Origin of the sequence: Pseudonocardia parietis (genome assembly GCF_017876315.1) — a bacterium.
GTDB lineage: Bacteria > Actinomycetota > Actinomycetes > Mycobacteriales > Pseudonocardiaceae > Pseudonocardia > Pseudonocardia parietis.
Window position 1 is genome coordinate 2,444,957 of sequence record NZ_JAGINU010000001.1, and the last position, 113,075, is coordinate 2,558,031.

Here is a 113,075-nt window from a genome sequence, read left to right on the forward strand (position 1 = left end):
GACGAGGCCTGGGACGGGGTCCGCGCCGAGCGCTTCACCCCGCCGGCCCGAGCCGCCGAGGGCACCGGCGGCACCGTCGACCTGGGTGGGTCCCCGGTCGAGGTCGACCCCGGTCAGAGCCTGCTCGAGGCCGGTGAGGCCGCGGGGAAGGTCCTGCCCAGCGGGTGCCGGATGGGCATCTGCTTCGGCTGCGTGCTGCCGCTGCGCGAGGGCCGGGTCCGCGACCTGCGCACAGGTGAGGCGCACGGCGAGCCCGGCGACCTCGTGCAGACCTGCATCAACTCCGCCTGCGGACCGGCCCGCATCGACGTGGCCTGATCCCGCGCGGACCGGCCCGCATCGATCCGCCTGATCCCGCGGGGCCGCCCGGTCCGGCCGCGGCCCCGTCCGACCCGACCGTCATCGTCCCGGGACCGGTCCAGCCGGCCCCCCGCGAACCGAGGAGGTCCGCCATGACCGCCACACTCGACACCCCCGCCACCGGCACCCACGAGCCCGGCACCGCCACCCAGGAGCCCGGCCCGGAGGAGACCAACCAGGTGCAGCAGCCGCAGCGCCCGGCGCTGGAGCTCGTCCCCTCCACCCGCCGCGAGGACGTGGTGGCCACGACGAACCTCACGGCCGAGCAGATCGAGGAGCTCGGCCGCCGGCTCGACGGGATCCGGGACCGGATCCTCTCCGAGCGGGGTGCGTCCGACGCCGCCTACATCCGCGACGTCATCCGCAAGCAGCGGGCGTTGGAGATCGGCGGCCGCGCGCTGCTGTTCGCCGGCGTCCTGCCCCCGGCCTGGATCGCAGGCACCGCCATGCTCTCGATCGCCAAGATCCTGGAGAACATGGAGATCGGGCACAACGTGATGCACGGCCAGTGGGACTGGATGCGTGACCCGAAGATCCACTCGTCGGCCTGGGAGTGGGACAACGTCTCCTCGTCGGCCGAGTGGAAGCACTCGCACAACTACCTGCACCACACCTACACCAACGTCGTCGGCAAGGACCGCGACGTCGGCTACGGGATCCTGCGGCTGTCCGAGGAGCAGCGCTGGAACCCGTACTACCTGGGTAACCCGCTCTACAACTTCCTGCTGTCGCTCTTCTTCGAGTACGGCGTCGCGCTGCACGACCTCGAGGTCGAGAAGGTCGTCGCGGGGGAGAAGCCGCTGTCGCGGGTGTGGCAGCAGGTCAAGTCGATCGGCCGCAAGACCGGCCGGCAGGTGTTCAAGGACTACCTGGCGTTCCCGGCGCTGGCCGGGCCGTTCTGGGCGCCGGTGCTGGCCGGCAACGTCACCGCGAACCTGGTGCGCAACGTCTGGTCGCACGCGGTGATCTTCTGCGGGCACTTCCCCACCGGGGCGGTGCAGTTCGAGGAGGAGCAGCTCGACGACGAGAGCCGCGGCGAGTGGTACGTGCGCCAGCTCCTCGGCTCGGCGAACCTCGACGGCAGCCGGTTCTTCCACCTGATGACCGGCCAGCTCAGCTTCCAGATCGAGCACCACCTGTTCCCGGACCTGCCCAGCAACCGCTACGCCGAGATCGCCCCCGAGGTGCGGGAGCTGTGCGAGGAGTACGGCCTGGAGTACACGACCGGCCCGTTGTGGAAGCAGTACCTGCAGGTCCTGGGCACGATCAACCGGCTGGCGCTGCCGAACGGGAAGCGCTGACCGTCGAGCGGTCCCGAGCGCCTCGGGTGATCGTCGGACGAGTGCCGATCGGTGCCAACCCTGGCACCGATCGGCACCGAAAAGATGATCACGTCCTCGCGCTCAGCCCGGGAAGACGTCCAGGAAGCCGTGCACCTGGTCGATCCGGCCGTCGGCGTCGACCACGACCACGTCGAACCCGATGACCGGCGGCTCACCGCCGGCCGCCCAGAGCTCCGCGGGTGCGGCGGCCCAGCGGAAGCGGGCGCGGTCGTGGTGGGCGTCGACGTCGCCGAGCAACCGGAACTCACACCCCGCCAGCTGCTCCTGGGCGGCACCCAGGAAGCCGTCGACACCGTCGTGGCCGGTGACGTCGGCGAGCGGGTCGACGTAGCGACAGCCGGGCGTGAACAGGTCGGAGACCAGCCGCTTGCGGGCGATCGCATCGGTCTCGTTGAACGCGGCCACGTAGCGCTCGGCGAGGGCGGCGAAGTCGGTCATCGGTGAACCTCCTGGTCGGGATTGCGGTAGGACGTCACCGAGACTGGTGCGGCCGGAGCTCCGGCGCGATGACCCGTGAGGTAATGGGTAGCCGTTACCTGCGAGGTAGTCGTCGTGCCGTCGCCGCCCGGCTAGCGTGACCGGGGTGACCAGCGCGAACGTCCGGCCGTCCCGCAACGCCGGGCCGGGGGAGATGCTCCGGTTCTGGCGGGCCCGGCGGCGCCGCAGCCAGCTGGACCTGGCGCTCGCCGCCGGCGTCTCCACCCGGCACCTGAGCTTCGTCGAGACCGGGCGCTCCGGCGCCAGCCGCGAGCTGCTCGGGGCGCTGGCCGAGGAGCTGGAGATCCCGCTGCGCGAGCGCAACGCCCTGCTGCTCGCCGCGGGGTACGCCCCCGCCTACGCCGAGCGCCCGCTCGACGACCCGGATCTCGCCCCGGTCCGCGGGGCGTTGGAGCAGCTGGTCGCCGCGCACGATCCGTACCCGGCCCTGGTCGTCGATCGCTGGGGCGACGTGCAGCTGGCCGGAGCGGCCGTCGGGCCGTTGCTCGACGGATTGGCCCCGGAGGCGCTCGGCCCACCGGTGAACGTCTACCGGGTCTGCCTGCACCCCGGCGGCCTCGCGCCGCGGATCCGCAACCTCGCACAGTGGCGCGAGCACCTGCTGCACCGCCTGGAACGGCAGGTCAGGGTGACGGCGGACCGCCGGCTCACCGCGCTGCTCGCCGAGTGCCGGGCCTACCCGGCGCCGGAGGAGACCGCGCTACCGCTGCCCGGCGGGGACGTGTTGCTCCCGCTCCTGCTCGACACCCCGGCCGGACCGCTGGCGCTGCACTCGACGATGACGACCTTCGGCGCCCCGCACGACGTCACCCTCGCCGAGCTGGCCCTGGAGACGTTCCTGCCCGCCGACGACGCCACCCGCGCCGCGCTGCGGGCGATCGCCGTCGCTCAGAACCAGGAGTCTCAGGACCAGGAGTCTCAGGACCAGGAGCCTCAGGATCAGGGGCCTCAGGACGAGGCGGGTGCGACCCCGGGGGACAGCGACAGCACCGGCGTGACCCCGTTCAGCACGTAGTTCCCGATCACCTGCTGCTTGTAGATGATCGGGTTGTGCACCGAGAGCGTGCGGGCGTTGCGCCAGTGCCGGTCCAGCGCCCGGCCGGTCTCGACGGTGGACGCGCCCCCGACCTCGAAGAGCTCCGAGGTCGCGTCGAGCACCAGCTGGGGGATGGTCGACTGGACCCGGTACACGTCGAGCTCGGCGGTCGGTGCGTGCTCCGGGTCGGTGACCGCCCGGTCCAGCGACGCGGCCGCCGCGTCCACGGCGGCGCCGACGGTGAAGGCGGCCGCGTCGACCTTCCCGACGACCTGCTGCACCAGCGGGTCGTCCTTGGGCAGGTCGGCGTTGCCGTAGGGCCAGTTCCGCTTCCGGTCACGGACGTACGCGGCGGCGTCGTCGGCGGCGCGGCGCGCGATCCCGGCCAGCGCGGCGAGCTGGACGAGCTGCAGGAACGCCTGGCGGACCGGCACGTGCACGTCGACCGGCGCCGGGCGCACCTGGTCCGGGTCGATCTCGACGCCGGTGAACCGGGTGGTGCCGCTGGCGGTGAGCTTCTGCCCGAAACCACGCCAGTCGTCGATCCGCTCGACGCCCGGAGAGTCCGCGTCGACCAGCACCGTCACCCGGTTGCCGTCCGGGTCGAGGGCCACGACGTCGATCAGGTCCGCGTACAGCGTGCCGGTGCAGTAGAACTTCTCGCCCTCGAGCAGCAGCCGGTCGCCGTCGCGGCGCAGCACGGTGGTCGAGGAGTTGCGGGCCACCCCGCCGCGCTCGGTGATCGCGTTGCCGATGATCTTGCCGCCGGCGATCTCGGCGAGCCGGGCCCGGGCGACCGTGTCGCCGGGGTCGGCGGCGAGCCACAGCTCGGTGAAGGCGAAGTGCGTGCGCAGTGCCTGGGGGATGTTCGAGTCGGCCGCGCCCAGCTCCACCAGCAGCGAGAACAGCTGCCGGACCGAGGCGCCGGAGCCGCCGTCGGCGACCGGGATGCGCAGCGCGCCGAACCCGGCGTCGCGCAGGGCGGCGATCTCCTTCTCCGGGAGTCGGCGGTCCAGCTCGCGCTCCACCGCGCCGGTGGCGATCTCGTCGAACAGCGGGCGGAACCGGGCGTGCAGTTCGGCGTCGGTCACGGTGCTCACAGTGAGCAGGGTAGGTGAGACGGCCGCCGGCACACCGTGAGTCGTACCTCAACGGCACACCACCCGCCGGGTCGGTCCCGTCGGACGGGGCTACCCTGGTTCAGCGTGGCACCCACCTCCGTATTCCCTGTCCTGGAGTCGATCCTGCCCCGCGTCTCCAAGCCGGTGCAGTACGTCGGCGGTGAAGGGAACTCGCAGGTCAAACCGTGGGAGTCCGCGGCCGTCCGGTGGGCCCTGCTCTACCCGGACGCCTACGAGGTCGGACTGCCGAACCAGGGCGTCCAGATCCTCTACGAGGTCCTCAACGAGCGGGAGGACGCGCTCGCCGAGCGCTGCTACTCGGTCTGGCCCGATCTCGAGCAGCTGATGCGCGAGGCCGGTGTGCCGGCGTTCACCGTCGACGCGCACCGCCCGATCGGCGCGTTCGACGTGCTCGGCGTGTCCATCTCCACCGAGCTCGGCTACACGAACATGCTCACCACGCTCGACCTGGCGGGGACACCGCTGCACGCGCGCGACCGCGACGAGAGCCACCCGGTCGTCGTCGCGGGCGGGCACGCCGCGTTCAACCCGGAGCCGATCGCCGACTTCGTCGACGTCGCCGCGCTCGGGGACGGCGAGGAGGTCGTCGGTGACATCACCGACGTGATCCGGGACTGGAAGGCCCAGGGCCGCCCCGGCGGCCGGCACGAGCTGCTGGTGCGGCTCGCCGGCACCCCCGGCTGCTACGTGCCCGGGCTCTACGACGTGAGCTACGGCGACGACGGCGCCATCGCGGCCGTCACCCCGCTCGATCCGCGCGTCCCCCCGACCGTGCAGAAACGCACCACCGTCGAGCTCGACGACTGGCCGTACCCGAAGAAGCCGCTCGTGCCGCTGGCCGAGACGGTGCACGAGCGGGCGTCGGTGGAGATCTTCCGCGGCTGCACCCGCGGGTGCCGGTTCTGCCAGGCCGGGATGATCACCCGCCCGGTGCGGGAGCGGTCGCTGCAGGGCGTCGGCGAGATGGTGGACGCGGCCGTGCGCGCCTCCGGGTTCGACGAGGTCGGTCTGCTGTCGCTGTCGTCGGCCGACCACTCCGAGATCGCCGACATCACCAAGGGCCTGGCCGACCGCTACGAGGGCACCAACACCTCGCTGTCGCTGCCCTCGACCCGGGTGGACGCGTTCAACATCGACCTGGCCAACGAGATCTCCCGCAACGGGCGCCGCTCCGGGCTGACCTTCGCCCCCGAGGGCGGCTCCGAGCGGATCCGCCGCGTGATCAACAAGATGGTCTCCGAGGACGACCTCATCCGGACCTGCGCCGAGGCGTTCTCGCAGGGCTGGCGGCAGGTGAAGCTCTACTTCATGTGCGGGCTCCCGACCGAGACCGACGAGGACGTGCTGGAGATCGCCGGAATGGCCTACCGGGTGATCGAGGCGGGGCGCAAGGCGTCCGGGCGCAACGACATCCGCTGCACCATCTCGATCGGCGGGTTCGTGCCGAAGCCGCACACCCCGTTCCAGTGGGCGGCGCAGTGCCACCCCGAGGTCGTCGACTCGCGGCTGCGCAAGCTGCGCGAGGCCGTCAACTCGAACCGGAAGATCGGCCGCAACATCGGCATGCGCTACCACGACGGCGAGCCCTCGCTGATCGAGGGACTGCTCGCCCGCGGCGACCGCCGGGTCGGCGCCGTGATCGAGCAGGTCTGGCGCGACGGCGGCCGGTTCGACGGCTGGTCCGAGCACTTCTCCTACCAGCGGTGGGTCGACCGGGCAGCCGAGGCGCTGGAGCCCACGGGCGTCGACCTCGCCTGGTTCACCACCCGCGAGCGCTACGCCGAGGAGATCCTGCCCTGGGACCACCTCGACTCCGGCCTGGAGCGGGACTGGCTGTGGGAGGACTGGCAGGAGGCCCTCGAGGGCCGCGAGCAGGACGACTGCCGCTGGACGCCCTGCTTCGACTGCGGGGTGTGCCCGTCCACCGGCACCGACATCGAGGTCGGTCCCAGCGGCAGCACGCTGCTGCCGCTGACGGTGGTCAACCCGACGGCGTCCGCCACCGGGTCGCTGCAGGGACCGGGCGCGGGTGACTGAGAACGGGCTGTCCTCGATCCCCGACATCGCCGACGGCAGTGACGGCGGGTCGTCCTGGGAGCACGGCGGCCGCCGGTTGCGTGTGCGGGTCGCCGACGAACGCGACGTCGCCGCACTGGCCCGGCTGCGCCGCCAGTGGCTCGAGGAGCGCACCGGGCACCCGGTCCCCGATCCCGCGTTCGAGGAGTCGTTCGCGGCGTGGTGGCGGGTCGAGCAGCCGCGCCGGGCGTTCTGGCTCGCCGAGGCGGGCAGCGACCGGGCCGGCTGGACCCCGGTGGGGTCGATCAACGTCCTGGAGACCGTGCAGATGCCCCGCCCCGGAGGGCGCGGTGCGCGCACCGGGCAGGTCGGGAACGCGTTCGTGCTGGCCGCGTTCGGCGAGGTGGGGGTGCCGCGGGCGCTGCTGTCCGCGGTCGTCACGCACGCCCGCGAGCGCGGTCACCGGCGGCTGATGCTGGCGCCGACGGCGGGCAGTGCCGCCTTCTACCGGCGCGCGGGGTTCCACCCGGCCGGGGACACGCTGCTCGTGCTGGGGTAGGCCGCCGTAGCGGGTAGGCGCGCGCAGCGGGTGGGCGCCGGTACGGGTCACGGCCGCAGCAGTGCCGGGTTCGCCAGCCGGGTGGCCCGGTCGCGCTGCTCGCGGGCCGCATCGGCGTCACCGAGACGGGCCCGGTGCCGGGCCGCGCGGACGACGTACTCGTCCAGCCCGGTCCGGGCGGCGCGAGCGGCCAGCACCCGGCTCTCGGCGGCGACCGACGCCGGGTCGCAGGCCGCGCTGACCGCGCACAGGGTGTCGCGCAGGTGCAGCTCGATCCAGCAGCACACGTCGGGGTCGGCGACCAGCGCGGCACACGACGACCGCAGCGCCGTCACGGCGCCTGCCGGGTCCCCGAGCCGGGCCCGCGCCGCGGCCAGGCCACGCGAGGTGAGCGCGATCCAGCAGGCGTCGTCGAGCACCTCGGCGAGGGTGAGCGCGTCGGTGAGCACCCGTTCCGCCTCGGCCGGGCGGCCGGCGCGCAGCAGCAGCTCGCCGTGGAGCTGGTCCACCCAGGGCCGCATCGCGGTCCAGTCGTACTCGGCGACCAGCGCCCGGGCCCGCACGAGATCGGCCTCGGCGGCCTCGTCCTCGTCGCGTTGCAGCCGGGCCCGCGCCCGCATCGCCAGCGCCGCGGCGGCGGCCCGCGGGCGGTCCGCGGTCTCGGCGAGCGCGACAGCCCGGCCCAGCTCGGGCACCGCCGAGGCCGAACCGGGCCCGTCGACGAGGGCGAAACCCCGCACGTAGGCGACGCCGGCCTGCTGCTCGACGTTCCCGGTGGCCGCGGCCTCGGCCCGGTCGAGCTGGGCCATCGCCCCGGCCTGGTCGCCGGTCGCGGTCGCCACGAACCCGAGCTCGCGGCGGGCCAGCGCGGCCACCCCGGCCAGGCCGTCGCGGGTCGCGAGCCGGTCGGCCTCGCGCAGCGCCGCGACCGCGCCTGCGTCGGTGCTCGCCACGGCGTGCACGATGCCCCGCCCGTAGTGGGCCAGCGCCTCGGCGAGCACGCCGTCGTCGCCCAGCGCACGGGCCCGGCGCGCCGCACCCGCCAGCACCGCTGTGCCGTCCCGGGCCGCGCCGGCGTCCAGCACGTGCTCACCGACGCGGACCAGCTCCCGCACGGCGGTCCGCCCGGCCGGGGAGGACGCCACGTTCCGGCGGGACCGCTGCAGCCGCAGACCGGCCCGGGCGAGGTCGAGCCGGCGGCCGTGCAGCCACGCGGTGAACTCCGGCACGTCCGGTTCGCAGCCCTCCAGCAGCGGCAGCGTCGCCTCGGTCACCGGCCAGCGGTCGGGCCGGCGGCCGGCCAGCACGTCGAGCACGTCGACGGTGACGCCGTCGGCGGGCCCGGCCCGCAGCGGGTCACCGGTGATCCGGATCGCGCCGCCGGTGGCCCGCCGGGCCCGGCTCAGCGTCCAGCGCAGGGCGGCTGCCGGGTCGTCGCTGCCGGGGAACAGCAGCTCCACGGCCCGGCAGCGCGGGACCGGCCCGGTCGCACACAGCAGCAGGGCCAGCAGCGCCCACGGCTTGCGGCCCCGGACGGGCGGGACACCGGTCGTCCGGGGCGGGCCGAGCAGCCGGACGACGGTCATCGCCGTGCTCCTGGGGCATGCCGGGAAAGGGGTTCCAGGATGGCACCGCGCCCGGCCGGCCGATGCCCGCCGTTCGGCGCACCCGTCTCAGGTCCGCACGGCCGTGACCAGCAGGTACTCCGCCTCCCAGTGGTCGCCCGTCCGGGTCCGCTCCAGATACTCGGTGAACGCGGCGTCCAGCTCGGCGGTGCGCCCGGGATCGTCGGCGAGCCCGGCGTAGGCGGTGACGATCGGGCCGTAGTTCTGCTTCCACCACTCCCGGAACTCCACGGGGGAGCCCGCGACGGCGAACGTGACCGTCTGCTTCTGCGCCCGCAGGTCACGGACGCCGTCGCCCAGCAGCCCGCGGACGTGGGCTTCGTCGCCCCAGCGGGGTGCCGGTGTCGCGCCCGGCGGCGGGGCCGGCACGAACGGCCGCAGCGTCGCGAACAGCCCGCCGACGAACCCCTCCGGCGTCCAGCTGAGCAGGCCGATCCGGCCGCCGGGCCGGCACACCCGCAGCAGCTCTCCGGCGGCGCGCTCGTGGAACGGGGCGAACATCACCCCGACGCACGAGAGCACGACGTCGAACGACGCGGAGCCGAACGGCAGCGCGTGCGCGTCCGCCTCGACCCATTCCAGGGTGGCGCCGCGGGTACCGGCGATCCGGGCGCCCTCGCTCAGCAGCTCGGGGGTGAGGTCCGAGGCGACGACGTCGGCCCCGGCCAGTGCGGCCGGGATCGCGGCGTTGCCGGTGCCCGCGGCGATGTCGAGCACCCGGTCGCCCGCGCCGGCACCGGTGGCGCCGACCAGGACGGCGCCGAGATCGGGGATGAGGTCGGCGGCGACGGCGGGGTAGTCGCCGCAGGCCCAGACCGCGCGGTGCTTGGCTCCGATGGCGGTCAGGTCGGGGGTGGTGGCGGTCATGGCCGGCTCCTCCTCGGGTTTCCGGTGATGTGCCGCGAGGCTCCTCCCGGGACGTGTGCCGGAGCGTGTGCACCGCCGTCGCGGGGCACTCCTAGACTCGGGCCCATGGCGCGTGTGAAGGCGGGAGCGGCGGCGAACCCGGCACCTCCGACGGTGCAGCGGGTCCGCCTGCGGTTCGCCAAGCGCGGCCGCCTGCGTTTCCTGTCCCACCGCGACGTCGCCCGCAGCTTCGAACGTGCCGTGCGGCGAGCCGGTGTCCCCGTCTCGCACTCGCACGGGTTCAGCCCGCACCCGAGGCTGTCCTGGGTCGGAGCGGCGCCGACCGGCGCGGCGAGCGAGGCCGAGTACGTCGAGATGGGCCTCACCCGCGAGGTCGACCCCGCGCTGCTGTGCGAGGCGATGGACCGGGCGCTGCCCGACGGGCTGGACGTGCTGGAGGCGGTGGTCGCCGCACCGCCGGCACTGGCCGACCGGATCGACGCCGGCCGGTGGCGCCTCGAGGTTCGCGGGCTGCCCCACACGGCCGTCGAGGCGGCCGTCGCCGCGCTGCTGGCGCGGGACTCGGTCGTCGTGACGAGGGTCACCCCGTCGGGGCGCAAGGAGATCGACGTCCGCGCCGCCCTGGTGGGGCTGTCGATCGAGCCCCAGGTGGGTGACGACGCCGAGTCCTCGGCGGCGGGTTCGCCGGAAGCGGCTACCGACTGTGCGATACTGACGGCGGTTGTTCGGCAGACGACACCGACCGTTCGACCCGACGACGTGCTGGGTGCGCTCAGCGTTGTCGCAGACCTGACGCCGCCGGTACCGGTGACGGCCACCCGGTTGGCGCAGGGGCTGCTCGACGACGGGGGCGCTCTGGTGGATCCGCTCGGTGCGGTACCGGTGACCCGGGACCGATCGGCCGGATTCTGACGCGGACGGCGCACATGCCGCCGGAACGCCGTCGAGGCACCATCCCCGGATTCCCGGGGCAGCGACACCAGGTGTGCCGCACCGCGCACCCGCGCGAGCTGCGGAACGATAACGCGCAAGGTCCCTGCGCGGCCGCCTCCCACTGAGGCGCCCGGGGGCGAAGGAGCTGAATGTCCGTGAACGACGCGCCCGCCGGTGACACCGGCGGGCTCTCCGGTGAGCCCGCCCCCCACTCCGACCTCCCGGAGAAGATGCGGGTGCACGCCCTGGCGAAACTGCTCGGCAGGGCCAGCAGGGACGTCCTCGGTGCCCTGGCCACGCTCGGCCAGGACGTCCGCAGCGTCCAGTCCAACATCACCCGTGCGACGGCCGAGCAGGTCGTCGCGGCCCTGGCCCCCGTGACCACCGGGGCGGGTTCGCAGGCGGCCCCGAGCGGAGAGCCCGAGCCGGAGACCCCGGCTCAGGAGCCCCCGGCTCAGGAGTCTCCGGCTCAGGAGCCCCCAGCTCAGGAGTCTCCGGCTCAGGAGCCTCCGGCCCGGGAGACCCGGCGCGGCCGGGGCACCGCGGGGCACGACCCGTTCGCCGGGAACACCACCGCGCCGGCCGCCGCAGGCGCCCCGGCCGAGACGCCGTCGGCCGGGCTCACACCCGTCTTCGCCGTCCCGATGTTCCAGGCCCCGACGACGCCGGCCACCCCGGTCACGCCCGCCGCGCCGGCCACGGGACCCGGTGACAGCGACGGCGACGGCGACGGCGAGGAGACCGCGGAGAGCGGTGGTGGCCGGAGGGGCCGCAAGAGCCGGCGCCGCAAGCCCGCCACCGAGCAGTCGGCCGCTGATCAGGTCACCACCGGGCAGTCCACCACCGGGCAGTCCACCACCGGGCAGTCCGGCACCGGGCAGTCCGGCACCGGGCAGTCCGGCACCGAGCAGTCCGCTGCAGGGCAGTCTGCGGCCGACCGGCCGGCCACCGATCAGCCCGTCACCGGGCAGCGTGCCGCCGAGCAGTCGTCCACGGACCGGTCCTTCACGGACCGGTCGTCCACCGAGCAGTCGTCCACCGAGCAGTCGTCCCCCGACTCGGAGGACGACGCCGACGACGACGAGGGCAACCGCAGGCGGCGCCGCCGGGGCCGTCGCGGTCGCGGCCGGGGCAAAGGCGGCGACGAGCAGGGCGACTCCGACACCGACTCCGACTCCGACAGTGAGTCGGATTCCGACGACGAGGACTCCGACGACCGGTCGGACGGGGACTCCTCGCAGGACGAGGCCGACGGCGACTCCGACGGCGGGGGTGACGAGCAGTCGTCCGGCGGATCCCGCCGGCGCCGTCGTCGCCGTCGTCGCGGGGGCACCGAGGTCGAGGACCGCTCCGAGGACGACCCGCCGAACACCGTCACGAAGGTCCGTGAGGTCCGCGAGGCCCGCACCGAGTCCGCGGGCGACGGCGTTCAGAGCGTCCGCGGGTCCACCCGGCTCGAGGCCAAGCGTCAGCGCCGCCGGGACGGCCGGGACGCCGGTCGCCGGCGTCCGCCGATCCTGTCCGAGTCCGAGTTCCTGGCCCGCCGGGAGTCCGTCGACCGGCAGATGGTGATCCGCCAGCTGGCCGACCGCACCGAGATCGGGGTGCTGGAGGACGACGTCCTCGTCGAGCACTTCATCACCGGCGGCAACTCCGGGTCGTCGATGGTCGGCAACATCTACCTCGGCCGCGTGCAGAACGTGCTGCCCTCGATGGAGGCGGCGTTCGTCGACATCGGCCGCGGCCGCAACGCGGTGCTCTACGCCGGTGAGGTCAACTGGGACGCGGCGGGCCTCAACGGCAAGGCCCGCAAGATCGAGCAGGCGCTGTCGTCCGGCGACCAGGTGCTGGTGCAGGTCACGAAGGACCCGGTCGGGCACAAGGGCGCCCGGCTGACCACGCAGATCTCGCTCGCCGGCCGGTTCCTGGTCTACGTGCCCGCCGGTGGCGCGGCCGGGATCTCCCGCAAGCTGCCCGACACCGAGCGCAAGCGGTTGAAGGAGATGCTGAAGGAGATCGTCCCGTCCGAGGCCGGGGTGATCATCCGGACCGCGTCCGAGGGCGTCTCGCACGAGTCCCTGGAGCGTGACGTCCGCCGGCTGCAGGCGCAGTGGGCGGTGGTCAAGGAGAAGTCCGAGAAGACCGGTCCCGGCGCGCCGAAGGCCCCGACGCTCCTCTACGAGGAGCCGGACATGCTGGTCAAGGTCGTCCGCGACCAGTTCAACGAGGACTTCACGAAGCTGACCGTCTCCGGCGCCGACGCCTGGGACACCGTCTTCGGGTACGTGCAGCACGTCGCGCCCGAGCTGGCCGACCGGATGCACCGGCACACCGGCCCGTCCGACGTGTTCACCGACAACCGGATCGACGAGCAGTTGCTCAAGGCGCTGGACCGGAAGGTGTGGCTGCCGTCGGGCGGCACGCTGGTGATCGACCGGACCGAGGCGATGACCGTCGTCGACGTCAACACCGGCAAGTTCACCGGCTCCGGGGGCAACCTCGAGGAGACCGTCACGCGGAACAACCTGGAGGCGGCGGAGGAGATCGTCCGCCAGCTCCGGCTCCGCGACATCGGCGGGATCATCGTCGTCGACTTCATCGACATGGTCCTGGAGGCCAACCGGGACCTGGTGCTGCGCCGGCTCACCGAGTGCCTGGCCCGCGACCGCACCCGCCACCAGGTGGCCGAGGTGACGTCGCTGGGCCTGGTGCAGATGACCCGGAAGCGGGTCGGCGGCGGGTTGCTGGAGCACTTCTCCACTCCCTGCGAGCACTGCAGGGGCCGCGGGGTGATCGTCTCGACGGAGACGGCCGCGGACCACTCCCACGGTGGTGGCCGGGGGAACGGCGGCGGCAACGCGAACGACAACGGCGCTGGTGACGGCGGTGGACGTCGTCGGCGTCGCCGCGGCGGCGGCGGCAACGGTGACGGCGACACCGGGCCGAACGACGGCCCGGACGCCGGCGGCCCGGAGCACAACGGATCCGAGCGCAACGGCCACGCCGACCGCGCCGTGGACACCTCCTCGGCCGCCGCGGGCGTCGCCGCTGTCGCCGCCGGACGAGCGGTCAAGGGCGACGACGGCGCGGTCGCCGGTAGCGAGGTCCCCGCCACGGGAGGCCCCGCCACGGAGAGCCCGGCATCCGCCGGCACGGAGGACACGCGTCCCGCCGCCACGGAGGGCGCTTCACCCGCCCGCACGGACGAGACGGTGCCCGCGACCGCGGACAGCACGGTCGTCGACGCCGCGCCCGCACCCGAGCCGAGCCGTGACCCCGACGACGGCACGGCCGTCGCCGAGCCGGTCGGCAGGCTGACCGGCACCGCGGCGCCGCACACCGGGCGTGCCCCGGCCGAGCCGACCACGGCCGGCAGCCTCGAGCCCGCCGTGGCCGACACGGCCGGTGCCGCCCCGGTGGCCGGGGACGCCACGGTCGTGGGGTCCACTGCCGTGGACTCGGCCGGGACCGCGCCGGGCACTCCGGCGGACGAGGCCCCGGCGCCGCGCCGGCGCCGGGTCAGCCGGTCGGCCGGTGCACCGCGCACGAGCGCCGAGCCGGTCGTCATCACCACCCCCGCCCAGGGCGAGGACACCCCGGCCCCGGCACCGGAGGGCGCGGACACCCCGGCCGTCCCGGCGCAGCCGGAGCCGGCCGCGGTCGTCTCCCAGCCCCGCCGCCGGCGCCGGTCGGCGTCGCGCCCCGCGGGGCCGCCCCAGGACGGGGGGTGAGTGCGGCCCCGATAGTGGGGTCGCGTACCCTTGACCGACAGAAGCCACGCCTCTGTACTCAGAAATCTGGGGGCGGTGGCGTGCGCGCCGGGTACCGGCGCGAGCTGTGAGAGACCCGTGCGCGCTCTAGCGAGTGCCCCCGATTTCCAGGAGTCGTGCGTCAGCGATGTACGCGATTGTCAAGACCGGCGGCAAGCAGTACAAGGTAGCCGTCGAGGACAAGGTCACCGTCGAGAAGATCGACGGTGAGCCCGGCGCCGAGATCAGTCTGCCTGCGGTGCTGCTCGTCGACGGCGACCAGGTGACCACCGACGTCGCCGGCCTCACCTCCGCGGTGACGGCCACGGTCGTCGAGCACACCAAGGGTCCCAAGATCCGGATCCACAAGTTCAAGAACAAGACCGGGTACCACAAGCGTCAGGGCCACCGCCAGCCGCTGACGACGGTCCAGGTCACCGCGATCGGCAAGTAAGGAGCCGCGTCATGGCACACAAGAAGGGTGCATCCAGCTCCCGCAACGGTCGCGACTCCAACGCCCAGTACCTGGGCGTGAAGCGCTTCGGCGGCCAGACGGTCAAGGCCGGCGAGATCCTCATCCGCCAGCGTGGCACCAGCACCCACCCGGGTGTCAACGTCGGACGGGGCAACGACGACACGTTGTACGCCCTCGCCGCCGGCACCGTGCAGTTCGGTGCCAAGCGCGGTCGCAAGACCGTCAACATCGTGCCGGTCGAGGTCTGAGCGACCCGCCAGCACAGCGACGCCGACGGCGGGTCACCCCGGTAACGGGGGGCCCGCCGTTCGTCGTCTGAAGACTTCCAGCCGAAGGAGCACCGTCATGTCCCGGTTCGTCGACCGCGTCGTGTTGCATGCGACCGCGGGGGCCGGGGGCAACGGCTGCGCCTCGGTGCACCGCGAGAAGTTCAAGCCGCTCGGCGGCCCCGACGGGGGCAACGGCGGCCGGGGCGGCTCGATCGTCCTCGTCGTCGATCCCGGCGTGCACACGCTGCTCGACTACCACCACCGCCCGCACGCCACCGCGAAGAGCGGTACCCAGGGCCAGGGTTCGTTCAAGAACGGGGCGAACGCGCCCGACCTGGAGCTGCGCGTCCCCGACGGCACGGTGGTCCTCGACGCCGACGGCGAGATCGTCGCCGACCTGGTCGGCGCGGGCACCCGGTTCGTCGCCGCCGAGGGTGGCCGGGGCGGGCTCGGCAACGCGGCGCTGGCCTCGGCCGCGCGCAAGGCACCCGGGTTCGCGTTGCTCGGCGAGCCGGGCGACGAGATCAACTACACCCTCGAGCTGCGGTCGCTGGCCGACGTCGGGCTGGTCGGATTCCCGAGCGCCGGCAAGTCCTCGCTGGTCGCGGCGCTCTCCGCGGCCCGGCCGAAGATCGCCGACTACCCGTTCACGACGCTCGTCCCGCAGCTCGGTGTGGTCAGCGCGGGCGATGACACGTTCACCGTGGCCGACGTGCCCGGACTGATCCCCGGAGCGGCCGGCGGGCGCGGGCTCGGCCTGGAGTTCCTCCGGCACGTCGAGCGGTGCTCGGTGCTGGTACACGTCGTCGACTGCGCGACCTTCGAGACCGAGCGCGACCCGGTGTCCGACATCGAGGCGCTGGAGACCGAGCTCGCCCACTACGCCGACATGCTCGGCACCAGCGCGCTGGGGGAGCGGCTCGACCAGCGCCCGCGGCTGATCGCCCTGAACAAGATCGACGTCCCGGACGCCGCCGACCTGGTCGACATGGTCCGCGAGGACCTGACCGAGCGGTTCGGCTGGCCGGTCCTCCCGATCTCCACCGCGTCCCGGTCCGGGCTGCGTGAGCTGACGTTCGCGATGTCCGAGCGGGTCACCGCGGGCCGCGCCACGAACCCCGAGGCGGAGCCGACCCGCGTCGTCATCCGGCCGCGGGCCGTCGACGACTCCGGCTTCACGATCGAGCCCGACACCGAGCTCGACGGGGGGTTCGTCGTGCGCGGCGAGCGGCCCGAGCGCTGGATCCGGCAGACCGACTTCGAGAACGACGAGGCCATCGGCTACCTGGCCGACCGGCTCGCCCGGCTCGGGGTGGAGGAGAAGCTGGCGAAGGCCGGTGCCGTGCCCGGCTGCCCGGTCACGATCGGCGGCGTCACCTTCGACTGGGAGCCGTCCACCCCGGCGGGGATCGCGGCGCTGCTCACCGGCCGGGGGACCGACGTCCGGCTGGAGAAGAGCAACGAGCGGGTCGGTGCGGACGAGCGCAAGCGTGCCCGGGCCGCGCGCCGCGCGCACCTGTCCGACGCCGAGCTCGCGGCCGGCGCGTACTACGCCTCGGACCGCGAGCTCGACGAGTGACCGGGGCATGACCTCCACCAGATCCGCGATCGGTGGCGCCCGGCGGATCGTCGTCAAGGTCGGCTCCTCGTCGCTCACGAGCCTCACCGGTGGGCTGGACCCGGCCCGGCTCGACTCGCTCGTCGACGCCCTGATGGCCCGGCGGGAGGCCGGCAGCCAGGTCGTGCTCGTCTCCTCGGGTGCGATCGCGGCCGGGCTCGCCCCGCTGCAGCTGCGCAAGCGGCCCCGCGACCTCGCCACCCAGCAGGCCGCGGCGTCGGTCGGTCAGCTGCTGCTGGCGCACGCCTACTCGGCGTCGTTCGCCCGGTTCGGCCAGGGCATCGGGCAGGTGCTGCTGACCGCGGACGACATGATCCGCCGGTCCAACTACCGCAACGCCCAGCGCACCCTGGAACGGCTGCTGCAGCTCGGGTCGCTGCCGGTGGTGAACGAGAACGACACCGTCGCCACCGCCGAGATCCGGGTCGGCGACAACGACCGGCTCGCCGCGCTCGTCGCACACATCGTCGGCGCGGACGCCCTGGTGCTCCTCTCCGACGTCGACGGGCTCTACGACGGGGACCCGCTCGACCCCGGATCGTCGCTGATCAGCGAGGTGGACGACCCGTCGGAGCTGGCCGGGGTCAGCGTCACCCGGCCCGGCTCGGGGCTGGGTACCGGCGGGATGGCCACCAAGGTCACCGCCGCGGCGATGGCGTCGGCGGCCGGGATCCCGGTGCTGCTGAGCACCGCGGAGGAGACAGCGGCCGCGGTGGACACCGGGCCGGACGGCCCGAAGGTCGGTACCGCGTTCCGGGCGTCCGGGCGGCGGATGAGCGCCCGCCGGTTCTGGCTGCGGCACGCCGCCGACGTCCGCGGTGCCCTCGACCTCGACGAGGGTGCGGTCGAGGCCGTGCGCACGCGGCGCCGGTCGCTGCTCGCGGCCGGGGTGCACGGGGTCTCCGGGGATTTCGTCGCCGGTGACGTCGTCGAGCTGCTCGCCCCGCACGGCCGGGCGATCGCCCGCGGCGTCGTGTCCTACGACGCGACCGAGCTGCCCTCGATGATCGGCAGGCGGACCCGGGAACTGCCGCCCGAACAGCGCCGCGAGCTCGTGCACGCCGATGACCTGGTCACGATGTGACTCCTGAGTGGTCCTCAGGGTTCGGGCCCTGGTAACCCACTCACGGGCCCGAAGGCCCACAATGGCCGGTATGCCGACGGCCGAGAGCGCCGAGGACGGGGCGACCGCCGAGGCCCGCGCGCAGCTGGTCGCCGACCTGGTGCGGGAGGGGCGGGTGCACAGCCCGCGGATCCGAGCCGCGCTGGAGGCGGTGCCGCGCCACCTGTTCCTGCCCGGCCACGACCCGGCCACCGCCTACGCCGACGAGGCCGTCCCGATCAAGAGCGACGGCGGGGTCACCGTCAGCTCGGTGTCCCAGCCGTCGATGGTGGCGATCATGCTGGAGCAGCTCGACGCCGCCCCGGGGCACCGCGTGCTGGAGATCGGCGCCGGGGCCGGGTGGAACGCGGGACTGCTCGCACACGTCGTCGGGCCGGACGGCGCGGTGACCACCGTGGACATCGACGACGACCTGGTCGCCGGCGCCCGGGCCAACCTGGCCGCGGCCGGGGTGGACGGCGTCGAGACCGTGATCGCGGACGGCGCGGGCGGTCACCCGGGATCGGCGCCCTACGACCGGATCGAGCTGACCGTCGGCTCGACCGGTGTCCGGCCGGAGTGGGTGGCGCAGCTGGTTCCCGGCGGCCGGTTGGTGCTCCCGCTGACCGTGCGCGGCAGCCAGCTGTCGGTGGCGTTCGCGCTCACCGGGCCGGGCCGGCTGAGCTCCACCTCGGTGCGCAGCTGCGCGTTCGTCCGGCTGCGCGGCGCGGGGGCGGATCCCGGTGCGGACGCGGTGCTCCCCGGCTGCGGGTGGACGGTCCAGTCCGCGGGTCCGGGGGCCGGGCCCGCCGGCCTGCGGACACTGGAACGGGCGGTGCGCGAGCCCGGCGAGGATCGGCCGTCCCCGGCACCCGGTTCGGTGTCGGATCTCTGGGACGGGCTCGGGTTGTGGTGCGCGCTGGCCGACCCGGCCGTCGTCCGACTGTTCGGCCCGTCCGGGCCCGGGCTCGCCGCGGCACTGTTCCCGCTGGCCGGGGCGCGGGCCGGGCTCGGTCTCACCGGCCACGACGGGTGCGCGGTGCTGCTCGCCGAGCCCGCGGCCACGATCCGGTCGTTCGGGCCCGGCGCCGGTGCTGCCGCCGACCGGCTCGGCGCGCTGATCGAGGACTGGGTCGCCGCCGGCCGTCCGCACGCCGCTGACCTGCGCATCGACGCCGTCGTCCCCGCGCTCGCCGTCGCGCCCGGACCGGGACCGGACGCCGACCGGGAGATCATCGACAGCGCGGGGACCCGGCTGCGCCTGTCGTGGGACACCGGGCGCGGCTGAGGCTCACACGGGTTCGAGGTGGACCAGCGGGATCTCCCGCTCGGTGCTGCGCTGGTAGCCCGCATAGTTGCGGTACCGGCCGGCGATCTGCGGCCACAGCCGGGCCCGTTCGTCCGGGGACGCGACCCGGGCCCGCATCCGCCGGGGTGCCTCGCCCCGTACCGCCACATCGACCTCCGGGTTCGCCCGCAGGTTGTGGAACCACGCCGGGTGCTTGTCGTCGCCGCCCCGGGACGCGACGACGACGTAGCTGCCCTCGCCGTGCACCGGCGCGGTCAGCAGGACCGTCCGCGGCTCACCGCTGCGGCGGCCCGTGGTGGTCAGCTCGACCACCGGCATCCCCATCGCGGAGTAGCCGACCTTTCCGCCGGAGAGCTTGATCAGCAGCCGGTGGCCGGCGTTCATCGCCTTGAGCGCGAAGTCGGGAGGGTTCACGGCTCGCGATCCTACCGGCCGGTAGCCTCCGGGGCCCGCGCTCAGCTGCCGGCGCCGGCGACCTTCTCCAGCGCCGGCCGCAGCTGGTCGACGAGCCACCCCGTCGCCACGACGTTCGGCGCCTGGAGTGCGACGGCCTGGTCGAGGGTCAGCGGGGTGTAGGTGCCCTGCTGCACCGCCCGCACCCGCCGTACCAGCTCGTTGTTCTCGAAGGCTGCGCGGTCGCCGTCCCCGGCGAAGGTCATCATCAGCAGGTCGGCCTCGGAGAGCCTGCCCACCTCCTCGTAGGAGAGGCCGACGGTGCCCGGGGCCAGGTCGTCCGAGGCCGGCGCGTTCGCGAACGACGCCGGTACGGTCAGGCCAAGCGCGCGCATGAACGCCGTCGACTGGTTCTGCTCACCGACGACCATCGGCAGGATCTCGCCGCGCGCCTGCCCGAACAGGTACGTCTTCCCGGCGAGGCCGGGCAGCTCGTCGCGGATCCCGGCGAGCCGCGCATCCGCCGCCGCGATCAGCTCCTCGACCTTCTCCTCCTCGCCGAGCGCGCGTCCGACCTGGCGCGCGTCGTCCTGCATGGAGGCGCCGTAGAGCGACTCGGCGAACGCCACCGTCGGTGCGATCGTGCTGAGCCGGTCGTAGGTCGCGCGGTCCACCACCTGGTAGGCCGAGACCGCCAGGATGAGATCCGGCTCGAACGCCGCGACCTGTTCCAGCGACAGCGTGGTGTTCGGGTCGAGCGCCAGCACGTCGGCCGGCAGCGGGTCCAGGTAGGGCAGGACCGGGCCGGTGGCGGTCACGTTCTGCATCGCCCCGACGATCGGCGCCCCGACCGCCTGCGCGACCGCGAGGTCGTTGGGCCCCAGCGCGACCACCCGTTGCGGCTTCTCCGGGATCGTCGTCTCCCCGAAGGCGTGCGGGACCGTCACCGGGAACCGGCCGTCACCGTCTGCGCCCGCCGACGCATCCTCCGGGGCGGCCGACGACCCGCACCCGGCGAGCAGCAGCGACGCCGCGAGCACCGTGGCGAGAACCGGGAACCGGAACACCCGAGCGACACCCATGGATCCTCCTCGAACTCAAGGTAGGCAAACCTAATCCATGGATCGGGTGCCGGGATAGATCACCCCGCGAGCGCGAGTGTGAGCGGCATCACCCCCGGCGCCCCGGCGCGCCGCACCGCGCGTGCGGCGACGGTCATCGTCCAGCCCGAGTCGACGACGTCGTCGACGAGCAGGATCGGGCCCTCCACGCCGGACAGGTCGGGGAGCCCGGAGGCGTCCAGGCCCTCCCACACCGCGGCGAGCCGCTGGGCCGAGTTCTCCTTCGCCTCCGGTCGCTCGCCGGCCGGCTCGAGGGTGCCGAGCAGGGGGAGCCGCCCGATCTCGGCGATCCGCCGGGCCAGGTGCTGCAACTGGTGCGGGCGGGTCCGGGAGCCGATCCCGACCACCCCGGCCGGACGCTGCTCCCAGTCCCAGCCGGCCAGTACCCGGACCACCGCGTCGAGGACGTCGGCGGGCACGGGGTCGTCGCCACCGGACAGGAGCTCGCGCAGGCGGGTGCCCCAGCCGATGTCGGACAGCCGCCCGATCGCCCGGCCGGGCGCGGCCTGCTCGCCGGGTGCGATCCGGCCGGATAGCGGGACGCCGATCTCCTTCATCCCCGACGGCCACATCTTCCGCGGCGCGATCTCGATCCCGGGCCGGGCGAGCCGGTCGGTCGCCGCCTGCTCGCCGTCCGCCGGGACGTCATCGGACCAGACGGTGCCGGTGCAGGTGTCGCAGCGCCCGCACGGTGTCGGGTCCGGGTCGTCGAGCTGGCGGCGCAGGAACACCAGCCGGCACTCGGTGGTCGCGAGGTAGTCGAGCATCGCCCGCTGCTCGGCCCGGCGCGCCTCGTTCACGCGGGCGTGCCGCTCGGTGTCGTAGACCCAGTCCTGGCCGGTGGCGACCCAGCCGCCCTTCACCCGTTTCGCCGCGCCGTCGGCGTCGAGCACCTTGAGCAGCATCTCCAGCCTGGTCCGGGACAGGTCCACCCGGGTCTCGATCGACGCCGTCGACTGCGGGTGGTCGGACAGCACGTCGAGGGTCTGGCGGACCAGCGGTTCCGGTGGGAAGGCCAGCGAGGCGAAGTAGGCCCAGATGTCGCGGTCCTCCCGGCCGGGCAGCAGGATCACCTCGGCCCGGTCGAGGGCACGCCCGGCGCGGCCGATCTGCTGGTAGTAGGCCACCGGCGAGGCGGGGGCGCCGAGGTGCACCACGAAGCCCAGGTCGGGCTTGTCGAAGCCCATGCCCAGCGCCGACGTCGCCACCAGGGCCTTCACCCGGTTCTCCAGCAGGTCCGACTCGGCGGCCAGGCGTTGTTCCGGATCGGTCTTGCCGGAGTAGGAGCGCACCGCGAAGCCGCGCTCGCGCAGGAACTCGGCGACCTCGTCGGCGGCCTGCACGGTGAGCGTGTAGACGATCCCGGCGCCGGGCAGCTCGTCGAGCCGCGCCGCGAGCCAGGCCAGCCGCCGGGCCGGGGTGGGCAGCTGGACGACGGCGAGGCGCAGCGACTCGCGGTCGAGCGATCCGCGCAGCACGAGCGTGCCTGCATCGTCATCGTCGCGGCCCATGCCGAGCTGCTCGGAGACGTCGGTGACGACCCGGTCGTTTGCCGTCGCCGTGGTGGCCAGCACCGGGATCCCCGGCGGCAGCTCCGCGATCAGCGTGCGCAACCGCCGGTAGTCCGGCCGGAAGTCGTGCCCCCAGTCGGACACGCAGTGTGCCTCGTCGACCACCAGCATCCCGGCGGTCGCGGCCAGCTTGGGCAGCACCCGGTCCCGGAAGTCGGGGTTGTTGAGCCGCTCGGGGGAGACCAGCAGCACGTCGACGTCGCCGTTCTCGATGTCGGCGTAGACCGCGTCCCACTCGTCGGCGTTCGCCGAGTTCACCGTGACCGCGACGATCCCGGACCGGATCGCCGCGTCGATCTGGTTGCGCATCAGCGCGAGCAGCGGGGACACGATCACTGTCGGACCGGCGCCCTGCTCACGCAGCAGCGCGGTGGCCACGAAGTAGACGGCGGACTTGCCCCAGCCGGTGCGCTGCACGACCAGCGCGCGGCGGTGCTGCGCGACGAGGGCCTCGATCGCCCTCCACTGGTCCTCGCGCAACCGGGCGCCCTCGCCGGCGAGCTGCTCCAGGACGGTCTCGGCGCGCTCGCGCAGGTCTGTCGATGCGGTGGTCACGTCCCCCATGGTGGCGCCGACCCCCGACAGTCTCGCGACCACCCGCTCGGTACCGACGTTCGCTGCCGCAAGCTCCGCTCAGCACCGAGGTTCGCTGCCGCAAGCTCCGCTCAGGCGCTGCGCCGGCGCACGTACGCCTCGACGCCGTCGAGCACGATCCCGAGCCCGAAGTCGATCTCGTCGTCGACGTCGGGGGTGCCGGTGGGGAACGGACCGGCTTCGGCCAGCGCCGCAGCCATCTCCGGGTACTCCCCGGGGCCTGCCAGATGGCGCAGCACCGCCTCGAAGTCGTGCATCGGGTTCGCCGCCGCGAGGTCAGCCGGGTCCAGCTCGGACTCCGAGGTGTCGGCCGGCAGCCCCCGGGTGCGGCGCACGTCGGCGGCCGCCGCCCGCCCGGCCTCGGACTGCACCCGCGCCTCCGCGAGCACGTGCTGGGCGAGCAACCCGATGATCGCCAGCTTCTCCTCGCCGGTCAGGCCGACCCCGCGCAGCATTGCGAAGGCCGCCTCCATCCAGCGCATCCGATGCGGTCCGGGTGGCAGGACCGCCAGCGGGAGGTCCAGGAACCACGGCCGGGCGAGGGCCGCCACGATCTGGACGCGCGTCCACGCCTCCAGCCCGGACCGCCAGTCGTCGGCGTGCTCGGGCATCGCCAGCTCCGCGGCGAGGTGGTCGGCCAGCAGGGCCAGAAGCTCGTCCTTGCTCGCCACGTGCCGGTAGAGCGCCATCGCCGAGAAGCCCAGCGACTCCGCGACCCGGGCCATCGACACCGCGCCCAGGCCCTCGGCGTCGGCGAGCTGCGCGGCCGCCGCCACGATCCGCTGCACGCTCAGGGACGCCTTCGGCCCGCGCCGGGGCCGCTCGGTTCGCCCCCACAGCCGCCGCAGGGTCGACGGGATCTCCTGCTCACCCATGCCGCCCATCCTCCCCCGGCCGGTCCGCCGCACATCCACCGTGTCCACCGTACGCAGTTGATGTTATAAACAGTTTGTATCGTAAGCAGTAAATCCGAGGAGGACCGAGATGGACGAGCCCGTGGTGCGGGTGCGGGACCTGCGCAAGAGCTACGGCGGCGGCACCGTCCGGGTGCTGGACGGCGTCGACCTGTGGCTGGGGCAGGGGGAGGTGCTGGCGCTGCTCGGGCCGAACGGGGCGGGGAAGACCACCACCGTCCGCATCCTCAGCACGCTGACCAGGCCGGACGGCGGCAGCGCCGTCGTCGCCGGCCACGACGTCGTCACCGACGCCCGCCGGGTCCGCGAGGTCATCGGCCTCACCGGGCAGTACGCGGCGGTCGACGAGAAGCTGACCGGCCGGGAGAACCTGACGATGATGGCGCGGCTGGCGCACCTGCCCCGTCGCGCGGTCCGGCCCCGGGTCGACGAACTGCTCGAGGCCTTCGAGCTCACCGGTGCCGCCGGGCGGCAGCTGCGGACCTACTCGGGCGGGATGCGCCGCCGGCTCGACCTCGCCGCCGGGCTGCTCCGGCACCCGCGGGTGCTGTTCCTCGACGAGCCCACCACCGGCCTGGACCCGCGCAGCCGGCACGGCATGTGGGACGTCATCGGCGGCGTCGTCGCCGACGGCACCAGCCTGCTGCTCACCACCCAGTACCTGGAGGAGGCGGACCGGCTCGCCGACCGCGTCGCCATGATCGACGGCGGCCGGGTGGTCGCCGAGGGCACGCCGGCGCAGCTCAAGCGGGAGGTGGGCGACGCGAGCGTCGAGCTGACCTTCGCGGTGGCCGCGGACGCGGCCCGGGTGGCGTCGGCGCTCGGCGTCCCCGCCCCCGTCGCACGGGAGCTGCGGGTGCCCACCGACGGCTCGGTCGGGCACGTACGGCACATCCTCGCCGGCGTCGAGGCGGCCGGTGCCGTCCCCGAGCACTGGCAGCTGCGCGCGCCCACCCTGGACGACGCGTTCCTGGCGCTGACCGGGCACGCCCCCCGGGCGGCGGACGTCCGCGAGCCCGTGGAGGTGGCGGCATGACCACGATGGTGGACGCTTCCGGATCGGCGCCGGCCCGGTGGCTGCGGATCGTGCCGGACACCATGACGATGACCGGCCGGGTGCTGCGGCTCGCCCGCCGCGACCCCGACGAGCTGCTCGTCGGACTCCTGCTGCCGACGATGATGATGCTGCTGTTCGTCTACGTCTTCGGCGGGGCGATCGAGGTCGGCACCGACTACCTGAGCTACGCCACGCCGGGGGTGATCCTGCTGTGCGCCGGGTACGGGGCGGCGAACACGGCCATCGCGCTGGTCCAGGACAGTGCCCTCGGGATCATGGACCGGTTCCGGTCGATGCCGGTCGCGGGCGCGACGGTGCTCGCCGGGCACGTGCTGGCGAGCGTGCTCAAGAACCTGGTGACGACGACGATCGTGCTGGCGGTGGCGGCGTTGATCGGCTTCCGGTCGGACGCGGGTCCGCTCGCCTGGCTCGGGGCGGTCGGTGTCGTCACCGCCTACATCGCAGCCATCACCTGTGTGGCGACCCTCGTCGGAGTCGTGGCCCGCACACCCGCTGCGGCCGGGGGACTGGGCTTCTTCATGCTGTTCCTGCCGTACGTCTCCAGCGCGTTCGTCCCGCCGGAGACGATGCCGGCCTGGCTGCGCGGCGTCGCCGAGAACCAGCCGGTGACACCGGTGATCGAGACGGTCCGGGGCCTGCTGGTCGGTCTCGGGTCGGACGGCGCCCCGGTCGGCGACCTCGGCCCGACGGCCGCGGTCGCGCTCATCTGGTGCGCGAGCCTCGCGGTGGTGTCGCTCGTGGCCGCCGCGTGGGTGTTCGCCCGCCGCGGTCGCTGAGTACCGGCGCCGGGTGATCCGGGTCACCCGGCGTCCGGGGTGGGCGGCGTACCGGGCCGCTCGCAGGGCAGGATGGCCGCCGTGAACACAGTCCACCAGCCTGCGTTCGGCTCCGTCGCCGATGTCACCGAGCGGCTCGGCGCGGCCGGGTACCTGACGTCCACGGCGGTCGCGACCACGGTGTTCCTCGCCGACCGCCTCGGCAAGCCGCTCCTGGTGGAGGGCCCGGCCGGCGTCGGCAAGACCGAGCTGGCGAAGGCGGTCGCGGCGGCCACGGACTCCGAGCTGGTGCGGCTGCAGTGCTACGAGGGCATCGACGAGGCCCGCGCCCTCTACGAGTGGAACCACGCCAAGCAGCTCCTGCGGATCACCGCCGGGCAGGGGCAGGAGGGCTGGGACGCGACCCGTGACGACGTCTTCTCCGAGGAGTTCCTGCTCCCGCGCCCGCTGCTCACCGCGATCCGGCGGACCGACCCGACGGTGCTGCTGATCGACGAGATCGACAAGGCCGACGTCGAGGTGGAGGGACTGCTGCTGGAGGTGCTCTCGGACTTCCAGGTCTCGATCCCCGAGCTCGGCACCGTCGCCGCGGCCCGGCGCCCGTTCGTGCTGCTCACCTCGAACTCCACCCGCGAGCTGTCCGAGGCGCTCAAGCGGCGCTGCCTGTTCCTGCACCTGGACTTCCCGGACGCCGACCTGGAGCGACGCATCGTCCTCACCCGGGTGCCGGAGCTGACCGAGCAGCTCACCGACGCCCTGGTCCGGACGGTCCGGGTGCTGCGCGCGATGGAGCTGCGCAAGGCCCCGAGCGTCGCCGAGACGATCGACTGGGGCCGCACCCTGCTGGCGCTGGGCCTGGACACCCTCGACGACGATGCCGTCCGGTCCACCCTCGGCGTCGTCCTCAAGCACCGCTCGGATGCGGACAAGGCGGCGGCCGAGCTGCGCCTGAACTGAACGGCCGGATACGGGTAGGCCGTTCGTCGCAGGCGCGCTGCTCGATGGAGTGAACGTCGGGATCCGACCGATGCCCGGCGTAACCGTGCGGCGTCCTCGCGAGTTGTGCCGGGTGAACCGCTTCCCCGCGACTCCCGGAGGCCCGACGCCGATGACCGCCGTCCCGGACCACGACCGTCCCGCCCCGACCGTCACGCGGCGCCGTCGCGTCCGTGCCGCCCTCGCCGCGGCCGCCGCGCTGGCCATGACCGTCGCCGCTGCGGGGACCGCGTCCGCCCAGGAGGGCCCGGGCTTCGCGCCCCCGGACGAGGCCACCGTCACCCCGGGTGTCATGACCCGCACCGGCGACGAGGGGGCTCAGTGCACCGCCAACTTCGTGTTCACCGACGGTGCGGACGTGTTCCTCGGTCAGGCCGCGCACTGCGCGGGAACCGGCGGCCCGACCGAGCTGGACGGGTGCGGGGCCGCGTCGTTGCCGCTGGGCACGCCGGTCGAGATCGAGGGCGCGGACCGTCCGGGCACCCTGGCGTACTCGTCCTGGATCGCCATGCAGGAAGGCGGTGAGACCGACCCGAACGCCTGCCGGTACAACGACTTCGCGCTGGTCCGGATCGACCCGGCCGACGTCGCGGCGACGAACCCGACGATGCCGTTCTACGGCGGTCCGACCGCGGTCGACACCGACGGCACCGCTGCCGGCGAGATCGTCTTCGGTTACGGCGACTCGTCACTGCGGCAGGGGATCGGGGCGCTGCGGCCGAAGACCGGCACCTCGGCCGGGACCTCGGGCGCCGGCTGGACCCACACGCTCACGACCGTCCCGCCGGGCGTCCCGGGCGACTCCGGGTCGGGCTACCTGTCCGGCGACGGCTCGGCGCTGGGCGTGCTGTCCACGCTCAACCTGGCCCCGGCGGCCGGCACGAACGGCGTCACCGACCTGCGCTCGGCACTGGACTACGCCAACGGCCCGGGCGGGTTCGACGGCTCGCTGCGGCTGGTGCCCGGCGAGCGGCCGTTCGACCCGAAGGTCGTGCCCGTCGACCCCGCAGGGCTGACGGGGTGAGAATGTCGGACCGGTCACGCATGATGGAGGCGTGAGCGCCCCGTCCGCCGTCCCCGGCAGCACCGCGGCCGAGCACGGCCTGCCCGGCCATCTCGTCGACTTCGTCTCCGCGCTGCGCGACCACCATGTCGCCGTCGGCCCGGGGGAGACGGTGGACGCCGCGCGGGTGCTCGGTGTGCTGGACCTGCTGGAGCGTGAGCAGCTGCGGGAGGGGCTGGCCGCGGCGCTGCTGCGCCGGTCCGGGCAGCGGGACACCTTCGACGCCCTGTTCGACCTGTGGTTCCCGCCCGCGCTGGGGGCCGGGGCCTCCGAGGTCGACGTCCCGCGGACCGACGACGGCGAGGGCGGCGACGGACAGGGCCCGGTCGACGTCGACGCGCTCCGCGAGATCCTCGCCGACCTGCTGCGCGACGGCGACGAGGAGACCCTGCGGGAGCTGGCCCGCGCCGCCGTCGACGCGATCGGCAACTCCGGCGCCGCCGGGCAGGGCGTCCGGGGGCAGACCGCGAAGCCCAACTGGTCCGCCTACCAGGCACTGAACGCCCTCTCGCCGGACACGCTGCTGGCGCAGATCCTCGACGGGCTGCGGCAGGAGGGGGAGACCGACTTCGTCTCCGAGGTCCGCCGCCGGGAGATCCGCGACCGGATCGCCCGGTTCCGGGACATGATCCGGGACGAGGTGCGCCGCCGGACCGCCGAGCAGCGCGGCCGGGAGCAGGTCGCGCGCACGACGACGCCCAAACAGCCGGACCGGGTCGACTTCCTGAGCGCGAACGCCGTCCAGCTCGCCGAGCTGCGCCGCACCGTGCACCCGCTGGCCCGCCGGCTCGCGTCACGGTTGTCGGTGCGCCGCAAACGGGCGAACCGCGGGCAGCTGGACCTGCGGCGGACGCTGCGCCGGTCGATGTCCACCGGCGGGGTGCCGATGGACCCGGCGTACCGCACCCGCAGGCCGGGTCGCCCGGAGCTGGTGGTCCTCTGCGACGTCTCGGGGTCCGTCGCCGGCTTCAGTCATTTCACGTTGCTGCTGGTCCAGGCGCTGCGCGAGCAGTTCTCGAAGGTCCGGGTGTTCGCCTTCGTGGAGCGCGCCGATGAGGTGACGCACCTGTTCGAGCCGGGCGCGGAGCTGTCCGGGGTGATGCAGCGCGTGCTGCGCGAGGCGAGACTGACCGCGTTCGACGGGCACTCCGACTACGGCAGCGCGTTCGGCGACTTCCTCGAGCAGTACGCCGAGGCGCTCACCCCGAAGACGTCACTGCTGATACTCGGCGACGGCCGCACCAACTACCGGGACCCCCACCTGCGGACCCTGCAGATCATGCGCGACCGGGCCCGGCACGCGCACTGGCTGAACCCGGAACCCGAACGGATGTGGGGCAGCGGGGACTCGGCGGCGCGCAGGTACGGCGAGGTGCTGCCGATGCACGAGTGCCGCACGGCGGCGCAGCTCGCCGACGTCGTCGAGGCGTTGCTGCCGGTGTGACCCACTCGGACGGATGAAGCACGGACGCACGGGGTGCACGGGCTCTGCCATACGGGTGAGGGTGTCGGATATGAGGATCCTGCGCGCCCCGCTCGCGGCCGGCCTGCTCGCTGCGGGACTGCTGACGGCCGGCTGCGGTGGCGAGCCGTGGCCCGCCGGTTCCGTGCCGGCCACGCCCACGCCGGCGGCTCCCGCCCCCGCGACGTCGACGGCACCGGCCGAGGGCGCCGGCGGCGAGACCCCGGGCGACTCCACTGCCTCCGCCGAGCCCACCGGAGCCGGCGACGGCTCCGGCCCGGCGGACGGGACCCCGGCAGCACAGCGCTGCACCGACGGCGACCTGAACGCGGCCCTCGGCGGGACGACCGGTGACACCGGGCAGCGGCGCACGACCGTCGTCTGGACCAACACCGCGCCGGCGCCGTGCGCGATGACCGGCTTCGGCGGCGTCGACCTGCGCGGGCCGGACCATCCGACGCACGGCCCGTCGTACTCGCTGCCGCGGTCGGCCGGACCGGCCTCGCCGGTGCGCCTGGAGTCCGGTGGCACCGCGCACTCGGTGATCACCTGGTTGCCCGGTGACGACTGGAAGCCCACCCAGATCGTGATCACCCCGCCGGACGAGACGACGCCGAAGACCCTCGAGTGGCCGGGCGCCGCCGTCCTGCGGCAGGACGGCGCCACCCGCCCCGGCACCTACCTCGGCCCGGTGTCGGCCGGGTCAGGACCAGGGACGCCAGGGTGATCCGGTCTCCTCGAACCGCGGGACGGTGTGCCTGCGGTCCGCGGCGCGGTGCAACGCCCAGGCCGACCAGGTCCGCGACCCCAGCCCGGCGAGCAGGAGCAGGATCAGTCCGGCGGTGACCGGGCCGAACGTGCTGCCGGCGTGCGCGGCGGCGACGACCAGCGGCCCGAGGAGGGCGAACGTGGCCCCGGTGACCAGGGGCAGCTTCGCGTCGGCCAGGACCTCGATCGCGACGAGCCTGCGCTGTTCGGCGTCCGGTGTCCCACCGGAGCGCAGCACCTTCGTGGCGGCGGTCCGGTCGCGTGCCAGACCCATCTCCGGGCCGCGCGACGGCTGGACCGGCGACGGCGTCCGCGACGCCGACAGCCACAGCAGGAGCACGCCGAGCAGGCTCAGGATCCCGCCGACGACGACTCCCGCCAGCAGGTACTCCGCCCGGGACAGGACGTCGGTGGCGACCGAGAAGACCACGCAGTACCAGGCGACACCGACGAGGGCGGCGACCCGGCCGAGGACGACCGCGCGGGTGGACGGCGGCCGGACGGTAGGCCACGGCCCGGCCGGAGTCACGTGGGTGGGTGTCGCCGCCTCGGCGGGCCCGGCCGTGTCCCCGGCGGGCCCGGGAACCGCGGCGCCCGGCAGGGGCGGACCCGCCGGATCGCGTGGGCGGCTCCGGCCTGTGTCGCTCGTCGGGTAGGCCGGGAGGCCCGACGGGTCGGCGGGGGAGCGAGGACCGGTGGAGTCGGGAGCCCGGTCGCCGGTGTCCGGAGCACGCATGCCGGCGAGGTTACCCGCGGGTCACGACGGGACCGGCCACGGAGGGGCAGGCAGTTCTCGTGGTCGAACTTGTGTTCGATTTCGGGTAGGCTCGGGCCGATGGACGCCTGCTGGCAGGGATCGTTGTTCGCGACCGTCGAGGCCGGCGACCGGGGCCTGGTCTCCGCGTTCCGGCACGACCTGGCAGGCGGGGCGTGGGTCGACGTCGTCCCCGGCTGGGTCCAGGACCCGGACGTGCTGTTCGACCGGCTCCGGGCGACGGTCCCGTTCCGCCTGCGTTCCGCAGCTGATGGTGGATCCTGGGACACGTCTGGGCGGTGTGGGCAGGTCAGCGGCCCGCGCCTAGTGTTCGACCGCGTGAACGCCTAGTACACGAATCGTCCCGTGTAGGTTGATTGACGTGGCTGGATGTCGATAGGCTCTGGGACATGTTCTTGCGGGAGGTGAAGCGGCAGAACCGCAACGGGACCCGGGTGTCCTACCTGCAACTGGTCCACAACGACTGGGACCCCGCCGCCCGCGCCGCTCGCACCAAGATCCTCTACAGCTTCGGGCGGACCGATCAGGTCGACACCGCGGCGATCGAGCGGCTGATCGTGTCGCTGTCACGGCTGCTCGACCCGGCAGCGGCGCTCAAGGCCACCGCCGGTTCGGATCTGAGCTTGCTCGGCTCGCGCCCGCTGGGCGGCACGGATGTCCTCGACGGGCTGTGGCGCCGGCTGGGCATCGACACGGTGCTCAACAGGTTGCTGGCCAAGCGGCGGGGCAGCGCGCCGTTCGAGCGGGTGCTGTTCGGGCTGGTCGCCAATCGGGCCCTGGCGCCGTCGTCGAAGCTGGCCGCCGCGGACTGGATCTCGAACGATGTGCACATCGACGGCCTGCCCGAGACCTCCGACGATGTCTGCTACCGGGCGATGGACTGGCTCCACGACGTGCGCGAACACCTGGAGCGCGAGGTGTTTGCCCAGGTCGCGAACCTGCTCAACCTCGAGGTCGACCTGCTGTTCTTCGATACCACCTCCACCTACTTCGAGCTGGAGGATCCCGACACACCGGTGGACCGCGACGAACACGGGCAGGTCGTGGCCGGCCGGGACGGCAAGGACGGTCAGGACGGTCAGGACGGCACCGACGACGAGCAGAGCGCGGCCGGGTTCCGGACTTACGGCAAGTCGAAGGACTCCCGCGACGACCTGCCCCAGATCGTGATCGGGATGGCGGTGACCCGCGAGGGGATCCCGGTGCGGGTGTGGTGCTGGCCGGGCAACACCGCCGACTCGAAACTGATCCGCCAGGTCCGCGACGACATGCGGGACTGGACCCTGTCCAAGATCGTGTGGGTCGCCGACCGCGGCTTCTCCTCACAAGCCAACCGCCGCTACCTACGTCGCGGCGAGCACACCTACATCATCGGCGAGAAGCTCCGCTCGGACAGCCCGGAGATCAAGACCGCCCTGTCGCGGCAGGGCCGCTACACCACCATCGGCGAGAACATGCGGGTCAAGGAGGTGAAGGTCTCCGACACCGAGCGGTTCGTGATCTGCCACAACCCCGAGGCCGCCGAGCGCGACGCCCACATCCGCGATCAGCTCGTCGCCCAACTCGACGAGCTCATCGCCGGATCCGACAAGCTCCCGACGATGAAACGCGGCGAGCTGCGCGGGAAGATCTCGACCAAGCCCGGCCTGAACCGCTACCTGCGCCTCACCCCCGGCGGGCTGCTGCGCATCGACAAGGCGAAGATCAAGACCGAGGCCAACCTGGACGGCAAGTACCTGCTGCGCTGCTCGGACCCACACCTGAGCGCCACCGATATCGCGCTGGGCTACAAGCAACTCCTCGAAGTCGAACGCGGCTGGCGTGACATGAAACAGATCCTCGACCTGCGCCCGGTCTATCACCGCCTCGAAGAACGCATCCGCGCCCACGTCATGCTCTGCTGGCTCGCGCTACTGCTCATCCGCATCGCCGAGACCACCACCGGCCAGACCTGGCACCACATCCGCCGCGACCTCGACCGACTCCACGCCGTCACCTTCACCGGCCCCACCGGGACATTCCGCCAGCGCACCGACCCCACCAAGCCCCAGACCGACCTCTACGCCCGACTCGACCTCTCCCTCCCCAAGAAGATCATCGAGATCACCCCCGCAGGTCGCTGACCAGGCACAACGCCGCCGCCTAGTAACACACGCGCTGCGCGTCCTCGCTCTCATTTCCGCAGGTCAAGACCGCAATCCGCGTACTAGACGCTCACCTCGGCTGCGGAACGCAGGTTCCGCGGGCACCGCAGGCGGATGTACGACCGGATCGTCGACGAGCCGAGGCTGACCCACCGTTGGCTGCTCGCCGAGGGCGAGAGCGCGCCGCGGCGCCTGCGGGAGATGGCGGCCGAGCTGGGGGAGCACTACGGCGTCGGGTTCAGCCAGATCGGCGCGAACCTGTACCGCGACGGTGCCGACGGCGTCGCCTGGCACGGTGACCGGGTCGCGCGGGAGCGCCCCGAGGCCGTCGTCGCGCTGGTCTCGCTGGGGGCGACCCGGCCGCTGCGGCTGCGGCCGACCGGCGGCGGGGCGTCGGTGGCGTTCCCGCTGGCGTCCGGGGCCCTGCTGGTGATGGGCGGGACGTGCCAGCGGACGTGGCAGCACAGCGTCCCGAAGACGGCCGCGTCCGGGCCACGGATCAGCGTGCAGTTCCGGCATCTCTATCCCGGAGCACCGGGGGTGCCGTCGAGCGCATGATCCGCATAGTCTGCGGCGATGCAGCGCAAGATCGGCGTGATGGGCGGGACCTTCGATCCCGTCCACCACGGTCACCTCGTCGCCGCGAGCGAGGTGGCGGACCGCTTCAGCCTCGACGAAGTGATCTTCGTGCCGACCGGGGAGCCGTGGCAGAAGTCGGAACGTGCGGTCTCGCCCGCGGAGGACCGGTACCTCATGACGGTCGTCGCGACGGCGTCGAACCCCCGCTTCTCGGTGAGCCGGGTCGACATCGACCGCGGTGGCCCCACCTACACCGCCGACACCCTCGCCGACCTGCACACCGCGATGCCGGACGCCGAGCTGTTCTTCATCACCGGTGCCGACGCCCTCCAGCAGATCCTGTCCTGGCGCAAGATCGACGAGCTGTTCCGCTACGCCCACTTCGTCGGCGTGACCCGCCCGGGCTACGACCTGGCCGACGGGCACGTGCCCGGGGGTGTCGTCAGCACGGTGGAGGTGCCCGCGATGGCGATCTCGTCGAGCGAGTGCCGCACGCGCGTCGCCGCGGGGCGGCCGGTCTGGTACCTGGTGCCCGACGGGGTGGTGCAGTACATCTCCAAGCGCAGTCTCTACCAAGATCCGGGCCGCTGATCTGCGGGTCCCTGGCGTAGGTACTTGGCCGGTGCAGGATCACTCAGTTGGAGATGTCCTGGGGAGCGCGGTGTAGTCGCGTCCGGCCCGCTGAGGCTGCCTGATGCCAGTGCCCAGATTCAGACGAGAGGCTGAGCGACTGCCCGTGGCGCTGCTTCGGGGAAGAGGTCAATGGCGCGTTCAGCTTCCGTTGACTCGACGCAGGGCGCTTCGGACATCCCGTAGCGCCCCTCGGTCCTGCCGCATGCTCAGCCGGTAGCTGTTCCGTTGCACCGCCCGGTCGCCCACCGCCACTCCCACACCACCGGTGAGCGTGAGGGACCGCCCCGCACGCGGCGGCGCGTAGACCCGTGAGGACTTCACCGCGGTACCGATCTCGCTGTGCAGATCGCGCCCAGCGGTGCGAGTCAACGCGTCACCAAGGCGGCGCTGGGCGGCACGGTTGCGCGGGTCCGCAGCGGCGCGAGTGAGATCGTGGGCGATCCGCGGGTCTCCCTTGATCAGGACAGCAAGCCCGCGTGCGGCGGTGAAGGCCCGCACCATGACGTTCCGCTGTTTGGTGCCGTTCCCGACCTGCACGTTCGTACACCGCTGGAGGGTGACGGCCTTGTTGCTCCCGGAGGCGGCTGCGGCTCCCTCGGTGACCTGTGGGGCGATCTTCAGCCCGTCTGTGGACGGCCCAGGCTCCGGTTCATTGGCCGCAGCGGTCTGCAGGACCTCCGTCACCGCGGCTTGCAGCGCTGAGCTCTCGGGGTCCTGCGCGAGCGCTGGCGGCGCCTCCGAGACGTCCCCGCGCTCCAGGAACGTATCGACGTCACTTGTGCTCATCTCGGCCTCGAAGCGGAATCGGTTGTTCTGCCAGGTGTCGTCGCCGACCTGCCCACCCACTACGTCGACGAGGATGGTCTCGGTGCCGGTCCCACCGGCAAGTGCAGGATCGGCAGGAAAGTCGATCGTGGCGACGCCGGTGCGTGCGTCGGAAGTGATCCCGAGCGGCGTCAGCTCCTGCCGCAGTGCATCCGCCGCCCTTGCCACCTCGACTTCCGAATGGACGGGAGCAGAGGACACCGCTTCGATGCCCGCGTCGCGGGCGGCGTCCGGGCTCTGGAGGAACGCCTTCCATTGACCGGATCCACCCAGGCCGAGCGCTTTGGTCAACCTTGCGGGCGGAACCCCGGCTTTCACGGCATCCCGTGCGGTGTCGACGACCATTGCCGCCGTCTGCCTCGAGACGGATTTCGGCCCGGCAAACTGTTGCATGTCTGTCCTGACCTCACTCGTGCCTGTCGGCCTGGCTACCCGGGTGCTCGCGAGCTCGGTCCGGGAAAGGCTCCCCGTCGCGTGGGAGCTGTGCCTACCCGTCTGCCAGGCCCGAGCGGCCTGGCCTGCAGTCGCCCTGGTGGCTGGCCCGCTCTGCGACGGTGCCGCCACCGGCCGCAACTCTGCAGCCGGCGTCTTCGGCCTGTGCATCGTCATTGCGGTCCCCTCTCAAAGGGCTCCGAAGCTCGGCCCGGCGAGGCCGTGAGGCTCTTCCGGCCCGTGAGGCCACCGCCCCGGCCCGGGCGGAGCCGCCTCTGGCCCCCGAAAAATCCTGTCGTCGACGGCTCGGCCGACGGTCTGCCATGCCGGGACTTCAGTCTCCGCCTCCTCGAAGCTGTCCGTTCTCGACAGCTCAGCGAACTCCGAGACCGCCCTTGCCACCGGATCTGCGGCGGCAATCTCGACCGCCACCGAAGTCCTCTCCTCGTTGTCCCGCCCGACAGACACGCCCCGCTCGCCGACGACCGTCCACGACCCCCACGGGCGCTCCGCACCACGCACCTCCTGCTCGAACTGTCCGGTTGCCTCTCGGGTGACGGCGGCGTCCAGACGGTTCTGCAGCATGTCGGCTGTCTCCTCGCCGCACACGACCTCGACGAACATCTGTGCCAGTCTCGGGTGTTCGCGCAGCAGCTCGGCTGCGTTGACCACTGGCGAGACCGCGTAGGCAAAGGTCGTGTACTGGCGGTTGTTGTTCCCGACCTGTGAGGTTCCCCCGGTTTCGCGGAGTCCGGGTTATCTGTGATCGTCGCGCTGGCCGCGATCGTAGGCGTCCTCGTACTCGTCAGGTGAGAGCCCGCCGAGCCCGGCCTGGATCCGGCGGGGGTTGTACCAGCCGTCTATGTAGCGCAGCAGGGCGTGCTCGGCCTCGGCGCGGGTGGCGAACGTCGTACCCGGCCAGTACACGAGTTCGATCTTGAGCGTGGACCACAGGTTCTCCGCGAGGGCGTTGTCGTAGCTGTCGCCTGTGGACCCGGTCGAGGGTGCGACACCGGAGTCGACCAGGCGCTGGGTGAACCGCAGCGCCGTGTACTGGGCGCCCTTGTCGCTATGGAAGATCAACTCGCCGGAGCGCGCCGATCGGGAGCGCAGCGCATGATCCAGGGCGGTGAGCACCAGCGCGGTGGTCGCCCGCTCACCGGTGGCCCAGCCGACGACCCGGTTGGCGAACGCGTCGCGCACCGAGGCCAGCCACAGCACGCCCTCGCCGGTGACCAGCCGCGTCAGGTCAGCGACCCAGAGCCGGTTCGGCGCGTCGGCCCGGAAGTCGCGCTCGACCCGGTCCGGGGCGGCGGTGTGGTTCGGATCCTGCCGGGTCGAGCCGTGGCGCCAGCCCCGGCGCAGGTGCGCGCCCTGCAACCCGTGCTCACGCATGATCCGCTCGATGCGCTTGCGCCCGACCCGCACGCCCTGGCGACGCAGCTCCAGCCACACCCGCGGCGAGCCGTAGGTGGCGGCGAACTCGCTGACGCTGCGCACCTTGACGATCTGCTCGAGCAGCGCCGCGTCGTCGAGCTCGCGCCGGCTCGGGGCGGCCTGGCGGGCCCGCCAGTCGTAGAAGGTGGACTCCGGGATGCCCAGGACCCGCAGTACGAGACCGGCCGGGAAGCCATGAGTGTCGATGAAGCTCATGACCACCTCCGGGTCGGGCCGATCTCGCTGGCGAAATACGCACTCGCCGCGCGCAGGACCTCGTTGACCCGCCGCAGCTCAGCGTTCTCGGCCGCCAACCTGCGGTTCTCCTCAACCATGTCAGTGCTTGGGCGGTCATGCCGTTCGCCGGCGTCGGCCTCGGCCTGGCGGACCCAGTTCCGCAAGGCCTCGGGGTGCACGTTGAGCTGCTCGGCCAGCCGCTTGAACGACGGCCGCGGCTCGGACTGTCGATACAGCCGAACCGCCCGTTCCCGCAGCTCATCGGGGTACTTCCTCGGTGCTGCCAACAGAGCCTTCCTTCCCAGTCCCTCACGATGGGACCAGTCTTCGAAGACTCCGGCGAAGCGGGGGAAGCTCACTGAATTCCGCGACAGTCCTGGAGCAGCACCAGCCCATACCGGGTTTCGATCTCGCCGTCCGCGATCTCTTCGGCGTCCGTTTGCGGCTCCGGCACGGAGTAGTCCGTTTCGCCGTGGGGACTAGTCATCAGGACCGCAGCTGCGGCCCGTCGCAGGCTCCGATCCCCGGGTTCTGTGGCACAGGCCTCGAGGGCAGCACGAACATTCGGGCGCGCGAGCAACTCCTCCAGGTCGAGACTCGGCTGCAGCCGATATCTGTGGGTCACCACGCGGAGGTTGCCGTTGCCGATCTGACCGGCTTCCACCGCAACGAAGGCGATCACGTACGGTTCGTCGGCCGGACGCTCCGCGATGACCTCCCTGCCGTCCTCCGTTCTCCTTACTCCGAACGACCAGCATGCGCCGAACTCGTCGGCCTTCCCGAACACGAACCGGTCCGCGTCCCGGGCCTGCCACTCGCGCTCTGTCTCGATCCGACCGAGCGCCGCGTCGAGGTCGGAAAGCACCGTGGTCCTGGCCGCCTCTTGTCCGGGTGGGCGACTGGCGGCCGCCTGCGACTCGCCGTCCGTGTCGTCCACAACGCGAAGTTTCAGTGCGTCGAGTTGCTGTAGCAGAGTGCGACGCGCCGCCGCGGCGATCATGTCCCGGGAGGCGACGACGTCCGCGTCGATGACGGTGGCCTCCCCGAAGTAGTCGTCCACAGTGACCCCGGCCGCCAGCACGAAGCTGAGCTGTCCGCCCTGACCGATTAGCCTGCGCATGTCCCGGAGCTCCCCCTCACGGGGCGTTCGCAGGCCGTGCTCCATACACAACGGCCTGCCACGCAACAGCGCGCGCCCGATCTCCGCGAGCCTGCGCTCGGTCGACGCGGTCAGGGCCGGTGTGCCCAGGTTGTCGACGACCGTCCACAGCTCCTCGACCGCCGCTACCTCCGCGGCGGTGTCCACCATCGCGATATTCCTGCGGAGCAGGGTCGCGACGCCGTCGGGGCGCTTCAGTAGATGGATCTCGACCGTGATCTCTGCTGTGGTCATTCCGCGCCCCGATCGACCACGAGCCGGTCGTGCGTCGTGCCCTCACCGAGCAGCTTGTCGAGATGGTCGACGACTCTCGCGAGGTGAGTCTCGAACTCGGTCAGCTGAAACGTGACCGTCCCGTCAGTGGAGATTGCGCGTTTCGCGGATTCTTGGATCTCCTCGAGCGCGCTGTCGAGCGACCGACGGAGAGCGGCCAGCTCCTCGTCCGGAGTGTCCGGCGGGGTTGAGGGAGGACCCCGAGGAACCGGCGCCTTCCTCCGGTTCACCACCAGGAAGCCGGCAACGACCGCGCTCATGACTCCGAGTACTGCCAGTACCGTGATCAGCAGCGCGATGATGAGCCCGGACGCCGGCGCCTCACCGGTCGCCGGCTCGGGGGCCTTGTCAGGGGCTTCCACGGAAAGCACCGGGATCGCGCCGCCCTGGCCTGACCACCGGATGACCGCCGGGTTGTCTTGGTCGAGCTCTTGGGCCGCGCGCATGGCCGCAGCCGCGGCATCACCGTCGCCCTGCGCGCGCGCGGCGTCCGCGTCGACGACGGCCCGCCACGCCCCACTGAAGTGGCTCTCCACCGCCGCGATCCCGCTGTCCGAGCAGTCGCCCTCGCCGTCTCGAGCCGCACGGGCGTACTCAGCTGCCGCTGTGGAGACCTGGCCGGCGTCGAGCGACGCGGCGGCCGCGTCGCACCGCGGGGAGGCCCGCCCGCAGCTAGCCATTGCGAGCCCGGCGATCAGGATCAGCGCAGCGAGAAGCGCGCGTGCGGCCAACTGTCGCAATCCACGACCTCCGAACATCTACCCGCCGGAGACCAGCATGTCGTTACCGAACGTGTTGGTCCAGAGAACGGAAGGCCGAACCTGCTGAGCTCAGAAGGTGTTGTGCTGGGTGTTGCGGTCGCCCACCTGGATGCCCTGGGAGCCGCGGATCCGCACGTCATACTTGCCGACGACCGACTCGCCTTCGGTCAGATCCAGGAGTCGGCGAGCGCTCGCCACCAGCTCCCCGTCCGAGGCCGCTGTGGTGCCGAGCAGGGCGCCCCTCACGATCTCGCCGGCCCGCTCGGGCTCCTTCTCGAGGAGATCGAGCGCCTCCGCAGCCGGAGACGTTGGGGTGAAGTAGGAGCCCACCTTGTTCTTCAGTGCGCCATAAGCGTCCTTGATCGCGGTAGCCACGGTCTCCGTGGACCCGGCCGCGGCGCCTGCGGTCAGTGCCGCCAGGATCAGTTCCACCGATTCCACGCTGCCCCCGGACTCATCGGATCGGATAATCTCCTGCTGAGATCTTCGCGCTGACTGCCCCTCGTGTCCATCAGCCGGAAAGCGCAGTCCCGTACGGGACAATCATGACCATGACCGGGATTTTTCCTTGCTCGAAGACGACACCGTCGACGGCGGCAGTTCCGCATCGTAGGCCGCCGGTGTTCGTCGAGGGCTGCCCACGAACGACCGCACGGTAGGGCTGCACCAGGTCGACGGAATGGGCTCCCAGAAGACCTTGTCGAACCTCTCGGATCTCGCAAATGGTTCGGGTCGGCGTGCCTGCGGCGATGGAATGATCAATAATGTCGCGAGTGACAACGCTCCCAGCCCCGATCACGGCGTCCCTCGCCGATCGTCATTCCAGGACAGACGATTATGCCCCGCCGAGGCAGGTGCTGTCTCCGATGCTGATCGGAAGTGGACGTTCCCAGCCCTCCTGCCGACGTGCATGGTCATCAACGGGGTGCTGGGCGGGCAGGAGCTGTGTGCGTGGACCGATCCGGACGTCGTCGCCGATGGTGATTGCGGCGTCGTCCATGAACAGGGCGTCGTGGCTGACGAAGCTGCGGTGCCCGAGGGTGCTCTGAGTTCCGTAGCTGCACTGGAACCGAGGCATGACGATGACGTCATCGCCGAGCCGCCCGACGAGCTTCCCGAGGATGGCCTCGCGCTCGGTGTCGTCATCGGGGCCGGTGGCGTTGAAGTGGTCGAGGAGGCGCCAACAGCGCCGCCGGTCTTCGACCAGGTCGGGCTCATCGAGGTACCACTCGTTCCGGAGCATGCGCTCCTTGTTCTCGCCCACGCCGCCGATCCTGCGGCGTGCTGAGCCGCGGAGACAAATCCAGCCCGATCAGCGGAGGTCGGCGACGACCATCGAGCCAGCAGACCGGCGGCGTATCGGGTGGCCGGCGCGGTACTACCCGGCGGCCTCGAGCGGTAGGTCACTGCCGCGCCAGGTGGCTGCCAACTCCTGCACAGGTAGGTCGAGCGCCTCGGCGAGGCAGATGATCGTCCCGAAGCCGGGAGAGGGCAGCCGGCCGGTCTCGATCTTGCGCAGGGTCTCCGGCGAGATGCCGGCCGCGTGCGCGACGTCCGCCAGGTCGCGCCCCGCTCGCGCGTGGCGCAGCAGGGCGCCGAGACGCCTGCCGGCCTCGATCTGCTCGGGTGTGAGCGGTTGGCGGACCATGCGCCGAGGATAGGGTTGGTATTACTGTACCGGCAAGCGCTAAGGTTTCGGTATAACTATACCGCCACCCTGAACGCGAGGTGCTCGTGATCGAACTGAAGACGCCTGCGGAGATCCGGCGCATGCAGGTGACCGGGCGCTTCGTCGCCGAGGTGCTCTCCGAGGTCGGCCGGCTCGCCGACGTGGGCGTCAATCTCCTGGACCTGGAACACCACGCGCGCGGCATGATCGAGCGACGTGGGGCGCAGTCGTGCTACTGGGACTACGCCCCGTCCTTCGGGCGCGGCCCGTTCCGCAACGTGATCTGCCTGGCGGTCAACGACGCCGTCCTGCACGGCCTGCCCCACGACTACACGTTGCGCGACGGCGACGTGCTCACCGCGGACCTCGCGGTCGGCATCGACGGCTGGGTGGCCGACTCGGCCCGCACGGTCGTCGTCGGTACTGCTGCCGAGGAGGACCTGCGGATCATCCGCGCCACCGAGGAGGCGCTGGAAGCGGCGATCGACATGGCGCGTCCGGGAAACCGCCTGGGCGACATCTCGGCGGCCATCGGAGCAGTGGCCCATGCCTACGGCTACCCGGTCAACGGCGAGTTCGGTGGTCACGGCCTCGGCCGCACCATGCACGAGGACCCCCACGTTCCCAACAAGGGCCGGGCGGGTCGCGGCCTGAAGCTCCGGCCGGGACTGACCCTCGCGCTCGAGCCCTGGTTCGCCCGCACGACGGACCGGATCGTCTACGACGCCGACGGCTGGACCATCCGGTCGGCCGACGGCTCGCGCACGGCGCACTCCGAGCACACGGTCGCCATCACCGAGGACGGCCCGTTGGTGCTCACTCGGCGCGAGCCGCTGCCCGTGCAGCGGTCGGAGGCGTGTTGACGGAGCGCTCCGGTCGGTGATCACCCGTTGAGGAGCGGAGCGTCCGGCACACGCACGCTCCGCTCCTCAACGGGTGATCACCCGCCCCGGCCGGACGTAGCCAGGGGCCACGAGACCGTCGAGGGGGCCGCGGGCCGGGGAGCCTGCGGGTTGGGTGGCCCGGGGCTGGGCGGCCCGGGCTGGGCGGCTTGCGGACTGGGCGGCTTGGGGATCGGGCGGCCTGGGGACTGGGGCGGCCTGGGGCCAGGCTCAAGGGGGCCTGTCTCCAGAATCGTGACAGTCCGTAATGGCTCATCACGTTACGTGGCGTCCGTGGGTGACGCCCCCTGTCGCCGGCCACGGGCGGCGACCTCGATCTTGCGGACGGCACACGAGTGGCTGGACCGCGGTGGCTTGCGGGACCCTCACGCGTTGTACCAAGCATGCACGCCGACCCGAACGACCTCACCGCTCCGATCCTCGATCGCGCCGCGATCGACGAGCTTCGCCGGGCGAGCGCTCCCCGCCACGCCGAGCCGGCGCCGCCCCCGGCGTCCGGGGGATGGCTGGCGCTCGTCGTGCTGGGCAACCTGATCGTGCTGGTGATGATCGTGCTCGTGGTGCTCTGGAGCTGATCGGGAGCACCCCGACGCGCACGTGCGTTGATCCTTGTGTCCCGCGTCACAAGCGGGGAGAGTCGCGGTGGAGTCCCCGCGTCTGAAGAGGAACAGAGGATCAATGGCGATCGAGAACCCCTACTACACGCACGAGTTCCACGGCGACTACGAGCTGCTCGGCCTCGGGGAGTTCGCGCTGGAGGAGGGCGGGGTCATCCCCGACCTCCAGCTCGCCGTCGCCACGTTCGGCACCCTCGACGAGGCCAAGAGCAACGCCATCCTCGTGACGACCTGGTACTCGGGCACCCACCAGATCTTCCGGGACGTCTACATCGGACCGGAGCGGGCGCTGAACCCGGAGAAGTACTTCATCGTCGTGGTCAACCAGATCGGCAACGGGCTCTCGACCAGCCCGCACAACGCGTCCGGCGCGAACGCGGGGATCGCGATGTCGAAGTTCCCGCACGTCCGGATCGGTGACGACGTGCGTGCCCAGGAGCAGCTGCTGCGCGAGCACTTCGGCATCGAGTCGCTGCAGCTCGTCGTCGGCGGCTCGATGGGTGCGCAGCAGACCTACGAGTGGATGGTGCGCTTCCCCGGCAAGGTCCGGCGGGCCGCGCCGATCGCGGGCACCGCGCAGAACACCCCGCACGACTTCCTCTTCACCAAGGCGCTGATCGAGGCGATCACCTCCGACCCGGGCTTCAAGGGCGGCGAGTACTCCTCGAACGCCGACGTCGTCGACGGGCTCAAGCGGCACGCCGGCCTCTGGGCGGTGATGGGCTTCTCCACCGAGTTCTGGAAGCAGGAGGTCTGGCGGGCGCTGGACTTCGACTCCAAGGAGGCCTTCATGGAGGGCTTCCTGGAGCCGTACTTCACCGCGATGGACCCGAACGACCTGCTGTGCATGGCGTGGAAGTGGCAGCACGGCGACGTCGCCCGGAACACGAACGGTGATCTCGCGGAAGCGCTGGGCCGCAACGAGTCCGTCGCGCGGATCATCCCGATCAACGAGGACATGTTCTTCCCGGTCCGCGACCACGAGTACGAGCTGGAGCTGACCCCGCACGCGACGATCCGGGTGATCGACGACGTGCTCGGCCACCTCGGGCTGTTCGGTGTCGCCCCGACCTACATCGGCCAGGTCGACCAGTACCTGCAGGAACTGCTCGACGTCGAGGCCTGACCGGCGATGGATCCGGTTCAGGTCGAGTCGGCCCGCCGCAGGTTCCTGCGGTACGGCCGGCTCGACCCGGTACCGGCCGCGGTCCGCCCGGAGGTCCTCGCCTCCTGGGAGCGGTCGCGCACCGGGGAGCCGGCCTTCGTCGGTCACGAGCCCGCCGGCTCGGCGGTCGCCGAGGCCGACGAGGTGTTCAGCGGTTTCCTCCGGCTCACCCCGCACCTGCCGTGCGCGCTGGCGCTGGTGGGCTCCGACGGTGTGGTGCGGGTCCGGTACGACGGCGACGACGGCTTGGCCGAGCTGCTCGACGCCGTCCGGCTGACGCCCGGGTTCCGGCACGGCGAGGAGGACGTCGGCACCACCGCTGCCGCGCTCGCCCCGTACCTCGGCGGGGCGGCCCGGGTCGACGGGCCGGAGCACCTGCATCCCGACCTGGGCTGGCTGGCCGAGGCCGCAGCCGTGGTGCCGCGGGACGACGGCGGACCGCCGGACGCCGTCGTCGTCCTCGGGCATGTCGGCGACCCGCCCGGCGAGCTCGGCCTGGCGCTGGCCCGCCGGCTCGCCGCCGAGGTCGGCGCGCTCGTCGGTGACCGCAGGCACCGCCGGGCCCGCGCCGTCCACGAGCGGTACGCCGCCGCGGACGCCGAGGGGCACACCTGGGTACTGGCCACCGACGGCGCGTTCCTGCTGACCTCACCCGGGGTGCGCCGGCTGTCGGCGGAGGACCAAGGGGTCCTGAGTGATCTCGTCCTCGCCGGAGCGGTACTGGGTGAGGACGCGAGCCGGCACGTCGACCTGCCGTCCGGCCGGTGTGCGGAGCTGACGGTGGAACCGGTCCCTGGTGGCGGGTGCGTGGTCGCCGGGGGACCGGTCCTCGAGTCGCGGACGGCCACGGTGCCCGACGCGGTCCGCAGGCAGGGCTCGCACGTCGCACCGACCACGCGCCGGGACTATGCCGCCGACCTGCGCGCCGATGCGCCCCGCACGCACGCCGAGGCCCGCAGGCGCGCCAACCGGGAGCTGCTCAGCCCCTACCTGCGGGCCCGCCACGAGGTCGCGGCCGCCGTCGGGCACGGCAGGCACCAGCTGCTGATCGGTGAGACCGGCGTCGGGAAGCGGACGCTGGCGATCGAGCAGTTCCGCCGCGCTCACCCGGACGGGCGGACCCGCGTCGTCGACTGCTCGGCGATCGGGTCCGACGGCCCCGACCCGCTCGCCCGGGTCCGCCGCGAGCTGTCCGACCGGCCGCATCTGCTGGTACTTCACCAGCTGAACCTGCTCGGGCCGGTCGCGGCGCGCCGGCTCGACGAGTCGCTGCGCACCCTGGTCGCCCTGCCGGACGCGCTGACCGTCACCGGCTGCGTCGACTCGGCCTCGGTCGACGCGACCCGGCCGTACGGCCTGCTGCTGCGCCACTTCCACGAGACGGTCCGCATCCCGGCGCTGCGTTACCGAGCCGACGAGCTCGGCGAGATCGCGTTGTCGATCCTGCACTCGCTCTCCGGTGGCCGGTCGCTGCGGCTGTCGTTGCAGGTCGTGCGGGTGCTGGAGGGGTACGCCTGGCCCGGCAACGTCCGCGAGCTCGCCGACGTGCTGCGCTACGTCGTCGCCCGCAAACCGGTCGGCGTGATCCAGGCCCCGGACCTGCCCGCGTCCTGTTTCGCCGCGCGGGCGCCGCGGATGTCGATGCTCGAGACGGCCCAGTGCGACGCGATCATCCAGGCGCTCTACGAGTCGCGCGGCAACCGGTACAAGGCCGCCGAGATGCTCGGCATCGCCCGGTCGTCGCTCTACCGCAAGATCGACGCGTTCGGGATCAGCTACATCGGCTGAGGTGTCCCGCTCCCGGGACACCGGAGCCGCAGGCCGTCGTGACGGCGGGTCAGGTCGTCCCATATCGCGACACCCGACTGTGTCCCGGGTCACTACCGTCGGTGTCGCCACGCCACGCGCCCCATCGGAGGCAGCACATGAAGGCTCTCGTCTACCACGGCCCGGACAGCAAGTCCTGGGAGGACGTCCCGGACGCCGAGCTCCAGGACCCGACCGACGTCGTCGTCAAGGTCGACACCACCACGATCTGCGGCACCGACCTGCACATCCTGCAGGGTGACGTCCCCGCCGTCACCGACGGCCGCATCCTCGGCCATGAGGCGGTCGGCACGATCACCGCTGTCGGTGATGCGGTCCGGGGCTTCTCGGTCGGCGACCGGGTGCTCGTCCCGGCGATCACCAAGTGCGGCCGGTGCGAGTACTGCCAGCGCGGCATGCCGTCGCACTGCCAGACCGTCGGCGGGATCGGCTGGATCTTCGGGCACCTCATCGACGGCACCCAGGCCGAGTCCGTCCGCGTGCCGTACGCCGACACCTCGCTCTACGCGGTGCCGGAGGGGGTCACCGACGAGCAGGCGATCTTCCTGGCCGACGCGTTGCCGACCGGCTACGAGGTCGGCGTGCTCGCCGGCAACGTCCGCCCGGGGAACACCGTGGCCGTCGTGGGGGCCGGCGCCGTCGGGCTGTCCGCGGTGCTGACCACCGGCCTGTGGGGCGCGTCGAAGGTGATCGCGATCGACTCCAACAAGTTCCGGCTGGAGAAGGCCCTGGAGTTCGGGGCGACCGACGCCGTCGAGGTCGGCCCGGGAACCGTCGGCGACGTGACGGCGCTGACCGACGGGCTCGGTGTCGACGTCGCGATCGAGGCGGTCGGCTACCCGGAGACCCTGCTCACCGCGGCGTCGCTGGTCCGGCCCGGCGGCACGATCGCGAACGTCGGTGTCCACGGCACCCCGGTCGAGCTGCCCATGCAGGACATGTGGATCTCGAACGTGACGCTCACGATGGGGCTGGTCGACACCGTCTCGATTCCGACGCTGCTGAAGATGGTGGCGAGCGGCCGGATCCCGGCGGAGAAGATGGGCACCCACTCGTTCACCTTCGACCAGATGGACGAGGCCTACGACGTCTTCAAGAACGCGGCCGCCAACCAGGCACTGAAGGTCGTCATCACCCCGGGCTGACGCCGGTCGGGCGAGCTGCCCGGAAGCGGTCCGTCCCGCGCAGGATCTCGGCCAGCCGGTCCCGGTGCCCGTCGAGGACCTGCGCGGTGGCGCCGGTCGTGGCCGCCAGCGCGACGTCGTCGGTCACCACCCGGAACGCGGCGTTCACGGTGGCGGCCAGCAGCCTGACCTCGGCCGACTCCGGGGGCAGGCCGAGCCGGGGGCCGAGCATCCGGGCGAAGGTCGGCTCGGCCTGCTCCTGCAGTACCAGCCAGACGGCCCGCAGGGCGGGTGTGTCGCGGGTCAGGCGCACCACCGCGAGCACCGCCTCGGTGTCCGTCCGGAGCTCCTCCGGCAGGAACGTGTACGCGGCACGCAGGTGCTCGGTCAGGTCGACGTCCTGCGGCCAGGAGCGCAGGACCTCGCGGAACCCGTCGAGCGACTCGGTCAGCAGCGGCTCGACGCAGCTCTCCTTGGTCCGGAACAGGCGCCACAGCGTGCGTTCGGAGATGCCGGCCGCCGCCGCGACGTCGGCGCCCGAGGTGCCGGCGACGCCGCGCTCGCGGAACAGCCGCACGGCGCACCGGGAGATCGCCAGTCGCTGTGCCCGCCGGTCGTGTTCGGTCGTCGGCGGCCGTCCCCGGCGGGCGGTCTCGGGTTGCTCGGCCACGGCCCCCTCCCGGATCCGGATGTTCGCGGCGTCGCCACCCTAATCGGTCATCTTTGTTGGCAGCTACTGACAATAAAACCTAGGCTCGGGTCACCACCACGAAGGAGGATGCTCCATGACCCTTGCTGCCGAACGCCCGCAGCTGCCGTTCACGCGACCGAACCTGCTGGAGCTCGCCCCGTTCTACGAGGTGCTCCGCCGTGAGGCGCCGATCGCACCGGTGACCACCCCGGCCGGTGATCCGGCCTGGCTGGCGACGCGGTTCACCGAGGTCCGTGACCTGCTGGGGGACAAGCGGTTCGGTCGCTCGCACCCGGATCCCGAGAATGCTGCGAAGATCAGTTTCGCCGCCGTGCAGGACGGCCCGAGCGGCGACTACGAGTCCGAGGCGGCCGAGCACGGCCGGATGCGCCGGCTGCTCACGCCTGCGTTCTCGGCCAAGCGGATGCGCCGGCTGTCCGGGCACGTCCAGGAGCTCGTCGACGGCTACGTCGACCGCATGCTGGCCGACCACGACGCCTCCGGCGGCGGGACGGTGGACCTGCACGCCCACCTCGCGTTCCCGCTGCCCGTCGCGGTGATCTGCACGCTGCTGGGCGTCCCCGAGGCCGACGGCGACTACTTCCGCGACCTGTCCGACCGGATGGCCACCTACTCCGGCCAGGACGCGCACGACGCGCTGGCCGAGTTCGGCCGCTACATGGCCGGTCTGGCCGAGGGCAAGCGCGCCGAGCCGGGAGAGGACGTGATCACCGATCTGGTCCGGGCCCAGTCGGAGGACGAGGACTTCGGCTACCCGGAGATGGTCCGGCTCTGCGTCGGCCTGCTGTTCGCCGGGCACGAGACCACGGTTAACCGGATCGGGCTGGGCATGCTGTTCCTGATGACCCACCGCGAGCAGTGGGAGGCGCTGGCCGCCGACCCGGACGGCCGGATCGACGCCGTCGTCGAGGAGATCATGCGCCTCGGTGCCCCCGGCGATCTCGGCCTGCTGCGCTACGCACACGAGGACGTGGAGATGGGCGGCGTGACCATCGCCCGCGGCGACGCCGTGATCATCTCCATCAACGCCGCGAACCGGGACGAGACGGTGTTCTCCGACGCCGAGGGCTTCGACCCGGACCGCACCGAGCGCGGCCACGTCGGATTCGGGCACGGACCGCACTTCTGCATCGGTGCCAGCCTGGCCCGCACCGAGCTGCGGGCGGTGTTCGTCACGCTGGCCCGCCGGCTCCCGCAGCTGCGGCTGGCGGTCGGGCTGGACGACCTGGACGTGCGCACCGACCACATCACCGGCGGGGTCCGCAGCCTGCCGGCCGCCTGGTGAGACCGGAGGTGACGGCGATGAAGGTCGAGGTCGACCAGGACGTGTGCGTCGGTTCGGGGCAGTGCCTGCTCACCGCGCCGGACGTGTTCGACCAGCGCGACGCGGACGCGATCGTGGAGCTGCTCGACGCCGAGCCGCCCGCGGCGCAGCACCAGGTGGTGCGGCACGCGGCGGCGGGCTGCCCGGCCGCGGCGATCACCGTGCACGAGACCTGATTCGCGGGACCTGCGCGGTCACCGGTGCGCGACGCGCCGGGACCGTGGAGGAACCCGGGCGGTTCGGGTCGCGGTCCGGGCCCGGCCCCGGCAAGATCCGCGCACGTGAACACACCGCTGGAGCAGGCGTTCCGCGCCGCGCACGAGGACCTGCCCCGCGAGGCGCCCGGCTCCGAGGAGACCACCGCCCTGCTGCTGCAGCTGGTCGGTGCGCTCCCGGACGCCCCTCGGATCGTCGACATCGGCTGCGGCACCGGTCCCGCCACGCTGCCGCTGGCCGCCGCGACGGCCGGCGAGGTCGTCGCCGTCGACACCTACGAGCCCTACCTGGCGCGGTTGCAGACCCGCGCGGCGACGTCCGGGCTCGGGGAGCGGGTCCGGCCGCTGGTCGCGTCGATGGACGACCTCCCGCTGCCCGACGGCTCCGCCGACCTGGTCTGGTCCGAGGGCGCCGCGTACCTCATGGGTCTCGACGCGGCGCTGGAGTCCTGGCGACGCCTGCTGGCCCCCGGCGGCGCGCTGGTGCTGACCGAGGCGGAGTGGACGACGTCCGAGCCGTCACCGGGGGCCCGGGCGTTCTGGGACGCCGGCTACCCGGCGATGCGCACCACCGCGGAGAACGTCGCCGCGGCCCAGCGCGCCGGGTACACGGTGCAGGGGGTCTACCTGTTGCCCGACTCGGACTGGGACGCCTACTACCGGCCGCTGGCGCACCGGATCGAGATGATGCGCTCCGCCGGCGTCGATCCGGCCGCGCTGGACGAGGTCGGCCGGGAGATCGCCGTCCGCGAGGAGTTCGGCGCCGAGTACGGCTACACCGCCTACGTGCTGCGCCCGCGCCGACCCCGCGGTGCCGCTCCGTCTCCGGACGGTCACGCCGCGCCGAACGGGTGATGACGGAGGGCGATATCTGACCATCGGTCACTCTGAGCTGGGCCGATCGGGTTAACGTGGGGGTGTGATCGACGTTCCGACCCCGGCCGTCGCCGGACTGCTGTTGCGGGCCGTACCCCAGCACGTCCGCCGGGACGCGCACGTCGCGATGCACGCACTCGCCCCGTGGGGTGCGGTCTCCGCGCAGCTCGTGCAGGACGCTGGCGGTGGGGTCGCCGACCACGACGTGCACGTCGACGGCGACCCGGTGCAGGTCCCGTACCGGGTGTCGTTCCCCTGGCCCGCGCCGGCCTTCGTCGCCCGGCTGACGGCCCGCAGGCAGACCGTCGTCGCCGCGTGGCTGTCGCGCAGCGAGAACGCCGGGCATCGGCAGCGCGCGGCCCGGGAGCTGTTCTGCGTGCACGAACCGTGGGTCGCGCCGTTCGTGGTCCAGCTGTGCGGCGAGTACGTGCATGAGATCGGCGCGGACGTCGACCGGTTCGTGCGGACCGAGCTGCCCCGCCACCCCGAGCTGCGGCACGCCTACGCCCGGTTCGTCCGCGACAACCCGCGCTACCTCGCGACGACCCGGCACCGGGCCGTCGCGTTCCGGGACCTCGACCACCGCTGGCCACACCGCGACGATCCCACCCGCCCCTACCCGCAGATCGCCGCGCTGGACGCCCTGGCCGAGCTCGCGTACCGGGGCGGGCACGACTACCCGGGTGACCCGGCGCCGTCCCGGATCACGGCGGTGGCGTCCTGACCCTGCGGGCTCAGCCGGTCAGCTCGGCCGTCCCGCGGTCCAGGACCACCTCGCCGTCCACCGCGGTCCGGAAGAACACCACGTCGCCGTCGCGCCAGACCGAGACCGTCAGCGCCCGGCCGGGAACCACCGGCCTCGTGAACCGGGCGTTCATGGCGGTCAGCCTGCCCGGCTCGCCCTCGCACACGGTCGCGACCAGCGCCCGGGCCGTGTAGCCGTAGGTGCACATGCCGTGCAGGATCGGCCGGTCGAAGCCGCCCCGTGCCGCGAACGCGGGATCGGAGTGCAGCGGGTTGCGGTCCCCGGTCAGCCGGTAGAGCAGCGCCTGGGCCGCCCCGGTCCGGTAGGTCACCTCGTGGTCGGGCGCCCGGCCCGGGACGGGGGTCGGCACCTGCGCGCCGCGGGCACCGCCGAACCCGCCCTCGCCCCCGAGGAACACCGACCGCACCGTCGACGCCAGCGGGGCTCCGGTCTCGGCGTCGACCGCCCGGGCCTCGGTCCGGATCAGCGCGCCGGAGCCCTTGTCGAGCACCTCGGTCACCGTCGCCGTCACCCGGGCCCTGCCCTCCACCGGCAGCGGGCCGGCCAGCCGGAACGACTGCTCGGCGTGCACCAGCCTCGAGTGGTCGACGTCGCCGAGCTCGACCCGGGCGTTGCGGGTGATGACCTCCGCGAACGAGGGCAGCACCGCCGTCCGGATGCCCTCGGTGTTCTCCGTGGTCAGTGTCAGCTCGGTCGTCGGATCCTCGCCACCGGCTCCGACGGCGACCGCGTAGAGCAGCACGTCGTCCCGTGCCCACGCGACGTGGACCGGCTCGCACTGCGTGCCCTCGAGATCGGGGGCCAGAGGCATGGCGTCTCCTTCGACGGTCCACGGTGGCCGTGAACCTATCCCGGGGGCCGCCCGCCGCCCAACCCCCGTGCGGAGCCCGCCGACCGACCCCCGCCGGCACGGCTGACACACTGGTCACGTTCGGACGAACTCCGTCCGGACGGAGCTGACACCCGGGAGACGTGAGGCGCAGTGACGGCATCACCGGAGGCGATCGAGCTGACGAAGGTGGCGGCGGCCGCCGCGGCGGACAAGAAGGCCGTCGACATCGTCGCCCTCGACGTGTCCGACCAGCTGGTCATCACCGACTGCTTCATGCTGGCGTCCGCCCAGAACGAGCGGCAGGTCCAGGCGATCGTGGACGCGGTCGAGGAGAGGCTGCGCGAGCGCGGCAGCAAGCCGACCCGGCGCGAGGGCGACGCGGACAACGGCTGGGTGCTGCTGGACTTCACCGACATCGTCGTGCACGTGATGCACACCGAACAGCGCGGGTTCTACGGCCTGGACCGGCTGTGGAAGGACTGCCCGGCGATCGAGGTGCCGCAGTCGGAGCCACCGGCGGACGACGAATGACCCTGCGTGCCGTCACGCTGCTCCGGCACGGCCGGACCGAGTACAACGCGGGTGGCCGGATGCAGGGTCATCTGGACACACAGCTCGCCCCCGAGGGGCGGGCGCAGGCCGCGGCGGTCGTCCCGCTGCTGGCCGGTATCGGGTTCGACCGGATCATCAGCTCGGACCTGACCCGCGCGTACGACACCGCCCTGGCGGTCGCCGAGGCGTGCGGGCTGCCGCTGTCGGTGGACAAGCGGCTGCGCGAGACCCACCTCGGGGACTGGCAGGGCCGCACCATCGCCGAGATCGAGGCCGACCGGCCCGGCGCGATCACCGAGTGGCGTTCGGACCCGCGATGGACACCGCCCGGTGGCGAGTCCAGGCTGGACGTCGTCCACCGCTCGCTGCCGGTCGTCGCCGAGCTCGACGCCGCGTACGCCGACGACCCCGAGGAACGCTCGGTGCTGCTCGTCGCGCACGGCGGGATGATCGCCGGGATGGTGTGCGGGCTGCTCGACCTGCCGGAGTCGGCATGGCCGGTCATCGGCGGGATGGGCAACGCGAAGTGGGCCGTCGTCGCCCGCCGCGACGACCACCCGCGCTGGCGGCTCTCGGGTTACAACATCGGTGCCTGACCTGCTGATCGTCGGCGACTCGCTGGCCTTCCACGGCCCCGACCGGCCGTACCCGGCCGACGAGCCGAGGCTCTGGCCGAACATCGCCGCCGCCCGGCTCGGCGGGACCGCCGAGCTGGTGGCCCGGGCCGGCTGGACGGCGCGGCACGCCTGGGCGGCGATCACCGGCGACCCACGCGTGTGGGCGGCGCTGCCGCGGGTGGACGCCGTCGTGCTCGGGGTGTCCGGGATGGACTCGCTCCCCTCACCGCTGCCGACCGCGCTGCGCGAACTGATGCCGGCGCTGCGCCCGGCGCCGCTGCGCCGGGTGGTGCGGGCCGGGTACCGGCGGGCGCAGCCGGTGCTGTCCCGCTCGCTGGCCCGGCTCCCCGGCGGTGGCCCGGCCACGCTGCCGTCCCGGCTCACCGTGTCCTACCTGGAGCAGTGCCGGGCCGGGATCCACGCGCTGCGGCCCGGGCTCCCGGTGGTGGCCCTGCTGCCGTCGGTGCACCGGGCCACCGAGTACGGCCTCGTCCACCCGCACCGCGCCGCCGCCGAGGCCGCGATCCGGGCGTGGGCGGCCGGCGCCGCGGCGGTCTCCGTGCTCGACGTCGCCCCGCTCGTCGCCGACCACGTCCTCGGCGGGCACGGCAACCCCGACGGGATGCACTGGGGCTGGGACGCGCACCGGGCCGTCGGCGCGGCGCTGGCCGAGCAGCTGCAGCGACGACCGGTCCGCTCGTGAACCTGCTCGGCATCGACCTGGGCACCACGTCGGTGAAGGCCGCCGTGTACGCCCCGGACGGCACCCGGATCGCCGCGGCGACCCGCCGGCACACCACCCACCGGCCCGCCCCCGGGCACGCCGAGCAGCACCCGTCGGACTGGTGGGCCGGGGTGACCGGTGTGGTCGCCGAGCTCGGCGCGACCGGCGCGCTGCGCGACCTCGCTGCCGTCGGCCTGTGCTCGCAGGTCAACACGCACCTCGTCGCCGACGCCGCGGGCGCCCCGCTGCACCCGGCGATCACCTGGCAGGACGGCCGGTGCGCCGCGGCCGCCGCGACGCTGAACGATCGGCTCTCCCCGCAGGACCGGGCGCGGGTACGGGGCGGGCTGGGCACCGTCGACGCCTCGAACCCCGCCGCCCGCGCGGCCTGGTTCGCGGCGCACCGCCCGGAGGTCTGGGCCCGCACCGAGCGGCTGCTCGCGCCGAAGGACTGGCTGGTGCAGCGGCTCACCGGCACCGCGGTCGCCGACCCGCTGTCGTCGGTCGGCCTGGTCGGACCGGACGGCACCTACCCGGACGGGCTGGACCTGCTCGTCCCCGGGCTGTCCGGGCTGCTGCCGCCGCTGGCCGACCCGGCGTCGGTCGCCGGGGAGACCACCGGCGCCGCCGGCCTCCCCGCCGGGGTGCCGGTCGCGGTCGGCACGATGGACGCCTGGTCGGCGCTGCTCGGCGGCGGGATCACCGCCCCCGGGGACGCCATCGACGTCGCCGGGACGTCGGAGGTACTCGCGATGGCCGCCGAACCCGGCGGTGGCGCGCCGGGCGTCGTCGCCTTCCCGGTCTGGCGCGGGCTGCACGTGCACGCCGGCCCCACCCAGGCCGGTGGCGACGCGCTGACCTGGGCCGCCGCCGCGCTCGACGCCCCCGTTCCGGATCTGCTCGACCTCGCGGCGACGGCCGCGCCGGGCTGCGGGGACGTGCTGTTCCTGCCGCAGCTGGCGGGCGAGCGGGCACCGTTGTGGGATCCGGAGCTGCGTGGGCACTGGCTGGGCGCGACGCTGGGCACCGGCCGGGCCGAGCTGGCGCGGGCCGTGCTGGAGGGCGTCGCGCACGCCGCCCGGCACGTCCTCGGGCCGCTCGAGACGGCGGCGGGCCGCCCGGCGGCCGCACTGACCGTCTGCGGTGGTGGCGCGCACAGCGACCTGTGGTGTCAGGTGAAGGCCGACGTGCTGGACCGTCCGCTGCGCCGCACCGTCGAGCGCGACGCCGGCGTACTCGGCGCCGCGCTGCTCGCCGGCCTCGCGGTCGGGGCCGGGTCCTCGGTGGGCGAGCTGGCGGCCCGGATGGTGCGGGTGGAGCGCGAGTTCGTCCCGGACCCGCGCGTGCGGGACCGGCTCGACGACGCGCACGGCCGCTACCTCGCCGCCCAGCAGGCACTGGCGCCGCTCTTCCGGGCCGGCCGGCACCGGTAGGGTCCCGGCGTGCCCAGCTCGCCGGTTGCCGTGGTCACCGACTCCACCTCCTACCTGCCTGCGGGTGTGGCGGAGAAGCGTGGGGTGCACGTCGTCCCGCTGGAGGTACGGCTGGGGGAACGGGCCGGGCAGGACGGCGTGGACGTCACCCCGGCGGAGCTGATCACCGCGCTCGCCGACCGGAACCTGCTCGTGCAGACCTCCCGGCCGGCCCCGGCGACGTTCGCGTCGCTCTACCGGGATCTCCTCGACGACGGCGCGACGGAGATCGTCTCGGTGCACCTGTCCCGGGAACTGTCCGGCACCTGGGACGCCGCCCGGGCAGCCGCGCAGGAGGTCGCCCCGGACCGGATCCGGGTCGTCGACTCGCGATCGATCGCGATGGGGCTCGGGTTCGCGGTGCTGGCCGCGTGCGACGACGCCGACTCCGGTTCCGGTGGTGCGGCGACGGCGGCCTCCGCGGCGGCGGTGGCGGCCCGGTGCCGGGTGCTGTTCGGCGTGCAGGACCTGGAACGGCTGCGCCGCGGCGGGCGGATCGGTGCCGCGTCCGCGCTGCTCGGCGGGGCCCTGGCGATCAAACCGCTGCTGCACCTGTCGCAGGGCCGGATCGCGCCCCTGGAGAAGGTCCGGACGACGGCGCGGGCCACCGACCGGCTGGTCACCCTCGCGGTGACGGAGGCCGGCGGCCCCGGAGCCCGGCTGGCCGTGCACCACCTGGGCGCCCAGGAACGGGCCGAGGACATCGCGGACCGGCTGCGCGAGCAGCTGCCGGACGCGGTCGAGCTGCACGTGTCGGAGGTCGGCGCGGTGATCGGGGCGCACGCCGGTCCGGGGCTGGTCGGTGTCGTGGTGGTACCCGCGGGCGCGTAGCACCTCCCACCGACGGTTCTCCGTACGCGCACGGCGCTGCGGGCCCGGCCGTCCCCAACCGTCGGATCCGTCCACAGGCCCGCGGATCGCCGGTGCGGCGGACCGATCCGCTCCTAGCGTCGAGGGCGTGACCAGGACGGACGGCACCCGGGACGCGGCCCGGCGGCTCGCCGGATTGAACGGGCGCCCGCGCGGCGGGGGTGCGGTGCGCCCGCAGCGGGAGGGGCTCGATCCGCCGCGGGAGCGGCTCGGCTCGCCGCGGGAACGGCTCGGCCTGCCGCGGGAACGGCTCGATCCGGCGCGGGAGCGGCTCGACTCGCCGCGGGAACGGCTCGGCCTGCCGCGGGAGCGGCTCGACCCGCCGACGGTGCCGCTGTCGTTCGTGCGGTCGCCGGGGCGACGCGGCCCCGATGGCGGTGGCCCGGCCGGCCCGCCTGACGGCGGGAGGTGGTCCGGCGGTGCGCCGTGGGGCGCCGGCACGGAAGCTCCGTGGCCCGGCGGGGACGGACCGTCCGACGCCCCGCGGCACCCGCTCGAGCGCTACGCGGATCGGGACGTGCGTCACGTCGAGCCGGGCGGGCCCGGTGATCTGATGCCGAGCGGCGACCCGATGCTGAGCGATCATCCGATGCCGGGCAGCGACGCGGTACCCCGCGGGGAGCCGGTGTCCCGCGGGGAGCCGGTACCCCGCTGGGAGCCGGTACCCGGCAGGGAGCCGGTACCCGGCGACGCCGTCCCGCACGGGGGCCGCCCCTCGTGGGCGCGGCGGATCGCGCTGCGGTGGCTGCCGCCGTCGCTGGCCGGCGCCCGGGTGGACCCCGGTCGCCCCGGTGCGCTGGCGCTGGTCGCGGTGGTCCTGGTCGGTGCGGTGGTGGCCGGCGTCGGGGTGTGGTCGAACCGCCCGACCGCGCAGCCGGTCGGCGGGCTGCCGCCGGTCACCGTGACGCCCGCCCCGGCGGCACCCGGTGGGCCGGCGCCCGGTGCTCCCACCTCGGGTGGCCCGGCCGCCGCCGGCGCGGCTCCCGGTGATCCGATTGCGGCGGCCCCGGTGACCGCCGGACCGCTCGTGGTCAGCGTCGTCGGGAAGGTGGCGCGGCCCGGGCTGGTCCGGGTCCCGGACGGCGCGCGGGTCGCCGACGCCGTGGACGCCGCCGGGGGAGCGCTGCCCGGGGTCGACCTCGCCCCGCTCAACCTGGCCCGCCGGGTCGGCGATGGTGAGCAGCTCGCGATCGGCGTCCCACCCGCCGCGGACGCTGCTCCCGCTCCTCCCGCGCCCGGCGGGGAGCCGGCCTCCGGTGCCGAACCGGGCACCGCGCCCGGCAGCGGGGCGGCCACCGGCGGGTCGGCCACCGGGGGTGCGGCATCGGGTGGATCGGCGCCGGGTGGGTCGGCCACCGGTGGCGCCGCGGCGGGGGGAAAGGTCGATCTCAACCGGGCGACCGCGGCCGACCTCGACACCCTGCCCGGAGTCGGCCCGGTCACCGCCACGAAGATCATCGACTGGCGTGCGGCGAACGGCCGGTTCAGCCGGGTCGAGCAGCTGCGCGAGATCGACGGCATCGGTGAGCGCCGGTTCGCGCAGCTACAGCCTCTGGTCACCGTGTGAGCCGCCGGGAGGACGAGGCCGACGAGCGGCCCGCACCGCCGGATCTGCGCCTCGTCCCGGTCGCGCTGGCGACCTGGGCCGCGGTGCTGTGCGGTCTGCTCGGTGGCCCGGCCGGCGGGATCGCGGCCGTGCTCGTGGCGGCGACCGGGGTGCTGACCGCGTTGCTGCGGGCCCGGATCAGCGCCCGCGCGGCGGCACCGGCGTCGACGGTCCTGGCGGCGGGGGGCTGCGCGGTGATCGCCGCCGTACTGGTGACCGCGCACGCGTCCGCGCTCGTGGGGCACCCGCTGCGCGCGCCCGCGGACCGGGGTGCGGCGGCGGAGGTGCGGGTCGTGCTCACCGACGACCCACGGGTGCTCCGCTCCGCAGGCGGCGGCGGGCCGAGTGCCGCCCGGGCGACCGCGCTGGTCCCCGCCGAGCTCGTCTCCGCGACCGCGGGCGACACCCGGTACGCGACCGGCGGGAAGATCCTCCTGCTGGCGCCCGCCGACACCTGGACCGGTCTGCTCCCCGGCCAGGAGGCGTCCGCCGCCGGGCTGCTGGCGCCCGCGCAACGGCCCGACCTCACGGTGGCCGTGCTGCGGGTGCGCACTCCGCCGCAGGACGTGACCGCGCCGCCGTGGTGGCAGACCGGGGCCGGGACACTGCGTGACGGGTTGCGCGACGCGGCGGGTTCCGCGCTCGCCGAAGCACCCGCCGGACTGCTGCCGGGCCTGGCGATCGGCGACACCCGGGCCCAGCTGCCGGAGACCGAACAGGACTTCCGCACCGCGGGTCTCGCTCACCTGGTTGCGGTATCCGGAGCCAACGTCGCGATCGTGACCGGGGCCGTGCTGCTCCTGCTCCGCGCGTTGCGTACCGATCCCCGGCTCGCCGCGCTCGCCGCGCTGCTGGCGCTGATCGGGTTCGTGGTGCTGGCCCGGCCGTCGCCGTCGGTGCTGCGGGCCGCGGTGATGGGCTCGGTGGTGCTGCTCGCGTTCGCCGCCGGGCGGGCCCGGTCCGCGGTGCCCGCGCTCGCGGCCGCCGTGCTCGGCCTGCTGCTGTACGACCCGGCGCTCGCCGTGGACGCCGGGTTCGCGCTGTCCGTGGTCGCGACCGGTGCCCTGGTCCTGCTCGGTCCCGGCTGGACGGCGGCGCTGAAGCGCCGGGGCGTACCGTCCGGACCGGCCGAGGCACTCGTCGTCCCGGTGGCGGCGGCGCTGGCGACCGCACCGCTGATCGCCGGGCTGAACGGCCAGATCGGCCTGGTCACGGTGGTGGCGAACCTGCTCGCCGCCCCCGCCGTCGCACCGGCGACGGTGTTGGGGGTGCTCGGCGCCGTGCTGTCCGCCGTCTCCCCGGAGGCGGCCTGGCTGTGCGCGTGGCTCGCCGGGCCGTTCGTGCACTGGCTGGTGCTCGTCGCCGACCGGGCCGCCGCGGTGCCCGGCGCGACGGTGCCGTGGCCGGCCGGGGCCGGTGGCGCGCTGCTGCTCACCGGCCTGCTGCTCGGGCTGCTGGCGATGGGCCGGGTACCACGGCTGCGGGTCCTGCTGGTGGCGCTGCTGGTCGGCCTGCTGGTCGTACTGGTCCCCACCCGGTTCGCCCCACCGGGCTGGCCACCCACCGGCTGGCGGGTGATCGCCTGCGATGTCGGGCAGGGTGACGCGCTCGTGCTCGCCACCGGAGCGCCCGGGCACGCCGTCCTGGTCGACACCGGGCCCACCGACGACGCGGTGGACGCCTGCCTGGACCGGCTCGGCGTCCGGGTGCTGGAACTCGTGGTGATCACGCACTTCCATGCCGACCACGACGGTGGCCTCGCCGGAGCACTGCGTGGCCGGGCGGCCGGTGGTGTCGCCGTGGGGCCGGTGCGCGACCCGGCGGCAGCGCTGCGCGACGTCGCCCGGATCGCGGGGGCGGCCGGGGCACCGGTCGTCGGGCTCGCGCGCGGCGCCGTGCTCGGCTGGCCGGAACTGCGCCTGGACGTGCTCGGCCCGGTACACCCACCGTCGTCGGTGGACGGCGAGGACGGCACCGCGGTCAACGACGGCTCGCTGGTGATCCGGGCGAGCACCCCGGCGGGGACGCTGCTGCTCACCGGCGACGTCGAGCTCGCCGCCCAGGACGACCTGCTGGCATCCGGCGCCGATCTGCGCGCCGACGTCCTCAAGATGCCGCACCACGGGTCGCGCAAGACGGTGCCCCGGCTGCTCGACGTCGTCCGGCCGCGGGCCGCGCTGATCAGCGTCGGCAACGGCAACACCTACCGGCACCCGAACCCGGAGCTGGTGGACCGGCTGCTGCGTTCGGGCGTCGTCGTCGGGCGCACCGACCACGCGGGCGACGTGGCGGTCACCGGGGACGACCCGGGCGGACTGACCCTGGTCGCCCGCGGCGATCCGCGGCCCGCGCCGGGCGGGCGTGGGCGCCGCACGCCGGGCGGGCGTGGGCGCCGCACGCGGGGCGGGCGCGACCACCGTACGGCGGGCGGCCGGGCCCGAGGTGCCGGACCCGGCACCCTGCGGCCCGGCACCCTGCGGCCCGGCAGCCCCGCGGCCGGCTCAGCCCCGCTGTGCCAGCGCCTCGCGCACGGCGGCGCTGGTCGAGGGCACCGTCGCGGTCGGGCCGACCTGGCCGGAGACGGCGTCGAGGGTCTTCAGCCCGTCACCGGTGATCATCAGGACGGTCTCGGCATCCGGGTCGAGCTGCCCGGCCTCGAGCAGCTTCCTCGTGGTCGCGACCGTGACACCGCCCGCGGTCTCGGCGAACACGCCCTCGGTCTCGGCCAGCAGCCGGATCCCCGCGACGACCTCCTCGTCGGACACGTGACCGATCGAGCCGCCCGTGCGGCGCACCGAGTCCAGGACGTACGGGCCGTCCGCGGGGTTGCCGATCGCCAGCGAGCGCGCGATGGTGTCCGGCTTCTGGGGCTGGATCACGTCGTGCCCCTCCTCGAAGGCCCGCGCGACCGGCGAGCAGCCGGTGGCCTGGGCCCCGAACACCGTGTACGGCGTCGGCTCGACCAGGCCCAGCGCGGCCAGCTCGGTGAACCCCTTGTCGATCTTGGTGAGCTGGGAGCCGGACGCGACCGGGACCACGACCTGCCGGGGCAGCCGCCAGCCGAGCTGCTCGGCGACCTCGTAGCCGAGGGTCTTGGAGCCCTCGGCGTAGTACGGGCGGACGTTGACGTTCACGAACGCCCAGTCCTCGTGCTCGGCGGCCAGCTCGGTGGCGAGCCGGTTCACGTCGTCGTAGTTGCCGTCCACCGCGAGCAGCGTGCCGCCGTAGACGGCAGTGGTGATGATCTTCGGCTGCTCCAGGGAGGACGGGATCAGCACGACCGAGTCCCAGCCCGCGCGAGCGGCAGCGGCCCCGACGGCGTTGGCCAGGTTGCCGGTCGAGGGGCAGCAGAGCACCGAGAAGCCGAGCTCGCGCGCTGCGGCCAGGGCCACCGCGACCACCCGGTCCTTGAACGAGTGGGTGGGGTTGCCGGTGTCGTCCTTGACCCACAGCTTCCGGACGCCGAGCGCCTTCGCGAGGTTGTCGGCCTCGATGAGCCGGGTCAGGCCGGGCTCGGTGTTGCGGTGCTCGTGCACGGTGGACGGCACCGGGAGCAGGTCCTTGTAGCGCCAGATCGACTTCGGCCCGGCCTCGATCGAGGCCCGGGTCACCGCGGGGAAGTCGTAGGCCACCTCGAGCGGGCCGAAACACCGCACACAGGCGAACTCGGCCGCGAGCGGGACCTCGTGCCCGCACTCCCGGCAGGACAGGGCGCGCGCGGGACCCAGGTCGTAGGAGGTGGTTTCGGGCGCAGCAGTGAGAGTCACGTGATCTCCTCATCTGTCCCGCCGATGGCGGCGGGGCGGAATTGGCACCGTGTTCGTCGACGTCCTGCCGCGCGAGAGTGCGCAGCCGGGCGGATCGTCGTGCGACGCCGGTTGCCGGGGCTTCAACGGGCCGTTCCCTCTGCCCCTCTGGATGAGCCATATTCGGTTGTGGCCGGCCGAGATCGGCCGAGCGAGCAGCACGCTACGGGACGTGGCGTCCGCCTGGCCAGCAACGGTGCCGAAGGGGGACACGGCTCACCGGCTGTCGGGGGTGTGCGCCACGATGGGGGCGTGAGCAGGACCGGGGACAGCACGCCGCCCGCACCGTTGCAGCTGATCGTGGGCGAGGAGGAGTTCCTGGCAGAGCGCGCGGTGTCCGACCTCGTCAGACGGGTCCGCGAGCACGACTCCGAGGTCGAGCTACGGCGCTTCCGCACGTCCGAGGTCATCCCCGACGAGCTGGCCGGGCACCTGAGCCCGTCGCTGTTCGCCGAGGGTCGCGTGATCGTCCTCACACACGCCCAGGATGCGACCAAGGACATGGTCGCGGCGGTCGCCCGGTACGCGAAGGACCCGGCGGAGAGCATCGTGCTGGTCGCTCAGCACGCGGGCGGGGCGAAGGGCAAGGCGCTGCTGGACCTGATGAGGAAGTCCGGCGCGCACGTCACCACCTGTGCCCGGATCACACGGGCCGACGAGCGCTCCGACTTCGTGCACGCCGAGGTCCGGCGGCACGGCGGCAGCATCACGCCGGGCGCACTCGCCGTGCTGGTCGAGGCCGTGGGATCGGACCTGCGCGAGCTCGCCGCGGCGGCCGGCCAGCTGGTCGCCGACACCGGCGGGAAGATCGACGAGGCTGGGGTGCGCCGCTACCACCGCGGCCGGGCCGAGTCGTCCGGCTTCGCGGTCGCGGACGCCGCCGTCGCAGGCGACCGGCGGGGTGCACTGGAGGCGTTGCGCTGGGCACTCGTGCTGGGCGTCCCGCACGTGCTGATCGCCGACGCGCTCGCCGACTCGGTCCGCACCCTCGCGAAGGTCGGGTCGGCCGGCCGCGGTGACCCGAACCGGCTGGCGGGCGAGCTCGGCATGCCACCGTGGAAGATCCGCAAGGCGCAGGGACTGGTCCGGCAGTGGCGGCCCGAGCAGCTCGCGGTCGCGATCGCCGCGACCGCCCGGGTGAACGCCGACGTCAAGGGCGTCGCCGCGGATCCCGGGTACGCCCTGGAGCGCGCCGTCCTCGCCGTCGTCGGCGCTCGCGGCGCCCGCTGAGGCGGGCCCGAACACCACGAGCGTTCGTCGGGCCGCGGCCGCCGGGCGTGGGAGGAGGCCCGGACACGACGACGGCGCCGCCCCGACCCGGGGCGACGCCGTCGTGCGGGTGAACCGTGGGGCTCAGGCGCCGGTCTTCACCGGGCGCTTCGCCATGGCCGACTTGCGGTTCGCGGCCTGGTTCTTGTGGATGACGCCCTTGCCGGCTGCCTTGTCCAGGGCCCGGGCCGCCTTGCGCTGCAGCTCGGCGGTGTTGTCGGCGCCCTGGTCAGCGGCCTCGCGGAAGTGGCGGATGGCGGTCTTGACCGACGACTTCACCGACTTGTTGCGCTGCCGAGCCTTCTCGTTGGTCTTGACACGCTTGATCTGCGACTTGATGTTGGCCACGTCTGCCCCTGGTCTTCCTGCCTGCTGCGTTCGGCTGGTCTGCTCGAGTCCGGTCCGCTCCGGCGGCACCGAACGGTCCTACCGTTCCGGACGAACACGCCGAGCGCTCGACGATCGAGGTTACCAGCGGGGTCCGGCGTGCCGTTGCACGGGCCCCGCGCGGCCCGGTGGCCGGGGAGCGCCCATCGCTGCGACGCACTGCCCGGCCGTCTCCCGCCGCGACATGGGACGATGGACCCGGACCCGACGCGACCGAAAGCCGAGTACAGCCGAGTGACGACGTACGCCGACCGCACGTTCACCCCCCCGGAGCGCATCCGGAACTTCTGCATCATCGCGCACATCGACCACGGCAAGTCGACCCTGGCCGACCGCATGCTGCAGATGACGGGCGTGCTCGGGGATCGCGAGTACCGGGCCCAGTACCTGGACCGGATGGACATCGAGCGCGAGCGCGGGATCACGATCAAGGCGCAGAACGTGCGCCTGCCGTGGAACGCGAAGGACGCCGACGGTGTCGCCACCGACCACGTCCTGCACCTGATCGACACCCCCGGGCACGTGGACTTCACCTACGAGGTGTCCCGGGCCCTGGAGGCGTGCGAGGGGGCGGTCCTGCTCGTCGACGCCGCGCAGGGGATCGAGGCGCAGACCCTGGCCAACCTGTACCTGGCCATGGAGAAGGACCTGCACATCATCCCGGTCCTCAACAAGATCGACCTCCCGGCGGCCGACCCCGATCGCTATGCGGCCGAGATCGCGCACATCACCGGCTGCGAGCCGGAGGACGTGCTGCGGTGCTCGGCCAAGACCGGCGAGGGCGTCGAGGCGGTGCTCGACGCGGTCGTCGCCCAGGTCCCGGCCCCGGTCGGCGACGCCGACGGTCCCGCCCGAGCGATGATCTTCGACTCGGTCTACGACACCTACCGCGGCGTCGTGACCTACGTCCGCGTGGTCGACGGGAAGCTGTCACCGCGCGAGAAGATCAAGATGATGTCGACCGGTGCCGAGCACGAGCTGCTGGAGATCGGCATCGTCTCGCCCGAACCGAAGCCGAGTGTGGGGCTCGGTGTCGGCGAGGTGGGCTACCTGATCACCGGGGTGAAGGACGTCCGGCAGTCGAAGGTCGGCGACACCGTCACCAGCAAGCGGGGTGGCGCACAGAATCCGCTGACCGGGTACCGCGAGCCACAGCCGATGGTCTACTCCGGGCTCTACCCGATGGACGGGTCGCAGTACCCGGCCCTGCGCGAGGCGCTGGATAAGCTGCAGCTCAACGACGCCGCGCTCACCTACGAGCCGGAGACGTCGGCGGCGCTGGGCTTCGGCTTCCGCTGCGGGTTCCTGGGCCTGCTGCACCTGGAGATCACCCGGGACCGGCTGGAGCGCGAGTACGACCTCGACCTGATCTCGACCGCCCCGAACGTCGTCTACCAGGTCACCACCGACGACGGCACCGAGCTCGAGGTCACCAACCCCAGCGACTGGCCCGAGGGCAAGATCGCCGAGATCCGCGAGCCGATCACGAAGATCACGATCCTGGCGCCGTCGGAGTTCGTCGGCACGATCATGGAGCTCTGCCAGAGCCGGCGCGGTCAGCTCGGCGGGATGGACTACCTGTCCGAGTCCCGGGTCGAGCTGCGCTACACCATGCCGCTCGGCGAGATCATCTTCGACTTCTTCGACGCACTGAAGTCGCGGACCCGCGGCTACGCCAGCCTCGACTACGAGGAGGCCGGCGAGCAGGTCGCCGACCTGGTGAAGGTCGACATCCTGCTGCAGGGCGAGGCGGTGGACGCGTTCTCCGCGATCGTGCACAAGGAGTCGGCGTACGCCTACGGCACGTCGATGGCCACGAAGCTGCGCGAGCTGATCCCGCGCCAGCAGTACGAGGTCCCGATCCAGGCCGCCGTCGGCGCCCGCATCATCGCCCGCGAGACCATCCGCGCGATCCGCAAGGACGTCCTCGCCAAGTGCTACGGCGGCGACATCAGCCGTAAGCGCAAGCTGCTGGAGAAGCAGAAGGAGGGCAAGAAGCGGATGAAGACGATCGGTCGCGTCGAGGTCCCGCAGGAGGCCTTCGTCGCCGCACTGTCCACCGGTGGCGGCCAGGCGACGGAGAAGCCCAAGAAGTAGCGACCCCTGACATGGAGCGGGCCCGATCCCTGGGAGGGGATCGGGCCCGACGTGTAGGTGGGGGGCGGGAGCTACAGGACGGAGCCTGTTCGGGGGCCGGGGATCGAGCTGTCGCACGCGGCGGGGCGGGCGGCGGGAGCGCGGCGGGGGGACAGGATGCGCTGCACCCGCTGGCAGACCGACTCGACGACGGTCCGTCCCTCCGCCGACAGATGGACCAGCACGCGGCGCCGGTCGAGCGGATCGGCCGACCGGTAGGCCAGCTTCTTCTCGACCAGGCGGTCCACGATCCGGGTGGCCGTGGGGGCGGGGAGCGAGGTGTGTCCCGCGATCTCACCCATGCTGCGGCCGGTGCCGCGGGCGAGCATCAGCAGGACCCGCCAGCCGTCACGGCTGACATCGGTCGCGGACGGGTTGGTGGACAGGGCTGTGGCCACGGCGTGGTCGACCCGATCCAGGAACTCGACGACACCCGCGGCTCCAGGCGCCGGGGCGGCCATGGTGGCCGTACCCGACGCCCGTCGACTGAAAGGCTCGGTCACGATGACGGACTGTACTTGTCATTCGGCCGAAATCCGACACTGTCCTGGGGAAACCGGCCACGAGCGCCGGGCGGTCGTCACACTGCGGTGACGAACATGGCTCGGACCAGCGCAGATATATGCCGGCGACCGCCGTCCGGGTGCATCACGACTGCATCACACCCGGATCACGTAACACCTCACCGGGTCAGCACGATCTTTCCGGCCGTCTTTCCGGCCGCCATCGCCTCGAACGCCTCGGATGCGGACTTCATCGGCAGTTCGGTCCCGATCTCCGGCGCGATGCCGGTCGTCGCGACGAACTCCATCAGGTTCGCGAGCTCCTCGCGGGTGCCCATCGTCGACCCGACCACCTCGAGCTGGAGGAAGAACAGCCGCTGCAGGTCCGCCGGCGGGTTCGGGCCCGAGGTCGAGCCGCAGATGACGATCCGGCCGCCCGGACGCAGTGCCCGCATCGAGTGCTTCCAGGTGGCCTCGCCGACCGACTCCATGACGGCGTCGACCTTGCCCGGCAGCTTCGCGCCGGACTCGAAGGTCGCGTCCGCGCCGAGCCGCTCGGCCAGCGCCCGCTTCTCCTCGTCGCGGCCGGTGACCCACACCTGAAATCCGGCGGCCTTGCCGAGCTGGATCAGCGCCGTCGAGACGCCGCCGGAGGCGCCCTGGACGAGCACGGTCTGGCCGGGCTTCAGGCCGGACTTGGTGAACAGCATCCGGTAGGCCGTCAGCCACGCGGTGCCGAGCACCGCACCCTGCGCGGGGGTGAGGCCCTTCGGGGCCGGGATCGCGTTGCGGGCCGGGACGACGACCGTGTCGGCCATGGTGCCCTGGTGCTTCTCGGTGAGCAGCGTGCGCTTGGGGTCGAGGGTCTCGTCGCCGCGCCAGTCCGGGTCGCCGATGATCGGGTAGAGGACGACCGCGGTGCCGTCGGCGAGGGTGCCGGCGCCGTCGCAGCCGAGGATCATCGGGAACTGCTCGGGCTTGATGCCGACCCCGCGCAGCGTCCACAGGTCGTGCATGTTGAGGCTGGCGGCGGAGACGTTCACCGAGACCCAGCCGTCCGGGACCTCGGGATCGGGCCGCTCACCCACGACCAGGGAGTCGAGCGGGGAGTCGGCGTTGGGCTCGTGCGCGTAGACGGCGAACATGGGCCCGAACCTAACGTGTGGGCGGGCGTACTACCGTGTGGAGTGTGCGCACGATCATCAACGCCTGGGACGCGTTCGAGCTGTGGCTGACCCAGCTGCCGTTCGTGTTCCAGGTGACGTTCGTGACCGTGGTGCTGCTGCCGCTCTGCGCGCTCGTCGCGATCGGGATCGACCGGGTCACGCGGCGCTTCGACCGGGCCCCCGAGGACTGACGGGCCTCAGACGGGCCGGGCGGCCAGCGCGCCCAGGACCTCCGAGCAGCCGGCGTCGACCCGCAGGTCGGCCAGCTCGTCGCCCCGGGTGACCCCGCGGTTCACGATCACCACCGGCACCCCGTCCCGGCGGGCCGCGCGGACGAACCGCAGCCCCGACATGACGCTCAGCGACGATCCGGCGACCAGCAGGGCGTCGTCGTCCGGGGTGAGCGAGCCGACCATCGCGTAGCAGCGCGCCACCCGGTCCCGCGGCACGTTCTCCCCGAAGAACACGACGTGCGGTTTGAGTACCCCGCCACAGCCGGCGCACGGTGCGACCCGGAACCCGTCGGTGATCTCGACGGCGGCGTCGCCGTCCGGGGCGGTCTCGACCTCGGCGCTGTGCGCCTCGGTGAACCCCGGGTTCAACGCCGTCAGCCGGTCCTGCAGCTCGTCGCGCGGGGTGACCCGCCGGCAGTCCAGGCAGACGACCTCGTCGATGCGCCCGTGCAGGTCGACCACCGTGCGGTGCCCGGCGGCACCGTGCAGCCCGTCGACGTTCTGGGTGATGAGCCCGTCGACCACGCCGGCCGCCTCGAGCGCGGCCAGCGACCGGTGCCCCGGGTTCGGGGCGGCGCGGCGCATCCGGGCCCAGCCGACGTGGCTGCGTGCCCAGTACCGGCGCTGCGCCGGCCCGCCGGAGACGAACTCGGAGTAGGTCATCGGGTTGCGCGGGCGCGATCCCGGGCCCCGGTAGTCGGGGATCCCGGAGTCGGTGGACAGGCCCGCCCCGGTGAGGACGACCAGCCGGCGTCCGGACAGCATCGTCAGTGCTGCGTCCGGGTCCGTGGTGACGCCGGCCGCGGAGATGGTCATGGATTCAGGGTAGGCGGGTGGCCGTGGGCGGGAGCCGGGCTCACGAGTCGGTGGCCCACCGCGGGGTGCGCTTCTCCCCGAACGCCCGGATGCCTTCCTGGCCCTCGTCGGCGACGAAGAACGACGCCGACAGCTCGTTCATCGCGGCGAAGTCCGCTGCCATCGTCGCCGGGCGCTCACGGCGCAGCATCTCCTTGGCCCCGGCCAGGGCCCCGGGAGCGCCGAGCCGCAGCATCCCGGTGTAGCGGGCGACCTCGGCGTCCAGGTCGTCGGCCGGCACCGCGCTGTTGATCAGGCCGATGGCCACGGCGCGGCGGGCGTCGAAGGTCTCGCCGGTCAGGAAGAGCTCGTGCGCGGCCCGGGCGGACAGTCGCGGCAGCACTGTCACCGAGATCACCGCGGGGACCACCCCGATCCGGACCTCGGAGAACGCGAACGTGGCGTCGTGGGCGGCCACGGCGATGTCGCAGGCGGCGACGATGCCGACCCCGCCGGCGCGGGCGGGACCGGCCAGGCGCGCGACGACCGGCTTGGGCGAGTCCCACAGGGTGGTCAGGATCCGCGGGACCTCGGTGACGCCCTGCTGCTTCGCGTCGGCGCCCTTGGACTCCTTGAGGTCCATCCCGGCACAGAACACGGAGCCGGTGTGGGTCAGCACGATCGCCCGCACCGCGTCGTCGGCGATGGCGGCGTCCAAGTGCGTGATCAGCTCGCGACGCAGCTGGGCGGACAGGGCGTTGCGGTTGCGCGGGGAGTCCAGGGTGATCGTCGCGACGCCGGCGGCGACGTCGAGATGGACGAGCTCGGTACCGGGCGGGTCAGGGTTGTCAGCCACGACCGGGAGCCTAGGCGGAGCCCGATCAGCTCCGGGGCTGGCGCGGGAGCGTGCGCAGGACGGCGACCTGCTGGTCGAGCTCGGCGGCGATCAGCTCGGCGTGCAGCCCGGCGGATTCGCCGTCGTGCGCGGCGAGCGCTCGATGACGGCGCACCAGGTCGTCGAGGGAGTCCAACAGGCGGTCGACAGCCGTGCGCTCCGCGGCGGGGGCGGGAAATCCGTCGGCCGCGGATACGCCGTCGAGGGGAAGACTCAGCTCTGCGGTCATGCGACGTTCTCCGTTGAACGTGTCGGGTAAGGGCGCTGGCATCTTGAAGGTATTTCGCTTCGTCGGTTTCCGTTGTACCCGCGATCGACGGGTTTTACGCGCGGTAGAACACAGGTGCGACGGAGGACACGGTGACCGGGCGCGACTTGTCGGTGACCGGTCGTGATCGTCGTGGTCGCACTGGGTGATCTTGCGGTCGACGGGCGAGCGGTGGAGCCGGCCCCGAGCGGTTCCGGTGAACAGCACGTGACCGGACGGGGATGCTCCGGTGTACCCGTTCGGGTGGCCGCATCGCGGCCGAGGAGCCGGGAATCAGCGCTCGTCCGAGCGCGTTCGGTGTCGGAGACGCCGTTCGGGGCGTGCGGGACCGGTGGGTGGCCGGAGGAGGGAACGCGACATACCGTGGAACCCGTGGACCTCCGGCTGGTCAGGCGCAGGCACGTGGACCTGTGCCGCACGCGGTCGGCGCTGCGGGGTGCGGCCCTCCGCCCGCACCGTCTACTCCAGGAGCGTCCATGTCCCGCAGGAAGAACGACCGTCGCGCACCCGCCGTCGTGATCGTCGGGGCCGGCCCCCGTGGCGCCGGTCTGCTGGAACGGATGGTGGCCGGCGCCCCTGAGCTCTACGGCGACGTCCTCGCCGGACCGGGGCTCGACGTCCACCTCGTCGACCCGTTCCCGGGCGGGGCCGGGCGGATCTGGCGGCACGACCAGTCCGCGCTGCTCGCGATGAACTCGATGGCCGCCGACGTCACCATGTGGACCGACGACTCGGTGATCATCGAGGGACCGGTCGCGCCCGGCCCGTCATTCTGGGACTGGGCCCGGGACCTGCGTGCGAACGGTGACCCGGAGGCCGAGCTGGGTCCCGACCTGGCCGCCGAGCTCGCGGCGGTGACGGCGTCGACCTTCCCCAGCCGTCGGCTGCAGAGCCGGTACCTCGGCGCCGTGCTGCGCGAGGTGACCGACCGGGCGCCCGCCGGGATGCGGGTGCACCTGCACCGCACCACCGCCGAGTCACTGTCCGAGAAGGACGGCGACCAGCTCGTCGCGCTGGCCGGCGGCGGCACGCTGCGGGCCGACGCCGTCGTCCTGGCCTCCGGCCACCTCGACGCCTCGCCGACCCCCGACGAGCGCGACCTCGCCGGCCGGGCGCGGGAGCTGGGGTTGCGCTACCTCCCGCCGGAGCAGACGACCGACTCGGACCTGTCGGTGATCGAGCCGGGGGAGCCCGTGCTGGCGCGCGGGCTGGGGCTGGCGTTCGTCGATCTCGTGGCGCTGCTGTTCGAAGGCCGCGGTGGCCGCTTCGTGCCCGACACCGACGACCCCGACCAGCTCCGCTACGTCCCGTCCGGCCGGGAACCCGTCCTGATCGCCGGGTCCCCGCGCGGCGCGCCCTACCACTCGAAGACGCACTACCAGCTGCGTGGCGGGCGGCCGCCGCTGCCGCGGTTCCTCCCGCCCGAGGTCACCGACGAGCTGGTCGCCGGCGGCGGCCCGGTGGACTTCCGGGAGCAGGTCTGGCCGCTGATGGCCAAGGAGATCGCCTGGGGCTGGTACCACGAGCTGTTCCACGGGCACCCGGACCGGGTCCGCACCGACTGGGACGACTTCGCCGCGCGGTTCGCGACCGTGCCGAGCGGGTCGCCCGAGGAGGCGTCGCTGATCGGCTGCCTGGTCCCCGACCCGCTGGACCGGCTCGATCTCGCCGCGCTCGACCGGCCGCTGGACGGCGTGCACGCACCCGACCTGGACACGCTGCAGCTGCTGGTCCGCGAGCGGATCGCCGAGGACCTGCGCCAGCACGTCGACGACCGGCACACCCCGCACCTCGGTGCGTTCGTCGCGATGCTGTCGGTCTACACCGAGACCACCCGGCTCGCGGGCGCGGACGTGCTGTCGGCCCGCTCCCGGGCCCATGACCTGCCGTGGTGGCAGAGCTTCTTCAACTCGGTCGCCTCGGGGCCGCCCGGGTTCCGGGTGCGCGAGCTGCTCGCGCTGTCCCGCGACGGATACCTGAAGTTCCTCGGCGCGGGCATGGACGTCACCCTGGATGCGGAGGGCTTCCACGCGACCAGCACGACGCTGGCCGGTGCGGACCCGGTGACCACGCGGGCGCTCGTCGACGCCCGGCTGCCCGATCCGAGCGTGTCGCGTACCGCCGACCCGCTGCTCGCCGGGCTGCTGGAACGCGGCGAGGCGGTCGAGGAGGTCCTGCACGACGACGACGGCGCGCTCCTGCGCAACACCGGCCTGCTGGCCGTGCGTCCGGCCGACGGAGCTCTGCGCACCGCCGGGGGCGGGGTGCACGAGCGACGGTTCGCGGTCGGGCCGCACACCACCGTCAAGGTCGCCGGCGCCTTCACCCGGCCCGGGATGAACGCCCAGAGCCTGCGCTACAACGACGCCGTCGCCCGCGCCGTCCTGCGTGCCCTGCCGGACTCCGCCACCCGCGCGACGCCCGCCGCCTGAACGGCTGATCGCCCGTTGTGGAGCCCGACGTGCGCGGCTCCACAACGGGCGATCACGGCCGTCAGCTTCGCCGTGCGGCCATTCCCACGGCCTGAAAGGACCTGTCCCGGGGAAGGCCGGACCGGCGCTCCCCGGGACGGACGGGCTCAGTCGCGGCCCGCGGAGACCGGCTCGCCGGGCAGCGCGGTGCCGTCGGTGCGACTGCGGCGCAGCCGGGTCACGGCGACCGAGATCGCTGCCGCCCAGGCAGCGACGATCACGACGTAGGTCGCGACGGTCGCCGCCGTCCCGGCCTCCAGGGCGCGCAGGATGGTCCGGGCGTTGGTCAGGACGATGATGCCGCCGACCGCGGTCCCCAGCACCGGGGCCGGAATCTTCGTGACCAGCCACGCCGCGAGCGGGGCGGCGAGAACGCCGCCGATCAGCAGCCCGCCGATGGTGTAGGGATCGAGCACCTCGTGCCCGAGACCGATCAGGAAGCCGAGGCTGGCGGCCACGGCGACCAGGAACTCGGAGGTGTCGACCGAGCCGACGACGGTGCGCGGCGCAGTCCGGCCCGCGCCCAGCAGCGCCGGGGTCGAGACCGGACCCCAACCGCCGCCACCGGAGGCGTCGACGAAGCCGGCGACCAGGCCGAGCGGCGACAGGAACCGTGCCCCGTGCGGCGACTTCCGTGCGGTGGCGACCTTCGGCGGCCGGATCGCGAAACGCAGCAGGATGTAGACGCCCAGCGCGAGCAGGATGCCGGACATGTACGGGGCGGCGGCGTCGGTGGACAGCGCGGACAGGGCGGTCGCGCCCAGGAACGCCCCGACCGCGCCGGGCACGCCCAGCTTGAGCACCAGCTTCCAATCGACGTTGCCGAACCGCCAGTGGGCGGCACCGGAGGCGAGCGTCGTGCCGACCTCGGCGAGGTGCACCGAGGCGCTGGCGGTGGCCGGGTTGATGCCGGCCACCAGGAGCAGGGAGGTGGAGGTGACGCCGTAGGCCATGCCGAGGGCGCCGTCCACCATCTGGGCGGCGAATCCGACCAGGGCGAAGACGATGAGTGTGCGCACGTGGGGATCTCTCTCGTGAGGCGGTCGCCGAGCGTGCTCGGCCGACCGGATCGAGCCGGTGTCGTGGCCCGGGGGGTCGCGGGCTCCGGTGGCGCAAGCGCGACGGTGACGACTCCGACGTCCGCGGCCCCGCCCGGCACGCCGACCAGGCCGGGACGTGCGGGATCCACCCGGCGGCCACGACGGGGTGGCCCGGATGAGGGGTGCGATCAGGGGTGCGGTGCGTGCGTCAGCGAGGGCGCGTCAGCAGCCGCGACAGAGCTCGTCGAAGGCGTTCATGCGGCGCGACGGCCAGAACCGCTCGAGCTGTGTGACGAGGTGGCGGGAGACCGCCGGGTCCGCAGCCGAGCGCCCGGACACCGGGGCCCGCTCGGCGTGCTCCCCGGTCGCGATCACACCCCCATCGTGGGCTGCGAATCCGGACAGGACAAGGCGACGTCCGGGCTGCGGGACGTCGCCGAACGTGTCCGGACACGTTGATGGTGTCGGGCGCTGCGGGTTCGCCGTGGGGGCGGCGGTCAGCGGGCGGCGGTTCCGCAGGAGCCGCAGAAGCGGGCCTGCGGGCCCACGGTCGCTCCGCAGTACTCGCACCAGCGTGGAGCCTGGGACCGCAGCGTCGCCACCGACGGCTCCGCCGCGTCGCCGGGCCCCGGGCCGGTCGCGGTGTCCTGAGCCGGCGCAGGCCGGCCGGTCCCGGTCCAGGGCTCCGCCGGGAGCGGTGGATCCGGTGCAGGCCGTGGAGCCGGCGTGGTCTGCGGCTCCGGTGCAGGCGATGGTTCCGGCCGGGCTGCGGGCGCGGCGGCCCAGGTCGCCCCCGGGCCGCGTTGCTCCGGTACGACCCCGGGTGACAGTGGGGGGTCCCCGGCCGAGTGACGGCGCCGGACGAGGACGACGACGGTCGCGCCGACGACCAGGAGGAGGAGCCCGCCGCCCGCCAGACCCCATATCAGGGTCCCCGGAGCGGCACCGAACAGGCTGGTCGCCGCCGGAGCGGGGGCGGCGTTCGGCGGCAGCATGGTCATGCCGCGCGCCGCCAGCCAGTCCCGCAACGAGCTGGTGTCGGTGACGAAGTTCGAGGCCTGCCCGCTGTCCGGCACGAAGAACGAGTTGACCCCGAGGACATTGCCGAGCCCGTCGACGGTCGGCCCGCCGGACATGCCAGGGTTGATCGTCGCGTTGATCTCGGTCATCGCCACGCCGGCCGGGCTGACCTGGTTGCTGGCCACCGTGCCGGAGATGAAGCTGGCCCGCGTCCGGTTGATGTCGGCGACGGCCTGGACTGTCGCGGGAAAGCCGATCGCGGTCAGAGCCGCGCCGGTGGCCGGGTCGGCGCTCGCGATCGGCAGCGCCACGGCGTTGTCCGCCTCCACCTTCAGCAGGGCGAGATCGCCGTCCTCCGCCGGCTGGAACTCGAGCAGTTGCGCGGGAGTCGGATCGGCGAGCGTCGCTCCGGGAACCGATTCGGGCTGCACCGCCTGCACGGTCCGCACGATGGGCGATCCGGCGTTCTGGCCCTCGACGGTCCAGTTGACCTGGGCATCCGCGGACAGGCCGGACGCCTCGGTGCGGGTCAGCAGGCCCTGCTCGACCTGCTGGTCCAGCAGCCGCTCGATCAGTGCGGCGCGTCCGACCGCGGGGTCCACGCAGTGTCCCGCCGTCGTCATGTGCCCGGTGGGCGAGACGAAGAACGCCGTGCAACTGCCCACCACCTCGAGGTTGCCGGACCACTGGGCGTCGCCGTCGACCGTCGGGTACAGGACGAATCCGCTCCAGACGATCTCGAGCTGGACGATCGCCGGTTCGATCCGCGCGCTGAGCTGCTCGGCGCCACCCGGGGGTGGTGGGGGCTGCGCAGCCCCCACCGTCCCCGGCGTCACCAGCAACACGAGGGCAGCCACCAGCGCGGAGCAGAGCAGGGTCGTCCGGCGCGATCCGGTGCGCCTGCTCCCCACCCTGCTACCGCGCGACCTCCGACCGCGACCCGTGACCACGCCCATGACCGGCTCCCTCGCCAGGCGGTACACGGCCTCGTGGCCGTGTCGCCCGGGCTCGGGACGATCGACGCCGCTGTTAGCGGGTCACGCCCGCTTTCATCGATCGTGACGAGGTCACCGTGCGGACAGCGAGGCGAGCGGCCCCGGCCAGCCCGGCGGCCGGGGTGCTTCCCGTCGGCGGGGAGGAGCCGCAGAAGCGGGCCTGCGGACGCGCGGTCGCTCCGCAGGGCTCGTACCAGCGTGGAGCCGGGGACCGCAGCGTCGCCACCGATGGCTCCGCCGTGTCGCCGGCGCCGACGGGTCCCGCCGTTCCGGTACGGCACCGAACAGGCCGGCCGCCGCCGGCGGGCGACGTTCGGCTGCACCCGTCGCATCCGGTGGAGATCACTTGCCGGCCGCTCTAATACTGCAACGGCGTTTCGTCAGAGTGGTGGGCGTTGACCGCGGCGGCGGTAGTGGCAGGTCCGGGCCTGGTGCTGGCGTCGTCGACGCCAGGTGGACCAGGCGAGTGTGCTGGTCAGGCAGGCGGCTGGGGTGAGGATGAGGGTGGCGAGCAGGCGTCGTATCTCGTTGCCGCTCAGCGGGATCAGCCCGGTTCGCTCGGCTGGAGATCCCCCTTTTCGGCCTCGTGGGCGCGGGTGACGGACAGGTAGGCGGCGGCGAGCATGGACAGTGTGATGTGGGCGTACCAGGCTCGGTAGGAGCGGACTTGGTAGTGGTCGAGGCCGGCTTCGTTCTTCGCGGTCTGGAAGCATTCCTCGATCGCCCAGCGTGCCCCGGCGACGCGGACCAGCTCGCGCAGCGGCGTGGCCGCGGGTGCGGCGCAGCGGTAGAACGCCAGCTCGCGGGTGGTCTTGCCCTCACCGGGTTCGGTCTGGCGGCGCACGAGCAGCCAGTGTCCCCACCCGTGGGGCAGGCCGGCCGGGTCGAGGGCGACGGTGGTCCAGTCATAGATCCGCTCTCCGTGCGCGCCCGCGCCGATCTGGCGCCGTTCCCACCCGCTGCGGCCGGTGTCGGGGTCGCGGGCGCCGGCAATCGTGGCGAGGATCTTGGCCTGGCGGCGGTGCCCGTCCGGGCTGGTCAGGACGTCGTCGTTGCGGGTGGCCAGCACGAACGGCACCTGGCGCTCGGCCAGCCAGGTCCGGAAGGTCGGGTTCTGTCCGTAGGCCTCGTCCGCGGTCACCCACGAGCGGGGCGTGAGGGCCCCGGCGGCATGGGCGCGGGCGAGCATCGCCAGCCCGAGCTGGGGCTTCGTGGCGAACCCGACCCCATCGGGCACATCGGCTCTGGCGCAGCGGTCCCGGTCCTCGGTCCACGAGGTCGGCAGGTAGAGCTCGCGGTCGATCAGCGCGCGGCCCTTCGAGCTGGCGTAGGTCAGGAACACGCCCAGCTGACAGTTGTCGATCTTCCCGGTGGTGCCGGTGTACTGACGCTGCACCCCCGCCGAGCGGGTGCCCTTCTTGATGAACCCGGTCTCGTCGACCACGAACACCCCACTCACGGGGTCACCGAGGGCGTCGAGGACGTAGTCGCGAACATCGTCACGCACCCCGTCGACGTCCCAGTCCGCGGTGCGCAGCATCCGCTGCGTCCCGTCCGGCGAGACCGCCCCGGCGTGCTCGGCCAGGGTCCACCCGTTCTTGCGCTCCAACCCGGCCAGCAGGCCGCGCACATACGCCCCGGCCCGCGCGCGAGGCTCGCGACGGAAGAACCGCGGCCCGATCGAGGCTATGACCTGGTCCAACGCCGCCACCCACCCAGCAAGATCCGCCACCCGGCGATCATCACCGCCGAACCCGGATCAGCCTCTCACGACACGCCGAAACGCCGTTGCAGTACTAACACCCGACCGCTCCCGGACGATCATCAGAAGGGCACGCGCAGTATCCGGGGGAGCACGTAGTGACGAAGTTGAGCACGATCTTGGACCAGGTCGATGCGGGATCGATGCTCCTGCCGGAGTTCCAGCGTGGCTACGTCTGGAACCGGGACCAGGTCCGCGGCCTGATGCGGTCGCTGTACCTCGGCTATCCGGTCGGGGCGCTGCTGGTGTGGGAGACCGAGGGTGCGGCCCAGCCGGTGCGCGGCGGCGGGCCGGCGGAAGCGGGCCAGAAGCAGATGCTGCTCGACGGGCAGCAGCGGGTGACCACGCTCTACGGAATCGTCCGCGGGACGGCGCCGGTATTCTTCGAGGGTGACCCGGCCGCGTTCACCGGGCTGCGGTTCAACGTCGAGACCGAGGCCTTCCAGTTCCACGCGCCGATCAAGATGAAGGACGACCCGCGCTGGGTCGACGTGACGGCGTTGTTCCGGGACGGCATCAGCGCCGTCGCGCGGTCGCTCAACGAACACCCCGAGACCGCCGAGAGCTTCTACACCGAATACCTCCCGCGGATCCAGAACCTGATCAACATCCGGGACCGCGAGTTCCACATCGAGCAGATCACCGGGGCCGACAAGACCGTCGACGTCGTCGTCGACATCTTCAACCGGGTCAACTCCGGCGGCACCAAGCTCTCCAAGGGCGACCTCGCGCTGGCGCGGATCTGCTCGGAGTGGGCGGATGCGCGCCCGACGATGCGCCGCAACCTGGACCGCTGGGCCGAGCAGGGCTTCCGGTTCAACGCCGACTGGCTGCTACGCAACACCAACGCGGTCGCGACCGGCCGGGCGCCGTTCTCGGCGCTGGAGAACGTGGCGGCGGACGAGTTCCAGGACGCGCTGACGCACACGCTGCACCACGTCGACCACGTGCTCTACCTGATCGGCAGCCGGCTGGGCGTCGATCACGACCGTGTCCTGTTCGGCCGGTACGCGGTCCCGGTGATCACCCGGCACCTGCACAACCGCGGCGGCCGGTTCGCCGACGGGGCCGAGGCCGACAAGGCGCTCTACTGGTACGTGCACGCCGCCCTGCGCGGTCGCTTCGCCGGGGCGTCGGAGACGGCGCTGGCCAAGGACCTGGAGATCGTCGACGCCGGCGGGATCGACGCCGTGATCGCGGCGCTCAGCCGGTCCCGCAAGGGCGCCATGCGGATCGATGCCCAGGACTTCGAGGGCGTCGGCCGGGGCGCGCGGTCGTACCCCCTGCTGTACCTGCTGACCCGGGTCAGGGACGGGCTCGACCTGGTGAGCGGCAACGTGCTGGGCTCGGAGAGCTCCGCGATCGAGGTGCACGAGATCTTCCCGAAGGCGGCGCTGGTCAAGGCCGGCTACAGCCGGGCCGAGGTCAACGCGATCGCCAACTTCTCGTTCGTCGGGCCGGCGTCGGGGGTCCAGCTCTCTGGTGCCGATCCCGCCCGGTACCTGGCTGAGCTGTCCGAGGATGCGCGGCGGTCGCAGTGGATCCCGGAGGATCCGGCGCTGTGGCGGATCGAGCGGTACCGCGACTTCCTCGACGCCCGCCGGGAGCTGCTGGCGCAGGCGGCGACCGGTTTGATGGACGATCTGCTCGCCGGGCGGATGCCGTGGAACCGGGAGTTGCAGGCGGTCGACGTCCGCGAGGAGGCGACCGAGTCCGACGCCCGTGCCGCGCAGCTCGCGTCGCTCGTCGAGGAGTTCGCCGATCTCGGCTTCGCGACGCCGGAACGGGACGCCGAGATCCCGGACGTCGACACCGGCCGGGTCCTGGCCGTCGCGGAGCTGTACTGGGAGCGCGGGCTGCAGGCGGGACAGGGCAATCCCGTCCTCCTGGAACTTGATCACGAGGATGCCGATCTGCCGCGGTTGGCCGAGCTGGGTTACGACGTCTTCACCACCGTCGACGCGTTGCGTGGCTACGTGCAGCGGCTGGGGGAGGAGGCGGCCGGTGATGCGGAGGGGCTCCCGGAGCCGGCCGAGCCGCTCGTCGATGAACGACCCGCCGACGGCGAGTTCGAGAAGGCCCTCTACGGGCTGATCGAGGCCTGCCGGATCCAGCTCGGCTACAACGCGCAGAACATGCGTGAGCTGATCTACCAGTACGGCCCGGCCGACGCCGTCCGACGGATCCTGAACTCGCGGACCGTCAGCGACGGGTACGTGCGTCTCTGGGAAGCCGGCCGTCTCGATCTGGCGATCGAGACGCTGGTCGTGGACCCACGGTTCGTGGCGATGTTCAGTCCGGAGGAGCGGGCCGTGGCGCAGAGCCGGCTGAACCGGTCGCCGGCAGCCGCTACGCGCACGGGTGCACAGGCGACGGCTGCCCGGTCGTCCGATCCGGAACAGGGACAGCTCGCTCGACGACTCGCCCAGCATCTGCGGGTCGTCCGCGCCGCCGCGACGGAGAACGAGTTCGTCGACCTCCCGCTCGCCGAGCAGCTGCACACCCGGCTCGGCGAGGCCCTCGACCGCTGGCCGGAGTACGACGCCGAACAGCGGGGCGTTCTCACCCAGGCGGTCTCCTACCTCGTGCGTACCGACGACGAGGAGAACGATCTGCGGAGTCCGGTCGGTTTCGACGACGACGCCGAGGTCGTCGAGGTCGCCCTGCGCCGGATCAGCCGCTGAGGCGGAAGCGCCGCAGGCTCCGGAGCTCAGCGGTCCCCAGCAGGCACAGCACGACGTCTCTGGGGTCGACGGTGTCGACGAGGACGAGGTGGTGGCCTTCCTGGAGCTGGTCGGCCGGTGAGCCCATCGGTTCCGCCGACCCTCATCGTCATCGACACCGACGTGTTCAGCCGGGTGCTGGTCCGTCGCAACGGCGCACAGGACCTGAGGGACCAGCTCGTCGGCAAGGTGCCGGTGATCGCAACACAGACCTGTGCCGAGCTGCTGGCGTGGCCTCGTCTCCGTGGCTGGGGAGCGGCGCGCACAGAGCAGCTCAAGAAGGTCATCGAGTCCACTGCGGTGATTCCGGTGACCGGCGAGGTGGTGGACGCCTACGTCGGCTTGGGCGTTGCATGGGTCTGATGCGCTCGTAGTGCGTTCCGCGGAACGCACAGCCGCCTGATTCACTGCCGCGAACAGAATCCACGCCTTACAGCGCCGGATGACTCCGATCCACCACCGGACCACGTCCCGGCGAACAGGCTCGCGCGCATGACCACCTACGCACACCACCCGTCCGCCGCCACGATCGTCGCGACCTGGCCGACCGGTGCCGGCTCGCTGGCGCATCGCGTCGCCCGGGTCCCGCGAACCTGCGACGACGTCCGTGCCCGCCGGCTCGTCCAGGCGCTGGATCGGCTCTCCGAGCAGATCTGGTCCGCCTACACCGCGCCCGAAACCGACCAACCGGACGCCGCACGGCTCACAGCGCTCCTGCGGCGCCCGGACATGCCGGTCGGCGAGCTGCTCCGGAGCGCCGAGAACAACGGCGAGGAGGCCGCGCACGGCGTCGGGCGACTGCTCGCCGAGATCGACGACCGTGGATGCCGGGAGGCCGTGATCCGCGAGATCGAGACCGAGTGCTCCGCACTCCGGTCCGCGATCGCCGGGGACATGACGGGACGCGCGCAACAGGCGGTCACCCGGATCCGTCGCGATGTGGACCCGGACCAGTTCGCGTCGGCACATGCGCTCCTGCACTCCGTGCCGATGGGGACCGAGCTGTTGTTCACCGACGTCGAGCCGGTGGCCGCGTCCGTCGCTGCGCTCGAGTGGCTCGGCGCCGCCGTTCTCGCCACCGGGCGCCTGACCGAGAGCTCGTCGTCCCTGCGTCTACTGGCGCGTGCGCAGCTGGCGAGCGAACGGGATCTGGGCACAGCCATGGCCGTGCTCCGGCATCCCGTGGCGAACGCCGAAGGTGTGGTCCGCGATCTGCTCCAGGAGGCACTGTTCGCCGCCGCCGGGTACTTCGTGGTCGATCCGAATCACGTGTTCGGCGAGGAGCCGGCCCTCGACGACCTCACCGACGACGGAGGGATCGACGGCGGGTACGGGGTCGCGAGGACCGTCCTCGATCCGAGGGAACCGGGCCGGTCCTTGCTCGAAGGAATCCTCGCCGGAATCCAGGGCTGCTTCGAGGTCTACATCGAGGAGATCACCGCGCGGGAGCGCCCGGGCCCGGACCCGCGGCTCATCGGTCCGCACTGGGCAGAGGAGGTACGCCAGCGGTTCGACGCCGAGCTGCGCGAGGTGGTCCACACGGCTCGGCTCTGAGCCGCCGCCGGGCGTTCACACCCGCAAACTGTCGGGGGTACCCGGGATGGTGACGCTCATGACCATCGACGACGTCACCTGCCCGCCCGGCCGCTCCGTGGAGCTCTGGTGCGGGGTACTGCACGACATGATCGACGAGATGCTCGACCGGCTCCTGGAGGAAGCCGGCGACGCGCCGGAGCGCGGGGTCGATGACCGGCCCGATGACGACCGGCTCGACCACGAGCTACCCGACGAGCTACCCGACGAGCTACCCGATGACGAGCTGCTCGACGACGAGTTGCCCAGGAGCGGGTGGCCCGGTGAGGAGGACGCGGAGCCGCCCGGAGCCCGACCGTCGGTGCAGGGGATCGCCGAAACCGGGACGCAGCTACGGGCGAGCTTCGGCACGGTGCTCGACCAGGGCACCCGGGTCTGGGGCTGTGACGGGACCTTGCGGTGGACACGGGCCTGGGCGAACCGGTTCGGCATACTCTCCGACCGGTTCGCGGACCACTACCGCCGCTCGGGCCTCCACTGCGACTGCGAAGTGTTGCGCAAGGTTCTCGGGCGGACCGACCTGAGCCCGCGGTGCCCGTTCCGGCCGGCGCCGGAGGACCGGCCGGACCAGATGATCCCCGGTCAGCGCGGGTCGGCCGCGAGCGAGTCATGGTCTACGCCGTAGACGTCCTGGCCGAGGGGTACGCGAGAGCTGCTCGGTCTCGTGCCGGCAGCCCTGGTGTACCCCTGGCGGCCACCGCCGACGAGGCGCGACGGCGTACCGATCGTGCACGCGGGGGGACGGCACCCTGTGGCGGCCGGCATCGGTGGGCGCCGGGCGACGCGCCGACGACCAGGGGTGGAGGGGGCCACGGCCGTGGGGAAGGGCTACGGCTCGGCTTCACACCCCTTCACTCCGCTTCACACCTGTTGCAGCAGATGTGCGAAGCAGCGAAGGGGTGTGAGCAACTAGTGTTGCTGGGTGCGGAGGTTGTGGAGCATGTCCGAGGCGACCTCGCGGATCTGGGCACATGTGCTGTCCGTGGTGTGCTCAGCGTTTTCTGTCCCGCGCGGACTGACCTGGAGTTGGGCACGGAGCGAAGCGTTGTCGGCGATGTCCAGCACGACTTGGCAGAATGGCAAATGCGTGCCCTGCGCCGGTGGGGAACTCTGCACTGCGCCGAAGCCGTCGACCGTGACGACTCTGGAGGACTCCTCGGCGCCGAGGGCGACCGACGCGTGCTCGTTGAAAGTCTGGATCGTGTAGCCCACGCCGTCGGCGCTCGGCCACGTGCAGCCACGGGAACTTCCACCATGGCTGGTGCCCGCGCGGCTCTCTCGAATATTCAGATCGTTCCGCTGCCGGTCGGTGAGCGCGGCACACGGATCAACGGTGGCTACGTCGAGCGTATAGGGACGCGGAGGGAACGGACTCCCCGCTCTCTCGAATGTGGCAGCACAACCGGAAATGCCGAGTGCGGTGAGCAGGGCGAACACGGCACCAACCGCCCGCATCACGCTGACGCCAGATTGCGGAACGAGGATTCCAGATCGAGGTCGGTGAATCCGTACTCGAGCGCGCAGGCCCGAAGCGCATCCACGGCTGTACACAGTTCCGTGTGGTGAGCCCAGTGAACGGCCAGGATCTGGTCGATCTTCGTCTGGAACAGGGACGTTGCGTCCCTGGAGACCGGATCCTGACCGAGCGGCACGAGCCGCAGCGATCGCTGTGCGTCGTAGAGTGCCAACTCCATACTGTCCGCCTGTCTCCGCAGCAGCGCCGGGACATCCAGAACGTTGTCGACGTTCACCTGCGCGACCAGACCCTCGATGGACCGCTGCTGCTCCGGGCTCAACGACACCAGCCGAGCGTAGGGCAGCATCCGCCTCGACCAGCCCGATTCGCTAACATCCGCGGTTCCCGGTGCCCGATCGCGAAGAAGCCGGAACCGCTCCGGCCCGGGCGTCGTCCAAGCCGTATGAATCTCACCTACTTCGGCCGGGCCGGCTCCCCGACCTTCCGCGACGATCCGGACGCCGACCTGTACGGGTACCCCTGGTGAAGGACGGCTCCGGTGGTCGTGGTGCGATCCTGGCCGTGTCGTTCACCGAGCACCTGGCCGGCCTGGACACGGAGCGACTGACCGCGCTGCTCGAGCACCGCGCAGATGTCCTCGTCGAGCCGGCTCCGCGCGACGTTCACGAGCTGGCGCAACGGCTCAACGGACTCGATTCGCTCGCGGCGGCCCTGCCGAGGATGAACCACGACCAGGCCGCCGTCGCCCGAGCCGTCGCGTTGCACGGCGTCTCCTCGGTCTCCTCGCTGGCCGAGCAGCTCCGTGTGCCGGAGCGAGACGTCCGCGCCCTGGTCGACGAGCTGTGTGAACGGGGACTGGCCTGGACCGACGGTGAGCGCGTCGGCCTGGTCGAGCGGCTGGCCGGGCACTTCGCCGCCGTCGTCGGCGGCTTCCTGCCGGTGGCCCACATCGCGCGTCAGGCCCGGGTGGACGATCTTCGGACGGCGGTCGCCGGCCTCGGTGCGGATCCGGCCGGGCTGCGCAAGCCCGAACTGATCGAGCGGCTCACCGCACTGGTCACGGATCCGGGGACGGTGAGTGCGGCCGTCCGGGCGGTGTCCGAGCCGGCCCGTCGTCACCTGGATGCCCTGATCCGGTCCGGAGGGATGTACGACTTCGAGGGGTTCGGTCGACGGCAGGACGACGACGCCACCGCCGCACTGGTCCGGTCCGGGCTGCTGCTGGACGGTCCGTACGGCGAACCGGAGCTGCCGCGCGAGGTCGCCGTCCTGCTCCGGCGCGGGGACGACGGGCCGACCGGGCGGCCCGCACTCCCGGAGTCGGCGGAACCCGCGAACGAGGGCCGGGCCGAGGCGGAAGGAGCCCTGCTCGCGCTGACGACCCTGCTGGACGAGGCGCGCGGGCATCCGCTCGCGCGGCTGAAGAAGGGTGGTGTCGGATCCCGGGAACGGGCCCGGCTGGCCAAGCGGCTCTCGCTGTCCGACACCGCCCTGTGGATCGACGTGGCGCACGCCGCCTGCCTGCTCGCGTCGAGGGCGGACGGATACCCGGCCGCGGCCGGCTACGACGGGTGGCGCGAGGAGGAGCCGTCGGCCCGGTGGGCCACGATCGCGCTGGTCTGGTTCGGGCTCGACCTCGCGCCGACCAGCCGCGAGACCGTGGAGGGCGAGCTCGCGCCGCCGCTACCGATGGAGTCGGCCGCCGGGATCCTGCGTCGCGCGCTGCTGCGTGCGGCGGCGGGTGGGCGCTCGCTGCGGGCGGTGATCGAGCACCTCGACTGGTTCTGCCCGTTCCACCCCTACGACGCCGTGCGCCGGGACCGCAAGGTCGACGCCGCTCTGCGTGAGGCGACGCAGCTCGGGATCGTGGCAGGGGACCGGCTGACGGGTCTGGGCGAACACCTCGTCGACGTGGCGGCCCGTAGCGATCCGGCGCCGGAGCTGGCCCGCCGGGTCGCGCAGATGCTTCCCCAGGTGCGCGGGATGCTCGTGCTGCAGTCGGATCTCACCGCGGTCGTGTCCGGCCAGCCCGACGCGGCGGCGGCCCGGTTGCTCGCCCTCGCGGCCGAGCCCGAGAGCCGGGGCGTCGCGGCGACGTGGCGATTCACACCGGCCGGCATGCGCGCGGCGATGGACGCCGGCTGGACCGCCGAGGAGTTGCAGGCCGAGCTGGCCGCGGTCTCCGGGCGCGAACTCCCACAGCCGCTGGACTACCTGATCGCCGATGTCGCCCGCCGGCACGGCGCCGTACGGGTCCGGACGACACGCTGCTGTGTGACCGGCTCCGAGCCCGAGATCGCCGAGATCCTGCACTCCCGCTCGTTGGCCGCGCTGAAGTTGAGCAGGCTCGCTCCGACCGTGCTCGCCAGCCCGTCGGAGCCGGACGAGCTCCTGACCCGGCTGCGCGCGGCCGGCTTCGCGCCGATGCCCGAGGACGAGGGTGGCGTGGTGATCGTCCCGGAGCGGACGTCGGCACCCGCTCCCCGCCCCGACGCCCGACAGCCTCGCCCGCGTGTCGCCGCGCCCGACCTGGCCGCGCGGCTGTTGGCCGGGGGCTCCGCGCCGGTCCAGCCGGTGTCCACGACGCATGACCGGCTCTCCGGGCTGGCGCCGCGCCTCGAGCAGGCCGAGGTCGCGCTGCTCGTCGACGCGCTCGAGCACGGGCGGGACGTGCAGATCGTCTATCGGAACGAGGCCGGCAACCGCACCGTCCGGGACATCCGGCCGCACGAGCTCTACGGTCGCTGGCTGAGCTCGTGGTGCCACCTGCGGTCCGCGGAGCAGGTGTTCTCGGTCGCCGGGATCGAGTCGGTGAGCTCAGTCGGCTGATCCTCCCGCACGAGGGCACACCAGAGCTGTTCGATCTCGAACAGGCAGCTCTGGTGTGCCCCTCGAAGCAGCGCGAGCGACGAGGGCGCGGCTCCCGGTGCCCGACCGGGAATCCGGTGGAACCGCGCGGACCCGGGCGTCGTCCAAGCCGTATGACTCTCACCGCCACCGGGTCCTCCGGTTCCCCGGACTTCCCCGCCAACCCCGATCCCGTCCTCTACGGCCGGCTCCTGCGCCGTGCCCACGTCACGGGCCGCTGCCCCGTCTGGATCCACCCCGACGATCTCGAACACACCCTGGCGCGCCCCACCGACCCGGTCGAGCTCTCCGAGGCGATCGACGCGGTCGACGGCCGGGAGGTCCTCCACCGCTGGTGGCCCGGTCCGTGCCGTCCGGAGTGCCCGTGCGGCGACCCACTGCCGGCCGGGATCCCGCAGGCCGCCGACCCGCAGCCGGCGGCGGACCTGGCACGGCGCCCGGGCACGTTCGACGCCGCGGTCGAGCTCGTCGAGTGCTGGCCGCCGAGCCTGGCGGTCGTCGACGCGTTCCGGCCCGCCGACACTCCCGCCGTTCTGGGCTGGGCGGGGATCTGCAACTACCCGCACCAGGACCTGGTGTCGCTGGCCGCGGTGCTGCGGTACTGGGAGTCGCGATGGGGCGCGCTCGTCGTGGCCATGACCCGGTCGCGGATGGAGCTGTCGGTCGCCCGGCCCCCGATGTACGACGACGAGTGCCTGCAGGTCGCCGGCGAGCACTTCGCCTTCTGCCCCGACGCGCAGGACCCGCAGCGGGCGGACGGCTACGTCTACTCGCTGGACTCCTACGCCCGCAGCATCAGTGGTGTCCGCGAGTGGCACTTCTGGTGGGACTGAACGCAGCGATGATCACCTTCGGCCCACGATCCGAGGCCTCGTCACCGGGGCGCTCGGGTCCGGGCGCTCAGCAGGTCACGCCCGCAGTCGTCGATCGTGCCGGGATCACCGCACGGACACCGGGGCCAGCGGGTCCCCGACCAGCCCCGCGGCCAGGGTGTTCCCGGTCGGCGGGTCGATGAGCACGAAGCCGCCGGTGGTGCGGATGTGCGCGTAGGGGTCGACCGGGAGCGGGTCGGCGACGCGCAACGACACCCGTCCGATGTCGTTGATCTCGAGCCGGTCCGGCGCGTCGGTGTAGGAGACGGTCTCGGTGTCGAGCCGGGCGGTCAGCGCACCGACGATCGCCTGGGTGGTGCGGGTGCCGTGCTTGAGGAGCAGCCGGGCCCCGGGGACCAGCGGCTTCTCGTGCAGCCAGCACAGCGTCGCGTCGAGCTCGGAGGTGACCTCCGGCGGGTCGGCCGCGGCGGCGATCAGCGCCCCGCGGGGGGCGTCGATGTCGTCGGCCAGCAGCACGGTCACGCTGCGCCCGGCGCCGGCGGCGTCCAGCGGGCCGTCGGCGGTACGGACCTCGGCGACCGTGGTGCGGTGCCCCTCCGGGAGGACGACGACCTCGTCGCCGGGACGGACGGTGCCGGAGGCGACCTGGCCGGCGTAGCCCCGGTAGTCGTGCAGCTCCTCCGGCGCCGCGCCGGCGGAGCGTGCGCCGGCACCACGCGTAGCGCCGGCGGAGCGTGCGTCGGCACCGTGCGCCGCGCCGAGACCGGGCGCACGGGCCCCGTTGCGGGGGCGGATCACGTACTGCACCGGGAGCCGGAACGGGGCGCCGGCGTCGGGCCCCTCGACGGGGACCGACTCCAGGTGCTCCAGCAGGGTGGGCCCGTCGTACCAGGGGGTGCGCTCGCTGCGGAAGGCGATGTTGTCGCCGACCAGCGCGGAGACCGGGATGACCGTCGCGGCCTCCTCGGCGAAGCCCAGCGAGCGGGTCAGCTCGGTGAACTCCTCGCCGATCTCGGCGATCTTGGCCTCGTCGTACTCGATGAGGTCGATCTTGTTGATCGCCAGCACGAGCCGCGGCACCCGCAGCAGCGCCAGCACCGCGGCGTGCCGGCGGGTCTGCGCGACGACGCCGTTGCGGGCGTCGACCAGCAGCACGGCCAGTTCGGCGGTGGAGGCACCGGTGACGGTGTTGCGGGTGTACTGCACGTGGCCCGGGGTGTCGGCGAGGACGAACTCCCGGGTCGGGGTGCCGAAGTACCGGTACGCGACGTCGATCGTGATGCCCTGCTCGCGTTCTGCGCGCAGGCCGTCGACCAGCAGCGACAGGTCCGGTGTGGACATGCCCTTGTCGGTCGAGGCGCGTTCGACGGCCTCGATCTGGTCGGCGAGCACCGACTTGGTGTCGTAGAGCAGCCGCCCGACCAGTGTGGACTTGCCGTCGTCCACGGAGCCCGCGGTTGCGAAGCGGAGAAGATCGCGGCCCATCAGAAGTAGCCCTCCTTCTTGCGGTCCTCCATGGCGGCCTCGGAGAGCCGGTCGTCCGCCCGGGTGGCGCCGCGCTCGGTGAGCCGGGACGCGGTCACCTCGTCGATCACCTCGTCGAGCGTGGCCGCGGTGGACTCGACGGCGCCGGTGCAGGAGCCGTCGCCGACGGTGCGGTAGCGGACGGTGCGGGTCTCGAGGGTCTCGCCGTCGCGCGGGCCGCCCCACGGTCCCTCGGCCAGCCACATGCCGTCCCGGGCGAAGACCGGGCGCTCGTGCGCGTAGTAGAGCGACGGCAGCTCGATGCCCTCGCGCCGGATGTAGCGCCAGACGTCGAGCTCGGTCCAGTTGGAGATCGGGAAGACACGGACGTGCTCACCCGGGGCGTGCCGTCCGTTGTAGAGGTTCCACAGCTCCGGGCGCTGCTTGCGCGGGTCCCAGCGGCCGAACGCGTCGCGCAGCGACATGATCCGCTCCTTGGCCCGGGCGCGTTCCTCGTCCCGTCGGCCGCCGCCGAACACGGCATCGAAGCGGTGCTCGGTGATCGCGTCGAGCAGCGGCTGGGTCTGCAGCGGGTTCCGGGTGCCGTCGGCGCGCTCGACGAGCCTGCCGTCGGCCAGGTAGTCCTCCACGTTCGCCACCTCGAGGCGCAGCCCGAGCGACGCGGCGACGCGGTCCCGGAACTCGATGACCTCGGGGTAGTTGTGGCCGGTGTCGACGTGCAGCAGCCCGAACGGCACCGGCGCCGGCGCGAACGCCTTCACCGCGAGGTGCACCAGCAGCGTCGAGTCCTTGCCGCCGGAGAACAGGATCACCGGCCGGTCGAACTCGCCGGCGACCTCACGGAAGACGTGGATCGCCTCGGATTCCAGCGCGTCGAGCGCGTCGAGCCTCGGGGCCGTGACAGCGACGGTCACGTCAGCTCCCTCGTAGAAGTAGGTGTGGTCATGCGTGCAGCCCGCACTCGGTCTTGGCCCGCCCGGCCCAGCGGCCCGAGCGCGGGTCCTCGCCCGGCTCCGGTTTCGCCGTGCAGGGGGCGCAGCCGATGCTCGGGTAACCGGCGTCGACCAGCGGGTTCACCAGGATCCGGTGGTCGGCGATGTAGCGGTCCATGTCGTCGTCGGTCCAGGCCGCGATCGGGTTGATCTTGACCAGGCCGAACTTGTCGTCGTAGGTGACCAGCGGGGTGCCGGCGCGGGTGGGGGCCTCGACCCGCCGCACGCCGGTGACCCACGCGTCGTACCCGGAGAGCGTGCGCTCCAGCGGCGCCACCTTGCGCAGCGCGCAGCAGCGGTCCGGCTCGCGGGCGAACAGGTCCTTGCCGTACTCGGCGTCCTGCTCCGCGACGCTGCGTTCGGCGGTCGCGTTGACGATCGTCAGCTCCGGGTAGGTGGCGTCGACGGCGTCGCGGGTGCCGATGGTCTCGGCGAAGTGGTAGCCGGTCTCCAGGAACAGGATGTCGACGTCCGGCTTCGCCCGGTGGGCCAGGTCGACCAGCACCGCGTCCTGCATGTTGGACGCGACGATCAGCCGGTCGCCGAACGTCGCCGCGGCCCAGGCCAGCAGCTGCCCGGCGGTCGCGTCCGGGCCCAGCTCGGCGGCGCCACGCTCGGCGGTCGCGCGCAGGTCGCTCTCCAGGGCTGTACTCATGGCTCCTCCGCGGTGGGGAGTGCGTCGTCGCGACTCATGACTTCGCTCCGGTGGTCTCGGGCACGCCGATGCCGACGAACGTCACGACGAACGTCCGGAGGCATCCGGCGCACCACCACGCGGCACGGGGGACCGACTCGGACCGCTCGGCGGGCCGGAGGTCCTCCTCGCCGCAGTAGGGGCAGTAGAAGGGTGCGGCGCGTTCAGACACGTCCGCCTCCGCGGGGAGAAGTACGTCGGCGGGCGCTCACGTGAGGTCCGCCTCGTCGGCCCGCAGCACCCACTGGGCGAAGCGCTCGTCCTCGTCGCGCTGCGCGGCGAAGTTCCGCACGATCCGCTCGATGTAGTCGCCGAGCTCGTCGCTGGCGACCTTGAGTCCGCGCAGCTTGCGGCCGAACCCGGAGTCGAGCCCCAGTCCGCCGCCCAGGTGCACCTGGAAGCCCTCGACCTGGTTGCCGTGCGCGTCGGTGACGATCTGGCCCTTGAGGCCGATGTCGGCGACCTGGGTCCGGGCGCACGCGTTCGGGCAGCCGTTGAGATGCAGCGAGATCGGCACGTCCGGCACGACGTCGGCGAGCCGCTTCTCCAGCTCCTCGACCAGCCGGATCGCCCGCTCCTTGGTCTCCACGATCGCGAGCTTGCAGAACTCGATGCCGGTGCAGGCCATCGTGGACCGGCGCCAGCTCGACGGCCGGGCGGGCAGCCCGAGCTTGTTCAGGTCACCGATCAGGTCGTCGAGCTTGTCGTCGGCCACGTCCAGCACGACGATCTTCTGGTACGGCGTGAACCGGATCCGGTCGGAGCCGGCGCGCTCGGCGGCGTCCGCGACGGCGGCCAGCGTGCTGCCCGACACCCGGCCGGACGGCGGTGCGACGCCGACGTAGTTGCGCCCGTCCTTCTGCGTGAACACCCCGACGTGGTCGATCGGGCGCTCCGGGATCTCCGGGGCAGGGCCGTCGGCCAGCGCGCGGCCCAGGTACTCGTCCTGCAGCACCTGGCGGAACTTCTCCGGGCCCCAGTCGGCGATCAGGAACTTGATCCGGGCACGGTGCCGCAGCCGTCGGTAGCCGTAGTCCCGGAAGACCTGGACGACGCCGTGCCACACGTCGGGCACCTCGTCGAGCGGCACCCAGACCCCGAGCCGCTGCGCGAGCTTCGGGTTCGTCGACAGCCCGCCGCCGACCCACAGGTCGAAGCCGGGACCGTGCTCGGGGTGCTCGACACCGACGAAGGCGACGTCGTTGACCTCGTGTGCGACGTCCTGCTGCCAGGAGATCGCCGTCTTGAACTTGCGGGGGAGGTTGGAGAGCTCGGTGTCGCCGATGTAGCGGCGGACGATCTCGTCGATCGCCGGGGTCGGGTCGAGCACCTCCGCGGCGGCGACACCGGCGACCGGCGAGCCGAGCACGACGCGCGGGCAGTCGCCGCACGCCTCGGTGGTCTGCATGCCCAGACCCTCGAGCTTGTCCCAGATCGCCGGGACGTCCTCGACCCGGATCCAGTGGTACTGGATGTTCTGCCGGTCGGTGACGTCGGCCGTGTCGCGGGCGTAGGTCCGGGAGACCTCGCCGAGTGCGCGGAGCTGGGCGACGGAGACGGCGCCACCGTCGAGACGGACGCGCATCATGAAGTGCTCGTCGTCGAGCTCCTCGGGATCGAGCGCGGCGGTGCGTCCGCCGTCGATGCCGGGTCGGCGCTGCGTGTACAGGCCCCACCAGCGAAAACGTCCACGCAGGTCGGACGGGTCGATCGAGTCGAACCCGTCCCGGGCGTACACGTTCTCGATCCGGGACCGGACGTTGAGCGGGTTGTCGTCCTTCTTGTTCCGCTCGTTCGGGTTCAGCGGTTCGCGGTGGCCGAGCTTCCACTGGCCCTGGCCGCGGGTACGGCCGGGGACGGTTGTCGAGGGCGCCATGTGGTGGGTGCTCCGAGAGGTCGACCGGGACACGCGCCGGCCCCGGACAGGGCGGAGCGCGGCCCGGGAAAGGAGGAACAGGCCGTCAGGTCAGAAGTGACGGCGACAGAGCGCGCTGCGAGTCCGGTTCAGATCCACGTGGCGGCGGGCCACGAGGCGGAGTCGGAGCGCGGGCACGCCGATCAGCCTCTCACGGTGTCCGGACGGGAACCAGAGGGTGGTTCGGATCGTGGGATGCGGCTCGCGAAGGTCCGGACCTTCGCGAGAGCGGGCTCGCCGGCGCCACGGTGCGGGCTGGCACACTGAAGAACCGTGCCACCCCCGTTCGGGATCTACGTCCACGTGCCGTTCTGCGCGACCCGCTGCGGCTACTGCGACTTCAACACCTACACCGCGTCCGAGCTGGCCGGTGACGCGTCGTCGCCGGACGGCTGGCTGGCGGCCGCCCGCCGCGAGATCGCCCTGGCCGCCCGCACGGTCGGGGACCGCACGGTGGACACGGTGTTCGTCGGTGGTGGCACGCCGTCGTTGCTCGGCGCGGACCGGCTGTCCGCGGTGCTGGCGGCGATCCGTGCCGAGTTCGACGTCGCCGCGGACTGCGAGGTGACCACCGAGTCCAACCCGGAGTCGACCTCACCGGAGTTCTTCGCCGGGATCCGCGCCGGCGGCTACACGCGGGTGTCGCTGGGCATGCAGTCGGCGGCCCGGCACGTGCTGGCCGTCCTCGACCGCACGCACACCCCCGGCCGCGCCGTCGAGGCGGCGCTCGAGGCCCGCTCCGCCGGGTTCGGGAACGTCAACCTGGACCTGATCTACGCGACGCCGGGGGAGACCGACGACGATCTGCGGCGCTCCGCCGACGCGGTGCTGGAGGCGGGGGTCGACCACGTCTCGGCCTACGCACTGATCGTCGAGGACGGCACCGCGCTGGCCCGCCGGGTGCGCCGCGGCGAGCTCCCCGCCCCCGACGACGACGTCGCCGCCACCCGCTACGAGCTGCTCGACGCCCGCCTGGCCGACGCCGGCCTGCACTGGTACGAGGTGTCCAACTGGTCGCGCCCCGGTGCCGAGTGCCGGCACAACCTCGGTTACTGGCGCGACGGCGACTGGTGGGGCGTCGGGCCGGGCGCGCACTCGCACCTGGCCGGGACACGCTGGTGGAACGTGAAGCACCCGGCGCGCTGGGCCGGGCTGCTGGCCGAGGGCGCACTCCCGGAGGCCGGCCGCGAGGAGCTGACCGCCGACGAGCAGCACACCGAACGCGTCATGCTGCGGCTGCGGCTGGCCGAGGGCATGGCGCTGGACCTGCTCGACGAGGGCGGTCGCGCCGCCGCGGACCGGGCGGTCACCGAGGGCCTGCTGGCGACGGCTGCGCACGCGCAGGGCCGGGCCGTGCTGACCGACCGGGGACGCCTGCTGGCCGACCGGGTCGTGACCGACCTGCTCGTCGCCGAGGGCGGCCCGATCGGTGCCGCGCACCGGTGATCCCGGTGCCGCCGCGGGCGTGAGCCGTCCCACCACCCCGGAGCGCGAACCGTCCACCGGCCCGTGACGGCGCCTAGACTGGTCGTGGAACGTCAGGTGTGCCGGATGCGCCGGGGGAGGTGCGGGGAGATGAACGCCGACGAACGGCGCTTCGCAGTACTGCGGGCGATCGTCGCCGACTACGTGTCCACCCAGGAGCCCGTCGGGTCCAGGGCGATCGTCGACCGGCACAACCTCGGCGTCTCGAGCGCGACCGTGCGCAACGACATGACCGTCCTCGAGGAGGACGGGCTGATCGCCCAGCCGCACACCAGCGCGGGCCGGATCCCCACCGACAAGGGCTACCGTCAGTTCGTCGACCGGATCTCGCAGGTCAAGCCGCTGTCCGCGGCCGAGAAGCGGGCCGTGCAGACGTTCCTGGAGGGCGCCGTCGACCTGGACGACGTCCTGCGCCGTTCCGTGCGGCTGCTGGCCCAGCTGACCCGGCAGGTCGCCGTCGTCCAGTATCCGACGCTGACCCGCTCGACCGTGCGGCACCTGGAGGTCGTACAGCTGACCCCGGCTCGGTTGATGCTGGTGCTGATCACCGACACCGGCCGGGTGGACCAGCGCGTGGTCGATCTCGGCGACGTGCTCGACGAGGCCGACGTGGCCCGGTTGCGGGAGATCCTGGGCGGTGCCCTGAACGGGCGGAAGCTCGCCGAGGCCTCCGCCGCGGTCGCCGAACTGCCCGAGACCGGTCCGGACGACCTGCGCGTGCCGCTCACCCAGCTCGCGACCGTGTTGATCGAGACCCTGGTCGAGCACCCGGAGGAGCGGATGGTGCTCGGCGGCACCGCGAACCTCACCCGCAGCCACGCCGACTTCCCCGGCTCGCTGCGCCAGGTGCTCGAGGCACTGGAGGAGCAGGTCGTGGTGATGCGGCTGCTCGCCGCATCCCAGGACTCCGGCCTGGTCACGGTGCGGATCGGCGAGGAGAACGAGGCCGAGGACCTGCGGACGGCGTCGATCGTCACCGTCGGGTACGGGGCGGGTACGCCGCTGGGCGGAATGGGCGTCGTCGGACCCACCCGGATGGACTATCCGGGCACGATCTCGGCGGTGCATGCGGTCGCCCGATACGTGGGTGAGATCCTGACCGGGCGCTAGGAAGCCGCTGCGCCGACACTGAACGTATCCGGCACCACGGCTGTGGTGTCGTCGAAGGACCTAGAGGACGAGAAGCCTGGTGGCACGCGACTACTACGGGATCCTGGGCGTCGAGCGTGGCGCCGACGCCTCGGAGATCAAGCGGGCATACCGCAAGCTCGCCCGGGAACTGCACCCGGACGTCAACCCGGACCCGGAGGCGCAGGAACGCTTCCGCGAGATGAGCACCGCCTACGAGGTGCTGACCGACCCCGAGAAGCGACGCATCGTCGACCTCGGTGGCGACCCGATGGACCCGCGGGGCGGTGGTGGCGGTGGCGCCGGAGGCGGCGACCCGTTCGCCGGATTCGGCGGCTTCAGCGACATCATGGACGCGTTCTTCGGCGGCACCGCCGCCGGCGGGCGCGGGCGCGGTCCGCGCAGCCGGGTGCAGCCCGGCGCGGACGCGCTGATCCGGATGGAGCTGACGCTGGAGGACTGCGCCGCCGGCGTGCAGCGGGACCTCACCGTCGACACCGCCGTGCTGTGCACCCTGTGCCAGGGATCGGGCTGTGCCGAGGGCACCCATCCGACCGCCTGCGACACCTGCGGTGGGTCCGGCGAGATCCAGAGCGTGCAGCGGTCGTTCCTCGGCCAGGTCGTCACGGCGCGCCCGTGCCCGACCTGCCGCGGGTTCGGCGAGGTCATCCCGGACCCCTGCCGGCAGTGCGCGGGCGACGGCCGGGTCCGGTCGCGGCGCACCGTGTCGGTGAAGATCCCGGCCGGGGTCGCCGAGGGCATGCGGGTTCGACTCTCGGGCCAGGGCGAGGTCGGGAGCGGTGGCGGCCCGGCAGGGGATCTCTACGTCGAGGTCGAGGAGGCCCCGCACGAGATCTTCACCCGGGACGGCTCGGACCTGCACTGCACGCTGCCGCTGCCGATGACGGCGGCCGCGCTCGGCGCCACGCTGCCGCTGACCCTGCTCGACGACACCGTGCAGGAACTCCACATCGAGGCCGGCACCCAGCACGGGACCGTCCGCACGCTGCGCGGCAAGGGCATGCCCCGGCTGCGTTCGACCGGCCGCGTCGACGGGTACGGCGACCTGCTCGTGCACGTCGAGGTGTCGGTGCCGACGAAGCTCGACAAGGAGCAGACCGACCTGCTGCGCCAGCTCGCCAAGATGCGCGAGGAGGAGCAGCCGGACCTGGTCGGGGGCGGCCGCAACGGCCACGGCCTGTTCTCGCGGCTGCGCGACTCGTGGGGCGGGCGGTGAGGTGACCCGATCCGCGATGCGCCGCGAGATCCTGCGGCGGCTCCCACCGCTGTCGTGACCACCGCCCCGCTGTTCCTGGTCGACGACGTCGCCGCCCTGCCGGCGCCCGGCGCCGAGACGCTCCTGGACGGCGCGGAGGGCCGGCATGCCGCGACCGTGCGGCGGCTGCGGCCCGGCGAGCCGCTGGTGCTGTCCGACGGTCGAGGCGGGCTGGCGTACGGCGAGGTGGCCGGTGTCGCGGGAAAGGATGCGCTGTCGGTCCGGCTGACCGCGGTGTCCCACGTGCCCGCGCCCGCGGTGCGGATCGTCGTCGCGCAGGCGCTGGTGAAGGGTGACCGTGGCGAGCTGGCCGTCGAGACCGCGACCGAGGCGGGCGCCGACGCGTTCCTGCCCTGGAAGGCGGCACGGTGCGTGACCCGGTGGGACGACGGGCCGCGCGGCGCCAAGGCCCTGGAGCGGTGGCGGTCGACGGTGCGCGAGGCCGCCAAGCAGGCCCGCCGCCCCTGGCAGCCCGCGGTCGATGAGCCGGTGACCACCCGGCAGCTGGCGCAACGGATCGCCACCGCCGACGTCGCACTGGTCCTGCACGAGTCCGCCGGGGCGGGCCTCGCCGACGTCGATCTGCCGGCGGGCGGTGAGGTGCTGCTCGCCGTGGGACCCGAGGGCGGTGTGGACGACCAGGAGCTCGACCAGCTCGCCGACGCCGGCGCGGTGCCGGTCCGGATGGGGCCCGAGGTCCTGCGCGCCTCGACCGCCGCGTGCGTCGCGCTCGGCGCCCTCGCCGTCCGCACCGGCCGCTGGAACCGTTGACGCCGCGCGTTGAAATGGGTGGGTGTGGAGCGGCGTTGCACGGGTACCATCGCGACGGCCCAGCAACCCGACCACGAGGCAGGCGAACACAGTCTTGACCGGCACCGAACCCGGCTCCCCCCCCCGGACCGACCTGCGGTCCGACGCGGCATCGGGCGGGTCCGTCCGGTCGAAGATGACCGTGCCGGACACCGCCCTGCTCGCGCTCCTCGGCTCCCGTGACGAGAGCCTGCGCGCCGCCGAGGACGAGCTGACCGCGGACGTCCACGTCCGGGGCGACGAGCTGACCCTGTCCGGCGACCCCGGCGACGTCGCGTTCGCCGAGCGCGTCTTCACCGAGCTCATCACCCTCGCCGAGCGGGGGCAGGTGGTCGGCGCGGACGCCGTGCGGCGCACCGTCCAGATGCTCGCCTCCGAGGGCACCGAGGACCGCCTGGGCGAGTCCCCGGCCGAGGTGCTGAGCCTGGACATCCTGTCCCGGCGGGGCAAGACCATCCGGCCCAAGACGCTCAACCAGAAGCGCTACGTCGACGCCATCGACTCGCACACGGTCGTCTTCGGGATCGGCCCGGCCGGTACCGGCAAGACGTACCTGGCGATGGCGAAGGCCGTGCAGGCGCTGCAGGCCAAGCAGGTCAACCGGATCATCCTGACCCGCCCGGCCGTCGAGGCGGGGGAGCGGCTGGGGTACCTGCCCGGCACGTTGTTCGAGAAGATCGACCCCTACCTGCGGCCGCTGTACGACGCGCTGCACGACATGCTCGACCCGGAGTCGATCCCGAAGCTGATGGCGGCCGGGACGATCGAGGTCGCGCCGCTGGCGTACATGCGCGGGCGCTCGTTGAACGACGCGTTCATCATCCTCGACGAGGCGCAGAACACCACGCCCGAGCAGATGAAGATGTTCCTCACCCGGCTCGGCTTCGGCTCGAAGATCGTGGTGACCGGTGACGTCACCCAGATCGACCTGCCCGGCAACGCCCGCTCGGGGCTCGCCGTCGTGCAGGACATCCTGGACGGCGTCGAGGACGTGCACTTCTCCTACCTCGACAGCGCCGACGTCGTGCGGCACCGGCTCGTCTCCGACATCGTCGACGCCTACGCCCGGTTCGACGCGGTCGCCAACCGCCGGGCCGCGGTGAACGGCGCGAACCCGGCACCGCGCAACGGTCCGCAGACCCGGCACCCCGGGCGCCGCCGCTGACGTCGGTGCCCCCGTCTACGCTGGTTGTCGACCAGACGGACGAGACAGGTGGGGACCCGTGAGCATCGAGGTCGTCAACGAGTCCGGGATCACGATCGACGAGGCACAGATCGTGTCGGTGGCCCGGTACGCGCTGGACGCGATGAAGGTGAACCCGGCTGCGGAGCTGGCCGTCACCGCCATCGGACTGGACGCGATGGAGGAGTTGCACGTCCGCTGGATGGACGAGCCCGGCCCCACCGACGTCATGGCGTTCCCGATGGATTCGCTCGCCGAGGACGGCCGCCGTCCGGACGCCCCGGATCTCGGGCCCGCCCTGCTGGGTGACGTCGTGCTCTGCCCGGCGTTCGCCCGGGACCAGGCCCGCAAGGCCGGGCACACCCTGGCCGACGAGCTGCATCTGCTCGCCGTCCACGGGATCCTGCACCTGCTCGGCTACGACCACCTCGAGCCGGAGGACGAGCGGGAGATGTTCGCGCTGCAGAACCGGCTGCTGGTGCGCTGGCGCGAGGACCGGGCCCAGTCGCGTGCCCGGGACGCCCAGCGGCGCAGCGACGACCGCCTGCTCGGTGCCGCCGGCTTCGAGGACGAGCCCGGCCGGTGACCCCGCACCCCCATCGCGCGGAGAAGAAGTGACCACCCCCTGGCTGATCGTCACCACGGTCCTGCTCGTGCTGCTGGCCGGAGTGTTCGCCGCCGCGGACTCGGCCCTGATGTCGATCTCGCGGGCCCGGGTGGACGCCGTCGTGCGGGCCGGGCGGGCCGGCGGGCGGGCGCTCGCGGCCGTCGTCGCGGACCGGCCCCGGCACGTCAACCTGCTGATGCTGCTGCGGGTGACCTGCGAGACCGTCGCGGTCATCCTGCTCGCGCTCGCACTCGCGCCGCTGTTCTCCGCGCCCTGGATCGGGCTGACGCTCACCGGCGTGCTCATGGTGCTGGCCAGCTACGTGCTGATCGGGGTGGGGCCGCGCACGCTGGGCCGCCAGCACCCGTACCGGATCGGGCTGGCGCTCGCCGCGCCGATCCGGGCGCTCGGCACGGTCCTGTCGCCGCTGGCCTCCCTGCTGATCCTGCTCGGCAACGCGATCACCCCGGGCCCCGGCTTCCGGGAGGGCCCGTTCTCCACCGAGGTCGAGCTGCGCGAGCTCGTCGACATGGCGAGCAACCGCGGCGTCGTCGACGAGGGCGAGCGCAAGATGATCCACTCGGTGTTCGAGCTGGGTGAGACGCCGGTCCGGGAGATCATGGTGCCGCGGCCGGACGTGATCTGGGCCGAACGCGACACCCCGGTCGACAAGGTGCTGCGGCTGGCGTTGAAGAGCGGCTACTCGCGCATTCCGGTGCTCGGCGAGAGCATCGACGACGTCATCGGTGTCGCCTACCTCAAGGACCTGGTCCGGGCCCGCGACGACGCCCAGTTCCGCGGCGCGCCCCAGAAGTCGCTGCTGGAGATCATCCGCCCGGCCGCGTTCGTGCCGGACTCCAAGCGCAGCGACGAGCTGATGCGGGAGATGCAGCGCACCCGCAACCACATGGCCGTCGTCGTCGACGAGTACGGCGGCACCGCCGGTGTGGTGACGATCGAGGACATCCTCGAGGAGATCGTCGGCGAGATCACCGACGAGTACGACACCGAGGAGATCCCGGAGGTCGCCGAGGCCTCCGACGGTGCGTTCCGGGTGGCCGCGCGGCTGCCCGTGGAGGACCTGGGGGAGCTCTTCGCAGGCCGGTTCCGCGGCACACCGCGGGAGGACGAACTGCGCGAGGCACTGGAGTCCGCGGCCGTCGACACCGTCGGCGGCCTGCTGGCACAGCGGCTCGGGAAGGTGCCGCTGCCCGGCGCCACCGCGGAGCTCGAGGGCCTGCTGTGGCTCGAGGGCGAGGGCGGGAAGGACGCGCGAGGCCGCGTCCGGATCACGTCGGTGCTGGTCAGCCCGCTGGATCCGGCCGATGCCGACAGCGGGGGCAACAGCGGCGACGAGACGCGCGACCCGATCGGCGACGTCCCGGACCCGGTCGCCGGCGACCCGGGCGAGCACGCCGGTGACGGCACCCGCGCGGAACGGGCATGACACGGCTCCCCGGGGGAGCACGACGAGCTGGAGAACGGCCCCGCGACCCGGGGCCGGAGGAGGAACCGATGGCAGGAACCGAACGTCCGGCCGGGGGGCTGCCCGCGACGCCGTCCTACGACCTGGTGGTGGTCGGTGGCGGGATCGTCGGCCTGGCCACCGCCTACGCCGCGGCGCGGGCCGGTCGCAGCGTCGCCGTCGTCGAGCGGGAGCAGCGGCTGGCGGACCACCAGACCGGCAACAACTCGAACGTGATCCACTCCGGCCTGTACTACGCGCCGGGCGGCTACAAGGCCCGCCTCGCGGTGGCCGGCTGTGCGGAGACCGTCGCGTTCTGCCGCGAGCACGACCTGCCGCACCAGGTGTGCGGGAAGCTCGTCGTGGCGACCGAGCCCGAGGAGCTGCCCCGGCTCGACGAGCTGGCCCGCCGCGGTGCGGCCAACGGGGTCGAGAACCACCGGCTCGACGAGCACGGCATCGCCGAGTACGAGCCGGACGTCCGTGGCCTGGCCGCGCTGTGGGTGCCGTCCACCGGCATCACCGACTACCGCGCGATCGCCGGGAAGCTGGGCGAGCTGGTCGAGAAGAACGGCGGCGAGGTGCACCTCGGCCGCGCGGTGACCGGGTTCGCGCGGCGGCCGTCCGACGTGGTGGTGCGTACCGATCACGGCGACGTTCTCGGGTCCCGCGTGGTCGTCTGCGGCGGGCTGCGCTGCGACGAGCTCGCGCGGCTGGCCGGCGCCGACCCGGGCGTGCGGATCGTGCCGTTCCGCGGCGAGTACTCCGGGTTCTCCGAGCGGGCCGCCTCGCTGGTCCGCGGCCTGATCTACCCGGTGCCGGACCCGGCGTTCCCGTTCCTCGGGGTGCACGCCACCCGGGGGATCGACGGCGACGTGCACGCCGGTCCGAACGCCGTCCTCGCGATGGCCCGGGAGGGCTACTCCTGGAGCTCGGTGAACGTTCGCGAGCTCGCCGGCACGCTGCTGTACCCCGGGACTCTCAAGATCGCGAAGAAGCACTGGCGCTACGGGATCGGCGAGGTCCAGCGCTCGCTGTCGAAGCAGGCGATGGTCCGCCAGATCCAGCGGCTGCTGCCCGGCGTGCAGGCCGAGGACCTGCACCCGGCCGGCGCCGGTGTCCGTGCCCAGGCGGTGAAGGCCGACGGCACCCTGGTCGACGACTTCCTGTTCCTCGACCAGCCGGGCCCGGACGGCGCCGGAGGTGCGGGCTCGATCCTGCACGTGCTCAACGCGCCGTCACCGGCCGCGACCGCGGCGCTGCCGATCGGCCGGGAGATCCTGGACCGGCTGGGCGCCGCGTGACCGTCGAGCAGCCCCCGGGAGGGGGCTTCCGGTCCGGGTTCGCCTGCTTCGTCGGGCGGCCCAACGCCGGCAAGTCCACGCTGACCAACGCCCTGGTCGGCCAGAAGATCGCGATCACGTCCAGCAGGCCGCAGACCACGCGGCACGCGATCCGCGGCATCGTGCACCGCGAGGACGCGCAGATCGTGCTGGTCGACACCCCCGGCCTGCACCGGCCGCGGACCCTGCTGGGGTCGCGGCTCAACGACCTGGTCCGCGAGACCTGGGCCGAGGTGGACGTCGTCGGGTTCTGCGTCCCGGCGAACGAGAAGGTCGGCAAGGGTGACCGGTTCATCGCCGAGGAGCTGCGGAAGATCGCCACGCACACGCCGGTGATCGCGGTCGTCACCAAGACCGACGTCGCCCGCCCGGAACAGGTCGCCGAGCGGCTCACCGAGGTCGCCGCGCTGCTGGACTTCGCCGAGGTCGTACCGACGTCGGCGCAGTCCGGGTACCAGGTGCAGCTGCTGGCGGACCTGCTGGTCGCCCAGCTGCCCGAGGGCCCGCAGCTCTACCCGGAGGGCGACCTCACCGACGAGCCCGAGGAGACCCTGGTCGCCGAGCTCGTGCGGGAGGCGGCGCTGGAGGGTGTGCGGGACGAGCTGCCGCACTCGATCGCGGTGACGATCGAGGAGATGATCCCCGGTGAGCGGGTCCTCGAGATCCACGCGATCGTCTGGGTGGAACGGTCGTCGCAGAAGGGGATCGTGATCGGTCGCGGCGGTGCGCGGCTCAAGCAGGTCGGGTCGGACGCCCGGCGGCAGATCGAGAAGCTGCTGGGCACGAAGGTGTTCCTGGACCTGCACGTGAAGATCGCGGAGAACTGGCAGCGCGACCCCAAGCAGCTGCGCAAGCTTGGCTTCTAGACTCGGGGGATGGCCCAGCTCTACCGCGACACCGGGATCGTGTTGCGCGTGCAGAAGCTCGGCGAGGCCGACCGGATCATCACCCTGCTGACCAGACAGCACGGCAAGATCCGGGTCGTCGCCAAGGGCGTGCGCCGGACGCGCTCCCGCTGGGGAGCGCGGCTGGAACCGTTCAACCACGTCGACGTGCAGTGCTACACCGGCCGCACCCTCGACGTCGTCACCCAGGCCCAGACCGTCGATGCGTTCGCACCCGCGGTCGTCGCGGACTGGTCGGCGTACTCGTGCGGCTGCGCGATCCTGGAGACCGCCGACCGGCTGGTGTCCGAGGAGGGCGAACCGGCGCTGCGGGTGTACCTGCTGCTGCTGGGGGCGACCCGGGCGCTGGCCGACGGCGTCCGGGAGCCGGCACTCGTGCTCGACGCGTTCCTGCTGCGGGCGATGAGCCACGCGGGGTGGGCGCCGTCGTTGTCGGAGTGCGCGCGCTGCGCCACCCCGGGCCCGCACCGGGCCTTCACCGTCGCCGGCGGCGGCATGGTGTGCCCGCGCTGCCGCCCGCCCGGATCGGTCACCCCGGCGGCGGAGACGGTGGCGCTGCTGGAGGCGCTGCTGCACGGTGACTGGGACACCGCGGACGCCACCGGTACACCGACCCGCCGGGAGGCCAGCGGACTGGTCGCGGCGCACCTGCAGTGGCACCTGGAGCGCCAGCTGCGGTCGCTGCCCCTCGTGGACCGTCGTTCCCGGCTCCGGCCGGAGACTGCGCCGGACGGGTCTACACCCGCTGGTCCGGTTGCGCCACAGGCAACGGCGGACGGTCGGCCGGCTCCGCCCGATCGTCCCGAGGGTCAGGACGGCGCCGTGGACCTACCGTCGGCCGCGCCGCACGGCGCACCTGCCGACTCCGCAGGGTGAACTCCCCTTTCGGGGAGCAACCCTTGCCATCGGCTCGTTATTGTCCCGTGATCGAGGGACCCCGAGCCCGTCGACGGAGAGGTAGTCGTGACCCGACCCCACACCCCGCGGGACGGTGACGGCCGGACCGAGCGCACCCGCAAGCTCCCCGCCACCACGCAGCGGCTCCCGGTAGCGCCGACCCAGCAGATCCCGGTGCGGACCGAGGTGCTCCCCGAGTCCCCGCAGGACGGGCCCACCCGGGCCATGCGGCAGGTGCGGGCCCTCGCCGAGGACGGCTCCTGGCCCGCCATCCCGATGCTCCCGGTGATCCGGCCCGAGGAGTCCGACCCGGCGACCGAGGCCGACCGCGTCCGCGGGCACCGCGGCGTGCGGGAGCTGCGCGAGACCCTGGAGCGACTGGAGGATCCGGACGTCCCGGCGTGGCCGGAGCGCGAGGAGCCCGACGAGAACTTCCGGTTCTGACCGGGCCTCGCGGGAAGCACGGCCGGAAGGCGGACGTAGGGTGAGGAACGTGCCGTTCCAGCCCCCTCCGCCGCACCCGTCCGGCGCGCGGCCCCCGGCGATCCCGCCGGAGCTGGTGCCGCGCCACATCGCTCTGGTGATGGACGGCAACGGCCGTTGGGCCAACGCCCGTGGCCTGCCGCGCACGGAGGGCCACAAGCGGGGGGAGGCGTCCCTGATGGACGTCGCCCGCGGCTGCATCGACGTCGGGGTGCAGTGGCTCTCGGCGTACGCGTTCTCCACCGAGAACTGGCGGCGCAGCCCGGACGAGGTCCGGTTCCTGATGGGGTTCAACCGCGACGTCATCCGCCGCCGGGTCGACGAGATGCACGCGATGGGTGTTCGCGTCCGCTGGGCGGGACGGCGACCGAAACTGTGGCGCTCGGTGATCAAGGAGCTCGAGGTCGCCGAGGAGAAGACGAAGGGCAACGACGTCCTCAACCTCACGATGTGCGTGAACTACGGCGGTCGTGCCGAGATCGTCGACTCGGTCCGGCAGATCGCGCGGCTCGCCGCCGAGGGCCGGATCAAACCGGACAAGATCGACGAGCGGATGCTGGCCCGGCACCTCGACGAACCGGACATGCCCGACGTCGACCTGTTCGTGCGGTCGTCGGGGGAGCAGCGGACGTCGAACTTCCTGCTCTGGCAGAGCGCCTACGCCGAGATGGTCTTCCTGGACACCCTGTTCCCGGACTTCGACCGCAGGCACATCTGGGAGGCGATCGAGATCTACGCCCGACGGGACCGCCGTTTCGGCGGTGCGATCGATGCGGCGGGTGCGCAGTGACCAGCGACGTCATCGCCGGGATGCTCGCCACCGCGCGCGGTGCGCTGGAGCGCTTCCACGACGTCCAGGTCGACGACGACGGCGCGCTCACCTTCGCCCACGGCGGCGTGCTGTGCGTCGTCCAGGGCACCGAGCTGGAGGAGGGCCTGCCGGTCCTCAACATCACCTGCGTGGTCGCCTGGGACCTGGCCGACGACGACGTGCCCCGCCGGGTCGGTCTCGGTGTCGGCGAGGGCCTGTTCGGCACCCCACGGGTGGTGCAGGGCGAGCGCGGCTGGGACGTGACGCTGCGGTACGCGTTCCCGGCGGTCGGGCTGGCGGAGCAGCCGATGGGGACGATGCTGATGCTGGTGGTGTCGTCGGCGTCGAGCATGCGTGCCGAGCTGGTCGAGGACTGATCGCGCCACCGCGGGCACCGTTCATCCAGGTGTGCGCAACCCGTCACACACCGCTGTAGATGATCTTGAGGAGCTGCTCGCGGAAGGAGGCCGGGTCGTCGAGGACGCCGAGCAGCAGCGTCGACTCCTGCTCCTCGCGGCGCGCGATCCCCAGCAGGCGGGTGCCCTCCGGGGTGATCGTGGCGATCGAGCGGCGCCGGTCGACCGAATCGGTGTCGCGGGTCACCAGGCCGATGCGGTGGAGCCGAGCGGTGGTCCGGCTCATCGTCTGGTCGGTGACCCGGCACAGCGTCGCCAGCTCCCGCTGGGTGCGCGTGCCGGACGCGAGGTGGTGGAGCACTATCAGGCCGGCGTGGGTGAGGTCGTGTTCGGCCAGGACGTCGTCGAACCGGGACTCCAGCAACCGGGCCGCCGTCGAGAGCAGGCGACCGGTCGGCCACGACTCGGCGTCGTCGAGGCCGGGGCCCTCACCGGGCCCGGTGCGCGTGGCTGCCATGGCCGCATCATCTCACCGGGCCGAGGCGGGAGGCGCACGCCTATATATTGCTCAGCATGCTGAACAAGCTGCCGGCATCCCTCGTGTGGGGCGTACCGATCTGCTTCCTGCTCACGGCCGGCGTCTGGGTCGGAGGGCGCTGGCTCGACGACGTCGTACTGCTCCCCGACCAGGGTGCTTCCTGGTACTACTGGAAGCTGCCCGAGCCGGACACCTGGGCCCGGGTCACCGCGTGGTCGGGCTACCTCGCCCACCAGATCGCGATCTGGTCCCTGATCTACTGGGCGCAACGGAACGTACGGCGCTACACCGACGGCCTGCACCCGGTCAACGTGGTCGCCCTTGCCGTGAACCTGGTCTTCATCGGGCTCCACGAGGTCCAGACCCAGGTGTTCTACGACGGCCTCGCGCAGGATGTGTCGATCTTCAGCTCGCAGGCGTCGGTCGTGGTCCTGCTGGTCATCGTCCTGCTGATGGAGAACCGGCGCCGCGGCATGTTCTTCGGGCGGCAGGCGCCCATCTCGACCGAGGTCGTCCGGTTCTTCCGGAAGTACCACGGCTACCTGTTCAGCTGGGCCGCGATCTACACCTTCTGGTACCACCCCATGGAGAGCACCAGCGGCCACCTCATCGGCTTCTTCTACATGTTCATGATCCTCCTGCAGGGCAGCCTGTTCTTCACCCGGGCGCACACGAACCGCTGGTGGACCCTGACCCTCGAACTGCTCGTCGTCGTCCACGGCGCACTGGTCGCCGTCATGAACTCGGGCGCCGACGGCATGTGGCCGATGTTCCTGTTCGGCTTCCTCGGGGTCTTCGTGATCACCCAGATGCACGGGCTCGGACTGTCGGTGACCACCCGGTGGGTGCTGACCGGGCTCTATCTCGGCAGCGCCGTCGCCGTGTACTCGACCCGGTCGCTGACCGGACTCGCCGAGATCGTGCGCATCCCGCTGATCGACTACCTGCTGGTCGCGGTGGTCGCCGTACTGGCGTGGCTCGTGCTCGTCGCCGTCCGCGGACCGGCATCCCGCCGTGCCGCCCGGACCGGTCGGCCGGACGCCCAGGAGCAGGAGAAGGCGTCCGACCGAACGGACTGACCGCTCACGCCTGCCCGGCGCCCGGCTCCTCGGCGTCCTCGCCGGCCAGGTGCACGAGCGGGAGTGCCGACAGCTGGGCGGGCGTCATGTCGTGCGCGATGCCGAGGACGTTGTTCTGGGCCTTCGTCATCCGCGCGTCGACCAGCCCGGACAGGCTGTACGCGACCCGGCCCAGCAGCCGGACGGTCGTCTCGTCCACCTGCGGCCGCGGGGTCGAGACGACGGCGACGCCGCGCGGGGCACCCTCGTTCGACTGCGCGACGCCGATCTCGTAGGACTCGCGCGGGTTCACGTGCCGTGAGGCGTAGTGGTCGCGCAGCTTCGTGATCATGTCGTGGAAGTCGGTGACGTCGCCGTCGAGCTCGAGCTTCTCCAGGTCGTCACGGGTGAGGGTCTTCGTCCGGCCGGAGAAGCAGCGGACGTAGCCGACCACCGCGCCGCTCCACAGCGCCTCGACCAGCGCAGGGTCGGCGTCCACCCGGACCGGGCCGGACTCCGGCCCGCCGAGTGCGGTCACCAGGTGTTCGCAGCAACGCAGCACGTACTGCAGGTCGTCGAAGACGCCCGCCAGCTGCGCCAGCTCCCCGGACTCCGGGACATCGATCCGCCGCACCGCCGTGGGTGCGGGAGCCTCGTGTGTTTCGGTCATCGTCGACCTCACCTCCGGTGGATCACGCTATCCGCGTGACCGCCGCCACGGTGTCGCGTTATGAGACGGTCCGCGGTCCCGTGCTAGCGTCTACGGCCACAGGTCACGAGTGTCAGCGTGAAGCCCCGGCTTGCTGGCCGGCAACCCTCCTCCGCGGTGGGGTGCCCCGGGTGATGACCGGGCTGCCGCGGACCCGCGGCGGCAAGCGCGGATCCGAGCTCTGACATCACGTGGCCCTGACGTCACGGTGTCACCGGATCCCCCGAGGTCCGGAGGCCGGATCATGACTGCTGCCCTGTTGCCCGACACCGCCCGTGTCGCCGCGCTGCCCCGGGTGACCGGAGCCGAGCTGACCGTCCCGCTCGTCGACGGCACCCGCGTCCGCTACTGCGACCTGGACTCCGCGGCGTCGACGCCGCCGTTGGAGGCCGTCGCCGCGCATGTCGCCGAGGTGCTGCCGCACTACGGCAGCGTGCACCGCGGCGCCGGTTGGACCTCGCGGGTCTGCACCTCGCTGCTGGAGCGCGCCCGCGCCGACGTCGCCCGGTTCGTCCGTGCCCGCGCGGACGACTGCGTCGTGTTCACCCGGAACACCACCGACGCGCTGGGGCTGCTCGCCCGCGCGGTGCCGGGCCCGGTCGTCACCCTGGACCTGGAGCACCACGCGACGCTGCTGGCCTGGCGGCACACCGAGCACCGGGTCGTCCGCGCCGGTGACACGATCGCCGCGACCCTGGACGCGTTGCGTGCCGAGCTGGCCGCGCGCCCGGATGCCGCGCTGGTCGCCGTCACCGGGGCGTCCAACGTGACCGGAGAGTTGCTGCCGGTCGCGCGGATCGTGGAGATCGCGCACGCCGCCGGTGCCCGGGTCTGCGTGGACGCCGCGCAGCTCGCCCCGCACCGCCGGGTCGATCTCGCCGGATGGGGCGCGGACTACGTGGCGCTGTCCGGGCACAAGCTCTACGCGCCCTACGGCGCCGGGGTGCTGGCCGGGCGGCGGGACTGGCTGGACGCGGCGGCCCCGCACCTGGCAGGTGGGGGCGCCGTCCGCTCGGTCGTCGTCGAGGAGGGCCGGACCGGGACGGCCTGGCTGCCCGCCCCGCAGCGGCACGAGGGTGGGACGCCGAACGTGCTCGGTGCGGCCGCGCTGGGTGCCGCCTGCCGCGCGCTGGAGCCGATCGTCGACGACGAGGTGCCCGCCCACGAGCGGGCGCTGGCCGCCCGGCTGCACGACGGTCTCGCGCGCGTGCCCGGACTCCGGGTCCTGTCCTGCTTCGACGACGCTGCCGACCGCACGGCGACGGTGTCGTTCGCCCTCGACGACCTGCCGGCCGGGCTCGTCGCGGCCGCCCTGTCGGCCGAGTACGGCATCGGGGTGCGCGACGGCCGGTTCTGCGCGCACCCGCTGCTGGACCGGCTCACCGGCGGGCAGGATGCCGTGCGGGCGAGTCTCGGTCTGCGGACCGGAACCGACGACGTCGACCGGCTGGTCACGGCGCTGGAGCGGCTCGTCCGGCGCGGTCCACGGTGGACCTACGCGGTCCGCGACGGGCGCTGGTCGCCCACGCCCGACCCGCGACCGGCGGACGTGTTCGGGCTGGGTGAGGCACCCGGGCTCCCCGGCTGCGACCGCTGAAAGGTCAGGACTGCCGGGCCGCCGTGCACCGTGCGCACAGCCCGAAGATCTCCAGGGTGTGCGACAGATCGGTGTAGCCGTACTTCTCGGCGACCGACTGGGCCCAGGACTCGACGGCGGGGCCCTCGATCTCGACGGCGGCACCGCACTGCCGGCAGACCAGGTGATGGTGATGGTGCTCGGTCTCGCAGCGCCGGTAGACGGCCTCACCCGTCGCGCTGCGCAGCACGTCGACCTCGCCGCCGTCGGCGAGGGTCTGCAGCGTCCGGTAGACCGTGGTCAGGCCGATGCCCTCGCCGGTCCGCCGGAGCTCCTCGTGGATCTCCTGGGCGGAACGGAAGTCCTCGATCCGGTCGAGCAACGCGGTCACGGCGGCCCGCTGCCGGGTCGCCCGGATGCCGCGCGGTCCGGCCGTCGACCGGTCGGTGACGGGCCGGGTGGTCCGTTCGACGAGCTCGCTCACGAACCCTCCTCCACGTGTGCCACGGCGTCCACCACGATGTGTGCCAGGTGGTCGTCCACCAGGGAGTACAGCACCTCGCGACCCTTGCGCTCGCCCTCGACCACCCCGGCCGACTTCAGCACCCGCAGGTGCTGGCTGATCAGCGGCTGGGCGACGCCGAGCGCATCGACCAGGTCGTGCACGCACCGCGAGTGCTCCAGGAGCTGCAGGACGATCGCGATCCGGACCGGGGCGGCCAGCGCGCGGAGCAGGTCGCCCGCCGCGGACAGCGTGCGCGGAGCGCGGAGCGGACCGGGAGCGGGCGCCGGAGGATGGTCCCCGGTGGCATCGTCGGGGACCCGGGTCGTCCCCGCTGCAGCTGACATGTGGTGTCCGTCCTCGTCCCCGAGGGCGGCGGCCACGCCCCCGGCACCGTCGAGCCGTGCCGGCCGCTCCCGACATGGTAGGCGTGTTCGTTATCGTCGTGTCGTGCTGTTGGTCTGCCGGTTCACCGTGCCGCCCGCCCGCGAGCCGGACTTCACCACCCGCGCGGCCCGGGCCCTCGAGCTCCTCGCCGCCCGGCCGGGCTTCCGGGGCGGTGAGGCGGGCCGCGCCATCGAGGACCGGCACCAGTGGGTGCTCGTCCTCCGCTTCGACTCGGTCGACGCCTACCGCCGCGCCCTGAGCCCGTTCGACGTCCGCGAGCACGTCCACCCGTTGCTGGCCGAGGCGGACACGACGACCGAGCAGACCCACGAGACCCGCCTGTCGGTAACCCCGGGCGCCACCCCGGAACACCACCCCAGCCTCCTGGCCAACTGAGCCGCACAGGGTGCGGGCCGGGCGGGGGTGGTGCCGTTACGGGGGGTCGGTAGCCTGGGTTTCCCACCTGGGCACCTCCGCCGGTGGGAGAGTCCGCATCACGTTCCTGGAGTACCGCCGTGGCCAGCAAGCCCACCTCCGCCAAGATCGAGACCATCGTCGCGCTGACCAAGCGGCGCGGATTCGTCTTCGCCTCCGGGGAGATCTACGGCGGTACCCGGTCGGCGTGGGACTACGGTCCCCTCGGCGTCGAGCTGAAGGACAACATCAAGCGGCAGTGGTGGAAGACCATGGTCACCGGCCGCGACGACGTCGTCGGCCTCGACTCGTCGGTGATCCTGCCGCGCCAGACCTGGGTCGCGTCCGGCCACGTCAACGCCTTCACCGACCCGCTGGTCGAGTGCACGTCGTGCCACAAGCGCTTCCGCGCCGACCAGCTGGCGGAGGAGTTCGCCGAGCGCAAGGGCCGCGACCCGGAGCAGGCCGACCCGAACGACCTGTCCGAGGTGCCCTGCCCGAACTGCGGCACCCGCGGCCAGTACACCGCGCCGCGCGAGTTCAACATGATGCTGAAGACCTTCCTCGGCCCGGTGGAGTCCGAGGAGGGCATGGCGTACCTGCGCCCGGAGACCGCGCAGGGCATCTTCGTCAACTTCCTGAACGTGCAGACCACGTCGCGCAAGAAGCCGCCGTTCGGCATCGGCCAGATCGGCAAGAGCTTCCGCAACGAGATCACCCCGGGCAACTTCATCTTCCGGACCCGCGAGTTCGAGCAGATGGAGATGGAGTACTTCGTCGAGCCGGGCAGCGACGAGGAACTGCACCAGTACTGGATCGACGAGCGCACCCGCTGGTACACCGACCTGGGCATCGACCCGGAGAACCTGCGGCACTACGAGCACGCGAAGGAGAAGCTCTCCCACTACTCGAAGCGCACCGTCGACATCGAGTACCGGTTCAACTTCACCGGGCAGGAGTGGGGCGAGCTCGAGGGCATCGCGAACCGCACCGACTTCGACCTGACCACGCACTCGAACCACTCGGGCGTGGACCTGTCGTTCTACGACCAGGCGAGCGACACCCGCTACAAGCCGTACGTGATCGAGCCCGCGGCCGGTGTCGGGCGGTCGATGATGGCCTTCCTCATCGAGGCCTACACCGAGGACGAGGCGCCGAACGCGAAGGGCGGCGTCGACAAGCGCGTCGTGCTGAAGCTGGACCGCCGCCTGGCCCCGGTGAAGGCCGCGGTGCTGCCGCTGTCGCGCAACGCCGACCTGTCACCGAAGGCGAAGGACCTGGCCGCCCGGCTGCGGAAGAACTGGAACGTCGACTTCGACGACGCCGGGGCCATCGGCCGTCGCTACCGGCGGCAGGACGAGATCGGCACCCCGTTCTGCATCACGGTCGACTTCGACACCCTCACCGACCAGGCGGTCACCATCCGCGAGCGGGACACCATGGCCCAGGAGCGGATCGCGCTGGACCAGGTCGAGACCTACCTGGCCGCCCGCCTGCTCGGCTGCTGAGAACGATCGGCACGACGACCCCCGCCGGAGGCCGGCGGGGGTCGTCGTCGTTCACGGCCGGTAGGCCAGTAGCTGGACGCCGAGATCGGTCTCGGCGCGGCGCAGCTCGGTGAGCTGTTCCTCGGTGAGCGCCGCATACGGCGACTCCGGCTGGTAGGCCACGAGTGGCCTGCCGATCCGGTCCTCCAGCTGCTTCACCTTCGCCAGCGCGGTGTCGTCCAGCTCGGCCGGACGGAGCGACGGTGCGGTCATGGTGCGACCTCCCACGATGCGGACTCCTCGGAAGGCCGCCGAGAATAGGGCCGCCCCGGGCCGGGCGCCGCTCGGGGCACCCGGTCCGGGGGAATTCACACCGGTTCGGGGAGCAGTCGCTCCACGAGATCGGAGAGGGTGACGATGCCGATCAGGCGGCCGTCGTCCTTCACCAGGGCCAGGTGTGCGCGCTCGTCCCGCATCGTGTTCACCGCGGTGTGGTAGAGCGTGTCCGCGGTGAGCGAGAGCACCGGGCGCATGAGCTCGCGGGCCCGGGTGCCCGGATCACGGGTCAGCGTGTCCCGGACGTGCACGTAACCGATCGGCGAGTCGCCGTCGCGGACGATCAGCCGCAGGTGCCCGGTCCGCCGCGCGGTCGCCTGTACGGCCGCGACGTCGTCGTCGGCCGAGACCCCGGACGGCTCGTGCGCCAGCTCGCGCACCGAGGTGCGCTCCAGCTCGAGTGCGGTGACCAGCTGGTCGCGCCGCTCCTGGTCGAGTGCCCCGGTCTTCGCCGAGTGGTCGACCAGCTCGCGCAGGTCGTCGGCGTTGCGGCCGGAGCCCATCTCGTCGACCGGTTCCACGCCCACGGCGTGCAGACAGCGGTTCGCCGCACCGTTGAGCAGGAGCAGCAGCGGCCGGACCACGACCATGAACGCCCGCATGGGGATCGCCAGCATGATCGCCGACTTCTCCGGGTGCGAGATCGCCCAGGACTTGGGGGCCATCTCGCCGACTACCAGGTGCAGGAACGTCACCACGATCAGGGAGATCACGAACGACAGGACGCCCGCGACTCCGCCGGGCAGCCCCCAGCCCTCCAGGACCGGGCGCAACGCGTAGTCGACGGCCGGCTTGGTCACCGCGCCCAGGCCGAGCACGCACAGCGTGATGCCGAGCTGCGATCCGGCCAACAGCAGCGAGATGTCCTTCGCGCTGCGCAGGGCGGCCCGTGCCGACGCCGACGTCTGCGCGGCCTCCTCCAGCCGGTAGTTGCGGGCGGCGACGAGGGCGAACTCGACCGCCACGAAGAACGCGCTCAACGCGATGAGCGCGACGGACACGACGATCTCGACGGCGCTCATGCCCGCACCTCCTGGTCCTCGACGTCGGCGGGTTCGGGCTCGGTCCAGACGATGTGCACCGCAGAGGGCACCCGCCGGTCCACCTCCTGCACGGTCAGGCGCACGGCACGGTCCTCGTCGTCCGGGTTCTCCGCCGCGATGGTCACGACGACGGCGTCGCCGGTGTCGGGCAGCCGCTGCAGCTCGGCCATCACCAGGCCGCCGACGGTCTGGTAGTCACCCTCGGGCAGCTCGGCGTCGATCAACCGGCCGACCTCGTCGACATGCCGGTCACCCGGCACGACCCAGCCGTCCTCGGACTCGCGGGCCTGGTCGGTCCCCGCCTGGTCGTGCTCGTCGGTGATCTCGCCGACCAGCTCCTCGGCCACGTCCTCGACCGTGATCACCCCGGCCAGGCCGCCATACTCGTCGAGCACGCACGCCAGCTCCTCACCGTCGGCGCGCAGCTGGGCCAGCACCTGGGGCAGCGGCAGCGAGGAGGGCACCAGCACCGGCGACCGCATCAGCTCGGCGACCGTCACCTCGGCCGCGCTCCGGCCGCCGAGGTCGGTGCGCTCGGGCAGAGCCAGCACGTCCTTGAGACAGACGACACCGAGCAGCTCCATCGCGTTGTCCGGAGTGGACGCATCCGGCGGCGTCCCGAGCACCGGGTAGCGGGAGTGCTGGACCGCCATCTGACCGACCAGGCTCTCCACCGTCGAGTCGTCGCGGACCCAGGAGACCCGGGGCCGCGGGATCATCGCGGCCCGCGCCGTGCGGTCGCTGAAGTCGACCGCACGGTCGAGCAGCACCGCGAGCTCGGGGTTCAGATCCCCGGAGTCCTTCGAGTCGTCGATGATCGCCTCGAGGTCACGGGGGGTCGCGGAGTGCTCGACGTCGTGCACCGGCTCGATCCGCAGCGCGCGCAGCAGCAGGTTGGACGCGGCGTCGAAGATCCGGATGAGCCACCCGAAGACCGCCAGGTAGGTCTTGGTGGACAGCGCCAGCCAGCGCGCCACCGGCTCCGGGCGGGCGATCGCCAGGTTCTTCGGGAACAGCTCACCGAACACCATCTGGACGACCGTGGAGAGCAGCAGCGCGAACACGGTGCCGATCGCGACACCGACGCCGGTCGGCACGTTGACCAGGCCGAGCAGCTCGCCGACACCGTTGCCGATCAACGGCTCGGCGACGTAACCGACGAGCAGCCCGGTGACGGTGATGCCCAGCTGAGCGCCGGAGAGCATGAACGAGGTGCGCCGGGTGATGTCGAGGGCGCGGGCGGCACCGGCGTCGCCCGCGGCCGCCCGGACCTTCAACCGGGAGCGGTCGACGGCCATGTAGCCGAATTCCTGGGCGACGAAGTAGCCGGTGAGCGCGGTGATCGCGAGGACCACCAGGATGCCGAGCAGGATGCCGAGGATCGTGCCGATCACCGGAGCGTCACCGCCCGGTCGACGTGCCCGCAGCAGCGGGCTGGAACGAGGGCGGTACGGGGTCGCCGCCGGTGGGGGAACCGGACGGCGCCGGGACTGTCGCTGGGGTCCATGACTCCTGACTCGCGATCGGATGACGTTCGACGCGTTCAACGCGTTCCGGGATCGTACGGTTCCGGCTCGGGTCCGTCGCGTCCGTCACCCCATCTCGTGTCCGGACGGTGATGTCGCGATCCGCACGCACGCTCCTCTCCGCGCCGAGGGTCGTTCCGCACGCTCCTCTCCGCGCCGAGGGTCGTTCCGCCCGCTCCTCTCCCTGCCGAGCTTCGTTCCGCACGCTCCTCTCAGTTTCCTGTCAGACCTCGTCGCTACCCTGAGGCTCGTGACCACACCCACGACGCAGGTGACCGGGCGGAGCGGGCAACCGCGCGATCCGCGGCGGGAGCTCGGCGCGGCCCTGAGCCGCTGGGCGTCCGGGAGCGCCGCGGCGATCGGCGTGGTCCGGGTGCTCGACCGGCACGGATTCGGGTCCGTCGAATCCGGGCAGCTGATCGCCGGTACTCCCGGTGGCGAGGTGTCCGGGCTGCTCTACCGGGGCGCCCTCGACGACTCGGCGCACCCGCTGGCGGCCGAGGCCGCAGGCGGGGCGGCGACCGTCCGGGAGGCGCACGTCGCGGAGGCCTCCGCGCTGGCGGCGGGACTGGCCTGCGCGGGCGGGGCGACGCTGGTCGGGCATCCGCTGCCGGCCGGCCCGGCGGCAGCGCTCGGCGCAGCGCTGGAGGCGGCCCGCCCGG

112 protein-coding genes, 1 pseudogene and 2 riboswitches (2 of these 115 running past the window's edge) are annotated in these 113,075 nt (G+C 72.9%); of the genes and pseudogenes, 66 read left to right on the plus strand and 47 right to left on the minus strand.

Annotated features, from left to right (window positions below; all coding sequences use genetic code 11):
• Both JOF36_RS11555 and JOF36_RS11560 read left to right on the plus strand, forming a co-directional pair.
• Positions 1–318, plus strand: partial view of a ferredoxin reductase gene (locus JOF36_RS11555; RefSeq protein WP_210026706.1) — the final stretch only. It extends 741 nt beyond the left edge of the window; the window shows 318 of its 1,059 coding nt (coding positions 742–1,059); its start codon lies off the left edge, out of view; the stop codon is at positions 316–318.
• 134 nt (positions 319–452) lie between these two features.
• Entirely contained in the window at positions 453–1,661 is a 1,209-nt protein-coding gene (locus JOF36_RS11560) for a fatty acid desaturase family protein (protein WP_245350793.1), read from the plus strand.
• Between the two features lie 102 nt (positions 1,662–1,763).
• Here the strand turns inward: JOF36_RS11560 and JOF36_RS11565 are convergent, their stop codons facing one another.
• Positions 1,764–2,141, minus strand: a complete 378-nt coding sequence (locus JOF36_RS11565) for a nuclear transport factor 2 family protein (RefSeq protein WP_210026707.1) — start codon at positions 2,139–2,141, stop codon at positions 1,764–1,766.
• 145 nt (positions 2,142–2,286) lie between these two features.
• On the opposite strand from JOF36_RS11565, the gene JOF36_RS11570 reads away from it, so the two are divergent.
• Positions 2,287–3,216, plus strand: a complete 930-nt coding sequence (locus tag JOF36_RS11570) for a helix-turn-helix domain-containing protein (protein ID WP_307862329.1) — start codon at positions 2,287–2,289, stop codon at positions 3,214–3,216.
• On the opposite strand, the gene JOF36_RS11575 is transcribed toward JOF36_RS11570, so the two are convergent.
• Positions 3,150–4,337 (minus strand): acyl-CoA dehydrogenase family protein, encoded by a 1,188-nt coding sequence (locus JOF36_RS11575; RefSeq protein ID WP_307862330.1) that lies wholly within the window; start codon positions 4,335–4,337, stop codon positions 3,150–3,152. The two genes, JOF36_RS11570 and JOF36_RS11575, sit on opposite strands and share 67 nt — an antisense overlap.
• Positions 4,338–4,442: 105 nt before the next feature.
• Here JOF36_RS11575 and JOF36_RS11580 point away from each other — a divergent pair, with 105 nt between their 5' ends.
• On the plus strand, positions 4,443–6,416 hold the full coding sequence (locus JOF36_RS11580) for a TIGR03960 family B12-binding radical SAM protein (RefSeq protein ID WP_210026709.1): 1,974 nt from the start codon (positions 4,443–4,445) through the stop codon (positions 6,414–6,416).
• Positions 6,409–6,954: a GNAT family N-acetyltransferase gene (locus JOF36_RS11585; protein WP_210026710.1), complete on the plus strand. Its 546-nt coding sequence runs from the start codon at positions 6,409–6,411 to the stop codon at positions 6,952–6,954. The genes JOF36_RS11580 and JOF36_RS11585 overlap by 8 nt, the downstream gene beginning before the upstream one ends.
• Before the next feature lie 47 nt (positions 6,955–7,001).
• Here the strand turns inward: JOF36_RS11585 and JOF36_RS11590 are convergent, their stop codons facing one another.
• Together JOF36_RS11590 and JOF36_RS11595 are read right to left on the minus strand one after the other, a co-directional pair.
• On the minus strand, positions 7,002–8,540 hold the full coding sequence (locus tag JOF36_RS11590; protein WP_210026711.1) for a tetratricopeptide repeat protein: 1,539 nt from the start codon (positions 8,538–8,540) through the stop codon (positions 7,002–7,004).
• Between the two features lie 87 nt (positions 8,541–8,627).
• A complete protein-coding gene (locus tag JOF36_RS11595; RefSeq protein ID WP_210026713.1) occupies positions 8,628–9,446 on the minus strand; it encodes a class I SAM-dependent methyltransferase in 819 nt (272 codons plus the stop codon).
• Between the two features lie 105 nt (positions 9,447–9,551).
• On the opposite strand from JOF36_RS11595, the gene JOF36_RS11600 reads away from it, so the two are divergent.
• From JOF36_RS11600 to JOF36_RS11630, 7 genes are all read left to right on the plus strand, one after another.
• Positions 9,552–10,358 carry a TIGR03936 family radical SAM-associated protein gene (locus JOF36_RS11600; protein ID WP_210026714.1) on the plus strand — a complete coding sequence of 269 codons (807 nt, stop codon included), beginning with the start codon at positions 9,552–9,554 and terminating at the stop codon, positions 10,356–10,358.
• A gap of 170 nt (positions 10,359–10,528) precedes the next feature.
• A complete protein-coding gene (locus JOF36_RS11605; protein ID WP_210026716.1) occupies positions 10,529–14,110 on the plus strand; it encodes a translation initiation factor IF-2 N-terminal domain-containing protein in 3,582 nt (1,193 codons plus the stop codon).
• A gap of 166 nt (positions 14,111–14,276) precedes the next feature.
• Positions 14,277–14,582 carry a 50S ribosomal protein L21 gene (gene rplU / locus JOF36_RS11610; protein WP_210026718.1) on the plus strand — a complete coding sequence of 102 codons (306 nt, stop codon included), beginning with the start codon at positions 14,277–14,279 and terminating at the stop codon, positions 14,580–14,582.
• Positions 14,583–14,593: 11 nt separating this feature from the next.
• Positions 14,594–14,851 carry a 50S ribosomal protein L27 gene (rpmA, locus tag JOF36_RS11615; RefSeq protein WP_210026720.1) on the plus strand — a complete coding sequence of 86 codons (258 nt, stop codon included), beginning with the start codon at positions 14,594–14,596 and terminating at the stop codon, positions 14,849–14,851.
• 97 nt (positions 14,852–14,948) lie between these two features.
• Positions 14,949–16,451: a GTPase ObgE gene (gene obgE / locus JOF36_RS11620; protein ID WP_210026722.1), complete on the plus strand. Its 1,503-nt coding sequence runs from the start codon at positions 14,949–14,951 to the stop codon at positions 16,449–16,451.
• 7 nt (positions 16,452–16,458) lie between these two features.
• The gene (gene proB / locus JOF36_RS11625) at positions 16,459–17,574 is read left to right on the plus strand and encodes a glutamate 5-kinase (protein ID WP_210026723.1); all 1,116 of its coding nucleotides are present in this window, start codon (positions 16,459–16,461) and stop codon (positions 17,572–17,574) included.
• Between the two features lie 70 nt (positions 17,575–17,644).
• Entirely contained in the window at positions 17,645–18,880 is a 1,236-nt protein-coding gene (locus JOF36_RS11630) for a methyltransferase domain-containing protein (protein ID WP_210026724.1), read from the plus strand.
• A 3-nt stretch (positions 18,881–18,883) separates the two neighbouring features.
• On the opposite strand, the gene JOF36_RS11635 is transcribed toward JOF36_RS11630, so the two are convergent.
• The 4 genes from JOF36_RS11635 to JOF36_RS11650 all read right to left on the minus strand — a co-directional run bounded on the left by JOF36_RS11635 (position 18,884) and on the right by JOF36_RS11650 (position 23,455).
• Complete coding sequence (locus tag JOF36_RS11635) at positions 18,884–19,285, minus strand: nitroreductase/quinone reductase family protein (protein ID WP_210035408.1); 402 nt, start codon at positions 19,283–19,285, stop codon at positions 18,884–18,886.
• A 71-nt stretch (positions 19,286–19,356) separates the two neighbouring features.
• Positions 19,357–20,376 (minus strand): ABC transporter substrate-binding protein, encoded by a 1,020-nt coding sequence (locus tag JOF36_RS11640; RefSeq protein WP_210026725.1) that lies wholly within the window; start codon positions 20,374–20,376, stop codon positions 19,357–19,359.
• 59 nt (positions 20,377–20,435) lie between these two features.
• Positions 20,436–22,550 (minus strand): RecQ family ATP-dependent DNA helicase, encoded by a 2,115-nt coding sequence (locus JOF36_RS11645; protein ID WP_210035410.1) that lies wholly within the window; start codon positions 22,548–22,550, stop codon positions 20,436–20,438.
• 101 nt (positions 22,551–22,651) lie between these two features.
• Positions 22,652–23,455, minus strand: a complete 804-nt coding sequence (locus JOF36_RS11650) for a TetR/AcrR family transcriptional regulator C-terminal domain-containing protein (RefSeq protein ID WP_210026726.1) — start codon at positions 23,453–23,455, stop codon at positions 22,652–22,654.
• 109 nt (positions 23,456–23,564) lie between these two features.
• Here JOF36_RS11650 and JOF36_RS11655 point away from each other — a divergent pair, with 109 nt between their 5' ends.
• From JOF36_RS11655 to JOF36_RS11680, 6 genes are all read left to right on the plus strand, one after another.
• Positions 23,565–24,530, plus strand: coding sequence for an ATP-binding cassette domain-containing protein (locus JOF36_RS11655; protein WP_210026727.1), 966 nt, complete (start codon positions 23,565–23,567; stop codon positions 24,528–24,530).
• Positions 24,527–25,348 (plus strand): ABC transporter permease, encoded by an 822-nt coding sequence (locus JOF36_RS11660; RefSeq protein WP_245350794.1) that lies wholly within the window; start codon positions 24,527–24,529, stop codon positions 25,346–25,348. Before JOF36_RS11655 ends, JOF36_RS11660 begins: the two co-directional genes overlap by 4 nt.
• Positions 25,349–25,420: 72 nt before the next feature.
• Positions 25,421–26,305, plus strand: coding sequence for an AAA family ATPase (locus JOF36_RS11665; RefSeq protein WP_210026728.1), 885 nt, complete (start codon positions 25,421–25,423; stop codon positions 26,303–26,305).
• A gap of 151 nt (positions 26,306–26,456) precedes the next feature.
• Positions 26,457–27,368 (plus strand): serine protease, encoded by a 912-nt coding sequence (locus JOF36_RS11670; RefSeq protein WP_245350795.1) that lies wholly within the window; start codon positions 26,457–26,459, stop codon positions 27,366–27,368.
• A gap of 31 nt (positions 27,369–27,399) precedes the next feature.
• Positions 27,400–28,851 carry a vWA domain-containing protein gene (locus tag JOF36_RS11675; RefSeq protein WP_210026730.1) on the plus strand — a complete coding sequence of 484 codons (1,452 nt, stop codon included), beginning with the start codon at positions 27,400–27,402 and terminating at the stop codon, positions 28,849–28,851.
• 70 nt (positions 28,852–28,921) lie between these two features.
• On the plus strand, positions 28,922–29,596 hold the full coding sequence (locus JOF36_RS11680; protein WP_245350796.1) for a DUF4232 domain-containing protein: 675 nt from the start codon (positions 28,922–28,924) through the stop codon (positions 29,594–29,596).
• Here the strand turns inward: JOF36_RS11680 and JOF36_RS11685 are convergent.
• Complete coding sequence (locus JOF36_RS11685; protein ID WP_210026732.1) at positions 29,573–30,373, minus strand: hypothetical protein; 801 nt, start codon at positions 30,371–30,373, stop codon at positions 29,573–29,575. The two genes, JOF36_RS11680 and JOF36_RS11685, sit on opposite strands and share 24 nt — an antisense overlap.
• Before the next feature lie 99 nt (positions 30,374–30,472).
• Between JOF36_RS11685 and JOF36_RS11690 the strand changes: the two genes are divergently transcribed.
• The 4 genes from JOF36_RS11690 (at position 30,473) to nadD (ending at position 33,726) form a co-directional block, all read left to right on the plus strand.
• On the plus strand, positions 30,473–30,742 hold the full coding sequence (locus tag JOF36_RS11690) for a hypothetical protein (RefSeq protein ID WP_210026733.1): 270 nt from the start codon (positions 30,473–30,475) through the stop codon (positions 30,740–30,742).
• 59 nt (positions 30,743–30,801) lie between these two features.
• Positions 30,802–32,535: an IS1634 family transposase gene (locus JOF36_RS11695; RefSeq protein ID WP_245350797.1), complete on the plus strand. Its 1,734-nt coding sequence runs from the start codon at positions 30,802–30,804 to the stop codon at positions 32,533–32,535.
• Positions 32,536–32,670: 135 nt separating this feature from the next.
• Positions 32,671–33,114: an alpha-ketoglutarate-dependent dioxygenase AlkB gene (locus tag JOF36_RS11700; RefSeq protein WP_210026734.1), complete on the plus strand. Its 444-nt coding sequence runs from the start codon at positions 32,671–32,673 to the stop codon at positions 33,112–33,114.
• A gap of 18 nt (positions 33,115–33,132) precedes the next feature.
• The gene (nadD, locus tag JOF36_RS11705; RefSeq protein WP_210026735.1) at positions 33,133–33,726 is read left to right on the plus strand and encodes a nicotinate-nucleotide adenylyltransferase; all 594 of its coding nucleotides are present in this window, start codon (positions 33,133–33,135) and stop codon (positions 33,724–33,726) included.
• Between the two features lie 180 nt (positions 33,727–33,906).
• Here the strand turns inward: nadD and JOF36_RS11710 are convergent, their stop codons facing one another.
• The 9 genes from JOF36_RS11710 to JOF36_RS11750 all read right to left on the minus strand — a co-directional run bounded on the left by JOF36_RS11710 (position 33,907) and on the right by JOF36_RS11750 (position 40,540).
• The gene (locus JOF36_RS11710; RefSeq protein WP_210026736.1) at positions 33,907–34,986 is read right to left on the minus strand and encodes a hypothetical protein; all 1,080 of its coding nucleotides are present in this window, start codon (positions 34,984–34,986) and stop codon (positions 33,907–33,909) included.
• A 228-nt stretch (positions 34,987–35,214) separates the two neighbouring features.
• A complete protein-coding gene (locus tag JOF36_RS11715; protein WP_210026739.1) occupies positions 35,215–35,649 on the minus strand; it encodes a hypothetical protein in 435 nt (144 codons plus the stop codon).
• A gap of 132 nt (positions 35,650–35,781) precedes the next feature.
• The gene (locus JOF36_RS11720) at positions 35,782–36,678 is read right to left on the minus strand and encodes an IS3 family transposase (protein WP_210026740.1); all 897 of its coding nucleotides are present in this window, start codon (positions 36,676–36,678) and stop codon (positions 35,782–35,784) included.
• The gene (locus JOF36_RS11725) at positions 36,675–36,986 is read right to left on the minus strand and encodes a transposase (protein ID WP_210026741.1); all 312 of its coding nucleotides are present in this window, start codon (positions 36,984–36,986) and stop codon (positions 36,675–36,677) included. The genes JOF36_RS11720 and JOF36_RS11725 overlap by 4 nt, the downstream gene beginning before the upstream one ends.
• 68 nt (positions 36,987–37,054) lie before the next feature.
• Complete coding sequence (locus tag JOF36_RS11730) at positions 37,055–38,092, minus strand: hypothetical protein (protein WP_210026743.1); 1,038 nt, start codon at positions 38,090–38,092, stop codon at positions 37,055–37,057.
• Positions 38,089–38,862: a hypothetical protein gene (locus JOF36_RS11735; RefSeq protein WP_210026745.1), complete on the minus strand. Its 774-nt coding sequence runs from the start codon at positions 38,860–38,862 to the stop codon at positions 38,089–38,091. Before JOF36_RS11735 ends, JOF36_RS11730 begins: the two co-directional genes overlap by 4 nt.
• Before the next feature lie 99 nt (positions 38,863–38,961).
• The gene (locus JOF36_RS11740) at positions 38,962–39,324 is read right to left on the minus strand and encodes a Het-E N-terminal domain-containing protein (RefSeq protein ID WP_210026747.1); all 363 of its coding nucleotides are present in this window, start codon (positions 39,322–39,324) and stop codon (positions 38,962–38,964) included.
• A gap of 403 nt (positions 39,325–39,727) precedes the next feature.
• Entirely contained in the window at positions 39,728–40,135 is a 408-nt protein-coding gene (locus tag JOF36_RS38850; RefSeq protein WP_307862331.1) for a maltose acetyltransferase domain-containing protein, read from the minus strand.
• A gap of 135 nt (positions 40,136–40,270) precedes the next feature.
• A complete protein-coding gene (locus tag JOF36_RS11750; RefSeq protein WP_210026748.1) occupies positions 40,271–40,540 on the minus strand; it encodes a helix-turn-helix domain-containing protein in 270 nt (89 codons plus the stop codon).
• An 86-nt stretch (positions 40,541–40,626) separates the two neighbouring features.
• Here JOF36_RS11750 and map point away from each other — a divergent pair, with 86 nt between their 5' ends.
• The 5 genes from map (at position 40,627) to JOF36_RS11775 (ending at position 46,217) form a co-directional block, all read left to right on the plus strand.
• On the plus strand, positions 40,627–41,424 hold the full coding sequence (gene map / locus JOF36_RS11755) for a type I methionyl aminopeptidase (RefSeq protein WP_210026750.1): 798 nt from the start codon (positions 40,627–40,629) through the stop codon (positions 41,422–41,424).
• 422 nt (positions 41,425–41,846) lie between these two features.
• Positions 41,847–42,038 (plus strand): hypothetical protein, encoded by a 192-nt coding sequence (locus JOF36_RS11760; RefSeq protein WP_210026751.1) that lies wholly within the window; start codon positions 41,847–41,849, stop codon positions 42,036–42,038.
• Between the two features lie 103 nt (positions 42,039–42,141).
• Entirely contained in the window at positions 42,142–43,206 is a 1,065-nt protein-coding gene (locus JOF36_RS11765) for an alpha/beta fold hydrolase (RefSeq protein ID WP_210026752.1), read from the plus strand.
• Positions 43,207–43,212: 6 nt separating this feature from the next.
• Positions 43,213–45,033: a helix-turn-helix domain-containing protein gene (locus JOF36_RS11770; protein ID WP_210026753.1), complete on the plus strand. Its 1,821-nt coding sequence runs from the start codon at positions 43,213–43,215 to the stop codon at positions 45,031–45,033.
• A 137-nt stretch (positions 45,034–45,170) separates the two neighbouring features.
• Positions 45,171–46,217, plus strand: a complete 1,047-nt coding sequence (locus tag JOF36_RS11775; protein WP_210026754.1) for an alcohol dehydrogenase catalytic domain-containing protein — start codon at positions 45,171–45,173, stop codon at positions 46,215–46,217.
• On the opposite strand, the gene JOF36_RS11780 is transcribed toward JOF36_RS11775, so the two are convergent.
• On the minus strand, positions 46,204–46,866 hold the full coding sequence (locus JOF36_RS11780) for a TetR/AcrR family transcriptional regulator (protein WP_210026755.1): 663 nt from the start codon (positions 46,864–46,866) through the stop codon (positions 46,204–46,206). The two genes, JOF36_RS11775 and JOF36_RS11780, sit on opposite strands and share 14 nt — an antisense overlap.
• A 115-nt stretch (positions 46,867–46,981) precedes the next feature.
• On the opposite strand from JOF36_RS11780, the gene JOF36_RS11785 reads away from it, so the two are divergent.
• From JOF36_RS11785 to JOF36_RS11800, 4 genes are all read left to right on the plus strand, one after another.
• On the plus strand, positions 46,982–48,193 hold the full coding sequence (locus tag JOF36_RS11785; RefSeq protein WP_210026756.1) for a cytochrome P450: 1,212 nt from the start codon (positions 46,982–46,984) through the stop codon (positions 48,191–48,193).
• Between the two features lie 17 nt (positions 48,194–48,210).
• The gene (locus JOF36_RS11790) at positions 48,211–48,408 is read left to right on the plus strand and encodes a ferredoxin (RefSeq protein WP_210026757.1); all 198 of its coding nucleotides are present in this window, start codon (positions 48,211–48,213) and stop codon (positions 48,406–48,408) included.
• Between the two features lie 105 nt (positions 48,409–48,513).
• Complete coding sequence (locus tag JOF36_RS11795) at positions 48,514–49,302, plus strand: class I SAM-dependent methyltransferase (RefSeq protein ID WP_210026758.1); 789 nt, start codon at positions 48,514–48,516, stop codon at positions 49,300–49,302.
• A gap of 64 nt (positions 49,303–49,366) precedes the next feature.
• Positions 49,367–50,047 carry a hypothetical protein gene (locus tag JOF36_RS11800; RefSeq protein ID WP_210026759.1) on the plus strand — a complete coding sequence of 227 codons (681 nt, stop codon included), beginning with the start codon at positions 49,367–49,369 and terminating at the stop codon, positions 50,045–50,047.
• A 10-nt stretch (positions 50,048–50,057) separates the two neighbouring features.
• Here the strand turns inward: JOF36_RS11800 and JOF36_RS11805 are convergent, their stop codons facing one another.
• Entirely contained in the window at positions 50,058–50,900 is an 843-nt protein-coding gene (locus tag JOF36_RS11805; RefSeq protein WP_210026760.1) for a MaoC family dehydratase, read from the minus strand.
• Positions 50,901–51,071: 171 nt separating this feature from the next.
• Between JOF36_RS11805 and rsfS the strand changes: the two genes are divergently transcribed.
• The 6 genes from rsfS to JOF36_RS11835 all read left to right on the plus strand — a co-directional run bounded on the left by rsfS (position 51,072) and on the right by JOF36_RS11835 (position 56,723).
• On the plus strand, positions 51,072–51,452 hold the full coding sequence (rsfS, locus tag JOF36_RS11810; RefSeq protein WP_210026761.1) for a ribosome silencing factor: 381 nt from the start codon (positions 51,072–51,074) through the stop codon (positions 51,450–51,452).
• Positions 51,449–52,069 carry a histidine phosphatase family protein gene (locus tag JOF36_RS11815; protein WP_210026763.1) on the plus strand — a complete coding sequence of 207 codons (621 nt, stop codon included), beginning with the start codon at positions 51,449–51,451 and terminating at the stop codon, positions 52,067–52,069. Before rsfS ends, JOF36_RS11815 begins: the two co-directional genes overlap by 4 nt.
• The gene (octT, locus tag JOF36_RS11820) at positions 52,062–52,793 is read left to right on the plus strand and encodes a diglucosylglycerate octanoyltransferase (RefSeq protein WP_210026765.1); all 732 of its coding nucleotides are present in this window, start codon (positions 52,062–52,064) and stop codon (positions 52,791–52,793) included. The genes JOF36_RS11815 and octT overlap by 8 nt, the downstream gene beginning before the upstream one ends.
• Positions 52,790–54,247: a xylulokinase gene (locus tag JOF36_RS11825; RefSeq protein WP_210026767.1), complete on the plus strand. Its 1,458-nt coding sequence runs from the start codon at positions 52,790–52,792 to the stop codon at positions 54,245–54,247. The genes octT and JOF36_RS11825 overlap by 4 nt, the downstream gene beginning before the upstream one ends.
• Positions 54,248–54,256: 9 nt before the next feature.
• Complete coding sequence (locus JOF36_RS11830; RefSeq protein WP_210026769.1) at positions 54,257–55,117, plus strand: DegV family protein; 861 nt, start codon at positions 54,257–54,259, stop codon at positions 55,115–55,117.
• A gap of 127 nt (positions 55,118–55,244) precedes the next feature.
• The gene (locus tag JOF36_RS11835; RefSeq protein ID WP_307862332.1) at positions 55,245–56,723 is read left to right on the plus strand and encodes a ComEA family DNA-binding protein; all 1,479 of its coding nucleotides are present in this window, start codon (positions 55,245–55,247) and stop codon (positions 56,721–56,723) included.
• On the opposite strand, the gene JOF36_RS38855 is transcribed toward JOF36_RS11835, so the two are convergent.
• Positions 56,713–57,291 (minus strand): hypothetical protein, encoded by a 579-nt coding sequence (locus JOF36_RS38855; protein ID WP_245350798.1) that lies wholly within the window; start codon positions 57,289–57,291, stop codon positions 56,713–56,715. The genes JOF36_RS11835 and JOF36_RS38855 overlap by 11 nt on opposite strands.
• A gap of 37 nt (positions 57,292–57,328) precedes the next feature.
• Here JOF36_RS38855 and JOF36_RS41365 point away from each other — a divergent pair.
• Positions 57,329–58,891: pseudogene (locus tag JOF36_RS41365) on the plus strand (ComEC/Rec2 family competence protein); the annotation flags it as partial.
• A gap of 372 nt (positions 58,892–59,263) precedes the next feature.
• Here JOF36_RS41365 and thrC read toward each other — a convergent pair.
• Positions 59,264–60,529 (minus strand): threonine synthase, encoded by a 1,266-nt coding sequence (gene thrC / locus JOF36_RS11845; RefSeq protein ID WP_210026771.1) that lies wholly within the window; start codon positions 60,527–60,529, stop codon positions 59,264–59,266.
• 6 nt (positions 60,530–60,535) lie between these two features.
• A riboswitch (SAM riboswitch) is annotated at positions 60,536–60,687 on the minus strand.
• A gap of 133 nt (positions 60,688–60,820) precedes the next feature.
• On the opposite strand from thrC, the gene holA reads away from it, so the two are divergent.
• Positions 60,821–61,798 carry a DNA polymerase III subunit delta gene (gene holA / locus JOF36_RS11850; protein WP_307862749.1) on the plus strand — a complete coding sequence of 326 codons (978 nt, stop codon included), beginning with the start codon at positions 60,821–60,823 and terminating at the stop codon, positions 61,796–61,798.
• Between the two features lie 123 nt (positions 61,799–61,921).
• On the opposite strand, the gene rpsT is transcribed toward holA, so the two are convergent.
• Entirely contained in the window at positions 61,922–62,185 is a 264-nt protein-coding gene (gene rpsT / locus JOF36_RS11855) for a 30S ribosomal protein S20 (protein WP_210026773.1), read from the minus strand.
• A gap of 273 nt (positions 62,186–62,458) precedes the next feature.
• On the opposite strand from rpsT, the gene lepA reads away from it, so the two are divergent.
• On the plus strand, positions 62,459–64,321 hold the full coding sequence (lepA, locus tag JOF36_RS11860) for a translation elongation factor 4 (RefSeq protein ID WP_210026775.1): 1,863 nt from the start codon (positions 62,459–62,461) through the stop codon (positions 64,319–64,321).
• A 71-nt stretch (positions 64,322–64,392) separates the two neighbouring features.
• Here the strand turns inward: lepA and JOF36_RS40055 are convergent, their stop codons facing one another.
• Together JOF36_RS40055 and JOF36_RS11870 are read right to left on the minus strand one after the other, a co-directional pair.
• Positions 64,393–64,863, minus strand: a complete 471-nt coding sequence (locus JOF36_RS40055) for a MarR family winged helix-turn-helix transcriptional regulator (protein WP_210026776.1) — start codon at positions 64,861–64,863, stop codon at positions 64,393–64,395.
• Between the two features lie 179 nt (positions 64,864–65,042).
• Positions 65,043–66,008 (minus strand): zinc-binding dehydrogenase, encoded by a 966-nt coding sequence (locus JOF36_RS11870; RefSeq protein ID WP_210026777.1) that lies wholly within the window; start codon positions 66,006–66,008, stop codon positions 65,043–65,045.
• A gap of 44 nt (positions 66,009–66,052) precedes the next feature.
• On the opposite strand from JOF36_RS11870, the gene JOF36_RS11875 reads away from it, so the two are divergent.
• Positions 66,053–66,220 (plus strand): hypothetical protein, encoded by a 168-nt coding sequence (locus JOF36_RS11875; RefSeq protein ID WP_210026778.1) that lies wholly within the window; start codon positions 66,053–66,055, stop codon positions 66,218–66,220.
• Positions 66,221–66,226: 6 nt separating this feature from the next.
• On the opposite strand, the gene JOF36_RS11880 is transcribed toward JOF36_RS11875, so the two are convergent.
• From JOF36_RS11880 to JOF36_RS11890, 3 genes are read right to left on the minus strand one after another with little or no spacing between them, the layout of a single operon-like run.
• A complete protein-coding gene (locus tag JOF36_RS11880; RefSeq protein WP_210026779.1) occupies positions 66,227–67,078 on the minus strand; it encodes an NAD-dependent protein deacetylase in 852 nt (283 codons plus the stop codon).
• Between the two features lie 40 nt (positions 67,079–67,118).
• On the minus strand, positions 67,119–67,913 hold the full coding sequence (locus JOF36_RS11885; protein WP_210026780.1) for an enoyl-CoA hydratase-related protein: 795 nt from the start codon (positions 67,911–67,913) through the stop codon (positions 67,119–67,121).
• A gap of 25 nt (positions 67,914–67,938) precedes the next feature.
• Positions 67,939–68,181, minus strand: a complete 243-nt coding sequence (locus JOF36_RS11890; protein WP_210026781.1) for a hypothetical protein — start codon at positions 68,179–68,181, stop codon at positions 67,939–67,941.
• A gap of 515 nt (positions 68,182–68,696) precedes the next feature.
• On the opposite strand from JOF36_RS11890, the gene JOF36_RS11895 reads away from it, so the two are divergent.
• A complete protein-coding gene (locus JOF36_RS11895; protein ID WP_210026783.1) occupies positions 68,697–70,652 on the plus strand; it encodes an FAD/NAD(P)-binding protein in 1,956 nt (651 codons plus the stop codon).
• A gap of 146 nt (positions 70,653–70,798) precedes the next feature.
• On the opposite strand, the gene JOF36_RS11900 is transcribed toward JOF36_RS11895, so the two are convergent.
• The 4 genes from JOF36_RS11900 to JOF36_RS11915 all read right to left on the minus strand — a co-directional run bounded on the left by JOF36_RS11900 (position 70,799) and on the right by JOF36_RS11915 (position 75,478).
• Entirely contained in the window at positions 70,799–71,710 is a 912-nt protein-coding gene (locus JOF36_RS11900; protein ID WP_210026785.1) for a sulfite exporter TauE/SafE family protein, read from the minus strand.
• Positions 71,711–71,953: 243 nt separating this feature from the next.
• Positions 71,954–72,106 (minus strand): hypothetical protein, encoded by a 153-nt coding sequence (locus JOF36_RS11905; protein WP_210026786.1) that lies wholly within the window; start codon positions 72,104–72,106, stop codon positions 71,954–71,956.
• A gap of 122 nt (positions 72,107–72,228) precedes the next feature.
• Entirely contained in the window at positions 72,229–73,608 is a 1,380-nt protein-coding gene (locus tag JOF36_RS40060; RefSeq protein WP_210026787.1) for a trypsin-like peptidase domain-containing protein, read from the minus strand.
• A 682-nt stretch (positions 73,609–74,290) separates the two neighbouring features.
• Complete coding sequence (locus tag JOF36_RS11915; protein ID WP_372447377.1) at positions 74,291–75,478, minus strand: IS701 family transposase; 1,188 nt, start codon at positions 75,476–75,478, stop codon at positions 74,291–74,293.
• Between the two features lie 128 nt (positions 75,479–75,606).
• Between JOF36_RS11915 and JOF36_RS11920 the strand changes: the two genes are divergently transcribed.
• Positions 75,607–78,192 (plus strand): GmrSD restriction endonuclease domain-containing protein, encoded by a 2,586-nt coding sequence (locus JOF36_RS11920; protein WP_210026788.1) that lies wholly within the window; start codon positions 75,607–75,609, stop codon positions 78,190–78,192.
• On the opposite strand, the gene JOF36_RS11925 is transcribed toward JOF36_RS11920, so the two are convergent.
• The gene (locus JOF36_RS11925; RefSeq protein ID WP_210026789.1) at positions 78,182–78,319 is read right to left on the minus strand and encodes a hypothetical protein; all 138 of its coding nucleotides are present in this window, start codon (positions 78,317–78,319) and stop codon (positions 78,182–78,184) included. The genes JOF36_RS11920 and JOF36_RS11925 overlap by 11 nt on opposite strands.
• A gap of 35 nt (positions 78,320–78,354) precedes the next feature.
• On the opposite strand from JOF36_RS11925, the gene JOF36_RS11930 reads away from it, so the two are divergent.
• The 3 genes from JOF36_RS11930 to JOF36_RS11940 all read left to right on the plus strand — a co-directional run bounded on the left by JOF36_RS11930 (position 78,355) and on the right by JOF36_RS11940 (position 80,449).
• Complete coding sequence (locus JOF36_RS11930) at positions 78,355–78,594, plus strand: PIN domain-containing protein (protein WP_210026790.1); 240 nt, start codon at positions 78,355–78,357, stop codon at positions 78,592–78,594.
• A 129-nt stretch (positions 78,595–78,723) separates the two neighbouring features.
• Positions 78,724–79,785: a hypothetical protein gene (locus JOF36_RS11935; RefSeq protein WP_210026792.1), complete on the plus strand. Its 1,062-nt coding sequence runs from the start codon at positions 78,724–78,726 to the stop codon at positions 79,783–79,785.
• Between the two features lie 58 nt (positions 79,786–79,843).
• Positions 79,844–80,449: a DUF2695 domain-containing protein gene (locus tag JOF36_RS11940; RefSeq protein WP_210026793.1), complete on the plus strand. Its 606-nt coding sequence runs from the start codon at positions 79,844–79,846 to the stop codon at positions 80,447–80,449.
• Positions 80,450–80,733: 284 nt separating this feature from the next.
• Here JOF36_RS11940 and JOF36_RS11945 read toward each other — a convergent pair whose 3' ends face one another.
• Complete coding sequence (locus JOF36_RS11945; RefSeq protein WP_210026795.1) at positions 80,734–81,261, minus strand: DUF3558 family protein; 528 nt, start codon at positions 81,259–81,261, stop codon at positions 80,734–80,736.
• 17 nt (positions 81,262–81,278) lie between these two features.
• Positions 81,279–81,626 (minus strand): PE domain-containing protein, encoded by a 348-nt coding sequence (locus tag JOF36_RS11950; protein ID WP_210026797.1) that lies wholly within the window; start codon positions 81,624–81,626, stop codon positions 81,279–81,281.
• Positions 81,627–81,823: 197 nt separating this feature from the next.
• Here JOF36_RS11950 and JOF36_RS11955 point away from each other — a divergent pair, with 197 nt between their 5' ends.
• Entirely contained in the window at positions 81,824–84,130 is a 2,307-nt protein-coding gene (locus tag JOF36_RS11955) for a helicase-associated domain-containing protein (protein ID WP_307862333.1), read from the plus strand.
• 152 nt (positions 84,131–84,282) lie between these two features.
• The gene (locus tag JOF36_RS11960; RefSeq protein WP_210026799.1) at positions 84,283–85,002 is read left to right on the plus strand and encodes a DUF4253 domain-containing protein; all 720 of its coding nucleotides are present in this window, start codon (positions 84,283–84,285) and stop codon (positions 85,000–85,002) included.
• A gap of 105 nt (positions 85,003–85,107) precedes the next feature.
• Here JOF36_RS11960 and JOF36_RS11965 read toward each other — a convergent pair whose 3' ends face one another.
• From JOF36_RS11965 to JOF36_RS11985, 5 genes are read right to left on the minus strand one after another with little or no spacing between them, the layout of a single operon-like run.
• A complete protein-coding gene (locus tag JOF36_RS11965) occupies positions 85,108–86,487 on the minus strand; it encodes a sulfate adenylyltransferase subunit 1 (RefSeq protein WP_210026801.1) in 1,380 nt (459 codons plus the stop codon).
• Complete coding sequence (cysD, locus tag JOF36_RS11970; protein ID WP_210026803.1) at positions 86,487–87,401, minus strand: sulfate adenylyltransferase subunit CysD; 915 nt, start codon at positions 87,399–87,401, stop codon at positions 86,487–86,489. The genes JOF36_RS11965 and cysD overlap by 1 nt, the downstream gene beginning before the upstream one ends.
• Positions 87,402–87,429: 28 nt before the next feature.
• On the minus strand, positions 87,430–88,134 hold the full coding sequence (locus JOF36_RS11975) for a phosphoadenylyl-sulfate reductase (protein WP_210026805.1): 705 nt from the start codon (positions 88,132–88,134) through the stop codon (positions 87,430–87,432).
• Between the two features lie 34 nt (positions 88,135–88,168).
• On the minus strand, positions 88,169–88,345 hold the full coding sequence (locus JOF36_RS11980; RefSeq protein ID WP_210026806.1) for an Insertion element protein: 177 nt from the start codon (positions 88,343–88,345) through the stop codon (positions 88,169–88,171).
• Positions 88,346–88,381: 36 nt separating this feature from the next.
• On the minus strand, positions 88,382–90,049 hold the full coding sequence (locus JOF36_RS11985; protein WP_210026808.1) for a nitrite/sulfite reductase: 1,668 nt from the start codon (positions 90,047–90,049) through the stop codon (positions 88,382–88,384).
• Positions 90,050–90,361: 312 nt separating this feature from the next.
• Between JOF36_RS11985 and hemW the strand changes: the two genes are divergently transcribed.
• The 13 genes from hemW (at position 90,362) to JOF36_RS12050 (ending at position 102,858) form a co-directional block, all read left to right on the plus strand.
• Entirely contained in the window at positions 90,362–91,534 is a 1,173-nt protein-coding gene (hemW, locus tag JOF36_RS11990) for a radical SAM family heme chaperone HemW (protein WP_210026810.1), read from the plus strand.
• A gap of 129 nt (positions 91,535–91,663) precedes the next feature.
• Entirely contained in the window at positions 91,664–92,683 is a 1,020-nt protein-coding gene (gene hrcA / locus JOF36_RS11995; RefSeq protein WP_210026811.1) for a heat-inducible transcriptional repressor HrcA, read from the plus strand.
• 79 nt (positions 92,684–92,762) lie between these two features.
• Complete coding sequence (gene dnaJ / locus JOF36_RS12000) at positions 92,763–93,938, plus strand: molecular chaperone DnaJ (RefSeq protein WP_210026812.1); 1,176 nt, start codon at positions 92,763–92,765, stop codon at positions 93,936–93,938.
• Positions 93,939–93,992: 54 nt separating this feature from the next.
• Positions 93,993–94,748, plus strand: a complete 756-nt coding sequence (locus tag JOF36_RS12005; RefSeq protein ID WP_210026813.1) for a 16S rRNA (uracil(1498)-N(3))-methyltransferase — start codon at positions 93,993–93,995, stop codon at positions 94,746–94,748.
• 133 nt (positions 94,749–94,881) lie between these two features.
• The gene (locus tag JOF36_RS12010; RefSeq protein ID WP_245351809.1) at positions 94,882–95,952 is read left to right on the plus strand and encodes a PhoH family protein; all 1,071 of its coding nucleotides are present in this window, start codon (positions 94,882–94,884) and stop codon (positions 95,950–95,952) included.
• A gap of 58 nt (positions 95,953–96,010) precedes the next feature.
• Positions 96,011–96,556 (plus strand): rRNA maturation RNase YbeY, encoded by a 546-nt coding sequence (ybeY, locus tag JOF36_RS12015; protein ID WP_210026815.1) that lies wholly within the window; start codon positions 96,011–96,013, stop codon positions 96,554–96,556.
• Between the two features lie 28 nt (positions 96,557–96,584).
• Positions 96,585–98,024, plus strand: coding sequence for a hemolysin family protein (locus JOF36_RS12020; RefSeq protein ID WP_210026816.1), 1,440 nt, complete (start codon positions 96,585–96,587; stop codon positions 98,022–98,024).
• Positions 98,025–98,092: 68 nt separating this feature from the next.
• The gene (gene lhgD / locus JOF36_RS12025; RefSeq protein ID WP_210026817.1) at positions 98,093–99,346 is read left to right on the plus strand and encodes an L-2-hydroxyglutarate dehydrogenase; all 1,254 of its coding nucleotides are present in this window, start codon (positions 98,093–98,095) and stop codon (positions 99,344–99,346) included.
• Positions 99,343–100,251 (plus strand): GTPase Era, encoded by a 909-nt coding sequence (gene era / locus JOF36_RS12030; RefSeq protein ID WP_210026818.1) that lies wholly within the window; start codon positions 99,343–99,345, stop codon positions 100,249–100,251. Before lhgD ends, era begins: the two co-directional genes overlap by 4 nt.
• Positions 100,252–100,260: 9 nt before the next feature.
• On the plus strand, positions 100,261–101,166 hold the full coding sequence (gene recO / locus JOF36_RS12035) for a DNA repair protein RecO (protein ID WP_245350800.1): 906 nt from the start codon (positions 100,261–100,263) through the stop codon (positions 101,164–101,166).
• 87 nt (positions 101,167–101,253) lie between these two features.
• Positions 101,254–101,631, plus strand: a complete 378-nt coding sequence (locus JOF36_RS12040; RefSeq protein WP_210026819.1) for a hypothetical protein — start codon at positions 101,254–101,256, stop codon at positions 101,629–101,631.
• Positions 101,632–101,680: 49 nt separating this feature from the next.
• Positions 101,681–102,460, plus strand: coding sequence for an isoprenyl transferase (locus JOF36_RS12045; protein WP_210026820.1), 780 nt, complete (start codon positions 101,681–101,683; stop codon positions 102,458–102,460).
• A 20-nt stretch (positions 102,461–102,480) separates the two neighbouring features.
• Positions 102,481–102,858: a hypothetical protein gene (locus JOF36_RS12050; RefSeq protein ID WP_210035434.1), complete on the plus strand. Its 378-nt coding sequence runs from the start codon at positions 102,481–102,483 to the stop codon at positions 102,856–102,858.
• A 43-nt stretch (positions 102,859–102,901) separates the two neighbouring features.
• On the opposite strand, the gene JOF36_RS12055 is transcribed toward JOF36_RS12050, so the two are convergent.
• A complete protein-coding gene (locus tag JOF36_RS12055) occupies positions 102,902–103,354 on the minus strand; it encodes a MarR family winged helix-turn-helix transcriptional regulator (protein WP_210026821.1) in 453 nt (150 codons plus the stop codon).
• Positions 103,355–103,410: 56 nt separating this feature from the next.
• Between JOF36_RS12055 and JOF36_RS12060 the strand changes: the two genes are divergently transcribed.
• Entirely contained in the window at positions 103,411–104,454 is a 1,044-nt protein-coding gene (locus JOF36_RS12060) for a hypothetical protein (protein ID WP_210026822.1), read from the plus strand.
• Positions 104,455–104,458: 4 nt separating this feature from the next.
• Here JOF36_RS12060 and JOF36_RS12065 read toward each other — a convergent pair whose 3' ends face one another.
• The gene (locus JOF36_RS12065) at positions 104,459–105,103 is read right to left on the minus strand and encodes a hypothetical protein (protein ID WP_210026823.1); all 645 of its coding nucleotides are present in this window, start codon (positions 105,101–105,103) and stop codon (positions 104,459–104,461) included.
• Between the two features lie 101 nt (positions 105,104–105,204).
• Positions 105,205–105,317, plus strand: a riboswitch (SAM riboswitch).
• A gap of 69 nt (positions 105,318–105,386) precedes the next feature.
• Between JOF36_RS12065 and JOF36_RS12070 the strand changes: the two genes are divergently transcribed.
• Positions 105,387–106,739: an aminotransferase class V-fold PLP-dependent enzyme gene (locus JOF36_RS12070; protein WP_210026825.1), complete on the plus strand. Its 1,353-nt coding sequence runs from the start codon at positions 105,387–105,389 to the stop codon at positions 106,737–106,739.
• Between the two features lie 4 nt (positions 106,740–106,743).
• Here the strand turns inward: JOF36_RS12070 and JOF36_RS12075 are convergent, their stop codons facing one another.
• Together JOF36_RS12075 and JOF36_RS12080 are read right to left on the minus strand one after the other, a co-directional pair.
• Complete coding sequence (locus tag JOF36_RS12075) at positions 106,744–107,202, minus strand: Fur family transcriptional regulator (protein WP_372447378.1); 459 nt, start codon at positions 107,200–107,202, stop codon at positions 106,744–106,746.
• Complete coding sequence (locus JOF36_RS12080; RefSeq protein ID WP_210026827.1) at positions 107,199–107,567, minus strand: ArsR/SmtB family transcription factor; 369 nt, start codon at positions 107,565–107,567, stop codon at positions 107,199–107,201. Before JOF36_RS12080 ends, JOF36_RS12075 begins: the two co-directional genes overlap by 4 nt.
• A gap of 103 nt (positions 107,568–107,670) precedes the next feature.
• Between JOF36_RS12080 and JOF36_RS12085 the strand changes: the two genes are divergently transcribed.
• Both JOF36_RS12085 and JOF36_RS12090 read left to right on the plus strand, forming a co-directional pair.
• The gene (locus tag JOF36_RS12085; protein ID WP_210026829.1) at positions 107,671–108,003 is read left to right on the plus strand and encodes an antibiotic biosynthesis monooxygenase; all 333 of its coding nucleotides are present in this window, start codon (positions 107,671–107,673) and stop codon (positions 108,001–108,003) included.
• Positions 108,004–108,122: 119 nt separating this feature from the next.
• Positions 108,123–109,529 carry a glycine--tRNA ligase gene (locus JOF36_RS12090; RefSeq protein ID WP_210026830.1) on the plus strand — a complete coding sequence of 469 codons (1,407 nt, stop codon included), beginning with the start codon at positions 108,123–108,125 and terminating at the stop codon, positions 109,527–109,529.
• A 51-nt stretch (positions 109,530–109,580) separates the two neighbouring features.
• On the opposite strand, the gene JOF36_RS12095 is transcribed toward JOF36_RS12090, so the two are convergent.
• The 3 genes from JOF36_RS12095 to JOF36_RS12105 all read right to left on the minus strand — a co-directional run bounded on the left by JOF36_RS12095 (position 109,581) and on the right by JOF36_RS12105 (position 112,281).
• Positions 109,581–109,781 carry a hypothetical protein gene (locus JOF36_RS12095; RefSeq protein ID WP_210026832.1) on the minus strand — a complete coding sequence of 67 codons (201 nt, stop codon included), beginning with the start codon at positions 109,779–109,781 and terminating at the stop codon, positions 109,581–109,583.
• A gap of 95 nt (positions 109,782–109,876) precedes the next feature.
• On the minus strand, positions 109,877–110,866 hold the full coding sequence (locus JOF36_RS12100) for a hemolysin family protein (RefSeq protein ID WP_210026834.1): 990 nt from the start codon (positions 110,864–110,866) through the stop codon (positions 109,877–109,879).
• On the minus strand, positions 110,863–112,281 hold the full coding sequence (locus tag JOF36_RS12105) for a hemolysin family protein (protein ID WP_210026836.1): 1,419 nt from the start codon (positions 112,279–112,281) through the stop codon (positions 110,863–110,865). The genes JOF36_RS12100 and JOF36_RS12105 overlap by 4 nt, the downstream gene beginning before the upstream one ends.
• A 382-nt stretch (positions 112,282–112,663) precedes the next feature.
• Between JOF36_RS12105 and JOF36_RS12110 the strand changes: the two genes are divergently transcribed.
• Positions 112,664–113,075: the beginning of an XdhC family protein gene (locus JOF36_RS12110; protein ID WP_307862335.1), read on the plus strand. Its footprint extends 641 nt past the window's final position; only the first 412 of its 1,053 coding nucleotides appear in the window; its start codon is at positions 112,664–112,666; its stop codon lies beyond the right edge, outside the window.

Bases quoted from the DNA above. Each gene is read 5' to 3' on its own strand.
- JOF36_RS11815 (WP_210026763.1), top strand. From the start codon at position 51,449: ATGACCCTGCGTGCCGTCACGCTGCTCCGGCACGGCCGGACCGAGTAC.
- hrcA (WP_210026811.1), top strand. From the start codon at position 91,664: ATGAACGCCGACGAACGGCGCTTCGCAGTACTGCGGGCGATCGTCGCC.
- rpmA (WP_210026720.1), top strand. From the start codon at position 14,594: ATGGCACACAAGAAGGGTGCATCCAGCTCCCGCAACGGTCGCGACTCC.
- JOF36_RS11650 (WP_210026726.1), bottom strand. From the start codon at position 23,455: ATGGGTGAGCAGGAGATCCCGTCGACCCTGCGGCGGCTGTGGGGGCGA.
- proB (WP_210026723.1), top strand. From the start codon at position 16,459: ATGACCTCCACCAGATCCGCGATCGGTGGCGCCCGGCGGATCGTCGTC.
- JOF36_RS11895 (WP_210026783.1), top strand. From the start codon at position 68,697: ATGTCCCGCAGGAAGAACGACCGTCGCGCACCCGCCGTCGTGATCGTC.
- JOF36_RS11760 (WP_210026751.1), top strand. From the start codon at position 41,847: ATGCACGCCGACCCGAACGACCTCACCGCTCCGATCCTCGATCGCGCC.
- JOF36_RS11710 (WP_210026736.1), bottom strand. From the start codon at position 34,986: ATGCAACAGTTTGCCGGGCCGAAATCCGTCTCGAGGCAGACGGCGGCA.
- recO (WP_245350800.1), top strand. From the start codon at position 100,261: ATGGCCCAGCTCTACCGCGACACCGGGATCGTGTTGCGCGTGCAGAAG.
- JOF36_RS12065 (WP_210026823.1), bottom strand. From the start codon at position 105,103: ATGACCGAAACACACGAGGCTCCCGCACCCACGGCGGTGCGGCGGATC.
- JOF36_RS11730 (WP_210026743.1), bottom strand. From the start codon at position 38,092: ATGACCACAGCAGAGATCACGGTCGAGATCCATCTACTGAAGCGCCCC.
- JOF36_RS11880 (WP_210026779.1), bottom strand. From the start codon at position 67,078: ATGACCATCTCCGCGGCCGGCGTCACCACGGACCCGGACGCAGCACTG.
- JOF36_RS11985 (WP_210026808.1), bottom strand. From the start codon at position 90,049: ATGGCGCCCTCGACAACCGTCCCCGGCCGTACCCGCGGCCAGGGCCAG.
- JOF36_RS11695 (WP_245350797.1), top strand. From the start codon at position 30,802: ATGTTCTTGCGGGAGGTGAAGCGGCAGAACCGCAACGGGACCCGGGTG.
- JOF36_RS11870 (WP_210026777.1), bottom strand. From the start codon at position 66,008: ATGTTCGCCGTCTACGCGCACGAGCCCAACGCCGACTCCCCGCTCGAC.
- JOF36_RS11680 (WP_245350796.1), top strand. From the start codon at position 28,922: ATGAGGATCCTGCGCGCCCCGCTCGCGGCCGGCCTGCTCGCTGCGGGA.
- JOF36_RS11590 (WP_210026711.1), bottom strand. From the start codon at position 8,540: ATGACCGTCGTCCGGCTGCTCGGCCCGCCCCGGACGACCGGTGTCCCG.
- JOF36_RS11660 (WP_245350794.1), top strand. From the start codon at position 24,527: ATGACCACGATGGTGGACGCTTCCGGATCGGCGCCGGCCCGGTGGCTG.
- JOF36_RS11935 (WP_210026792.1), top strand. From the start codon at position 78,724: ATGACCACCTACGCACACCACCCGTCCGCCGCCACGATCGTCGCGACC.
- JOF36_RS11720 (WP_210026740.1), bottom strand. From the start codon at position 36,678: ATGAGCTTCATCGACACTCATGGCTTCCCGGCCGGTCTCGTACTGCGG.
- JOF36_RS11765 (WP_210026752.1), top strand. From the start codon at position 42,142: ATGGCGATCGAGAACCCCTACTACACGCACGAGTTCCACGGCGACTAC.
- JOF36_RS11600 (WP_210026714.1), top strand. From the start codon at position 9,552: ATGGCGCGTGTGAAGGCGGGAGCGGCGGCGAACCCGGCACCTCCGACG.
- lhgD (WP_210026817.1), top strand. From the start codon at position 98,093: ATGGCAGGAACCGAACGTCCGGCCGGGGGGCTGCCCGCGACGCCGTCC.
- JOF36_RS38850 (WP_307862331.1), bottom strand. From the start codon at position 40,135: ATGCTCCGGAACGAGTGGTACCTCGATGAGCCCGACCTGGTCGAAGAC.
- JOF36_RS11665 (WP_210026728.1), top strand. From the start codon at position 25,421: ATGGCCGCCGTGAACACAGTCCACCAGCCTGCGTTCGGCTCCGTCGCC.
- JOF36_RS11655 (WP_210026727.1), top strand. From the start codon at position 23,565: ATGGACGAGCCCGTGGTGCGGGTGCGGGACCTGCGCAAGAGCTACGGC.
- JOF36_RS12060 (WP_210026822.1), top strand. From the start codon at position 103,411: ATGCTGAACAAGCTGCCGGCATCCCTCGTGTGGGGCGTACCGATCTGC.
- JOF36_RS12080 (WP_210026827.1), bottom strand. From the start codon at position 107,567: ATGTCAGCTGCAGCGGGGACGACCCGGGTCCCCGACGATGCCACCGGG.
- JOF36_RS11790 (WP_210026757.1), top strand. From the start codon at position 48,211: ATGAAGGTCGAGGTCGACCAGGACGTGTGCGTCGGTTCGGGGCAGTGC.
- JOF36_RS11775 (WP_210026754.1), top strand. From the start codon at position 45,171: ATGAAGGCTCTCGTCTACCACGGCCCGGACAGCAAGTCCTGGGAGGAC.
- JOF36_RS11685 (WP_210026732.1), bottom strand. From the start codon at position 30,373: ATGCGTGCTCCGGACACCGGCGACCGGGCTCCCGACTCCACCGGTCCT.
- JOF36_RS11690 (WP_210026733.1), top strand. From the start codon at position 30,473: ATGGACGCCTGCTGGCAGGGATCGTTGTTCGCGACCGTCGAGGCCGGC.
- JOF36_RS11640 (WP_210026725.1), bottom strand. From the start codon at position 20,376: ATGGGTGTCGCTCGGGTGTTCCGGTTCCCGGTTCTCGCCACGGTGCTC.
- JOF36_RS12055 (WP_210026821.1), bottom strand. From the start codon at position 103,354: ATGGCAGCCACGCGCACCGGGCCCGGTGAGGGCCCCGGCCTCGACGAC.
- JOF36_RS12100 (WP_210026834.1), bottom strand. From the start codon at position 110,866: ATGAGCGCCGTCGAGATCGTCGTGTCCGTCGCGCTCATCGCGTTGAGC.
- JOF36_RS11960 (WP_210026799.1), top strand. From the start codon at position 84,283: ATGACTCTCACCGCCACCGGGTCCTCCGGTTCCCCGGACTTCCCCGCC.
- nadD (WP_210026735.1), top strand. From the start codon at position 33,133: ATGCAGCGCAAGATCGGCGTGATGGGCGGGACCTTCGATCCCGTCCAC.
- JOF36_RS11940 (WP_210026793.1), top strand. From the start codon at position 79,844: ATGACCATCGACGACGTCACCTGCCCGCCCGGCCGCTCCGTGGAGCTC.
- JOF36_RS12070 (WP_210026825.1), top strand. From the start codon at position 105,387: ATGACTGCTGCCCTGTTGCCCGACACCGCCCGTGTCGCCGCGCTGCCC.
- JOF36_RS11670 (WP_245350795.1), top strand. From the start codon at position 26,457: ATGACCGCCGTCCCGGACCACGACCGTCCCGCCCCGACCGTCACGCGG.
- rplU (WP_210026718.1), top strand. From the start codon at position 14,277: ATGTACGCGATTGTCAAGACCGGCGGCAAGCAGTACAAGGTAGCCGTC.
- JOF36_RS11785 (WP_210026756.1), top strand. From the start codon at position 46,982: ATGACCCTTGCTGCCGAACGCCCGCAGCTGCCGTTCACGCGACCGAAC.
- JOF36_RS11965 (WP_210026801.1), bottom strand. From the start codon at position 86,487: ATGGGCCGCGATCTTCTCCGCTTCGCAACCGCGGGCTCCGTGGACGAC.
- JOF36_RS12095 (WP_210026832.1), bottom strand. From the start codon at position 109,781: ATGACCGCACCGTCGCTCCGTCCGGCCGAGCTGGACGACACCGCGCTG.
- JOF36_RS11925 (WP_210026789.1), bottom strand. From the start codon at position 78,319: ATGGGCTCACCGGCCGACCAGCTCCAGGAAGGCCACCACCTCGTCCTC.
- JOF36_RS11700 (WP_210026734.1), top strand. From the start codon at position 32,671: ATGTACGACCGGATCGTCGACGAGCCGAGGCTGACCCACCGTTGGCTG.
- JOF36_RS11595 (WP_210026713.1), bottom strand. From the start codon at position 9,446: ATGACCGCCACCACCCCCGACCTGACCGCCATCGGAGCCAAGCACCGC.
- JOF36_RS11770 (WP_210026753.1), top strand. From the start codon at position 43,213: ATGGATCCGGTTCAGGTCGAGTCGGCCCGCCGCAGGTTCCTGCGGTAC.
- JOF36_RS11805 (WP_210026760.1), bottom strand. From the start codon at position 50,900: ATGCCTCTGGCCCCCGATCTCGAGGGCACGCAGTGCGAGCCGGTCCAC.
- JOF36_RS11750 (WP_210026748.1), bottom strand. From the start codon at position 40,540: ATGGTCCGCCAACCGCTCACACCCGAGCAGATCGAGGCCGGCAGGCGT.
- JOF36_RS11975 (WP_210026805.1), bottom strand. From the start codon at position 88,134: ATGAGTACAGCCCTGGAGAGCGACCTGCGCGCGACCGCCGAGCGTGGC.
- JOF36_RS11565 (WP_210026707.1), bottom strand. From the start codon at position 2,141: ATGACCGACTTCGCCGCCCTCGCCGAGCGCTACGTGGCCGCGTTCAAC.
- JOF36_RS12050 (WP_210035434.1), top strand. From the start codon at position 102,481: ATGCTCGCCACCGCGCGCGGTGCGCTGGAGCGCTTCCACGACGTCCAG.
- JOF36_RS11630 (WP_210026724.1), top strand. From the start codon at position 17,645: ATGCCGACGGCCGAGAGCGCCGAGGACGGGGCGACCGCCGAGGCCCGC.
- JOF36_RS11715 (WP_210026739.1), bottom strand. From the start codon at position 35,649: ATGTTCGTCGAGGTCGTGTGCGGCGAGGAGACAGCCGACATGCTGCAG.
- JOF36_RS11605 (WP_210026716.1), top strand. From the start codon at position 10,529: ATGTCCGTGAACGACGCGCCCGCCGGTGACACCGGCGGGCTCTCCGGT.
- JOF36_RS11635 (WP_210035408.1), bottom strand. From the start codon at position 19,285: ATGAACGCCGGCCACCGGCTGCTGATCAAGCTCTCCGGCGGAAAGGTC.
- obgE (WP_210026722.1), top strand. From the start codon at position 14,949: ATGTCCCGGTTCGTCGACCGCGTCGTGTTGCATGCGACCGCGGGGGCC.
- JOF36_RS11560 (WP_245350793.1), top strand. From the start codon at position 453: ATGACCGCCACACTCGACACCCCCGCCACCGGCACCCACGAGCCCGGC.
- JOF36_RS11645 (WP_210035410.1), bottom strand. From the start codon at position 22,550: ATGGGGGACGTGACCACCGCATCGACAGACCTGCGCGAGCGCGCCGAG.
- JOF36_RS11890 (WP_210026781.1), bottom strand. From the start codon at position 68,181: ATGACCGCAGAGCTGAGTCTTCCCCTCGACGGCGTATCCGCGGCCGAC.